This is a genomic window from Leucobacter musarum subsp. musarum, from assembly GCF_001273845.1.
GTDB lineage: Bacteria > Actinomycetota > Actinomycetes > Actinomycetales > Microbacteriaceae > Leucobacter > Leucobacter musarum.
This window is the reverse complement of record NZ_JHBW01000063.1, coordinates 114,107-198,404: the sequence shown is the minus strand read 5'-3', so window position 1 is coordinate 198,404 and position 84,298 is coordinate 114,107. Positions and strand designations below refer to the sequence as shown.

79 protein-coding genes (1 of these 79 only partly in view) are annotated in these 84,298 nt (G+C 67.8%); 19 read left to right on the top strand and 60 right to left on the bottom strand.

Annotation, left to right across the window (positions count from 1 at the left end; all coding sequences use genetic code 11):
• Positions 1–103: 103 nt before the first annotated feature.
• From CH42_RS02040 to hisD, 7 genes are all read right to left on the bottom strand, one after another.
• The gene (locus tag CH42_RS02040; protein ID WP_053351543.1) at positions 104–1,303 is read right to left on the bottom strand and encodes an NAD(P)-dependent malic enzyme; all 1,200 of its coding nucleotides are present in this window, start codon (positions 1,301–1,303) and stop codon (positions 104–106) included.
• Positions 1,303–1,884 (bottom strand): hotdog domain-containing protein, encoded by a 582-nt coding sequence (locus CH42_RS02035; protein ID WP_053351542.1) that lies wholly within the window; start codon positions 1,882–1,884, stop codon positions 1,303–1,305. The genes CH42_RS02040 and CH42_RS02035 overlap by 1 nt, the downstream gene beginning before the upstream one ends.
• Positions 1,885–1,995: 111 nt before the next feature.
• Entirely contained in the window at positions 1,996–3,177 is a 1,182-nt protein-coding gene (locus CH42_RS02030; RefSeq protein WP_239683912.1) for an iron-containing alcohol dehydrogenase, read from the bottom strand.
• Positions 3,174–3,851: a ThuA domain-containing protein gene (locus tag CH42_RS02025; protein ID WP_053351541.1), complete on the bottom strand. Its 678-nt coding sequence runs from the start codon at positions 3,849–3,851 to the stop codon at positions 3,174–3,176. Before CH42_RS02025 ends, CH42_RS02030 begins: the two co-directional genes overlap by 4 nt.
• 69 nt (positions 3,852–3,920) lie before the next feature.
• The gene (locus tag CH42_RS02020; RefSeq protein WP_053351540.1) at positions 3,921–5,714 is read right to left on the bottom strand and encodes a thiamine pyrophosphate-binding protein; all 1,794 of its coding nucleotides are present in this window, start codon (positions 5,712–5,714) and stop codon (positions 3,921–3,923) included.
• A 26-nt stretch (positions 5,715–5,740) separates the two neighbouring features.
• Complete coding sequence (locus tag CH42_RS02015) at positions 5,741–7,285, bottom strand: GMC oxidoreductase (RefSeq protein ID WP_053351539.1); 1,545 nt, start codon at positions 7,283–7,285, stop codon at positions 5,741–5,743.
• Positions 7,286–7,319: 34 nt separating this feature from the next.
• A complete protein-coding gene (hisD, locus tag CH42_RS02010) occupies positions 7,320–8,699 on the bottom strand; it encodes a histidinol dehydrogenase (protein ID WP_239683911.1) in 1,380 nt (459 codons plus the stop codon).
• A gap of 125 nt (positions 8,700–8,824) precedes the next feature.
• On the opposite strand from hisD, the gene CH42_RS02005 reads away from it, so the two are divergent.
• Positions 8,825–10,324 (top strand): PucR family transcriptional regulator, encoded by a 1,500-nt coding sequence (locus CH42_RS02005; RefSeq protein WP_053351537.1) that lies wholly within the window; start codon positions 8,825–8,827, stop codon positions 10,322–10,324.
• Between the two features lie 9 nt (positions 10,325–10,333).
• Here the strand turns inward: CH42_RS02005 and CH42_RS02000 are convergent, their stop codons facing one another.
• From CH42_RS02000 to CH42_RS01965, 8 genes are all read right to left on the bottom strand, one after another.
• The gene (locus tag CH42_RS02000; RefSeq protein ID WP_053351536.1) at positions 10,334–11,344 is read right to left on the bottom strand and encodes a Gfo/Idh/MocA family protein; all 1,011 of its coding nucleotides are present in this window, start codon (positions 11,342–11,344) and stop codon (positions 10,334–10,336) included.
• The gene (locus CH42_RS01995) at positions 11,341–12,186 is read right to left on the bottom strand and encodes a sugar phosphate isomerase/epimerase family protein (RefSeq protein ID WP_053351535.1); all 846 of its coding nucleotides are present in this window, start codon (positions 12,184–12,186) and stop codon (positions 11,341–11,343) included. Before CH42_RS01995 ends, CH42_RS02000 begins: the two co-directional genes overlap by 4 nt.
• A gap of 30 nt (positions 12,187–12,216) precedes the next feature.
• Positions 12,217–13,008: an SDR family NAD(P)-dependent oxidoreductase gene (locus CH42_RS01990; protein ID WP_053351534.1), complete on the bottom strand. Its 792-nt coding sequence runs from the start codon at positions 13,006–13,008 to the stop codon at positions 12,217–12,219.
• A gap of 79 nt (positions 13,009–13,087) precedes the next feature.
• Positions 13,088–13,879, bottom strand: a complete 792-nt coding sequence (locus CH42_RS01985; RefSeq protein ID WP_053351533.1) for an ATP-binding cassette domain-containing protein — start codon at positions 13,877–13,879, stop codon at positions 13,088–13,090.
• Positions 13,857–14,831: a sugar ABC transporter substrate-binding protein gene (locus CH42_RS01980; protein ID WP_082309231.1), complete on the bottom strand. Its 975-nt coding sequence runs from the start codon at positions 14,829–14,831 to the stop codon at positions 13,857–13,859. The genes CH42_RS01985 and CH42_RS01980 overlap by 23 nt, the downstream gene beginning before the upstream one ends.
• Before the next feature lie 55 nt (positions 14,832–14,886).
• On the bottom strand, positions 14,887–15,951 hold the full coding sequence (locus CH42_RS01975; protein WP_053351531.1) for an ABC transporter permease: 1,065 nt from the start codon (positions 15,949–15,951) through the stop codon (positions 14,887–14,889).
• 65 nt (positions 15,952–16,016) lie between these two features.
• Positions 16,017–16,982 carry an alpha/beta hydrolase gene (locus CH42_RS01970; RefSeq protein ID WP_053351530.1) on the bottom strand — a complete coding sequence of 322 codons (966 nt, stop codon included), beginning with the start codon at positions 16,980–16,982 and terminating at the stop codon, positions 16,017–16,019.
• Positions 16,983–17,127: 145 nt separating this feature from the next.
• The gene (locus CH42_RS01965; protein ID WP_053351529.1) at positions 17,128–18,360 is read right to left on the bottom strand and encodes an MFS transporter; all 1,233 of its coding nucleotides are present in this window, start codon (positions 18,358–18,360) and stop codon (positions 17,128–17,130) included.
• Between the two features lie 115 nt (positions 18,361–18,475).
• Here CH42_RS01965 and CH42_RS01960 point away from each other — a divergent pair, with 115 nt between their 5' ends.
• Positions 18,476–19,048, top strand: a complete 573-nt coding sequence (locus CH42_RS01960) for a TetR/AcrR family transcriptional regulator (protein WP_053351528.1) — start codon at positions 18,476–18,478, stop codon at positions 19,046–19,048.
• A 125-nt stretch (positions 19,049–19,173) separates the two neighbouring features.
• Here CH42_RS01960 and CH42_RS01955 read toward each other — a convergent pair whose 3' ends face one another.
• Together CH42_RS01955 and CH42_RS01950 are read right to left on the bottom strand one after the other, a co-directional pair.
• A complete protein-coding gene (locus CH42_RS01955; protein ID WP_053351527.1) occupies positions 19,174–21,261 on the bottom strand; it encodes a YhgE/Pip domain-containing protein in 2,088 nt (695 codons plus the stop codon).
• A complete protein-coding gene (locus CH42_RS01950; protein WP_053351526.1) occupies positions 21,258–24,062 on the bottom strand; it encodes an MMPL family transporter in 2,805 nt (934 codons plus the stop codon). The genes CH42_RS01955 and CH42_RS01950 overlap by 4 nt, the downstream gene beginning before the upstream one ends.
• Before the next feature lie 207 nt (positions 24,063–24,269).
• Here CH42_RS01950 and CH42_RS01945 point away from each other — a divergent pair, with 207 nt between their 5' ends.
• Positions 24,270–24,923, top strand: coding sequence for a TetR/AcrR family transcriptional regulator (locus CH42_RS01945; protein ID WP_053351525.1), 654 nt, complete (start codon positions 24,270–24,272; stop codon positions 24,921–24,923).
• A gap of 119 nt (positions 24,924–25,042) precedes the next feature.
• Here CH42_RS01945 and CH42_RS01940 read toward each other — a convergent pair whose 3' ends face one another.
• Complete coding sequence (locus CH42_RS01940; RefSeq protein WP_053351524.1) at positions 25,043–25,669, bottom strand: FMN-dependent NADH-azoreductase; 627 nt, start codon at positions 25,667–25,669, stop codon at positions 25,043–25,045.
• Between the two features lie 64 nt (positions 25,670–25,733).
• On the opposite strand from CH42_RS01940, the gene dcd reads away from it, so the two are divergent.
• The gene (gene dcd / locus CH42_RS01935; protein WP_053351523.1) at positions 25,734–26,339 is read left to right on the top strand and encodes a dCTP deaminase; all 606 of its coding nucleotides are present in this window, start codon (positions 25,734–25,736) and stop codon (positions 26,337–26,339) included.
• A gap of 20 nt (positions 26,340–26,359) precedes the next feature.
• Here dcd and CH42_RS01930 read toward each other — a convergent pair whose 3' ends face one another.
• Positions 26,360–27,274, bottom strand: a complete 915-nt coding sequence (locus tag CH42_RS01930) for a helix-turn-helix transcriptional regulator (protein WP_053351522.1) — start codon at positions 27,272–27,274, stop codon at positions 26,360–26,362.
• Between the two features lie 150 nt (positions 27,275–27,424).
• Here CH42_RS01930 and CH42_RS01925 point away from each other — a divergent pair, with 150 nt between their 5' ends.
• Positions 27,425–28,447, top strand: coding sequence for a zinc-dependent alcohol dehydrogenase family protein (locus tag CH42_RS01925; RefSeq protein WP_053351521.1), 1,023 nt, complete (start codon positions 27,425–27,427; stop codon positions 28,445–28,447).
• Between the two features lie 53 nt (positions 28,448–28,500).
• Here CH42_RS01925 and CH42_RS01920 read toward each other — a convergent pair whose 3' ends face one another.
• The 8 genes from CH42_RS01920 to CH42_RS01885 all read right to left on the bottom strand — a co-directional run bounded on the left by CH42_RS01920 (position 28,501) and on the right by CH42_RS01885 (position 33,330).
• A complete protein-coding gene (locus CH42_RS01920; RefSeq protein WP_053351520.1) occupies positions 28,501–28,830 on the bottom strand; it encodes a DMT family transporter in 330 nt (109 codons plus the stop codon).
• Positions 28,827–29,234: a DMT family transporter gene (locus CH42_RS01915; RefSeq protein ID WP_053351519.1), complete on the bottom strand. Its 408-nt coding sequence runs from the start codon at positions 29,232–29,234 to the stop codon at positions 28,827–28,829. The genes CH42_RS01920 and CH42_RS01915 overlap by 4 nt, the downstream gene beginning before the upstream one ends.
• The gene (locus tag CH42_RS01910) at positions 29,231–31,231 is read right to left on the bottom strand and encodes a cytochrome c oxidase assembly protein (RefSeq protein ID WP_156322434.1); all 2,001 of its coding nucleotides are present in this window, start codon (positions 31,229–31,231) and stop codon (positions 29,231–29,233) included. Before CH42_RS01910 ends, CH42_RS01915 begins: the two co-directional genes overlap by 4 nt.
• 281 nt (positions 31,232–31,512) lie before the next feature.
• Complete coding sequence (locus CH42_RS01905) at positions 31,513–31,791, bottom strand: HU family DNA-binding protein (RefSeq protein ID WP_053351518.1); 279 nt, start codon at positions 31,789–31,791, stop codon at positions 31,513–31,515.
• A gap of 260 nt (positions 31,792–32,051) precedes the next feature.
• Positions 32,052–32,357 (bottom strand): 30S ribosomal protein S14, encoded by a 306-nt coding sequence (gene rpsN / locus CH42_RS01900; protein WP_025134217.1) that lies wholly within the window; start codon positions 32,355–32,357, stop codon positions 32,052–32,054.
• Between the two features lie 2 nt (positions 32,358–32,359).
• Positions 32,360–32,527 carry a 50S ribosomal protein L33 gene (gene rpmG / locus CH42_RS01895; RefSeq protein ID WP_017884003.1) on the bottom strand — a complete coding sequence of 56 codons (168 nt, stop codon included), beginning with the start codon at positions 32,525–32,527 and terminating at the stop codon, positions 32,360–32,362.
• Positions 32,527–32,763, bottom strand: a complete 237-nt coding sequence (rpmB, locus tag CH42_RS01890; protein ID WP_053351517.1) for a 50S ribosomal protein L28 — start codon at positions 32,761–32,763, stop codon at positions 32,527–32,529. Before rpmB ends, rpmG begins: the two co-directional genes overlap by 1 nt.
• A 150-nt stretch (positions 32,764–32,913) precedes the next feature.
• Positions 32,914–33,330, bottom strand: a complete 417-nt coding sequence (locus CH42_RS01885) for a hypothetical protein (protein WP_053351516.1) — start codon at positions 33,328–33,330, stop codon at positions 32,914–32,916.
• Between the two features lie 34 nt (positions 33,331–33,364).
• On the opposite strand from CH42_RS01885, the gene CH42_RS01880 reads away from it, so the two are divergent.
• Positions 33,365–34,189, top strand: a complete 825-nt coding sequence (locus CH42_RS01880; protein WP_239683910.1) for an SGNH/GDSL hydrolase family protein — start codon at positions 33,365–33,367, stop codon at positions 34,187–34,189.
• A gap of 5 nt (positions 34,190–34,194) precedes the next feature.
• Here CH42_RS01880 and CH42_RS01875 read toward each other — a convergent pair whose 3' ends face one another.
• Positions 34,195–34,947: an SDR family NAD(P)-dependent oxidoreductase gene (locus CH42_RS01875; protein WP_075205192.1), complete on the bottom strand. Its 753-nt coding sequence runs from the start codon at positions 34,945–34,947 to the stop codon at positions 34,195–34,197.
• A gap of 181 nt (positions 34,948–35,128) precedes the next feature.
• Between CH42_RS01875 and CH42_RS01870 the strand changes: the two genes are divergently transcribed.
• Together CH42_RS01870 and CH42_RS01865 are read left to right on the top strand one after the other, a co-directional pair.
• Positions 35,129–36,352, top strand: a complete 1,224-nt coding sequence (locus CH42_RS01870) for an MFS transporter (protein ID WP_239683909.1) — start codon at positions 35,129–35,131, stop codon at positions 36,350–36,352.
• Positions 36,353–36,651: 299 nt separating this feature from the next.
• The gene (locus CH42_RS01865; RefSeq protein ID WP_239683908.1) at positions 36,652–40,494 is read left to right on the top strand and encodes an efflux RND transporter permease subunit; all 3,843 of its coding nucleotides are present in this window, start codon (positions 36,652–36,654) and stop codon (positions 40,492–40,494) included.
• Positions 40,495–40,708: 214 nt separating this feature from the next.
• Here CH42_RS01865 and CH42_RS01860 read toward each other — a convergent pair whose 3' ends face one another.
• The 12 genes from CH42_RS01860 to CH42_RS01805 form a co-directional block, all read right to left on the bottom strand.
• Entirely contained in the window at positions 40,709–41,860 is a 1,152-nt protein-coding gene (locus tag CH42_RS01860; RefSeq protein ID WP_053351515.1) for a threonine synthase, read from the bottom strand.
• 160 nt (positions 41,861–42,020) lie between these two features.
• On the bottom strand, positions 42,021–42,968 hold the full coding sequence (locus CH42_RS01855) for an amino acid ABC transporter permease (RefSeq protein WP_082309227.1): 948 nt from the start codon (positions 42,966–42,968) through the stop codon (positions 42,021–42,023).
• The gene (locus CH42_RS01850; RefSeq protein WP_053351514.1) at positions 42,965–43,615 is read right to left on the bottom strand and encodes an amino acid ABC transporter permease; all 651 of its coding nucleotides are present in this window, start codon (positions 43,613–43,615) and stop codon (positions 42,965–42,967) included. The genes CH42_RS01855 and CH42_RS01850 overlap by 4 nt, the downstream gene beginning before the upstream one ends.
• Positions 43,616–43,730: 115 nt before the next feature.
• Positions 43,731–44,612, bottom strand: coding sequence for a glutamate ABC transporter substrate-binding protein (locus tag CH42_RS01845; RefSeq protein ID WP_053351513.1), 882 nt, complete (start codon positions 44,610–44,612; stop codon positions 43,731–43,733).
• Positions 44,613–44,658: 46 nt separating this feature from the next.
• Complete coding sequence (locus tag CH42_RS01840) at positions 44,659–45,435, bottom strand: amino acid ABC transporter ATP-binding protein (RefSeq protein ID WP_053351512.1); 777 nt, start codon at positions 45,433–45,435, stop codon at positions 44,659–44,661.
• 175 nt (positions 45,436–45,610) lie between these two features.
• Positions 45,611–46,414: a metal ABC transporter permease gene (locus CH42_RS01835; protein ID WP_053351511.1), complete on the bottom strand. Its 804-nt coding sequence runs from the start codon at positions 46,412–46,414 to the stop codon at positions 45,611–45,613.
• A complete protein-coding gene (locus CH42_RS01830; RefSeq protein WP_053351510.1) occupies positions 46,411–47,319 on the bottom strand; it encodes a metal ABC transporter permease in 909 nt (302 codons plus the stop codon). The genes CH42_RS01835 and CH42_RS01830 overlap by 4 nt, the downstream gene beginning before the upstream one ends.
• A complete protein-coding gene (locus CH42_RS01825; RefSeq protein ID WP_053351509.1) occupies positions 47,319–48,170 on the bottom strand; it encodes a metal ABC transporter ATP-binding protein in 852 nt (283 codons plus the stop codon). Before CH42_RS01825 ends, CH42_RS01830 begins: the two co-directional genes overlap by 1 nt.
• Complete coding sequence (locus tag CH42_RS01820) at positions 48,167–49,273, bottom strand: metal ABC transporter substrate-binding protein (RefSeq protein WP_053351508.1); 1,107 nt, start codon at positions 49,271–49,273, stop codon at positions 48,167–48,169. Before CH42_RS01820 ends, CH42_RS01825 begins: the two co-directional genes overlap by 4 nt.
• 38 nt (positions 49,274–49,311) lie before the next feature.
• On the bottom strand, positions 49,312–51,024 hold the full coding sequence (locus tag CH42_RS01815) for an Ig-like domain-containing protein (RefSeq protein WP_082309226.1): 1,713 nt from the start codon (positions 51,022–51,024) through the stop codon (positions 49,312–49,314).
• An 81-nt stretch (positions 51,025–51,105) separates the two neighbouring features.
• Positions 51,106–52,131, bottom strand: coding sequence for a VOC family protein (locus CH42_RS01810; protein ID WP_053351506.1), 1,026 nt, complete (start codon positions 52,129–52,131; stop codon positions 51,106–51,108).
• Positions 52,132–52,191: 60 nt separating this feature from the next.
• Positions 52,192–52,644, bottom strand: coding sequence for a hypothetical protein (locus tag CH42_RS01805; RefSeq protein WP_156322433.1), 453 nt, complete (start codon positions 52,642–52,644; stop codon positions 52,192–52,194).
• 879 nt (positions 52,645–53,523) lie between these two features.
• Here CH42_RS01805 and CH42_RS16300 point away from each other — a divergent pair.
• Complete coding sequence (locus CH42_RS16300; RefSeq protein WP_156322432.1) at positions 53,524–54,069, top strand: hypothetical protein; 546 nt, start codon at positions 53,524–53,526, stop codon at positions 54,067–54,069.
• A gap of 164 nt (positions 54,070–54,233) precedes the next feature.
• Complete coding sequence (locus CH42_RS01790; RefSeq protein WP_053351502.1) at positions 54,234–54,773, top strand: GNAT family N-acetyltransferase; 540 nt, start codon at positions 54,234–54,236, stop codon at positions 54,771–54,773.
• Positions 54,774–54,787: 14 nt separating this feature from the next.
• Here the strand turns inward: CH42_RS01790 and CH42_RS01785 are convergent, their stop codons facing one another.
• Positions 54,788–55,246 (bottom strand): GNAT family N-acetyltransferase, encoded by a 459-nt coding sequence (locus CH42_RS01785; protein WP_053351501.1) that lies wholly within the window; start codon positions 55,244–55,246, stop codon positions 54,788–54,790.
• Between the two features lie 35 nt (positions 55,247–55,281).
• Positions 55,282–55,737, bottom strand: a complete 456-nt coding sequence (locus tag CH42_RS01780; RefSeq protein WP_053351500.1) for an Lrp/AsnC family transcriptional regulator — start codon at positions 55,735–55,737, stop codon at positions 55,282–55,284.
• A gap of 100 nt (positions 55,738–55,837) precedes the next feature.
• Between CH42_RS01780 and CH42_RS01775 the strand changes: the two genes are divergently transcribed.
• The gene (locus tag CH42_RS01775) at positions 55,838–56,464 is read left to right on the top strand and encodes a LysE family translocator (RefSeq protein ID WP_053351499.1); all 627 of its coding nucleotides are present in this window, start codon (positions 55,838–55,840) and stop codon (positions 56,462–56,464) included.
• Positions 56,465–56,496: 32 nt separating this feature from the next.
• Positions 56,497–57,930, top strand: a complete 1,434-nt coding sequence (locus CH42_RS01770; protein ID WP_053351498.1) for an amidase — start codon at positions 56,497–56,499, stop codon at positions 57,928–57,930.
• A gap of 11 nt (positions 57,931–57,941) precedes the next feature.
• Here CH42_RS01770 and CH42_RS01765 read toward each other — a convergent pair whose 3' ends face one another.
• Positions 57,942–58,262: a DUF952 domain-containing protein gene (locus CH42_RS01765; RefSeq protein ID WP_053351497.1), complete on the bottom strand. Its 321-nt coding sequence runs from the start codon at positions 58,260–58,262 to the stop codon at positions 57,942–57,944.
• A 57-nt stretch (positions 58,263–58,319) separates the two neighbouring features.
• Here CH42_RS01765 and CH42_RS01760 point away from each other — a divergent pair, with 57 nt between their 5' ends.
• The 4 genes from CH42_RS01760 to CH42_RS01750 all read left to right on the top strand — a co-directional run bounded on the left by CH42_RS01760 (position 58,320) and on the right by CH42_RS01750 (position 60,954).
• Positions 58,320–58,931 carry a TetR/AcrR family transcriptional regulator C-terminal domain-containing protein gene (locus tag CH42_RS01760; RefSeq protein WP_053351496.1) on the top strand — a complete coding sequence of 204 codons (612 nt, stop codon included), beginning with the start codon at positions 58,320–58,322 and terminating at the stop codon, positions 58,929–58,931.
• Positions 58,932–59,138: 207 nt separating this feature from the next.
• The gene (locus CH42_RS01755) at positions 59,139–60,098 is read left to right on the top strand and encodes a DUF7507 domain-containing protein (protein WP_053351495.1); all 960 of its coding nucleotides are present in this window, start codon (positions 59,139–59,141) and stop codon (positions 60,096–60,098) included.
• 18 nt (positions 60,099–60,116) lie between these two features.
• A complete protein-coding gene (locus tag CH42_RS17110) occupies positions 60,117–60,509 on the top strand; it encodes a putative Ig domain-containing protein (protein ID WP_075205191.1) in 393 nt (130 codons plus the stop codon).
• Between the two features lie 106 nt (positions 60,510–60,615).
• Positions 60,616–60,954 (top strand): hypothetical protein, encoded by a 339-nt coding sequence (locus tag CH42_RS01750; protein WP_053351494.1) that lies wholly within the window; start codon positions 60,616–60,618, stop codon positions 60,952–60,954.
• Here the strand turns inward: CH42_RS01750 and CH42_RS01745 are convergent.
• Genes CH42_RS01745 through CH42_RS01720 form a run of 6 tightly spaced genes read right to left on the bottom strand, consistent with a single transcriptional unit; the run spans position 60,951 to position 67,114 of the window.
• The gene (locus CH42_RS01745; protein ID WP_053351493.1) at positions 60,951–62,000 is read right to left on the bottom strand and encodes a Gfo/Idh/MocA family protein; all 1,050 of its coding nucleotides are present in this window, start codon (positions 61,998–62,000) and stop codon (positions 60,951–60,953) included. The genes CH42_RS01750 and CH42_RS01745 overlap by 4 nt on opposite strands.
• Positions 61,997–62,995, bottom strand: coding sequence for a Gfo/Idh/MocA family protein (locus tag CH42_RS01740; protein ID WP_053351492.1), 999 nt, complete (start codon positions 62,993–62,995; stop codon positions 61,997–61,999). Before CH42_RS01740 ends, CH42_RS01745 begins: the two co-directional genes overlap by 4 nt.
• A gap of 40 nt (positions 62,996–63,035) precedes the next feature.
• Positions 63,036–63,842 (bottom strand): SDR family oxidoreductase, encoded by an 807-nt coding sequence (locus tag CH42_RS01735; protein WP_053351491.1) that lies wholly within the window; start codon positions 63,840–63,842, stop codon positions 63,036–63,038.
• Positions 63,843–63,878: 36 nt separating this feature from the next.
• Positions 63,879–64,952, bottom strand: a complete 1,074-nt coding sequence (locus tag CH42_RS01730) for a Gfo/Idh/MocA family protein (RefSeq protein ID WP_239683907.1) — start codon at positions 64,950–64,952, stop codon at positions 63,879–63,881.
• Positions 64,949–65,836 (bottom strand): sugar phosphate isomerase/epimerase family protein, encoded by an 888-nt coding sequence (locus tag CH42_RS01725; RefSeq protein WP_053351490.1) that lies wholly within the window; start codon positions 65,834–65,836, stop codon positions 64,949–64,951. The genes CH42_RS01730 and CH42_RS01725 overlap by 4 nt, the downstream gene beginning before the upstream one ends.
• Positions 65,837–65,893: 57 nt before the next feature.
• Entirely contained in the window at positions 65,894–67,114 is a 1,221-nt protein-coding gene (locus tag CH42_RS01720) for a Gfo/Idh/MocA family protein (RefSeq protein ID WP_053351489.1), read from the bottom strand.
• A gap of 343 nt (positions 67,115–67,457) precedes the next feature.
• On the opposite strand from CH42_RS01720, the gene CH42_RS01715 reads away from it, so the two are divergent.
• Entirely contained in the window at positions 67,458–68,525 is a 1,068-nt protein-coding gene (locus tag CH42_RS01715; protein ID WP_053351488.1) for an acyltransferase family protein, read from the top strand.
• A gap of 152 nt (positions 68,526–68,677) precedes the next feature.
• On the opposite strand, the gene CH42_RS01710 is transcribed toward CH42_RS01715, so the two are convergent.
• From CH42_RS01710 to CH42_RS01675, 8 genes are all read right to left on the bottom strand, one after another.
• Positions 68,678–69,895 (bottom strand): MFS transporter, encoded by a 1,218-nt coding sequence (locus CH42_RS01710; protein ID WP_239683906.1) that lies wholly within the window; start codon positions 69,893–69,895, stop codon positions 68,678–68,680.
• A gap of 115 nt (positions 69,896–70,010) precedes the next feature.
• Entirely contained in the window at positions 70,011–70,985 is a 975-nt protein-coding gene (locus tag CH42_RS01705) for an ATP-binding cassette domain-containing protein (protein ID WP_053351487.1), read from the bottom strand.
• A complete protein-coding gene (locus tag CH42_RS01700; protein ID WP_053351486.1) occupies positions 70,982–72,028 on the bottom strand; it encodes an ABC transporter permease in 1,047 nt (348 codons plus the stop codon). Before CH42_RS01700 ends, CH42_RS01705 begins: the two co-directional genes overlap by 4 nt.
• A 29-nt stretch (positions 72,029–72,057) precedes the next feature.
• A complete protein-coding gene (locus CH42_RS01695; RefSeq protein WP_053351485.1) occupies positions 72,058–73,071 on the bottom strand; it encodes a sugar ABC transporter substrate-binding protein in 1,014 nt (337 codons plus the stop codon).
• Between the two features lie 79 nt (positions 73,072–73,150).
• Positions 73,151–74,119, bottom strand: coding sequence for a 2-hydroxyacid dehydrogenase (locus tag CH42_RS01690; protein ID WP_082309224.1), 969 nt, complete (start codon positions 74,117–74,119; stop codon positions 73,151–73,153).
• The gene (locus tag CH42_RS01685; protein ID WP_053351484.1) at positions 74,116–74,949 is read right to left on the bottom strand and encodes an HpcH/HpaI aldolase family protein; all 834 of its coding nucleotides are present in this window, start codon (positions 74,947–74,949) and stop codon (positions 74,116–74,118) included. The genes CH42_RS01690 and CH42_RS01685 overlap by 4 nt, the downstream gene beginning before the upstream one ends.
• Complete coding sequence (iolD, locus tag CH42_RS01680; RefSeq protein WP_053351483.1) at positions 74,946–76,895, bottom strand: 3D-(3,5/4)-trihydroxycyclohexane-1,2-dione acylhydrolase (decyclizing); 1,950 nt, start codon at positions 76,893–76,895, stop codon at positions 74,946–74,948. The genes CH42_RS01685 and iolD overlap by 4 nt, the downstream gene beginning before the upstream one ends.
• A gap of 178 nt (positions 76,896–77,073) precedes the next feature.
• Positions 77,074–78,618 (bottom strand): aldehyde dehydrogenase family protein, encoded by a 1,545-nt coding sequence (locus CH42_RS01675; RefSeq protein ID WP_082309235.1) that lies wholly within the window; start codon positions 78,616–78,618, stop codon positions 77,074–77,076.
• 333 nt (positions 78,619–78,951) lie between these two features.
• Between CH42_RS01675 and CH42_RS01670 the strand changes: the two genes are divergently transcribed.
• Together CH42_RS01670 and CH42_RS01665 are read left to right on the top strand one after the other, a co-directional pair.
• Complete coding sequence (locus tag CH42_RS01670; RefSeq protein ID WP_162231052.1) at positions 78,952–80,025, top strand: LacI family DNA-binding transcriptional regulator; 1,074 nt, start codon at positions 78,952–78,954, stop codon at positions 80,023–80,025.
• Between the two features lie 290 nt (positions 80,026–80,315).
• Positions 80,316–81,347 carry a Gfo/Idh/MocA family oxidoreductase gene (locus CH42_RS01665; protein WP_053351481.1) on the top strand — a complete coding sequence of 344 codons (1,032 nt, stop codon included), beginning with the start codon at positions 80,316–80,318 and terminating at the stop codon, positions 81,345–81,347.
• Positions 81,348–81,382: 35 nt separating this feature from the next.
• Here the strand turns inward: CH42_RS01665 and CH42_RS01660 are convergent, their stop codons facing one another.
• The 3 genes from CH42_RS01660 to iolG all read right to left on the bottom strand — a co-directional run.
• The gene (locus CH42_RS01660; protein ID WP_075205190.1) at positions 81,383–82,447 is read right to left on the bottom strand and encodes a LacI family DNA-binding transcriptional regulator; all 1,065 of its coding nucleotides are present in this window, start codon (positions 82,445–82,447) and stop codon (positions 81,383–81,385) included.
• Positions 82,448–82,537: 90 nt separating this feature from the next.
• The gene (locus CH42_RS01655; protein ID WP_053351479.1) at positions 82,538–83,326 is read right to left on the bottom strand and encodes a TIM barrel protein; all 789 of its coding nucleotides are present in this window, start codon (positions 83,324–83,326) and stop codon (positions 82,538–82,540) included.
• Positions 83,327–83,355: 29 nt separating this feature from the next.
• On the bottom strand, positions 83,356–84,298 hold the 3' portion of the coding sequence (iolG, locus tag CH42_RS01650) for an inositol 2-dehydrogenase (RefSeq protein ID WP_053351478.1). The gene runs 71 nt beyond the window's last position; only the last 943 of its 1,014 coding nucleotides appear in the window; its start codon lies off the right edge, out of view; the stop codon is at positions 83,356–83,358.

The following is an 84,298-nucleotide window of genomic DNA, read 5'->3' as shown; positions in this document are numbered from 1 at the left end:
GCTTCCCGAGCAACCACTAAGCGTTGAAACGAATGGCGGTGTCCGGGGGGCGAACCCCCAGACACCGCCATTCGTCGTTCTGCGGCCCTCCGCCGCGTAGGTACTACTCCGCGACAGTTCCGGTTGCCTCGGCAATCACCGCGGCAGCCACTGCGTGCGCCACACGGGGATCAAGCGGGCTCGGGACGATCTGACCAACTGAGAGATCATCGCCCACGATGTCGGCGATCGCCCGCGCGGCCGCGATTTTCATGGCCAGGGTGATGCGCCTCGCCCGCGCGTCGAGTGCCCCGCGGAAGATGCCGGGGAACGCGAGCACGTTGTTGATCTGGTTCGGGAAGTCGCTGCGCCCAGTGGCGACGATGGTGGCGTACCGGGCTGCGACGTCCGGCATCACCTCAGGATCGGGATTCGACAGTGCAAAGATGATCGCGTCGCTCGCCATCGTCGCGAGGTAGTCCTCCGGTACCGTTCCGCCAGACACACCGATGAAGACATCGGCATCCACCAGGACCTCCCGCAAGCCGCCGGTGACGTCACGCGGGTTCGTGCGACCGGCGAGGTCAGCCTTGAACGGATTCGCACCCCCCGGCGCCGCGCTCAGCACACCACGCGAATCAAGCACGATGATGTCTGAGATACCTACCGCGAGCAGAATCTCGCTCACGGCGATCCCGGCTGCGCCGGCACCCGAGACCACGACGCGCAGCTGCGCCAGGTCTTTCTCCACCAAGCGCACCGCGTTGAAGAGCGCCGCGAGCACCACCACGGCCGTGCCGTGCTGATCGTCATGCATGACGGGAATGTCCAGGGCTTCGATGAGACGGCGTTCGATATCGAAACAGCGAGGCGCCGCGATGTCTTCGAGGTTGATCGCGCCGAACGACGGCGCGATGCGCGTGATCGTTTCCACGATCTCATCGGAGTCGGTCGTGTCGAGCACGATCGGGATCGAGTTGAGGTCGCCAAAGGTCTTGAAGAGTGCCGACTTCCCCTCCATGACGGGCATCGATGCCTTCGGGCCAATGTCGCCCAGACCGAGCACCGCCGTGCCGTCCGAAATGACCGCGACGAGGCGTGACGCCCAGGTGTGCGTGTCTGCCACCGTCACGTCGCTGGCAATGGCACGGCATACCTGGGCCACTCCCGGCGTGTAGGCGATCGACAGATCGCGCTGGCTCGCAATGGGGCGCGTCAATTCGACGGTCAGCTTGCCGAGCTCGTGCCCAGCGAAAATGTCTTCCTCCGAGAACTGGGGGGCGGGTGTGCCCGTCACCGCGGAGGCAGGAGATGCGTGATTCATCAGTGCGTTCTGTTTCTGTGTGAGGCGGCAGGAGCCGTACGGGCAGAGCGCAGCCCTGCCGCGTCGGCGCCTGTGCCGCGGGGTCGAAGATGCGGATACGGGACCCAGCCGTTCGGGTTGAGCTCGTATTCGACAGGTTCGCGCATGGTATGCACGGAGCCAGTGGAGCGGGAACGAATGATGTCTTTCCCGGATCGGTTCTGAATGACGGCATCGATCTCCATTGATCGCGCGTCAATACGGGTGACTCGAGCCTCCAAGATGTGAGCGTCGGTCGAATCGAAATCTCTGAGGAAGTTGAAGCGTGATTCCAGCGCACCAAACGTGCGGTTGGCGGGCGCGGCAGAGCGAGCTGCGAGCGCGCTGACACCATCCAGCATGGCGATCGGGAGAACGTTGCTCGTCAGCACGGGAGCGCGAGAGTCGTCGCGCAGAGGCGCCACCTCAATGACCACGACCCCTGCCTCCAGCTCACGCAGGGTGTACGCCTGGGAGCGCGGCAAATACATCAGCTGCGCATCTGCATCGACGATTCGCCTCACGATATCGAGGCCAGATACCCGCGCATTTCTCAACGTCATGTTCTCTCTCCTGTGGTCTCTGAGCCGCGCGGATAGCGCTGAGGCTGCAGAGGTGAAGACACGTCTCCACTCCTCTGCAGCCTCAGGCGCACTGCGACGGGATACCCGCTACTAGTAGATCGCGCGGTACAGCGCCTCAATTTCGGACGCGTCGGGCACCTTCGGGTTGTTGAGGTGCGACCCCGACCCGATCGCCTGCTGCGCCATCTCGGGGATTGCGGCTTCCCACGCTTCTGCAGAGACACCGAAGCGCTCCGGCGTCGGAACTTCGAGCTCTGCCTTCAGCGCCTGGAGTTCACGCACCAGCGCCTCGGCCGCCGCGGTGTCAGAGTCATCGGCACTCGCCACGCCGAGCGCACGAGCGCACGCGGCGTACCGGTCGTCAGCGACACCGAGTGAGAAACGCGTCACCTCGGCGAACAACATGGCATTCGCCATGCCGTGCGCGACGTGGAAGTGCGCTCCGATCGGACGGCTCATTGCGTGGACGAGCGCGACACTCGAGTTCGAGAACGCGATGCCCGCGTATGTCGCGGCCTGCATCATGGCGGCGCGGGCCTCCACGTTGCCACCCTCGAAGTAGGCCGTGCGCAGATTCTGACCGATGGCCTGAATCGCGCCGAGTGCCAGCGCATCAGAGAACCCGTTCGCCTTCTTGCTGACATAGGCCTCGACGGCGTGCGTCAACGCGTCGATACCGGTGTCCGCAGTCAGACGCGCCGGCATGGTCAGCGTCAGTTCGTAGTCGACGATCGCGGCGACGGGCAGGTACGACGGCCCACCGCAGAGCATCTTCTCGCCGGTCTCACTGTCGCTGATGACCGTGAACTGCGTCGCCTCCGAGCCGGTGCCGGCCGTAGTCGGGATCGCCACGATCGGCAGTGCCTCGCCCGCATACGACACGGGAGCCTTAAGGTCGCGCATCGATCCACCGATGACCGCGAGGACGGCAAGCGCCTTCGCCGTATCGATGGGGCTTCCGCCACCCAGGCCGATCACGATGTCAGCCTGGTGGGCTCGGATCATCTCAAGGCCGAGATCGAGCGACGCGCTGGTCGGATCCGGAACCGTACCGCTGAAAATCACCGCGTTCAGCCCCTGCGTGCTGAGGTCATCGACGACGTTCTGCGCGACTCCGGTGCTCGCGAGGAAGGCGTCGGTCACCACCACCGGGCGCGATGCGTTCAGCGACTTCACGACTTCCCCGACGCTCTTGATCGCGCCGCCACCGACGCGCATCTTCGGCGGTACCGCGAGCGTGCGGACGACGTTCGCGGACGACTCCTGGCTCACTGCTGATCACCCGACTGGCGCGCAGCCCAGGTGATGCCCTGGCGCATGAGGCGCTCAACCGAGGGAACCGTCAGGTCTTCGAGGTAGTGGCCGAGGGCGCTGTAAAACACGCGACCTTCGCCCCAGGTCTTGACCCAGGCCTGCGGCATGACCTGGCCATCGAGCCACGGCATGTGCTCGCCGTCGAACGTGGTCTCCAGCAGCACATGGTTCCGCGGATCGACGTTCATGTAGTACTGCTCGCTCGCAGCCTGGAAATCGGTGACACCCTGCGACACCTCGTGGGTACCGTCGGTCACGCGGACCGGGTACGGGTGACGGACGCCCTCGCCCGCGGGGTGATAGAAGACGTCTGCGCCGAGCATCATGTGGTACATGACGCTGCCACGGAAGGCTGCGCCGCCTCCGTGCCAAGATACGAAGCCGGTGCCCTGCTCGATCGCTCCGAGCAGGTGCTGCTCCTGCGACGGGGTCAACGTCTCGCTCAGCAGTGCGTTGTTCCAGTTGTTGACGATGAGGTCAAAGCCGGTGAGGTCCTGATCCAGTGCGAAGATGTCGTTGCTCTCAACGACCTCGAACCCGAGCTCCTCGAGCAGGTTCCGAGCCCATTCCGCAACCCCGTACGGGTTGTGCCCCGGCCAACCACCGTACAAGTACAACGCGCGTTTCGACATTTCTGGTCCTCTCTACCGGTGTGGTGCGGGGTGGCGCCTCTGCCCGGCGCCACCCCGTTGTAATGCGACTTAGAAGCCGCGGTTCTTGACGTAGGTGTCGCGCTTCTCGCCCAGGTACGCGGGAACCGTGATGTCCCACCAGCCGGTCTCGTGCAGCTTCGTCCAGGGCAGAGCGTTGGCGCTCATGACCTCGACCACGTACGGGCCCTCAGACGCGATACCGCGCTCAACAGCAGCAAACACGTCCTCGGGCTGCTCGACTCGCTCGCCGGCAACACCCATCGAGTTCGCGAACTCGACCGTGTTCAGGAAGTAGGGCTCGCCGCTGGCGTGCTTCCACTTCGTGATCAGGGTGCGATCCTCGCCGAACAGGTTGATCTGCAGATCCTTGATCGCTTCCCAGCCGCCGTTGTTCATGACGACAACCACGAGCGGCACACCGAGCATGGCGGCAACCGCGAGCTCCGTACCGGTCTGGAGCAGGCTGCCATCGCCGATGTAGGCGACAACCTGCTGCTCGGGAGCGGCGATCTGCGCGCCAATCGCTGCGGGGAGACCGAAGCCGATGCCCGACATGCCACCCGCGACGATGTTCGTCTTGGGCTCGTAGATCGGGAACTCGTTGAACGCGCCATTAGCGGGGTTGCTCGAGTCGGTGACCCAGATCGCGTTGTCGGGGAGAGCGCGGCGGATGTCGACCATGGCACGAGAGTTCGTCACCGGGGTGACGTCGGCCTCACGGGCGGGGCGGAGGTACTCTTCCCACTCCTGCTTCAGGAACTGCAGCTCAGCGAAGTACTCGGTGTCGTGGTAATCGCCCTCTGCCTCTCCGAGCTCTTCGAGAAGCACTGCGAGCGTCGACTTGGCATCGCCCACGATTCCGACGTTTGCCGGATAGTTGCGGCCGATCTCGAACGCATCGATGTCGATGTGCACGAGCTTCGTCTCCGGGAAGTTGAAGGTCACGCCCTTCCGGTACGACGAGGTGATGCGGTCGCTGAAGCGCGAGCCGACAGCGATGATCACGTCCGCCTGCTTGGTGACCGCGTTGCCCGGGATCGAGCCGAGGTCGCCACAGGGCCACGCGTACAGATCGTGACGGGCCGAAACCGCGCCCTTCCCCATGAATGAGTGGGTAACCGGTGCGCCCAGGCGCTCGGCAAGTGCCACAACTTCCTCGCTGGCCTCGGCGGCAATGACGCCGCCGCCCGCGAGGATCACGGGGCGCTTCGCGGTGCGGAGCAGCTCAGCGGCCTCGCGGATCGCGACGCGGCTGCCCTCGGGGCGAGGCATCTCAACGGGCGCACCGACGAGGGGCTCGTAGACGCCCGAATCGGCCTGCAGGTCCTGCGGCACGTCGATGAGCACCGGGCCACGACGGCCTTCGCGCATGGCATTGAACGCCTGTGCCATCACGCGGGGAATCTGGCCCAGGTTGGTCGGGCGCCACCAGCGCTTCACGGCCTTCTCAATCATGGTGCCCCAGGCATTGCCATTGGGACGGTCGATCTCCTGCAGCACGCCACGGTTTTCCATGTACGTGTGCACGGATCCGGTCAGCACGATCATCGGCTGCGAGTCCGAGAACGCGGTGACGATGCCGGTGACGGTGTTCGTCGCGCCCGGACCGATCGAGGTGCAGACCGCGGCGATCTTGCCTGAGGCACGGTAGTACCCATCAGCCATGTGCGCAGCGCCCTGCTCGTGCATGGCCTGCACCACGGTGATCTCGTCCTCGCGATCAACGAAGGCATCGAGCAGCGCGGTGTTGCCGTGGCCGGGCACCGCGAAGACGATCTCCACACCCTGACGGATGAGGCTATCGACGATCATCTGACCGCCGGTGAGTTCCTGATTCGACATGTCTGTCTCCTTTGAGTAGTGGTTCGTTACCGAGCGTCAGCAGCTCGGATGGTGTCGACGACCCGAAGCGCATTCGCGGTGATCGTCAGTACGGGGTTCGATGCGGTCGATGACGGGAAGACCGAGCTGTCGACGGCCCAGAGGTTCTGCAGGTCGTGCGACTTGCAGTCGCGATCGACCACAGAGTTCTCAGGGTTGTCTCCGGCTACCAGCGTGCCGCACATGTGCGAGTTGGTGGCGATACCCATCACCTTGGTGAAGATGAACGGGTACCCCGCCTTGCGCACCACGCGCGCGACGTTCTTGACCAGCTGGCGGTGCGCACCGAAGTTGTTGCGCTTCCAGTGGACGAAGATCTTGCCGTCGCGCACCTCTGCACGGTTCTCCGGGTCAGCAACGTCTTCCGAGATCAGGCAGAAGTCGATACTGCGGTCGGTGACCATCTTCAGCACGAAGCGCGGCAAGAAGGGGAAGAACCCCTTCAGGGTGTCGGCGCTCAGCTTGCCCAGCATCTGCATGTTGCCGAGCGGGGGGCGGTCCCCATCGCGCAGGTACCAGTCATTGACGCCGATGGTCTTCTGCCACGAGGTCGGGTTCTTGCGGAACGGGTTGATGCCCACGAGGAAAGTGGTGTTGTGCACCATGTAGTTGCGGCCCACCAGACCCGACGAGTTCGCGATGCCCGATTCGAGCAGCAGTGCGGCAGAGCTCACCGCTCCCGCGCCGAGCACGAACCGGTCGGCGACGATCGTCACGGGCTTGCCGTCGAGCTCGGCCTCAGCGGCGACCAGGCGCTTCCCGTCTTCCGAGTGCAGCAGGCGCGTGATGCGCAGACCGGACACGAGCTGAATCTGCTGATCCTGCTCGAGTGCCGGCAGCAGCAGGCTGTTCCAGGCATCCGACTTGCGATCCGCGAAGCTCGGGGTCCCGTCAGATCCTGCCTCCTCCAACCGCTCAGCATCGTTTGCGAAGTGGATGCCGTTGGCCGAGTGGTACGGGTGCAGACCCTGGCGCTTCAGCGAGTCCGAGAAGCGTTCGATCTCGGGCTCGTGCTCAATGCGAGGCAGCGGGAAGGGCTCACTGTGGTGCGGTTCCGTCGGATCCTCGCCGAGCGAACCGTGCACGCGGTAGAGCTTTTCGGCTCGCACGTAGTACGGCTCGAGGTCGTCGTACGAGAACGGCCACGGCTGCGCCACGCCCTCTTCCATCTCGACGCGCTCAAAGTCTTCCTTGCGGAAGCGCGGCAGAGCCGCACCGTAGAACTTCGTGTTTCCGCCGACGTAGTAGTACGTGCCCGGCGTGAACGGCTTCCCGTTGGATGCGTCGAACCACGGTTCCACGTTCGCGTAGCGCTTCTCTACGTACATCGCGTTGACGATGTCTTCCTTGGCAACCTGAGGAATGTGACCGCCGCGTTCGGCGACGAGCACGTTCAGGCCAGAACCGATGAAGCCGCTCGCCGCGCCGGCGCCGCCAGGCCCGGACCCGATGATGAGCACGTCGGTGCGCACGGTTGCGCGCTCCGCGAGCTCCTTCTGGGGCTCAAACGGTGCTGAGGTACTGCTGGTCATGCGTGTTCCTTCCGCAGTGTGGGGCCTGCGAGATTCAACGCAGTCCCTGCGTCCACTCGGGCCATTCACCCGTGTACCGCGCGGCACGGATATCGCCGGATCGTGCGTGTCCTTCGAAGCGCTCGGCGCGTGCGGCGCGACCCAGCAGTTCGCCGAGCGCGGCGCTGGCCTCGTCGGTGCGCACCTCCTGGTAGGTGACCGTCTTCAGGTACTTGCCCACCCAGAGACCACCGGTGTAGCGCGCGGCCCGCATCGTGGGGAGCACGTGGTTGGTGCCGATGACCTTGTCGCCGAACGACACGCAGGTGCGGTCGCCCAGGAACAGTGCCCCGTAGTTCTGCATCTTCTCGAGCGCGAGGCGGGGCTCCGCGGTCAGCACCTGCACGTGCTCGCTCGCGTACTCGTCGGAGATACGGAACGCCTCTTCGATGTTCTCGGCGACGATGACCTCGCCCACCGTCTCCCACGCCTTCCCGGCGATCTCAGCGGTGGGGAGCACCGCGAGCTGACGCTCGACCTGGTCGATGACGGCGCGACCGTTCTCTTCGGAGGTGGTCACGTAGACGGCCGGTGAATCGGGGCCGTGCTCTGCCTGGCTCAGCAGATCGACCGCCGCGAGGAACGGGTCGGTGGTCTCGTCACCGACGATGAGCACCTCGGTGGGGCCGGCGAAGAGGTCGATGCCCACGCGGCCAAAGAGCTGACGCTTCGCCTCGGCAACGAATGCGTTGCCGGGGCCGGCGATGACGTCGACGGGGTCAATCGTCTCGGTACCGACGGCGAGTGCGGCGATCGCCTGGACGCCACCGAGCAGGTAGATCTCGTCTGCGCCTGCGTAGTGGATCGCGGCGACGCTGGCCGCGGGGATCTCGCCGCGCGGGGCGGGCGTCGCGGCGATGACACGCTGCACGCCGGCGACCTTTGCGGTCACGATCGTCATGTGTGCCGACGCGAGGAGCGGGTAGCGGCCACCGGGCACGTATGCGCCGACGGCGCCCACGGGCACGTTCTTCTGGCCCAGGAAGACGCCGGGCTCCACCTCGGCCTCGAAGTCGGTGATCGACTCGCGCTGCAGCTTGGCGAAGCGCTCAACGTTGCGCTGTACCGTCTTGATGTCCTCTAGCGTCTGCGGGTCAACGGTCGCGATGATCTCCTGGATCTGCTCTTCCGACAGGCGGAAGGATTCCGGGGAGAAGCTGTCGAACTTGACCGAGTAATCGCGAAGCGCTGCATCGCCGCGGCTCTCGATGTCGGCGATCACGGTCTTTACCGTGTCGGTCACCGTGGCCTGCGCCGTCGAGCTCTGCGCTTCAGTCTGATGGGGCTTCTTAAGGTGAAACACGCCGTGCCTTTCCGTTCGTTGTTCGAGGTTGTTCGTCGTGAAGTATTGGAGCGACTTCCCAGCGTCAGGCACGGGTCTCCGTTGACATTTCGACGATCTACTACATCTACGATTCTCGCCCCCTCCCCCACACCCACACAGACGCACTTCGTGAAGAGTTCGGTGGATTCCATTCTCAGTGTGTTTACAATTGGCGCATGACCCTTTCCGTGAAGCAGGTTCTGGAGATCGATCTGCTGCGCTCCTCCAAGCCGCGTGTGCTGACCGGAGCGGAGCACTTGGCACGCACCGTGAGCTGGGTGCATTCGTCGGAGATCCCTGATATTGCGCGATTCTTGCGCGGGGGCGAGTTGCTCCTGACCGCCGGTCTGGGCATGGGGACGACCGAGCAAGCGCAGCGCCAATTCGTGGCAGAAGTGGCGGCCGCGGGTGCCGCGGCCCTCGTGATCGAGGAGTCCGGACGCATGTTTAGTCGCGTGCCCGCCGCGGTCGTTCAGGCCGGCGGCGACAACGGGCTTCCCGTGATCGCGCTTGAGCACGAGGTGCCGTTCGCGGGGGTCTCGTCTGCCGTGCACTCCATCCTGAGCGACCAGCGCGTGCAGACGCTGACGCGCGAGCGCGAGATCGAAACCACGTTCTCCGATCTCCTCCTCATGGGTGCTGACTCGGTGGCAATCGCTCAGGCTCTCGCGGACATTGCGGAGTGCGACGTCGTGCTCGAAAACGTGGCTCATCGCGTCGTGGCGTACACGGGGGCTGACAACGATCTCCTCTCAACCTGGTCGCAGCACACGCGCACGCACCACGTGCTCCTGCAGGAGTGCGTGCAGCGCCCGATTCTCATGCGTGGCCAACCGTGGGGGTACCTCCACGTGTTCGCCGGCAACGCGGGGCAAGATCCGGCCCCCGAAACCTCGTTCGCGGCCGAGCGCGCCGCGGCGGCGATCGCCATCTCCCTGCTCACCGACCGCAGCCGGGAGGCGCGCGAGCGACAGCGCAGTGCGGCACTCGTGTCGCGTCTGCTGCTCTCAGAGCTCACCGGGCCCGACTTCGTCGATCAGTCGCGCAGACTGGGGTACCAGCTCAACCCCCACACCCTCATGGTGGCCGTGGCGAACAAGGAGCCCGGAGTCGACTTCGACACCTCGGCCGTGCGCAAACGCACCGACCTCATCTCTGCCGACATGGGTGAGTACGCGCTCGTGGTATCCGACCGTCTCGGCACGGACTTCGAGATTTCGAGCCTGTTCCCGGGCGCTACCCGCGGCATTGGCGTCAGCCGCCCCGTTGATGTGCGCACCCTCGCTACCGCGTTCACCCAGGCGCGCAGCGCCGCATCGGTGTCTGCCACGCACCCGTCCTCGCAGGTGCTGCACTTCGACTCCCTCGGCGTCGAACGCATCTTGATCGCCCTCGCCCAGGGCCCCGAGCTGGCAAGCTTCGTGGAAGACGAACTCGGCCCGCTCCTCGAGAAAGATGCCAACGCGTCGGCGCCACTGCTGCCCACGCTCCGAGCCTTCCTCGAGGTCGATGGCCGCAAGAGTGAGGCCGCGGACCGTCTGTTCATTCAGCGCCGCACGCTCTACAACAGGCTTGCGCGGCTCACGGAGATCCTCGGGCGTTCGCTCGAAGATCCCGCGAGCCGGCAAAGCCTGCTGCTCGCCGTGAAGGGTCTCGACCTGCTCTCGGGCGCGTAGCGGATCGGCTCAGGCCCCGACCGTCACGCGGACTCCGCTCGCCATTGCCGCGCGGGTCGCGACTGCCACCTCGAGCGAGCGAATCGCATGCCCGAAGCCGAGGCCCGGTGCCCCGGTCGCCACGGACTCGGAGAACTCACCGATCAGCCGTTCGTAGGCGTTCGCACGGGGCCCGGTCTCGATTTCGCGAGGCGCCTCGTCGTTCTGGAGCAGCGTCAGCGTGCCCGCCGGATGCGCGTTCAGGATGTCATCGGCGATGAGCACTCCGTCCGTGCCGTGGATCTCCACCGACGTTCCCGAGTGCGGCTGCGCATAGGACTCATGGAACACGGCGTGCGCCCCGGAGGCCAAGGACATCACGCCCATGACGCCGTCTTCAACGCCCTGACCCATCCCCTGATACAGCGGTGTCGCCGCAACCGACTCGATCTCATCGTCGAGCAGGAACCGCAGGGTGTCCGCGTCATGCACGGTGATGTCGTAGGCGATTCCGCCACCGGCCGGGTCGGTCAAGCGCCATCCCTGCAGGGCGGTGGGCAGATAGCGCGTGTGGTTCACCCGCACCGAGAGCACGCGCCCCACGAGCCCCTCACTGATCACGCGCCGTACCGTACGATGCGTGTCCATGAAACGCAAGTGGTGATTCGGGCGCAGCACCAGACCCGCCGCCAGCGCCGTGCGCTCCATGAGCTCCGCGTCAGCGACCGTCAGCGCGACCGGCTTCTCGGTGAGCACGTGGACACCGTTGCCGAGTGCCGCCAGCGTCTGCGGCAGATGCAGATCGTTCGTGGATCCCACGTAGACCGCGTCGATCTCGGGATCCGCGACCATCTCTTCCCACGATGTGAACGTGCGCCCGATGCCGAAGTCTCGAGCGAAGTCGGCTCCGCGCTCGTTAGACGAGGAGGAGACGGCAGCGACCGTGTTTCCGGGCACCGCGTTGATGGCGTTCACCATCCAGGTACGCGCCATCCACGACGCCCCGATGATCCCCCACCGCAGGTCGCCGGGGGCACTCACGATGCCTCCGTTGCGTGCGCCGCGAGCAGACCGTTCAGGTGCTCGAAGCTCGCACGCGCGTCGGCGACCGAAGCGCACTCGACCGACACGACCACGTCGTTCGGCCCAGCAGCCAGGGTGCGCAGCATGCGGTCCCAGTCCAAGACGCCCGAACCGCACGCGGTGCCGAGCATGCCGCGCACGCGGCCGCGGTAGTGCGCAGCGTCGGCGGGTGCGATGTCTTTCGCATGGATGTGCACCGTCTGCGGCAACAATTCTTCCAGCCACGCAGCGGGATCGTTCTCGCTCAAATAGGCGTTGCCCGTATCGAGGTTGATCGTCATCGCATCGCTCGGCACGAGCTGCTGCAGTCGTCGAATACGCTCGGGAGTCGCGGTGTAGTCGCCGTGCGTCTCCACCCCGATGCGCATACCGCGGCGCTCAGCGACGCGCAGCGCTTCGGTGAGGGTATACGTCATCAGCGTCTCGTTCTGCGCGTCCGACGTCCACGCAGGCATCGGCCCGTCATCGACCATGATCATCGGTGCGCCCAGCTCCTGCGCGAACCGGATGCCCTGCCGCAGATAGTCGACGGCGACGTCCGGTTTGGCGAGCGGAGCGTTGCACGAGAGCGACGACACGCGCAGGCCGCGCTGTTCGACCTCGCTGCGAATCTCCAACGGATCCTCAAGGAGCGAAATGGAATGGAAGTACCCCGCCGCGCTCAACAGTTCACGCCCCCAGTGCGCCATCGGCTCGACGTATGCGTAGCCGATCTCTGCGGCCTGGTCCAGCGCCCATCGCAGCGACCCACTGTTCGCGCGAGAAAATTCAAGGTTCAGCCCCAGGCTGATGTTCCCCATGTGCGGTCCCCTTTCGTATGGCGCACGCGCCTAGTTGAGCGTCTCGCCACCGGTGATATTGACGGCCTGCCCGGTCATGAATTCGGCATAGTCGGAGGCGAGGAACACGGCCGTTTTCGCGACGTCCTCGGGAGTGACCCAGCGACCCAACGGGACGTTGCTCTCCCACTCGCGCAGTGACTCGGCTGCGGGTACGCCAAGCAGTTCCTCGGCTTCAGCGGCCTCACGGTACGTCATCTCCGAAAGCACGCTGCCCGGGCAGATGGAGTTCACTCGAATACCCGTGTCTTTCAGTTCGATCGCGAGGGATCGCGTGAAGCCGATCACGGCGGCCTTCGAGGCGCAGTAGTGCGTTTGCAGCGGGATTGCACCCTTGCCCGCCTGCGACGCCGTATTGATGATGCGGCCCGTACCGCGCTCCGTCATGTGCGGAATCACGGCCTTCGACCCGAGGAACACTCCCTTGCAGTTCACGGCAAACACGCGATCCCACATGTCGGCGCTCAGGTGCTCGATCGACTGCAGCGTGGTGATTCCCGCGTTGTTGTAGAGCAGGTCGATCTGACCGAACTCGGTGATGGTGCGCTGCACCATCTGCTCGACATCGGACTCGGAGGTGACGTCGGCGCGGATCGCGAGCGAGCGCTGCCCGGCGGCTGCGACCAGTCGGGCCGTCTCCTGCGCCGGATCCTCCGCCACATCGACGGCCACGACCGATGCACCGTGGTTCGCCAGGGCGAGTGCGATGGCGCGACCGATTCCGCCGCCCGCGCCGGTGACAATCGCGACCTGCCCGCCGAGATCGATGGTGTTCGTTGACATAGGTGTCCGTCCTTTCGAAAGTGCAAAATGCCGAGGGCGGCGCGAACCGGGAGATCCCGATCCGCGCCGCCCGCAACGGTTACTGCCGCGCGCCGGTGATCAGCGAGACGATATCGTCCGAGTCCGTCTCAGCAGTGACCCGCGATCCCACGATGCGTCCGCGGCGGAACACGTACACGCGGTCCGTGAGCTCCAACACCTGCTGCATGTTGTGGCTCACGATGATGACGGCGACACCGCGCGCCTTGAGGCGCTTGATGATGCTGTGCACGTGAGCCGTTTCCTGCAGCCCCAGCGCGGCCGTGGGCTCATCCATGATGATGAGCTTCGAGCCCCAACCCGCAGCACGCGCAATCGCGATACCCTGACGCTGTCCACCCGACAGTCCACTCACAATGGAGTCGACCTTCGGCACGTTGACGCCGATTTCGCTCAGCAGTTCCGTCGCGCGCTTGGCCATCTTCTTGCGGTTGAGCACGCTCAGACCGCCGAAGTTGAAGACCTTCTCTTCGCGCCCGAGGAAGAGGTTGCTCATCACGTTGAGATCGTCGGCGAGCGAGAGATCCTGGTAGACCGTCTCGATACCGGCTTCACGGGCATCGACGGGGGTCTGGAAGGTGTACTCCTGACCGTCGAACGTGATCGTTCCCGCGGTGGCGGGCTGCGCACCAGCCAGAATCTTGACGAAGGTCGACTTGCCTGCGCCGTTGTCACCCATGATGCCGATGCACTCGCCCGGGGCGACGGTGACGGTGGCGTCCTCGAGCGCTTTCACGCCACCGTAGTGCTTCGTGATGCCGACCGCTTCGAGCAGGTTTCCGCCCGGCACGGTCTGGGGTGCGCGTTCCTCAGTAGGCAGCGGGGATGTCATCCACGTTCTCCTTCGTGATCGTGCCGATTTCCGTCAGGATCTCAGGCTCCATGGTGCCGCCGTCGAAGAGGTCGGCGAGGCCATCGAACGTGGCAACGGACATCTCGCGGGGGTACTGCGCCACCGCACCGAACAGCGAACCGTCGATGATGGCCTGGCGCACTTCTTCCGAGTAGTCGGTTGCGACGAACTGGATCTCGTCGCGACCCTTGCCGTCTGCGGTTGTTGCTGCAGCGGTGACCTGCGGGCCATGCGACACGATCGCGCCGAGGTCGCCCTTCGGGTACTTCACGAGCCAGTCCTGCGTCAGCGAGACCGTCTTGTCTTGCATCCAGTTGTCTGGCTGCGACTCGACGATCTTCACGTCGGGGCAGTTCTCCTCGAGACCCGTCTTCAGACCCTCGGAACGCCCGAGCTGAGCGGTCGAACCGATGATGCCGGTCTGCTCGGCGACGGTGCCCTTGTTGTCGAGCGCCTCGCAGGTGAGGGTGGCGAGGCCCTTGCCGATCTCGACCTCGTCTGCGCCGACAAAGGAGGTGATCGGGGCGCCCTCACCGAAGTTGAGGCTGAAGGCGATGACCGGGATGTCCTTCGCGTCGGCGCGCTTGACGGCTTCCGTCAGGCTGTCCTCATCCGGCGGAACGATGACGATCGCGTCCATACCCTGCGCGATGTAGTCGTTGATCGTCGCGTTCATCTGCGCGACGTCGCCACGACCGTCGGTCACGGTGACCGACATCCCGTTGTCGGCTGCTGCGCTCTTCGCCTCTTCAGCGGCGGCGGCGAGCCATGCGTTGCCCTGCATGTTGTGAATCAGGAATCCGACTCGCGGCGCATCAGCGCTGGCCGCGTCGCCCGAGCCAGAGCACGCGGCGAGGCCGAGCACCAGGCCACCGGTCGCTACGAGAGCGCCGACGCGGGTGAGCATTCGAGCTGAGTTCAGTTTCTTCATGATGATTGCCTTTCAGGTGTGAACATCGTTGTTACATCGGGGAAGGTGAGAGAAGTCACTTGCGATTGCGGATGCGTCGCCACGACTCGAAGCTCACCGCGGCGAGCACGGCGAAGCCCATGATGGCGGGCTGCCAGTAGGCCGAAACGCTGTAGAGGTTGAGCGCGTTGGTAAGCACGGTGAGTGCGAGGACGCCGATCACCGAGGAGCTGATACCGCCGACACCGCCCGTGAGCGGCGTGCCGCCGATGATCACGGCCGCGATCGACATCAGCGCCCACTGCTGGCCGGCGGTGGGGTTACCGATACCCGAGATCGTGACGAGCAGCAGGCCCGCAATACCGGCGCAGAGGCCACCGATCGTGTAGACCGCGATGAGCACGCGGTTGACCTTGATGCCGGCGCGGCGGCTGCCCTCCTTGTTGCTGCCCACGGCGTAGATGTGCTGACCGAACAGCGTCTTCCGCATGACGAACAGGAGCACGATGATGCCAGCAACGAACACCAGGCTGGGGAACGCCACGCCACCGATCGAGAAGAGGCCGAGGTCGATCCAGCCCGCGGGGAGCATGGTGAGCGGGCGAGCATCGGTCGCGGCCCAGGTCAGGCCCATCACCACGGCTTGCGTGCCGAAGGTCGCCACGAATGGGTTGATACCGATCTTCGCGATGAGCACGCCGTTCACCGCGCCCACGACCACACCGATCACGAGTCCCGCAATGATGCCCGGCACGACGCCGGCCTGCAGCGAAATCGCCGCCGCAGCACAGCCCGAGGCCGCAGCGACCGCGCCGACCGAAAGGTCGAAGCCGCCCGACACGATCATGAGCTGCATGCCCAGCGCGATCACGCCGACCAGGGAGGCCTGCTGCAGAATGTTGAGCAGGTTCTCGGGCGACCGGAAGACCGGGTTGAGAATGCTCAGGATCACGACGGCGCCGACGAGCACTGCCAGCATGATGCGCTGCACCACCTCGGGGGCACTGCGCGGCCGAATGAAATCGATTACGGCGTTTGCCGCGGTCGCGGGAGCCGGGGTGCTGAGCGCCTCTGTCGGCGGGGCGTCATGCTCAGGCCCGGTTCCCTGCGCCGAAGGCGAGGAATGGACTTGGGTATTCATCGTTGACTACTCATTTCTTTCGCGGTCGGGGGGAGCGACGCGAAATGGTGGAACGGTGATCAGGGTCAGATTGCGACCCACTTGGGGGGAGCAGGCTCATCATTGAGTCGCCTGCGAATCTCCACGCCGAGTGCGGCCATGGCGTGGCGTGCACCGGGGAAGGGCGCGCGCAGCGTGAAGAAACCGTGGATTTGCCCGGGGGCATCGTGCAGCAGCACGTCGGTGCCGAGGCCGGCGAGCCGCAGCGCGTAGGCCATGCCTTCGCTGTACAGCACGTCGGCTCGGGCGAGCATCATGAGGGTGGGCGGTGCCGGGAGCAGGTCGTCATCGAGCAGCGGCGACGCGAGCGGCGACGTGCGCTGCTCGATATCCGGCACGTACTGGTCCCAGAACCACTGCATGCCCGCTGCGGTGAGCAGTAGCGTGCCCGGGTCATCCCGGTAGCTCTCGGACGACATCGACCCATCGAGTACCGGGTAAATGAGCACCTGCTGCTGAATCAGATCATCATCTTCGCGGGCGCGCCGCTGCACCTCAGCGGCAACCAGGTTGCCACCGGCGCTATCGCCCATGAGCACGAGTGGCAGCGTGACTCCGTTGGCCACGCGCTCAGCACCGTAGGCGTCGAGAAAGTCACTGACATCGTTGAGCGCGGTCGGAAACGGTGCCTCCGGCGCGCGGCGGTACTCGGGCATGACCACCGTGCACCCCGTCATGATCGCGAGTTCTCGGGCGAATCCGTCGTAGAAGTCGAGTTCTCCGTACACCCAGCCGCCGCCATGGATGTAGACAATCGTTCCGATGGATGCTTCGGCTGGAGCAAACTCGTGGACGGCCAGGCGGGAACCGTCTCGAACTGGGAAGGAACGCTCAATGCGGCTGCTCGTGAAATCCAGTTGGGAAAATGTGGAGTCTTCCGCGTGCGAACGCTGTCGCGCTTCGACCAGTGTGGTGGTCGAAGCCGTTCCGTTTCGGTGCTCGCGCACTCGCTCAAGCATCGCCTGCGAGGCGCTGTCTACCTGAGTCTTCATGTCGTTCCGCCTCATCGCGTGTGCAGCGCCGACTTTGGCGCCGTGCGCCGTCTTTAGCGCTGCTTTGAGGTTATTGCTGAACGTCGACTGTGAAGATATTCGGAACGGGAATGAATCAGTTGCATTATTCCCACACTGTGCACACTCAGTGTGTAGCAGCGAACTCCAGATCGCGCCTCGCATGCGCTCCTTGCGCCTTGCGTCCCCCCGCCGCAGGCGTGCAGAACACCGCGAGGAACACCAACACCATTGGTGCGAGCAATGCGCCGCGCAGCGTGATCTCTTCGCCGAGCAGCCCGAGCGCCGGCGGGCCCACCAGGAATGCCAGGTACCCAACGGACGCCGCAATCGAGACGCGCTTCGCCGAGTCCGGCCCCGAATCGCCCGCTGCGGAGAGGGCGACCGGGAAGCCGAGCGATGCCCCGAGCCCCCAGAAGACCACTGCGATGAGTGCGATGACCCAGTTGTCCACAAGCGATACGGTGAGCAGCCCCAGCGCCGCGAAGATCGCACTGACTCCGAGTACGGGGCCCCGGCCGAAACGCGTGACGAATGCGCCACCGAAGAAGCGGCCCACGGTCATGGCGGCGGCGAAGATTGCGTACATCGCCGACCCCCAGGCCGGGTCGAGATCGTGCCCATCGACCATGATGAGCGGCAACCAGTCGTTCGCGGTGCCCTCGGCCAGAGCGACCGCCAGCACGATCGCCCCGATCATGATCAGTCGGCGATCTTTCCAGACCGACGGCGTCTCCGCGGTCACGATCGACCCCGTCGCGGTCTCACGTTGAGCGGCGCCGCGCTGATGCCGCTTCGTGCGCCCCGTGGCCGTGGGAAGCAGCCCGATCGTCCCGCCAAACCCGACGAGCGCAACCACCCCGACGATGATCAGGTGCCAGAGCACCGGAAAGTCGTGTGCGGCCGCGGCGATCCCGATCGTCGCCCCAACCAGGGTTCCGAGGCTGAAGAATCCGTGCATTGCGGGCAGGAACGTGCCGCCGGTGGCGCGCTCCACTTCGGCGCCCTCGACATTCATGGCGATCTCGCTCACCCCCATGCCGAACCCGAACATCGCCAGTCCGATCGCCACGACGAGCGGCTGCCCGTGCACTGCACCGAGACCGATCGTCGGCATACAGAGCACGATCCCCACCATGCCCGCCGCGATGGTCAACCGGGCGCCGCAGCGCATCACCATTGGGCCGCCCGCAAGAATGCCGATCATCGATCCGGCCGACAGCCCGAAGAGCACGAAGCCCATGCCGGCCGTCGACGCGTCGAGCGCATCGCGAATCGCCGGGGTACGGGTGACCCACGAGGCCACACCGAGGCCCGGGATGAGGTACAGGATCGAGAGGGCGAACTGCCGTGCGCGCACTGGCGTGCTCCGTTTCTAGCGTGGTGCGGTATTGCGGGTGAATCCGGTGTCGGGTTCGTGCAGCTACACCCACATGTACGTCCGTACACATTTGGCGAGCTGTACGATAGTACACATGTCTGGTTCGGGATCGCAAGAACACGCCGAGCGCACGGTTCGGAGCGGTGAACGCCGCGACATCATCATCGCTGCCGCGCTCGACACGATCATCGAGCGCGGCGTGCACGGAACCAGCCATCGCGTCGTCGCCGACCGCGCCGGAGTGCCGCTCGGCTCAATGACCTACTACTTCTCCGGCTTCACGGAGGTCCTCGAAGAGGCGTTCTCGCTGCTGCAGCAGCGCATTACCGCCGAGCACCGGGAGCTGCTGGCGGCGGCAACATCGAGCGATGCCGCAATCGCCGCAATCGTCGCGCTCATCTCGGGCGACCGGGGCCCCAGCCCCGCACAGATGCGGGGGCTCGCAGAAATGTACGCCTACGCGAACCACAACGTCCGTGTCGCCGAGCTCAGCCGCGACTGGCTGTGCGTCACCGCTGAGACTCTGGCCGCCCACTTCTCGAGCGACGTCGCCGCCGGCATCGACGCGCTCGTCGAGGGCTGGAACCTGCACCGCGCCTTCGTCGGCGCCCCACCCAACGCGGCCATCGTGGAACGCGCGGTGCGCGGTCTGGTCGGCGCCGACTGACCCGAGTGCGTTGCGCGCCTCCTCAGTGAGAGATTCGGCTTCGGTGAGCGCTCTCGCCGCAATCGGCACAACCGAAGCCGAATCTCTCACCGACGCCGCGCTGTGCCACACTCAGCCGCACCCCACTACCGGGCGCGGCGCGCCCGCATCACCGCCAGGGCTGTGAGCGCCAACCCGAGCGCTCCCCAGAGGCCGAGGATCACCGCGGCGGTGCCGGCCGAACCGCCGCCCGTCGCGATCGATTGGAATCCCGAGAGCGCCGACCCGAGCGGGCTGAAGTCGCCCACTGCGGCGAGCACGCCCGGCACCGTCGACACGATGCCCACGGCGAAGGCGACGACGAGCAGCGCGAACGCGATGAAGCGGCCGAGCCCGCCGAGCAGCGCCGAGAGCCCCTGCACCATGAGGGCGAACGCGATGCCGGCGAGCAGCGCGAAACCGAAGAACCGGGCACCCTGACCGAGGTCGTAGCCGAGTGCGATCGGCAGCACGATGCCCGCGAGCGCACCCTGCACGGCGCCGAGCGCGAGCGCCGGCAGCGCGCTGCGCAGCGTGATGTATCCGACTCCTCGAGCGGCGTCGCGGGTGCGGCGCCACAGCGGTGCGAGCACGAGGAATGCCGCGAGCGCGCCCGCCCAGAGCGCGATGCCGGCGAACAGAGGTACCCCTGATGCGTTGAAGAGTTCGTCGCTGCCGCCCTCGGCGGTCACCGGGGTCGCCGCCGTCTTCGCGAGCTGCTCGCGCTCGGCGTCGGTGGTCGTCGGCACCTGGTCGGCGGCCGTGTCGAGTCCGCTCGCGAGGTCGCCGGCGCCGTCGGCAAGCTTCGCGCTGCCGTCGGCGAGTTCGGAGGTGCCCTCGGCGAGCTGGGTCGCGCCGTCGGCGAGCTGTGGTGCGTTGGCCGCGAGCTCGGACGTTCCCGCGCTCAGCTGAGACGCACCGTCGGCGAGCTGGGCTGCGCCCGAGGTGAGCTGGCCGCCCTGCGCGGCGAGCTGACTGATGCCGGTGCCGAACTGGTCGAGCCCGGCCGTGAGCTGGGCGAGCTGGGCGCTCGCGTCTGCCGCGGAAGCCCCGCCCATCTGATCGGAAGCGCCCTGCAGCACCGTCGACAGGCCCGTGGCCCCGTCCCCGGCCGTCGTCACGCCCGCGCCAATGGCCTCGGCGTGACCCTGCAACTGTTCGCCGAGCCCCTGGCAGTAGACGAGATTGCCGGTATCGGTGATGCACTTCGTCACGATGGGTTCGATATCGCCGGCGAACGATCGCACACCGGCCCCCGCAGACGTGAGACCGTCTTGCAGTTGCGCGGTGGGCTCCTTGGTCGCCGCCTGCATCTGTCCGAGTCCGGCGATGACTCCCTGCAGTTGTTGCACAGCAGTGGTCGCCCCAGCCTGCAACTGCGGGTACGCGTCGGCCAACTGCTGCGCCCCGGCGACGTACTGCCCGACACCCGACGACAGCTCGCCGGCGCCCGACGACAGCGTGCCCGCTCCGGTGGCCAGCTGCTGCGTGCCGTCGGAGAGCTGCTGCGTGCCGTCGGCCAGTTGCGTGGCCCCGTCGTCGAGCTGCTTCGCGCCGTCGGTGAGCGAGTTGGTGCCGGTGGCGAGCTGGGCGGCGCCGTCTACGGCGTCGGTGATACCGTCGCCGAGGGTGTTGAAGCCGACGTACACGCCGTCGATGAACTGCTCGCCGAGCTGCTCGTTCAGCACTCGCGTCGCGGTCTGGGTCACGATGTTTGAGAGCGCCGTGTCGATGAGGCGGCCGCGGTGACTCTCGGTCACATCGATGCGCGCCTGCGTCGCGTCGGCCGGGTCGCCTGAGAGCGAGGTGGCGTCGGCCGAGAAGCTCTTCGGAATGGTGACGACCGTCGCGTACCGCCCGTCGGCGACCCCGGCTTCGGCGTCATCGGCGTCGGTGAGCACCCACGTGAAGTTGGTGGCATCAGAGTCAGCATCGGAATCAGAGCGAGAACCCGAACCCGCCTCGCCGATCAGCTCGCCGGCGAGCACGCGCCCGAGCGGCACGGTCTGCCCGTCGAGTTCGACCGCCTGATCGAGGTTCACGACGGCGGCGGTGACGTTCTCGAGGCGCTCGGTCGGGTTCCACAGCCCCCAGAGCAGCACGCCGGCAACGGTGAGCGGCACGAGCAGGATGCCGAGCAGCGTCGTCCAGCGCACCGGACGGTCGGTCTTCAACCGGGTGAGTGCGGCGGTCATCGTGCGGTCCTTTCGGTGGCGGTGCTGAGCGAGGCGGGGGCGGTGCTGTGAAGCGCGCGCGCAGGCGGTGCGGGATCGCCCGGCCGCACCAGCTCCACGCCCGCGGGCAGCACGCGTTCGGCCAACGCGGCCTCTCCGACGACCACCACGGTGACCTCGGGCACGACGCCCCGAGCGGCCGACGCCGACTGCGCGGCGAGTGCCGAGCGCATTCCGTCGACGATCGGCAACGGCACGACGGCTTCACCCGCCTCTCGCAGGTCGAGTACGAGTACGGCCGGGCGATCCTGCAGCGCAGTGCGCAGCGTGGCGGGGGTCGCCCACGCCGATCGCGCCCGCAGCGACGCGGCCCGTTCGGGCAGCAGGAGCCCGGCGACCTTCACGGTGCCCGCGACGATCGCACCGCGCCCGGTGAGGGCTTCGGCGAGCGGCAGCGCGAGGGCCGCGGTGTTCGGCGTGCGGGCATCGCGCGGGTCGAGCAGCAGCGCCTGGCCGCCGGCGACGCGCAGGTCGGGCACGGCGATGTTGCCGGGCAGCAGCAGGCCGTCGGCCGCGACGCGAGCCTGCGGCAGGTCGGCGGGCCACTCGGCGTGGGCGATCTCGCGGGCGAGCCCCTCGCCCTCGACGTCGAACGACGGCAGCACGCGGTTGAGCCAGCGCGGCATGCGCCACGCACGATCGCCGAGCAGCGCGAGCACGGCGGGCACCAGGGTCATGCGCACGATGAACGCGTCGACGGCGACGCCGACCGCGAGCCCGAGCGCAATCACCTTGATGCTCGGGTCGCCCTCGGGCACGAAGGCCGCGAACACGGCGAACATGATGAGGGCCGCGGCCGTCACCACCTTGGCGCTGCCCACGAACCCGCGGCGAATCGCGGTCTGCGCGTCGGCCCCGTGCACGTATTCTTCGCGGATGCGCGACACCAGGAACACCTCGTAGTCCATCGCCAGCCCGAACAGCACGCCCATCAGAATGATCGGCATGAAGCTCAGCACCGGCCCCGTCGCGTGCACGTTGAGCGCGTCGCCGAGCCAGCCCCACTGGAACACCGCGACGACCGCGCCGAACGCGACACCCACCGAGAGCAGGTACCCGAGCGTCGCCTTGATCGGCACCCACACGGAGCGGAAGACCATGGCGAGCAGGATCAGCGAGAGTCCCACCACCAGCACGCCGAAGGGCAGCAGCGCCTCGCCCAGCAGGTTCGACACGTCGATGCCGACCGCCGTGAAGCCGGTCACCGCGAGGCTGACGCCGTACTTCTCGAGCCACTCGTCATGGTGCGCGCGCAGCTCGGCGACGAGCGCCGATGTGCTCTCGACCTGCGGCCCCTCCTCGGGAGTGACCTGGATGATGCCGGTATCAGCGTTCTGGTTCGGGGTCGCGAGCGGCACATCGGCGACGCCCGGGATCGCGCGAACCTCGTCGGCGAGATCGTCCATGAGCCCGAGCGGGTCGTCGCTGGTGATGATCGAGCCGGTGAGGATCAGGGGGCCGTTGGCCCCCTCCCCGAAGTGCTCACCGGTGAGTTCGTAGGTGACACGCGCCGGGTCGGTCTCTTCGAGCGTCTCGGCGCCCGGCAGGGCGAGGCGCAGTTGCGTCATCGGAATCGCCGCGACACCGAGCACGACGAGGACCGCGAGAATCGTGGCGACCGGTTTCGCGGTCACGCCGCGCACCCACCCGCTGAAGAAGCGATCGGCGCGGGTCGGCTGGTGGGCGGTGCGCACGGGCTTCTCGATCGTCTCGCCGGCGGCGAGCGCGGCGCGCTGCTTCTTCGGCAGAATGCGCATCCCCGCCATCGCGAGGATGGCCGGAGTGAGCGTGACGCCGATGAGCACCGCGACAGCCACACCGGCGGCCGCGGCGACGCCGAGCGCGGTGAGGAACGGAATACCCGCGACCGAGAGGCCGAGCAGGGCAATGATCACGGTGAGGCCGGCGAACACCACGGCCGAGCCGCTCGTCGCGGTGGCGCGCGCGATCGATTCGGTGACCCCGAGGCCCGAGCGCAACTGCTCCTGGTGTCGACTCACGATGAAGAGGGTGTAGTCGATGCCGACCGCGAGGCCCAGCATGAGCGCGAGCATCGGCGTGGTCGAGGTCATCTCGGCGAAGGCCGTCGTGATGAAGAGGCCCGCGATGGTGACGCCGACGCCCAAGATCGCGATGATCAGTGGCATGCCGGCCGCGACGAGGGAACCCAGCGTGAAGAGCAGCACGATGAAGGCGACGACGACGCCGATCGCCTCGGTCGCCGTGAACCCGGGAATCGAGACGGAAAAGACGTCGCCACCGTACGAGACCTCAGTACCGGCGGGCAGGTGATCCTGCAATTCGCTCGTCGCGTGCTCAATGCCCGTCTTCGTGGCATCGGGCACGTCGCTCTGCGCGTCGGCGATCTGAATCGTGAGCAGCGCGGCGCGACCGTCATCGCTGAGGCCCGCAGCCGCCTGCTCGGCGAATGGGAACGACACGGCGTTGACGTGGGGCAGGTCCTCAAGCTCATCGGCGGCATCGGTGATCGCCTGCTTATAGGGCGCCGCGTCGACGCGGTCGCCGTCGGGTGCGACCACGATGATCGTCGCGCTGGTGCCGCTCACCTCGGGGAAGGTGCGCGAGAGGGTGTCGATCGCCTCTTGCGACTCGGTGCCGGGAATGGTGATGGGGGCGTTGGCGCCCTGCGAGAAGAGGCCCGCGCCGACGCCGAGCACGGCGAGCACGGCGATCCAGAGCGCGAGAACGAGCCACTTGGCGCGGGTGGCCCAGAGGCCGATCGCGTGCAGCAGAGTGGACATGCGGGTGAGTGCCTTTCGTCGCGGCGGCGCCCGAGACGCACGACGGCTGCGCGAGCAAGCCGCCGTGCCCCCTCGCGCGGTCTCGATACAGTGATGCATCGAGCGTTCGATACACGAGTGTATCCGATTCGATACACTGATGTATGCAGTTCTCTCTCAGGCTATGCTCGGCATGCTGATGGCACTCGACGGAAGGAGGGCGACGCGATGAGCACCACCCCGCAGCAACCGCCGACCGCGCGCCGCCGCGAAACGCGCACGCGCCTGCTCGACGCCGCGGCTGACGTCTTCGCTGAGGTCGGCGTGCAGGCGGCCGCCGTCGAACAGATTTGCGCGCGCGCCGGCTTCTCGCGCGGCGCCTTCTACTCGAACTTCTCGTCGAAGGAGCAACTCTTCCTCGCACTCCTCGAGCGCGAATTCGACCGCCGCGTCGTCGAGGTCGAGGCCACGATCGCCGAACTCACGCCCGCGCTCGAGCAGCTGCAGGGCAAGATCGATCCAGAGCAGGCCGCCGAGTACATCACCCGCTTCATCGCACCCGAGCAGAACGCGCCGCAGTGGTTCATCCTCGAGAACGAGTTCGCGCTGATGGCCATGCGCGACCCCGAGATCGCGCCCGGCTACATCGCACTGCTCGACCGGGCCACCGAAAGCTTCGCCGCACTCGTCGAGGTCGCGATCGCCGCCGCCGGGCGCCGCTTCATCTTCCCGGCCGACCGCACCACCGAGATCATCGACGGCATGTGCGACCGCGCCGTGCGCATCACCGTGCTCGAGGGCGAGGATCACCCGCGCGGCATCACAGCTCTGCCCCACCAGATCGGCGAGCTGCTCTTCGCGGTGACCGAGCCGATCGGCTGAGTACGGCGCTACTGCGCTACCTGCGACCGGGGTCACTTTGGGAGTGTGTTGCAGCCTCCGCACCCTCCGAAAGTGACCCCGATACGAGAGTGGCGGGCGGCGGAGCGGCGGCGCGGGCGTCAGCCCGCTGCGACCGACGCGCCCAGCGCGGACGCCTCGTCGCGGGCACGAGCGAAGTCGGCAGCGGCCCAGTCGGGGCCGAGCTCGGGGATCATCTCGGCCAGCGTGCGGCTCGTGCCAACAACGTGCACGTCCATGCCGAACGCCGTTCCGAAGAGGTGGGCGAGCGGCTTCGTCACAAACTCCTCGACCCCCGACTCGAGCGGCCCGCCCTGCGCGGTCGCGATGATCACCGGGCGGCCGGCGAGCGGCAGCGCTGAGTCGGCCCACGACGAAGTCACGCCGGGAACGTGTACGAGATCGATCCACGCCTTCAACGTCGACGGCATTGCGTAGTTGTACATCGGCGCACCGATCACCACCGCATCGGCGGCGAGGAGTTCGGTGATGAGGTGATCCTGCACCGACTGCGTCGCAGCCGCCAGCGCGGCACCGCCCCGCAGTGACTCGGGCCAGTGTTGCGCGCGCTGCGCGAGGTGCGGCGGCGGATCCAGGTGCAGGTCGCGGTGCACCACCGCGAAGTCGTCGCCCCGCGCCGTCCACGCATCGGCAACGGCCCGGGTGAGCGCGCGGGTGCGCGAGGCCTCGTCGGCGATGGCTCCGTCGAGCTGCAGCAGTGTCGGCATTGCGGCCCCTTCCGTGGGTGTCGAGACGAGACTATCTGCACCCACCACCCCGTAGAATCGTCCTGTGCTGCTCTCAGATCGCGACATCAAAGCCGAACTCGAATCGGGGCGCATCGGCCTCTCGCCGAGCGAGCCGTCGATGGTGCAGCCGTCGAGTGTCGACGTGCGGCTCGACCGCTACTTCCGCCTCTTCGACAACCATAAGTACGCGGTGATCGATCCTGCTGAAGAGCAGCCCGAACTCACCCGACTCATCGAGGTCGACCCCGCCGAGGGCTTCATTCTGCACCCGGGCGAATTCGTGCTCGGCTCGACATACGAGCAGGTATCTCTTCCCGACAACATTGCGGCGCGTCTCGAGGGCAAGAGCTCACTGGGTCGCCTCGGCCTCCTGACGCACTCGACCGCCGGCTTCATCGACCCGGGGTTCGAGGGGCACGTCACTCTCGAGCTCTCCAACGTCGCGACACTGCCGATTCGCCTGTGGCCCGGCATGAAGATCGGTCAGCTGTGCTTCTTCCAGCTGTCGTCGGCGGCCGAGCGCCCCTACGGCTCGGGGGCGACCTTCTCGCGCTACCTCGGCCAGCGCGGCCCGACGGCGTCGCGCTCGCACCTCAACTTCCACCGAGCCGACGTCACCGCGACCGAGGCCGGAGCGCCCGGGGCGTAAGGACCGCTCCGCTCCGCGGATTACGCGCGCGACGCCGCGCCGTCTGACTCGCCGCCGAAACTCGCGACGACGTCCAGCTGCCCCTGCGCAGCACCCCACGACGCCAGCAGCGCCAACCGCTCGGCCGAGGGCGACCCCGGTTCCGCCGTGTACACCAGCATCACGTTTCCCGGCTCCGCAGTGACGGCGAGCTCCTCGTAGGCGAGCGTGAGCTCCCCGACGATCGGGTGCACGAACCGCTTCGTTCCCGTGCCGTGCGTGCGCACGTTGTGCGCGGCCCAGAGCGCGCGGAACGTTTCGCTGTGCGTGGAGAGCTCCCCGACAAGGTCTTGCAGCGCGGAGTCATGGGGATCCCGCCCCGCCTCCGAGCGCATGATGCCGACGCACATCTCGGCGAAGAGCTCCCAGTCGGGATAGAACTCGCGGGCCGCCGGGTCGAGAAACTGGAACCGGGCCAGGTTCGGCGTGCGCCCACCGTCGCCGATCACCGGGGAGTAGAACGCGCGGCCGAGCGCATTCACCGCAATGAGATTCTGTCGAGGATCGCGAACGAATGCCACGCTCTCGCTCATCGCGTCGAGCGCCCACTGCAGGCTCGGGCGGGGCTGCGCCGGTCTCACCGGTCGGCGACGCGCGCGCCCACTGGTCGGAATGCCATCAGCGGCACGCGCCAGATCGAGCAGGTGCGCGCGCTCCGTATCGTCGAGTTGCAACGCACGCGCCAGCGCATCGAGCACCGACGCCGATGCCCCCGCGATCGCGCCCCGCTCGAGCTTCGCGTAGTACTCGACGCTGACACCGGCCAGCCCCGCGACCTCGCTGCGACGCAGACCGGCGACGCGACGATTCGGGCTGATGGGCAGGCCAGCCGCATCCGGCGTGAGGCGGGCGCGCCGACTCATCAAGAATTCGCGCACCTCGGCTCGGTTGTCCATGCGAGCAGGCTAGTCGAAATGTCGGCGGTGAACCGTACCCTGCCAGTACACCCTCCACCAGAGACTCCCGCGCACGCAGGCCTGCGCGGGAGTATGGACGGGTTCAGTTGCGCCGACCTCTCAGGCGGCCACATTGCAGAAGGAGTTTCCATGCGCGGTGTCATCATGCACGCCCCCGGCGATGTTCGTGTCGAAAATCGCGAGCGCCCCACGATCGTCGAACCGACCGATGCCATCATCAAGGTCTCGGCATCCTGCATCTGCGGGTCCGATCTGTGGCCCTACCGCGGCGCAGAGCCCGTTGATCACTCGCCGATGGGGCACGAATACGTTGGCGTCGTCACTGAGATCGGTGCCGATGTGCGCACAATCGCCGTGGGTGACTTCGTGGTCGGTTCATTCTTCGCTTCCGACAACACGTGCGACATCTGCCTGGCGGGCTACCAGACGCACTGCGTGCACCGGCAGCCGGGCGCCCCGACCGGAGCGCAGTCAGAGTACGCGCGCATTCCCCTTGCCGACGGCACGCTCGTCGCGACGCCCGGGCAACCCCACCCCGAACTCATCCCCTCGCTGCTCGCCGCATCCGACGTGCTCGGCACCGGCTGGTTCGCGGCGGTCGCCGCAGAGGTCGGCCCCGGCAAGACGGTCGCGGTCGTCGGTGATGGCGCCGTCGGGCTGCTCGGCATTCTCGCCGCGCAGCAGCTCGGCGCCGAACGCATCATCGCGATGTCGCGTCACGCCGACCGGCAGGCCCTCGCGCGCCGCTTCGGCGCGACCGACATCGTCGAGGAGCGCGGTGAAGCGGGGGTGGCACGCATCAAGGAACTCACCGGCGGGCTCGGCGCGCACAGCACGATCGAAGCGGTGGGCACTCAAGAAGCCATGCAGCAGGCAATCCGAGCAACTCGAGCCGGGGGCCACGTGGGCTTCGTCGGTGTCTCCCACGATGTCTCGCTCGAGGGCCGCGAGCTCTTCTTCTCAGGCGTGCACCTGCACGGCGGCCCGGCACCCGTGCGCCGTTTTCTGCCCGAGCTGATCCAGCTCATCTGGGACCGCAAGATCGACCCGGGCGTCGTGTTCGACCTGACGCTGCCGCTCGAAGAAGCCGCCGAAGGCTATCGAGCGATGCACGAGCGCCGCGCGACGAAGGTGCTGCTCACCACCAACTAGACAGCTCGCGGTTCGTGGGTGCGGTGTGGCGGGTACGCCGGTGCGCCGCACCCTCAGTGCGCGGCGCCGAGCTCCACGAGCAACACGCCCACACCGATGAGCACGATGCCGGCGCCCATCACCCAGGTCAGCGGCTCCTTGTAGATGAACTTGCTGAGCACCGCGGTCAGCGCAACGCCGACCGCCGCCCAGATGCCGTAGGCGACGCCGAGTGCCATCCCGAGCTGCAGCGTCAGCGACAGCATCACGAATGCGGTCAGGTACCCGGCGACCACCACGATGTACCAGCGGCGCTTCGGGCGCTCACCGGTGGTTGCCGCGCGCAGCGACAGCGAGGCCGAGACTTCGCTCAGGATCGCGATCACCAGTGTCACCCACATCATGCGGCCGCCCCCTCGCCCGAATCGGCGCCGGCTGCATCAGCACGGGCCGCATCGGCCGCTGCACGCGCCGCCTTGCGGTGCGCCGCCTGCGACCCCAGCTCGACGAGCAGCACGCCACCGATGATCAGCACGATGCCGGCGCCCATAAGCGCGGTGAACGGTTCATGGAAGATCACGGTCGACAGACTCGCGGTCAGCGCGACCCCCGTCGCACCCCAGATGCCGTAGGCAACGCCAAGCGCCATCCCGAGCGACAGTACCTTGCCAAGGCACACGAACGATCCGACGTACCCGACGGCGACCACGATGTAGAGGGCCGGGTGATCCAGCGCCGCCTTCAAGCTCATCGAGCCCGTGACCTCAAGCGCGATGGCCCCCGCGAGAAACAGCCAGGCCCGACTCATCGGCGCCGCTTCATCGGCCGCGCGTCGCGCACGGCCTGCTGCGCCAGCATTTCGTTGTACGCATTGAGTTCGGCGTCTCCCGAGCGATCAGCCGCGCGGTCCTTGCGCTTCTGCTCTTTCTCGTCGCTGCGCGACCACTGAATCGCGACGATGAGCGCGAGCGCGAGCGTCGGCAGCTCGCCGATTCCCCACGCGATGCCACCGCCGGTCGACTGGTCTTCGAGCGGCGGCGCCCCCCAGGTGCGTCCCATCGCGCCGTACCAGTCGGCGAGCAGCAGACCGTCGCCGGTCATGATCGTCACTCCGAAGAACGCGTGCGACGCCATCGTCGCGAACAGCGTCACGATGCGCAGCGGGTAGGGGAATCGGTAGGGCACCGGGTCCACGCCGATCATCGACAGGTTGAAGAGGTAGCCCGAGATGAGGAAGTGGATGATCATCCACTGATGCCCAAGATGCTCCTCGGCCGCCCAGCGCGCGATTGGCGTGAAGTAGAAGACCCAGAGCGACCCCGAGAACATGACCGCAGCAAACGCGGGATGCGTGACCACCTTTGAGAACGGGGTCTGCACCGCCCAGAGAATCCATTCGCGGCCGCCCCACGAGCCATCGGAGCGCTTGTGCGTCGCCCGAAGTGCGAGCGTGACCGGAGCTCCGAGCACGAGGAAGAGCGGGATCAGCATCGTCAGCATCATGTGCCCGAGCATGTGCACGCTGAACAGGTACTGCTCGTACGCGTTGAGCGCACCGTTCGTCGTGTAGGCGAGCAGCAGGATGCCGAGAATCCAGGCCGTCGTGCGCCCCGCCGACCAGCGGTCTCCGCGGCGGGCCAGACGGATCACCGCGAGCAGGTACATGCCGATGCCGAAGGCGCAGACGAGCGCCCACAGCAGGTCGAACTTCCACTCGGTCAGGTAGCTCAGCGGGGTGAGTTCGGGGGGCAGCGGGTCGCCCGTGAGCCACTCGGCCGGGCCGATGCCGCCCGGCTGATCCCGCACCGGCTCGAGCGCGACCGGCGTCGCCGTGCGCCCGAGAGCGCCCGCGATGCCGCTCGCGACACCGAGCACGGCGAGCTCGCAGACGACGAACCAGGCGAACGGCCGCAGCCCATTCGCGGAGTTCGCAATGCGCGGGATCAAACGCGTACGCTGCAGCGCACCAAACGCACCGAGCACCACGAGCGAGCCGGTCTTCAGCAGCACGAGCTGGCCGTAGCCGGTGCCGAAGAGCGCATCCCACGTGCCGACGCGCAGCCAGGCGCTGACGACACCCGACGCAGCCACACCAATGAACGCGAGCAGCGCGAGGCTCGAGTAGCGCTCGGTCAGCGCAGCCAGACGCCGATGATCGACCGTCTTGGCGATGATGATGAGCGTCAGTAGACCGCCGAGCCACACGGCCGCGCCCACGATGTGCACGAGCAGCGCATTGACCGCGGCACCGTGGCCCGAAGCCCCGGCCGCGTGGCCCTGCTGCGCGAGCGGCAGCGCCGTGGCGAGGGCGGCGACGAGCACCACGAGCGTGAGCTTGCGGCCGCGCACCGCGAATGCGAGCACCGTCGTGATCGCGGCGAGCAGCAGTTCGAGCAGCCAGAACTGGCCGAGCTCGATTTCCGTCAAGAACTGCGCCAGGCCCGCGCCGAAGGTGGCGTCACCCGAGAACGGCTGGCTCGACACGTCCATGTAGGTGAAGAGAGTCGCTGCCGCACTGGCCACGGTGAGCACGGCGGCGGATCCCGCGGCGAAATCCATCGCCACACGCGTCTCGGGGCGATCGCTCGCGAACACCCACACGGCCATCACGACCGAGCCGATGAGCCCGGCCATCGCAACGTTGACGAGCGTGCGCGTGATCGGCAGGCCGAAACGCACGATAGCGCCCGGGTCGGCGAGCGCGCGCTCTGCCGCCGCCCCGCCGATGGCGAGGCCGAGCCAGAGTGCCAGCAGAGTCACCCCGAGGAGTACAGCTGGGGCAAGGATGCGGACGTAACGGGGCACCCGCCTAGCCTACGCGCTGCGCGGTGTGAGCTCGGTCGATGGGGGCGCCTTCGCCGCCGCGCGTCGGCTGCCTCCCGCGCGCTTGCCTCCCGCTCGCCGCCTCCCGCTCGCGAGATGACCCCTTTCTTGCGAGGTACGGTGTGATTCACAGGTCACCTCGCAAGAAAGGGGTCATCTCGGGATTGCTTTGGGGCTGCCTCGGGTCCCCGCCCCGCCCTGCGCTCCCTCAAACGACAGCACCCCCGGCCGCAATGCGACCGGGGGTGCTGAGGAAGACGAGGTTACTTGACCGCAGCCTTGAGCTTCGAGCCAACCGACACCTTGACGCGCTTGCCAGCGGGGATGTCGATGGTCTCGCCGGTGCGGGGGTTGCGGCCGGTGCGAGCAGCGGTGGTCGCGGTCTCGAACGAGATCCAGCCGGGGATCGAAACCTTGTCGCCCGAGGCAACGGTCTCGGAAACAGCGGAGAACAGTCCGTCGATCACGCTGGAGACGGCGGCCTGGCTCTGGCCGGTCTCGGCAGCGATCTTGGCGACGAGCTCGGTCTTGTTGAGTGCCATGTTGTTTCCTTCCAAGGCGATGAACCGAAATGGTCATGCCTCTAGATCTTGGTTCTGGTACCCCTCCGAATGGAGGGTCCGATCGAATGATCGGTTCGAATCTACCCCAATTCGGCGGAATGATGCGGAACTTCGGTCGGAAATTCCCCAGGGAGATGCCATAGGGCGTCAATTTCGCCCCCAGCGGACGCCCGCCCGGCCCGCAAACGCGAAACGGCCGCGGATCCCGACGGATCCACGGCCGTTTCTGCAAGGAGTGCTTACCAGCTCGACTTGGTGATACCGGGCAGCTCGCCACGGTGCGCCATGTCGCGGAAACGCACACGCGAGACGCCGTACTTCGTCAGCACGCCACGGGGGCGGCCGTCGATGACGTCGCGGCTGCGCACGCGCACCGGCGAAGCGTTGCGGGGCAGCTTCTGCAGGCCCACGCGAGCGGCTTCGCGGCTCTCGTCGGTCCCGTTCGGGTCCACGAGGGCCTTCTTCAGCTCGAGGCGCTTCTCCGCATAGCGGGCAACGATCGCCTGACGCTGCTTGTTCTTCGCAATCATGCTCTTCTTCGCCATGATTAACGCTCCTCTCGGAACTCGACGTGCTTGCGGATGACCGGATCGTACTTCTTGAGCACGAGGCGGTCGGGGGTGTTGCGACGGTTCTTCTTGGTCACGTAGGTGAACCCGGTGCCGGCCGTCGAACGGAGCTTGATGATCGGACGTACGTCCTTATCCTTCGCCATTAGAACTTCACCCCGCGCTTCTGCAGATCAGCGATGACCGACTCGATGCCACGGGCATCGATCAGCTTGATGCCCTTGACCGACAGGGTGAGCGTCACCTTGCGGCCGAGTGAGGGCACGAAGTAGGTCTTCTTCTGGATGTTGGGATCGAACCGACGCTTGGTGCGACGGTGCGAGTGCGAAATGTTGTGTCCGAAGCCGGGAACGGCGCCGGTCACCTGGCACACTGCTGCCATGATGTTTCCTCTCATACCGTGAGACCGGACGGCCTCACCCAAGATTTCTTGTCTGCACAAGCCTGCGTCGCGACCGGGGATCCGGTCTCGCTGCGAGAGCTCGCGCGGTCTGTGCACTGGGACGGCGCACAGCCAAAGATCGAGCTTAGCTCACGTCAGCGCGTGTCGCAAGCTCGAATCCGCGGATCGGGCGCGGGTGCGCGCCCCCGTGAACCAGGCGAGCCCCGCGGCGATGCCGAGCGCCGCGACGACGATCAGCAGGATCGCCCAAACGTTCGCCTGCATCACCCAGATCAGGTAGGCCACGAGCGGTGACTCGCCAACGAGCGCACCGAGCCCGGCACCGAGACCCGCACCAACCGAGCTCTGCCGGCCCCAGTGCGAGCCGAGTGCCGCGCAGAGGCCCGCGATCGCACTGCCCAGCACGATGGGAACAAGGAGGTACAGGATCGCGTAGACCAGACTCCAGGGTGCGGTCACGCTCGGAATAAGCGCGAGCGCGAGCAGCACGACCGCAATGACGACGCTCAGGATCACCAGCGCGAGCGGCAGCGGCAGGCGTCTCATGTGCGTTCCCCTCTTGGCGGCGTAAGCTGACGACGTGTCACAGCTCCACGAGATCGACCCTACTGCTGCGAGCAGCTCAGACGCACTGATCCGCTACGTCGCGATCGGCGACAGCTTCACCGAGGGCGTCGGCGATGAGCAGCCCGACGGCAGCGTGCGCGGGTGGGCCGATCTGCTCGCGCAGGGCATCGCCGACGCCACGGGCACGGCCATCGACTACGCGAATCTCGCAATCCGTGGGCGTCTGCTCGGCCCCATTCTGGCCGAGCAGCTCGAACCGGCCCTGGCCCTCGGCCCGACAATCGTCACGTTCAACGGGGGCGGCAACGACATGCTGCGCCCCCGCACCGACATCGCCTGGATCATGCGCGAGACTGAGCGCGCGCTGCTGCGCATTCGCGAAGCTGGTGCCGAGCCGATTCTGCTCGCCGGGGCCAACCCGACAGCGGGCTTGCCGAGCGGTCAGCGCGTGCGAGTCAAGGGTGACGAGATGGTGCGATCCGCCAAGATTCTGGCCGAACGGCTCGGGGTGCGCGTCGCCGACAACTGGAGCGATGCCGAGCTCACCGGCCGCCAGTACTGGTCGCCTGACCGCCTGCACCTCGCTCCGGTCGGGCATCACCGGGTGGCGTCGAACGTGTTGCGCGCACTGGGGTACTCGGCCCCGAGCGACTGGGTGGTCACGGCCGATCCGATCCCGCGCCCGACCCGGCGGGATCAGCTGCTCTACACCCGCGAACACGTGGTGCCCTGGGTGCAGCGTCGACTCACCGGTCGTTCGAGCGGCGACGGGCGCACAGCGAAGTATGCGGAGTGGACCCGCATCGAGCCGCGCTCGACGACGCCCGACGCGGCGTAGCGCGCCTACGTCGCGAGGTACCCGCCCTCGACCGGAATCGATGCGCCGGTGATGTAGCCGGCGCCGGGCGACGCGAGGAAGCGGACGGCGGCGGCCACGTCGGCGGGCTCCGCGATCCGGCCCAGTGGAATCGCCGCGGCGACGCGCGCTGCTGCGGCATCAGGATCATCGAGCCCGTCGAGCCACTCCTGATACAGCGGCGTGCGCGTCATGCCCGGAGTGACCGAGTTGACGCGGATGTTGTACGGCGCCAGATCGACCGCAGCTGCCGTCGTGAAGGCGTGCATCGCCCCCTTGGTGGCGCTGTAGATGCCCATGGTCGGCACGCCGATGCTGGCAAGTCGCGATGTGATGTTGATGATCGCGCCGCCGTCGCCCTGCGCGCGCATCTGCCGGGCGGCGGCGAGCAGCAGCTTCATCGCGGCGAACGTGTTGGTCTCGAAGAGCGCGACGATCTCGTCGTCTGCGACCTCGAGCAGGTCTTTCGTGTGGTCGATGCCGGCATTGTTGACGAGTACATCGAGACGCCCCGCTTCGGCCACGGCCCCGGCGACGAGGCGCGCCGCCGCACCCGCTTCGGTGATGTCGGCCGCGATGAAATGTACGCCGTCGCCCAGGTGCGCAGCCACCTCGTCGCCGCGCTGCTGCGAGCGGCCCGAGATCACCACTTCGAAGCCGTCCGCGCGCAGGTGGCGGGCGATCTCGATGCCGATGCCAGAGGTGGCACCCGTGACGAGGGCGACGGGGGTGTGCGTCATGTCTACTCCTTCGAGGGGTCGCCGGCGACGCGATCGACCCGATGCCAGCACGGTACCAGCCGGAATGCGACCACAGCGCACCACCGCGCACGGCGTCGAGACCCGCGGGCGCGTTGCGGAGTGATACGCTCCGCTCGGGCCCTCCGCACGGCGTGCCCGGCAGATGAGACGAGGAGCAGCGGTGAGTGCAGTGAGCGGAAACGGGCGGTTCGCGAACGGGGCCTCGGCGGCGCTCGCTCTTGCCGGTTTGCTGTTGGTCGCGGGCAACCTGCGCGCGGCGCTCACGTCGGTGGGGCCGATCCTCGACCTGCTCGAGAGCTCGCTCGGTCTCACCTCGTTCGCGGCATCGATGCTCATCAGCCTGCCGCTGCTGGCGTTCGCCGGTATCTCGCCCATCGTGCCGACGATCGCGGCTCGCGTCGGGCTCGAACGCCTACTCGGCGGCAGCATGGCGCTGCTCACCGTGGGCATCGTGGTGCGCTCGATCGGCGGTGTCTGGCTCTGGGTGGGCACCATTGCGCTCGGGATCGCGATCGCCGCGATCAACGTCGCCCTGCCGTCGCTGGTAAAGCGCGACTTTCCGCACCGCATCGGGCAGGTCACAGGCGCGTATTCGGTCGTGCAGTCGCTCTTCGCCGCCATCGCCGCGGGTGTGTCAGTGCCGCTCGCCGAATCGTCGGCTCTGGGCTGGAGGCTCTCGCTCGGCATCTGGGCCGGGTTCGCGCTGCTCGCGCTCGCCGTGCTCATGCCGCGCATCCTGCGCGCCGAGTCGCCGAGCGCGGCGGCCCCGAGCACCCCGATCGAACTTCCCGGCGGCGGCACCTCGCACGATCGTTTTTCGCCGTGGCGGTCGGGCCTGGCCTGGCAGATCACCGCGTTCATGGGGCTGCAATCGATCGGGTACTACATCTTGATCACGTGGATGCCTTCGGTCGAAGCCGCGTCGGGCATCACGCCGACCGCTGCGGGGGTGCACCTGCTCATCATGAACGCGGTCGCCATCATCGGCAGCACCGTCTGCTCGGCGTTGATCCCCCGACTGCGCGATCAGGCGCTGCTGAGCGCGATTCCGGGCGTGCTGTTCATCGGCACCGCGCTCGGCCTCGCATTCGCGCCCGCCTGGGGTGCCGTGTGGGCCGGGCTCGGGGGCCTCGCGGGCGGCATGGCGATCGTGCTGGCGCTCTCGTTCTTCGGGCTGCGCACGCACCACCACCGTCATGCGGCAGCCGTCTCGGGCATGGCGCAGGCCGTCGGGTACCTCGGCGCCGCCGTGGGCACCCCCATCATCGGCCTGCTGCACGACGTCACCGGCTCATGGATGCCGGCTCTCTGGACGCTCGGCGTGCTCGGCGCCGCACTCATCGGCTTCGGGCTGCAGGCCGGCCGCGACCGCTACGTGCGGTAGGGCCGGGCCGCCTCGACCCGCGGAGCGGGGTCAGTTTGGGAGGGTGCGTCGCCTGCGGCACCCTCCCCAACTGACCCCGCTGCCATGGGGGCGGATGCGACCGGGCGGGCGTGACCACACCCTTCCGGGTTTCCCGAATCATCCGGGAGGACGACCCGAATGGTACTGCGGGACGATGCCCGCGCCCGCGCGACCCGACAAGCTGAAAGGGTCGATCACGCCGCTCGGCCGCGTTCCGGGTGGCGACCTCCGAGCCGCGCGCCCGCTTCGGCGCCGCGCAGCCTCAGCCGAAAGCGTTCATGTCGTTCCTCACGCGCACTAGCCTCAAGAATCGCCTCATCGTAGGCCTGACCACCCTTGCGATCGCCGTGCTCGGCCTCGTCTCGATGGGCTCGCTCAAACAGGAGCTGATGCCGTCGATGCAGGTGCCGATGGCGTTTGTGTCTGCGCAGTCGCAGGGGCTCGCGCCTGAAGAGATGGCGAGCAGCGTCACCGAGCCGATCGAACAGGCCGTGCGCGGGGTGCCGGGGGTGACGGGTGTGACCTCGTCGACGTCGAGCGGCGACGCCCAGATCACCGTCGAGTGGACGTTCGGCGAAGACGACGAGGAGACGCTGCGCACCATTCGCAGTGCCGCCGAGGCGCTGAAGCCGAGCTTCCCGTCGGGTACCGAGCTGCAGGTGATGTCGGGCGGCGCCGACGACATTCCCGCGATGATGTTGAGCGCCGGCACGACCGGCGATCAGGAGACCTTTGGCGACGCGCTCGCGCAGACCGTCGTGCCGGCACTGCAGGCCGTGAACGGGGTGCGCACGGTCACCCTCGCGGGCCAGGAAGCGCACCGCATCATGATCGATCTGCGCGCCGCCGACGTCACCCGGTTGAAGGTCGAGCCGTCGACCCTCGGGCCGATTCTCGAGGCCCACGGCGCCGCACTGCCGGCCGGGCAGGCCGACTCGGCCGAGGGCCCGATCTCCATCACCGTCGGCTCGCGCCTCGCAACGCTCGAAGACATTCAGAACCTCCCCGTGCCGACCGCCGACGGCGCAGTCAAGATCTCCGATTTCGCCGACGTCTCGACCGAGGCCGTGCCGGCGCAGACCATCTCGCGTGTCAACGGCAACCCCTCGCTGACGCTGCAGATCACGCCGGCACAGGGCGCGAACGTCGTCGAAATCTCACACGGCGTCAATGCCGAGCTCGATCGCCTCGCCCCGACGCTCGACGCCGAGTTCGTCACGATCTTCGATCAGGCGCCGTACATCGAACAGTCGATTCACGACTTGTCGGTCGAGGGCGGGCTGGGCCTGCTGTTCGCCGTGCTCGTGATTCTCGCGTTCCTGTGGTCATGGCGATCCACCATCATTGCGGCGATCTCGATTCCGCTCTCACTGCTCATCACGCTCATCGGGCTCTGGTGGAGCGGCAACACCCTCAACATCCTCACCCTGGGCGCACTCACGATCGCGATTGGCCGCGTCGTCGACGACTCCATCGTGGTGATCGAGAACATCAGCCGGCGACGGGGCGACGGGCCGTTGACGGTCGAGGGCGTGGTCGCCTCGGTGCGACAGGTCGCCGGCGCGATCACCGCGTCCACACTCACCACCGTGGCGGTGTTCCTGCCGATCGCGTTCGTCTCGGGCATCGCCGGGCAGCTCTTCCGCCCCTTCGCCGTGACGGTGTCGATCGCGCTGATCGCCTCGCTCGTCGTCGCGCTCACCATCGTGCCGGTGCTCGCGTACTGGTTCTTGAACCGAGCACGGGCGGCGGATCCTCAGCCCACCATCGAAGCCGCCCCCGACCAGGCGACCGCGCTCGCCGACACCGCAGTGCTCACCGCACCCGCGGGCGACGTCACCGCTCCTGCCGCCGTGCCGTCGGAACTCGATGAGATCCACACCGAGCCCGACCGCCTGCAGCGCACCTTCATGCCCGCGCTCAGCGCGACCCGCCGCCACCCGGTGATCACCCTGATGGTCTCGGGCCTGCTGCTCGTCGCGACGCTCGGCATGACCGCGTTCATTCAGACCGATTTCCTCGGCTCCTCAGGCCAGGAGAGCCTGCAGCTGACACAGACCCCGCCGAAGGAGGCTGCCGACGATCTGGTCGCCGCGGCCGAACCCGTCGAGCAGGCGCTCGGCGAGATCTCGGGAATCGCCGACGTGATGACGTCGATTCCGGTGCCGACGCCGGGCACCCCGTCGACGATCAGCTACGACCTGCAGCTCACCGATGGCGCCGATGTCTCCCAGGTGGAATCGCGGGTGCAAGATGCGCTCGATGCGCTTCCCGATGCCGGCGAAGTCGCGCTGGCCTCTCAGGATGCGTTCGTCTCAGGTGCCGGCGACGGCATCGCGCTGCAGATTCAGGGCAACGACCCCGAGGCGCTGCGCAAGGCGAGCGATCTACTCGAAGAGCGCCTCGCCGACGCGAAGGGCGTGCGCTCGATCAAGAGCGAGCTCGCCGGCGAGCAGCCGGTGATGCGCATCAAGGTGGACGAAGATCAGGCCGCGCGACTCGGCTTCGACCGCGCCACCATCGCGAAGTCGGTGCAGGAGGCGCTGGCCGGCTCCACGGTCGGCACCCTGATGTACGAGGGTCAGGAGCGCGACATCGTCGTGCGCACGCCCGGCGCCACGCGCACCGCCGAAAAGCTCGGCGAAATTCTGTTGCCCGTCACGGCGCAGCAGACCGCGGCAGCCCAGAAGGCCGCTGCCGATGCACTCGAAGCGCAGGCCAAGGCGAAGGCCGAAGAGGCGCAGGTCAAGGCCGAGAACGATCTGGCCACGCAGATCGCCGACGCCACGAATCAGCGCGCCGAGCTCGTCGGGCAGATCGGTGAGCTCAACGCGCAGCTCGCCGCCCTGTCAGCCGCACCCATCGTGCCCGAGACCCCGCTCAGCCCGGAAGACGAGGCCGCTGTTCAGGCGCAGATGGACCGTGCCGAGCAGCTCGCCGGGCTGCAGGGCGCGATCGAAAGCGCTCAGGCCGGCATCACCGGCATGGACGAGCAGATCGCTGCGCTGCGCGATGCGCAGAGCGAAGCGGCCACGCAGCAGGCCGAAGCCGAAGCCGCTGAGGCCGAGCAGAAGGCTGCGGCTGAGATCACCGGCACCGCGATTCCGCTCTCGGCCATCGCCACGGTCGAGGAAGAGCTGACCGCACCGACGATCACCCGCGCCGACGGCGAGCGCCAGGTCACGCTGACGGTGACGCCGCGAGATGGCCAGCTGGCCGTCGCGAGCCTCTCCATCGACGAAGCGATCGCCGACACCGATCTGCCGGCCGGCGTCACGTTCGAGCAGGGCGGCGCTTCGGCCGAGCAAGATGAGGCGTTCGGCCAGCTCGGACTCGCCATGCTCGGCGCGATCATGCTCGTGCTGCTCGTCATGGTGGCGACGTTCCGCAGCTTCCGCGGGCCCCTCGTGCTGCTCATCTCGATCCCGTTCGCAGCAACCGGGGCGATCCTCGGCCTGCTCATCACCGGCACCCCGCTTGGCCTCCCGGCCCTCATCGGTCTGCTGATGCTCATCGGCATCGTCGTCACCAACGCGATCGTGCTCATGGACCTCATCAACCGTCTGCGCGAGGCAGGCGCCGGGCTTGACGAGGCCGTGGAGCACGGCACACGCCTCCGCTTGCGCCCCATCCTCATGACGGCCGCGGCGACAGTGTTCGCGCTGATTCCGATGTCGCTCGGCCTGACCGGCGGAGGCGTGTTCATCTCGAAGCCGCTGGCGATCGTGGTGATCGGCGGGCTCATCTCGTCGACGCTGCTGACGCTCATCCTCGTGCCGATTCTCTACACGCTCATCGAACGCCGCCGTGAGCGCAAGCTCGCCAAGCGGGCCGAGCGCCGGGCACGCCGAGACGCGCAGCGCGCGGAGCGTCGTGCCGACGACGCTGGGGCTCCGGCCGAGGCACGCGAAGCGCAGCTGTCGTTTGCCGCCGATCGCCGGTCGGCGAAGCTGGAGGCACGTGCGGCGAAGGCCGACGCGAAGGCGGCGAAGCGCGAAGCGCGGACTGCCGCTCAGGCGGAGCGGCGTGCCGCGAAAGGCGGCGGGGCGACTGCCGCCGAGGGGCCGGAGGCTCCTGGCGCCTCAGATGCGCCGGACGCCCCGCAGCCGCCGACGCAGTAGGCCACCGCTGCGCTGCACACCACGTGTGAGCGGGGTCACTTTTGGAGGGTGCGCACAGCGCGACACACTCCGAAAGTGACCCTGCTCCGCAGTCGCCGCCCCTTCAGGGTAAGTTGCGACCAGTTCTCACTCGCTGAGATAGGAAAACACTGGTCGCAACTTATCCCGATCGCCCCCTCCGCGCATCGACGCCACCGAGACGAGCGGCGGCGGATCACCCGGCCGCTTTGAGCCCCGACCCCGTCAAGAGCACCACGGTGGTCTCGTCGGGGTGGATCGCTCCGCGATCGAGCAGCACCTCCAGTGCGGCGGCCGCCGTCGCACTGGTCGGCTCGGCGTACAGCCCTCGCGCCGCGAGCCCGGCGTGCGCGGCGCGGATCCCAGCCTCGGGAACCGCCACCGTGCCTCCGCCGCTCTCACGCAGCGCCTCGAGCATGGGCATGAGGCGCAGCGGGCGGGCGATTGCCGTTCCCTCAGCGATCGTCGGCATGACCGGGCGGGCGGTTGCCGCTTGAAACGCCGCTGCTCGCGCGGCTGCAGCACCGGGCGCCGGTTTCACGTGGAACGCCGCATCGACCGGCGAGCAGTGCTGGGGTTGCGCGGCGTACAGTCGCGGCAAGCGATCAATCGCACCGGCATGCAGCAGCTCGCGGAACCCGAACGCGCACCCCAGCAGGCTGCTGCCCGCGCCGACCGGCATCACCACGGCATCGGGAGCCCGAAACCCGAGGTCTTCCCACATCTCGTAGGCGAGCGTCTTCGTTCCCTCGAGAAAGAATGGCTGCCAGTTGTGGCTCGCGTACCAGCCATCGCCGTGCTCAGCCGCAGCAATCGCCGCGCTCTGCGACGCTTCCCGAGGGCCCGCGACGAGTTCGATGCGGGCCCCGTATGCGCGCGCCTGCACGAGCTTCGCGGGCGAGGTCGACGCCGGCGCGAAGACAGTCACATCAAGGCCGCCCGCGGCACCATACGCGGCGATCGAGGCGCCCCCGTTGCCTGAGCTGTCTTCGATCACCGACGTCGCGCCCTGCTGCCGCAGCACAGAGAGCATCACGCTCGCCCCTCGATCCTTGAAGCTCCCAGTCGGCGACGCCCATTCAAGCTTGCACAGCGGTCGAGCACCGAGCCACTCGGTCGGCACCAGCGGTGTGCGCCCCTCACCGAGCGAGATCGGGTCGGGAACGTCAACTGCAAAGGCAGCGCGGTACCGCCACAGTCCGGGCGATCCGGCATCGATATCCGCAGCCGTGATGCCGGCTCCCGGTGTCAGCAGCAGTGGATCACCAGCGTTCGAACGCCAGCGACCCGGCTCGATCGCCACGCGCGCAGCGGAGATCGGGTCGACGTAGGCGGCGTCAGTGCTCATGCAGCGCAGCCTAGCAACGCGGCGCTCCGACCCCACTGATCACGATCGGGGTACATTGCGGTGGGTGTGAGGCCCCAAATGGACCGCAACACACGTCGAAAGTTACCCCGATCGCACCCAGTGCGGCGGCGCAGCGGCACAGCACCACCGCGCCGCCGCGTCACGCCGTCGGCGGGCGCGGTGCGTCGGGGCCCGGTCCAACGCCGCCCGCACCGCCGGCAGCACCGATCTCGCCACCGACCGCCGCCGCAACGGCGGCGCGCTTCGCGGCCGGCGCCGGTTTGCCGCTGCGCATCGCGGCCATTCGCCCGGCCCGACGCCCGAGCCAGGAGACGGTGAGGTTGATGGCCAGGTAGATCACGACGGCCACGACCCAGAAGGTGAAGAGGTAGCGGTTGCCGTAGAACGTCGATGCCTGCTTCACCGTCGAGGCGAGCTCGGAGTACGCCACGATGTAGCCGAGCGAGGTGTCTTTCAGCAGCACGACGAGCTGGGCGATGATGATCGGCAGCATCTGCGTGAACGCCTGCGGAAATTCGATGAGCAAGCGGGTGCGCACCGGGGTCAGCCCGATCGACAGGCCGGCCTCGCGCTGCCCCTTGTTCAGCGCGACGATGCCGGCGCGCAGGGCCTCTCCGATGATCGCGCCGTTGTAGATGATGAGTGCAATGACCACGGCCCAGAAGGCGCCGGTCGAGGCGACGAGCAAGATGAACAGCATCATCAGCAGCACGGGCATACCGCGGAAGAACTCGAGCAGCACGGTCACGGGCACGCGCACCAGCGCCGACGACGCGAGGCGCCCGAAGGCGAACAGCATGCCGAGCAGCACGGCACCGACCATGGCGACGGCGGCGGCGCGCAGCGTATTCAGCACGCCGCGGCCGATGAACTGCCACACCTCGCCGTAGGCGAGCACGTCCCAGCGCGAGCCGTCGAACATACCCGGCGTCTCGTTGCCGTTGACCGCAATCTGCGGCTGCGCGAGGCGCCACACCACCCAGCCAAGCAGTGCGACGAGCGCGACGACGCCCACCACTGAGATGATGCGGGATCGCACCCGCGCTTTGGGGCCGGGGGCGTCGTAGAGAACTGTCGCGGTACTCATCGCAGCACCCGCACCTTCTTCTCGATCTGCCCGGCGATGAGACCGAGCGGAATGGTAATCAGGAGGTAGAAGCAGGCGACGCCGACGAGAATCGGGATCACCGCCTGTCCGTTGCTGTTGGTCAGCTGTCGGGCGGTCGCGAAGAGCTCGACCACGAAGAACCCGCCGGCCACCGAGGTGTTCTTGGTGAGGGCGATGAACACGTTGATGAGCGGTGGCACGACCATGCGCAACGCCTGCGGCAGCACGATCAGCGAGAGCGTCTGCCCGAAGCCGAGGCCGATGGAACGGGCGGCTTCGGCCTGCCCGACCGGCACACCATTGATGCCGCTGCGCAGCGCCTCGGCGACGAACGGGGAGGTGTAGATGGCGAGGCCGATCGACGCGAGGATCGCATACGGCGGCTTGTCTGGCACGATCAGCGGCAGCACGAACACCATGAACAGCAGCAGCAGGGTGAGCGGAATGTTGCGGATCAGCTCGGTGTAGACCGTCGCGAATGCGCGCAGCGAGGCGACGGGGCAGATGCGCATGACGGCCACGATGAGGCCGATGAGCAGGGCCCCCAGGCCGCCAAACAGCAGCAGCCTCAGGGTCATCAAGAATCCGGCGAGGATGTCGCCGGCGTTCGCGATCAGCACTTCCACGGGCTGAATCCCTTCTGCGGAGCGGCTCCCGGGGGCGGCGTGCGCCGCCCCCGGGCCGACTCGATACTGACTGGACGCGAGTGCCGTGCCGGCATCGCGAGGTGACCGTGAGCGATCAGTAGTTGTCGATCTTCGGCGGCTCGGGCGTCGAGAGCACCGTGCCGGCGGTCTTCTCCCAAGCCGCGGCCCAGTCACCATCATCGAACGACTCTTGCAGCGTGTCGTTGATGAAGCCGCGGAAGTCGTCGTCGCCCTTCTTCAGGCCGATGCCGTAGGGCTCTTCGGTGAAGGGGTTCTCGACGACCTCGAACTCGCCCTGATTCTGGTCGGCGAGGCCCGCGAGAATCACGTTGTCCGTGGAGACGGCGACAACCTCACCCGAGCGCAACGGCTCGAGGCAGTTCGAGTAGGTGTCGGTGGCGAGCACGTCAACGCCTTCCTTCTTGAGGTTCTCCTCCGAGGTCGAGCCGGTGACCGAGCAGACCTTCTTGCCCTTGACATCGTCGATGCCCGAGATGCCGTCGGGGTTGCCCGAGAGTACGAGCAGGTCTTGACCGGCGATGTAGTACGGGCCGCCGAAGTCGATGACCTGCTTGCGGTCGTCGTTGATCGTGTACGTGGCGACGACGATGTCGACCTCGCCCTTCTCGATGAACGGCTCGCGGTTGGCAGAGACGGCTTCCTTCCACGTGATCTGGTCTTCGGTAAGTCCGAGCTTCGCGGCGATGATCTTGCCGATCTCGACGTCGAAGCCCTCGGGCTTGTTCGTGGTCGGGTTCATGAGGCCGAACAGCGGCTGGTCGTACTTTGTGCCGATGGTGATCTTGCCGGCGTCGTGGAGTTTCTCCATCGTCGTGCCCGCGTCGAAGTTGACGTCTTCGGCGGCTGCCGGTGCCGAGGTGTCTCCCCCGGCGTCGTTCGGCGATCCCGAAGCGCACGCCGTGAGGGCGAGAGCTCCGGCGGCCGCGATGACTGCTGCGTACTTGGCGAATCGCATGATTCCTGCTTTCTCTGCGTTGAGTCTGGTTCGAGGGATTGGTGCGTCAGTGCCCGAGGATCTTCGACAGGAAGTCCTTGGCGCGCGAGGTCGTGGGGTCGGTGAAGAACTGCTCGGGCGTCGCCTCCTCGACGATCTGCCCGTCGGCCATGAACACGATGCGATCGGCGGCCCGCCGCGCGAATCCCATCTCGTGCGTCACTGCGACCATGGTCATGCCGTCGTTGGCGAGACCGATCATCACGTCGAGCACCTCGTTGATCATCTCGGGGTCGAGTGCCGACGTCGGTTCGTCGAGCAGGATCAACTTGGGGTCCATCGCCAGCGACCGAGCGATGGCGACGCGCTGCTGCTGCCCGCCCGAGAGCTGCGACGGGAGCTTCTGCGCCTGGTTCGCGATGCCCACGCGATCGAGCAGCGCCATCGCTTTCTCCTCCGCCGCCTTCCGTGAGAGACCGCGAACCTTCATCGGCCCGAGGGTCACGTTCTGCAGGATCGTCTTGTGCGCGAAGAGGTTGAACTGCTGAAACACCATACCCACGTCGGCCCGCAGCGTCGCGAGGTCGCGGCCCTCCTCGGGCAGCGGTTCGCCGTCGATGGTGATCGTTCCCGAGTCGATGGTTTCGAGCCGGTTGATCGCGCGGCAGAGCGTCGATTTACCCGATCCCGAGGGCCCGAGCACCACGACGACCTCACCGCGGCCGACTTGCGTGTTGATGTTGTTGAGCACGTGCAGATCGCCGTAGTGCTTGTTGACTTCGTTGATGATGACGAGTGGTTCTCGATCGTCGCGGACCACTCTGACCGCTGTCGTCTCTCCCATGCGGTGATCGTACAAAGAGAGCTGAGTCGCGCGAAAGGTCTTGTGCTCGCCGCACAAAGCCGACTAGGGTTTTGCAAAACTCCTGATGAAGCTGGGGAACGGATGGGACGGCGTGGGGAAGCGTCGACTCGCCGCTAGAGCTGTGCCTGCGGCCGGGTCAATCGTTACCAAGCCGTCACCGAGCTGGCGCGAATCGCGGCTTGAGGGCGCGAAATGCGACGCAGAGCAGGAACACGGCGGTGAGCACCAGGCCGACTGACCCCCCGGCGGCGACCGAGAATTCGCGCGAGATCCAGAGGCCCGCGAGGCCCCCCGCGATGCCGAGCACTGCCGAGAGCACCGGAATCCATTCGACGCGGTCGGTGAGTACGCGCGCGGCCGCCGCCGGCGCGATGAGCACGGCGACGCCGAGGATCGCGCCCACCGCCGGCATCGCCACGACCACTGCGGCGGCGATGATGCCGGTGACGACGAGTTCGACCTGCCAGGTGCGGAAGCCCGAGGCCACGTATCCGACGGGGTCGAAGGTGTGGAAGAGGATGCGCCTGCCGTAGACGGCCGCGAGCACGATCGACACCACGAGCACCGCGGCAGTCGAGGTCACGTCGGAGACACTGACGCCCAGCGGCGATCCGACCAGCAGCGCCTCGACGGGCACGCCGAGGCCGGGGTTGAGCGCCGAGAGCAGCGTGCCGAGCGCGAACCCGAACGACAGCACCACCCCACTCGTGACCTGGCGCCCCTGACCGGGGATCTTCGCGAGCAGGGTCATCGCGAGCACGAGCACGAGCGCGAAGAGCGCCTGGCCGATGAGCAGGTTCCAGCCCAGCAGCGCGAACACCACACCGCCCGGGAAGGTTGCGTGGCTCAGCGCGACCGCGAAGAACGAACGACGGCGCAGCACGATGAGGGTGCCCGCGACCCCGGAGAGGAGGCCGAGCAGCGCAAGCTCGAGCGAGGCGAGCGCGAAGTAGCTCATGCGCGCACCGGCTTCCGCGTCGGCTTGCGCACCGCGCCGATGCCCCAGCGCACGAGCGCGGTGAGCACGTACGCGGCGACGAGCAGCAGCACGACGACCGCGCCCGGTGAGACCGTCGCGCCGCCCGTGATCGACCACTCGAACGAGATCCAGAGGCCGGCAACCCCGACGACGAGCGGCAGCAGCACGGCAATCGGAATGAGCAGCGCGAAACTACGCGTCAGCAGACGAGCGGCCGCCATGGGCACGGTGAGCAGCGCGATCACCATGAGCACGCCGAGCGCCTGGACCCCCGCGACGACGAGCAGGGCGACCGCGACGCCCAGCGTGAGGTCGGCGCGCAGCAGCCGGAAGCCCGCCGCCTCGGCGCCGGCCGCGTCGAACGAGCGGAACAGCTGCGCCCGCCAGGTCACCCCGACGATCGCGACAGCGACGAGGGCAACGACGAGGATCTGCCAGAGCTGCGTCTCGGTCACCGTGAGCAGTCGCCCGAAGAGCAGCTCTTGGAGCTGCGCCACGTAGCCCTCCTGGCGGGAGACGAGCACGACACCGAGGCTGAACAGCCCGGTGAGCACGACCGCGATCGCGGCGTCGGCTCCGACTCCACCGCGGTGTTCGATGACGGTGAAGAGCACGGCGGCGAGGATCGCGGCAACCACGGCACCCGGCAGCAGCAAGGCGGTGCCCCCGATCATCGAGCCGACGACCAGGCCGGGGAATACGGAGTGGACGAGGCCGTCGCTCACGAATTCGAGCTCGCGAAAGCTGATGAACAGGCCGACGATGCCGGCCGCGACCGCCAGGATGCCGACGGTGACGAGCGCACGCCACATGAACGGCAGGGCAAAGATGTCGAACGGGCTGGACTGCGCGAGGTGGAGGGCCGACACCAGATCGACCGGCATCACTCGGTCTCCCGCGTCGTGGTCACCGTGTGCTGATCGAGTTCGACGGTCGTGTCTTGGAACGCGTGCTGCACGGCATCGAGGGTGAGGGCATCGGCGACCGAGCCGAACGCGGCGGGGTGCCCGGGCTGGTTGGGGTGGTGCCCGCTCGCGAGCAGCAGTGCGTGGGTGCACGCCTCCTGCGCGATCTCGAGGTCGTGCGTCGACACGATGATGGTGCGCCCCTCGGCCCGCAGTTCGCGCACGAGCTGCAGCAGCACGTCGCGGTTCTCACGGTCGAGGCCATTGAACGGCTCGTCGAGCAGCAGCAACTGGGGGTCGGAGACGAGCGCGCGGGCCAGGATGCCGCGCTGCTGCTGCCCGCCAGAAAGTTCGCCGAAGCGTCGAGACGCGAATGCGCCGAGGCCGACCCGCTCCATCGCGTCGACGACGGCAGCGCGCCCCTCGCGACCGATCGGACGCAGCGCTCCGCGGGAGCGGTACAGCCCCATCGTCACGACCTGGCGCAGCGTGATGGGCAGGGTGGCATCGCGGGTATCCGCCTGCGGCAGCGAGCCGATGTGCCGGCGCGCGCGATCCGGAGCCTCACCGAGCACCTGCACCGCGCCGGCCGTGCGATCAGCAAGCCCCAGAATGCCGCGCAGCAGCGTCGACTTGCCCGAACCGTTCGGCCCGATCAGCGCGACCGCTGCCCCCGTCGGTATCTCGAGCGTGAGCCCCTCGACCCGTGCGACACCGTCGTACCCGAATGCTGCATCGGCCAGCGCAAGCGCGACGCCGCGCCCGGTGAGGGGCGCGGCGTCGGTCGCTGCGGGCACTGCGCAGTGCTGCGGGTCGTGCTCGAGGGTCATCCCTGCAGACTATCGGGCGCGGCGTCAGCCTTCACGCCCCAAGCATCGAGAATCGTCTGGGTGTTGTGCACGGTCGCACCGATGTAGGTGGCACCGTCGCTGTCGAGGGCACCGAGGGAGTCGGTGTAGAGCGTCTCGGCATCGATGACCTGCACGCCCGCCTCGGCGGCGATGGTCTCGGCGAGCTTCGGGCTCATCGACGACTCGACGAAGACGGCCTTGACCTTGTTCTCCTTGATCGAGGCGACGAGCGCATCGATGCCGGCGGCGCTCGGCTCGGCGTTATCTTCGAAGCTGGGCAGGATCGACCCGGCGAACGTGATGCCGTATTCGTTGAGGTAGTAGCGCATCGAGTCGTGACCGCTCACGAACTGGCGCTCGGCAGCGGGCACGCGATCCACCTCGGTCGCGACCCAGGTGTCGAGGTCGGCGAGCTTGCCGGTGTACTCCGTTGCGCGCTGCTGGTAGTCGCTTGCGTGATCGGGGTCAGCCTGCTCGAGGCCCTTCGCGATCTCATTCACCATGCCTTCGGCGAACTTCGGCGAGGTCCAGATGTGCGGGTTCAGGTCGCCGGGTGCTTCGGCGTGATCGTGCTCTTCTTCGGCGTGATCGTGATCGTGCGCGTCTTCGGATTCGGCCGCGTGGTCGTGACCCTCCTCCTCTTCATCGTGGTCGTCGACGAAGCCGCCGCCCGCGATCGTGATCTGCTTCGCCTCGTCGAGGTCGATGCCGTCGGCCGCGGTGATGATGGTGCCGTCGAAGCCCGACGCCTTGACCGCGTCGTCTACGAAACCCTCGAGGCCGGCGCCGTTGACGACGAGTACGTCGGCCTCGCCGAGCGCGAGCAGGTCAGCCGGGCTGGGGTCGAAGTGGTGCGCCGAGGCGTTAGGAGCGAGCAGCCCGGTGAGTTCGATGTCATCGCCGCCGACCTCGCCGGTGAAGTCGGTGAGCTGCGTCGTCGTCGCGACGACCTTCAGGCCCCCGCCTCCGCCGTCTCCCGAATCCGCGGTCGCCCCGCCGCTGCAGGAGGTGAGGGCGAGCAGCGAGGCGAGTGCAGCGCTGGCGAGCAGAACGGGTTTGAGGGGACGTGAGTAACGAGTCATGACACACTTTCTAAATGAGAACGAGTATCACTATACACTCACTCTGGCGTCACGTTGCCTCGTGTTCGCATCCGCGCAACGATCACTGCGGCGCCGCCGAGCAGTAGGAGCGTCATCGCAAGCGCAGCGGGAACGAATGCGTCGCTCGCGTCGCCCGTGGCCGCAAGGCGTGGCTTGGCAGCAGCCTCTGCGCCCGCCGGGGCCGCCGGTGTCGCGACGGTGGTCGGCGGCGCGCCCTCAGCGCCCGCTTCCGGAGGTTTCGTCGGCTCGACGGGATCAGTCGGGTCCACTGGATCGACGGGGTCCACTGGGTCGACCGGGTCCACAGGCGCCGGTGCCACGGCGAGCGATACCGGCTGCGACGTCGAGATCGCGAACACCGAGTTGCCGGAGTACCGCGCCGTGATGTCGTAACTGCCCTCGGGGAGCGAGGCGATCGCGAGCGTTGCCACGCCCGATTCGATCGGCGCGCTACCCAATGACTCGCCATTCGCGAAGAACTCGATCGATCCCGTCAACTCGGCCGGAGCGACCGACGCGCTCATCTGCACCGTCTCGCCGACCTTCGTGGTTGCGCGATCGAGCGACAACGTCACCGTGGCGACCCGCTGCTGCACCGTCACGGTGGTCTCAGCCGAACGCGACCCGTTCACACCCGAGTTGCCGGAGTACTCCACGGCGAGCACATGCTCGCCAACCGGAAGCTGCACGCCAGGCAGTTCGGCGCGGCCATCGCTCGATACGGTCACCTCACCCAGCAGTTCGTCACCCGCCCAGAACTGCGCAGTGCCACCGAGGTCGCTAACGGAGGCCTCGGTCGCCACGGTAGCAGTCAGATCGATCGCCTCATCGACGAAAATTTCTTCGCTCGAGGCGTCGAGCGCCACTGAGGACGTAGCCGTGTTGTATGTGATCGTGATGTGACCGTTGCCGCTGCGCACCCCGGTCTCGAAGACCGTGCCGGCGGGGCCGTAGCCTGATCCACCACCCCCGGCGGTGCCCCACACCGTCAGGTAGCCCGGCCCGCCGCCTGCGCCACCGTAGTATCCGCCGCCACCGCCGCCACTTCCCGGCGCTCGCGGGTCAGATGAAGTGGTGTCGCGCCCGTTGCCGCCGATGCCGAGCATGCCGCTCCCGCCACCGTTCTGATCGCCGCCGGCACCGTCGCCTGCAATGCTCACGACGCCGGCACCACCAACCAAGCCGCCTCCGGCACCGCCGATGAAGTTGCCGTACTGCGAGTTGGTGACCGCAACGGCTCCACCCCCGCCGCCAGCGACGAGCACCCGATGTTCCAGACCCTCGCCACCCACACGAACATCGCTCGCGCCGCCGCCACTCGCGTTGGCGCAGCCCTGGCTCGACGTGCGACCGCCGCCGTTGAATCCACCGGCGACGCCGCCGGGCTCGCACAGCACGTTCGAGAGCCCCACGCCGCCGACCGTGACGTTGAGCACATCACCCGGCTGCACCGGCAGCACCGAGGTTGCCCGGCCTCCCAGCCCGCCGTTCATGCCGGTCCACTGCGCCGCGTCTCCGCCCGCGGCACCGAAGACGTCCGCAGTAATGGACGTGACGCCAGTCGGCACGGTCCACTGCTCCGTGGCGCCAGTGAACGCGAATTCACAGGTGGCGACGCCGGCGTCGACGGTGCACGCGGCGTCTGCCTGAGCCGGAGCCGCAACCAGTACGGGCAGTCCCAACGTCGCGACCGCCACAGCCAACAGGGTCGCCCCGAGTTTCACACGCATACTCGAGAGCTTAAGCTGCAGACGACCAGGAGCCGAGCGATCGAAGGAACACTGCGTAGCCAATCACCAGCAAACAGGTAGTTACGGCGCTGACCCCACGACCAAGTGCACCGCGTTGCCCCACGGATCCCAGGCCGTGAGCACGTCGCCACTGCGCTGGGAGGAGTAGCCGGCGCTCGCCAGGCGATCCTCCGCTGCATCGATCGCGGCAGCATCGGGCAGCGACACGGTAAAGCCCGCAAGCCCGGTCGCGTTGGTGCGCGCCTCGGCGCCCTCGCTCTGCCACACGTTCGTGGCGAGATGATGGTGATAACCGCCGGCCGAGTAGAAAAGGGCGCCGTCATCGCGGGCCGTCACAGCGAATCCGAGCGCACCGGCGTAGAAATCTTCGGCCTGCTGCAGGTCGCCGACCTTCAGATGCACGTGCCCCACCGTTGCTGCGTCAGGCGTCGCCTCTTCGATTGCGCTCACGTCGGTGCCGAGATGCTCGGTGATGAACTGGTTGGGGTCGAGCGCCTCCGACCCCATCTGCACCTCGCCGTCCTTCCACTTCCACTCGTCGCGCGGCCGGTCGACATACAGTTCGAGGCCGTTGCCCTCGGGGTCGAGGAAGTAGAAGGCCTGACTGACGGCGTGATCGGCCGACCCCTGGAACGTGTCGGGCGCGTTGGTCGCGACCTGCAGAATCGTTGCGGCGAGCGCGGGCGCATCGGGGTACAGAATCGCCGTGTGGTACAGCCCGGGGTCGGTCAGGGTCGACCCAGCCTCACCCGAATCTTCAGGGGTGAGGCGCAGGATCGGCTCATCGAGCCCGAGCAGCACGCTGCTGCCGGTTGCGACTGCGTCAGCGTGATCCGCATCGTCGATCACCCGCAGGCCGACGGCGTCGACGTAGTACTGCTGCACTTTCTCGAGGTCGTGCACGGCAATCTCGACCACACCCATGTGCGTCTCTTCGGGAAGCGCCGCCGTCGGCTGCGCGTCGCTTTCCGCGCTCGCCGACTGCGCGATCGCGATCCAGGTGATCGCTCCGGCCACAATCAGTACGACGGCGACGATGAGCGTGATGAGCAGGGGCTTGCGAGAGCGGGCTGCAGAAGTGGCCATATCAAGTGGCAACTCACGCCCATCGACGCGCATTCCTGGGAAAGTGCGGGGACGCCCGCATCAATGACCGCGCAGATCGAGGTTCAAGATCGAGCTACCCGGCGGCTCGTTGCGCAGCATCACCATGAACAGGTCGGGCTGTTCCAGGTCATGACGATCGCTGAATATCAGCGTCGATCGTTCGATACGCGGGTCATCCGTGGCGATCACTTGCGCGTCAGCGGAGATGTCAGCGTAGGCCGTTTCAAGCTTGGCAGTGTCTAACTGGCTTCGGATCAGGAGCGCGCCAGCGTACTGCATGCCATTGCCGGTTCCCGACAGCCGCTGCGCCGCCCACCCCGAATCGATGACCTCAACGCCTGCAGGCACCGGCAACTGCTGCACGCGCGACTCGAGCTGCTGAGCTGCCGCATCGTTCGCGAAGTGCACCCACACAGCGGTGCCCACGAGGGCGAGCAGCGGCAGCAGCACGATCATCGCGATGATCGCCCCTGCGGGGATACGTCGAACCATGCGGAGAGGCATCAGCTCCTGACGACCCGTGTGATTCGCATGCTCACCCATGCCAACGACAGTAGCCGGGCACGTTCAGGCGTGCTCCGGAGCGAGAGCGGCGCGCAACAGTTCGCGGGCCCGCTGGTAACGACCTCGTGCGGTCGAGGCGGAGATCTCGCAGTGCGTTGCCGCACCCCTTGCCGCGCCCACGCACCGGCCAAACCGCGTGACAAAACGCAGCCAGCCAAGCTAGGTATCTTATATATAGATATATAATCGTGTCGTGATCAACGCCCCGGCGACAAGGAGGTCGAGTATTCGAGCGACGGCAGCACTCCAAGTGCTCTTCCTCTTCGGAAAGCAGCCGCGAGTCGCGTTGCGCACCACCAACCTCTCACCCGAATGGAAAGTATGTCTGCAGCTAAGAGAACCACTCTGATAATCGGGATCGCGTGCATTGTCGTTTTCCTGCTGGTGAGCGGGCTCGCACTCGTCGACCTCCCGCACACTGCGGAAGTCTGTTCAGGTGACGTAATCTCGACAGACTTGTGCGAGCCGGCGCGACTCGGACGCAGCAACTTCGGCAGCATATTGGTCGGCAGTGGAATCATTGCGTGTGCGCTGATCGCCCATGCCATCGTCCTGAGGAAACGCAACTGAAGATAGCCGACGCCGAATGCGCGCAGCCGTGCGTGTCAACGGCCCCAAGGCGAACAGCCTGAACTGTCACACACACATCGCAGCGCGGTCTCCGGTCGTGGGCGGCTTGCGGGTTCCGTTGTAAGTCGCCCACGCGCCTACCGGATCGCTTTCGCTGGATCCGATCGCGTCGACCAAAGCGGCGAGGCGCGGTGCGCGCGGTGCCGAGTATCGAGAGCAACTAGGAGTACTGGATTAATGGCGCTTTCCTGCGTGATTGCATTTGTTCCGAATCTTTCGGTTGACGCCTTTGGCGCCAGCGAAACAGAATCGACCTCATTTCCCAATGCCGTGAATGGACGTGCGTCAGACGTGTATGTCACCCAAGTGGGGCTACATGTCCTGGTTACTTCACCGGGAAATCTCTGGGAAGCACCCATACTCAAGGACGATCCGGAAGGCGGCGTGCTGGCAATTATCGACGAAGACCTATTCGCGATCAGCGTCTTTGGGGAAGGCGACCGCGTGCGCCAAGTAGTGGAAGGCACTGTTCAATACGAGGAAGGTACGCCGCTCAGCGTCGAGTCCGTGTTCGACGAGATCAGCGATCCTGAACTCAGCCACCTGGAACTCATAGCTCGCCTTGCGGGCATTTCCAGCACCGAGCTCAGGAAGCTCGACTGGTACCGCCTCCGTCCATGGCCTACGAAACGCAACAAACTTGTGAAGGGCACGGTGTATACGATCACCGCCCTCGTGGGGTTCGTTGTGCTCAACAAAGTTCTACCCAAAATTTTCGCGTAACCGGGTCGGCTACGCTTCGGACGCGCGAAGCGGCATCAGCTCCTGACGACCATTGCGATTCGCATGCTCACCAATGCCGAACGGCAGCGTCCGGGGCGCTGACCCGAACTCAGTCGCGAGGCGAACGTCGCCGTGGAGCGATCAATAACGCCTAGGCTCGACGCATGCGCCTCCCGAACTCCCCCGCACCCGGCATCGACCTCCGCCTACTGCAGCGCGACGACGCTGAAGAGCTCGCCCGCGCGTACGTGCGCAATCGTGACCACTTGGCTCCCTGGGAGCCCGCGAGGTCTGACGAGTTCTTCACCGAGGCCTGGCAACAGGAAGACATCGGCCAGCGCATCGCGGCAGGCGAAGCCGGCACCGCCTTCAGTTTTGGCCTCTTCTCGGCAGGGGAGGTCGTGGGCCGGTTCAATCTGGCCGGCGTGGTGCATGGCCCGTTCGAAAGCGCCGGGCTGGGCTACTGGGTCGACCAACGCTGGGAAGGGCGCGGGCTCGCCACGGCCACCGTGCGTGCACTGCTCGATTGGGCCCGCGCGGAGCTCGGTCTGCATCGTGTGGAAGCCAGCACGTTGGTGCACAATCTCGGCTCGCAGCGGGTGCTTGCGAAAGCCGGGTTCGAGCAGATCGGGTACGCACCGAAGTACCTGAACATCGCGGGCTCCTGGCAGGATCACCATCTCTATCAGGTGCTGCTGCACTGAGCAGGTACGTCGCGTCAGCCGGCGAGAGCGAGATGCAGGATGGGGTACGGCTTCCCTTCCCCGTCGACGTCGCTGCGACCCACCTGCGTGAACCCCTGGCTCAGATAGAACGCTGTCGCGCCCGGGTTCTGCTCGTTCACGTCGACCGCGGTGACGCCGTACTGAGTGACCGACTCCGCAAGCAGCGCGCTGCCGATCCCCTGGCCTCGGCACTCATTGGCGACGAAGAGCATCTCGAGGTTGCCGTCGAGCACTCCGGCGAAACCGACCGCCTGACCGTCACGCTCTGCGACGAGCAGCGTGACGGCGGGAAAGTACGCGGTCGCCAGGTTGCCTTCGATGCCCGCGAAGTCGGACTCGGCGAGAAAGTCGTGCGTCGCGCGAACGGCGCTGCGCCAGATCTCGACGAGCCGCGGGTACTCGACCGAGCCGTGGCACGGGCGAATGATCAGGGGTGCGGGGTGCGAAGACATGTCGGTGCAAGTGTAGGCCGACCGGCCGCGTCCGCTCAGGGAATCGGCACCCCGCGATCCTGCCCCACCCGCTTCATGACAAGGGTCGATTGCAGTCGCTGCACCCCCGGCAGCCCGGTGAGTACCGTGTCGTAGAGCGACTGATACGCGGCGAGGTCGGTGGTGAGCACACGCAGGATGTAGTCGGGCTCTCCGAAGAGCCGCTGCACCTCGACGACGCTCGGGATCTCGACGACCGCCGCCTCGAACGCCGTGATGACGTCGATGGAGGTGACGCCGATGGTGACGAAGATCACCGCCTCGAACCCCAGGCCGACCGCCTCCGGCGACACCACGGCACGATAGCGCTCGATGGCACCGGATCGCTCCAACTCTTTCACCCGGCGGTGGCACGACGAGAGGCTCAGGCCGACCTGCTCGGCGAGCTCCGTGGCGCTCACCCGCCCCGACTCTTGCAGTCGTGAAAGAATCTCGCGATCCAACGCATCCATGCGGATGATTCTTGCAGATTGCCGCGCAAACGACCCAGAAAACGGAAGCACATTTCCGCGAGAACGCCGTAATCTCTGAGCGTCGAAGGAGGACGGTGCCATGGATTGGACGCTGGCGGGGCAGTTCTGGATCATCGCCGCGGCACTCGCCGTCACCCCGGGGCCCGATTGGGCGTTCGTGATCTCGGCCGGCGCACGTCGGCAGCACCCCGCACCCGCGGTGCTCGGGCTGCTCAGCGGCTACGTGCTCGTCATCGGCGTCGTCGTCGTCGGAGCCGGCGCCGTCGTCACGGCCTTCCCGCTCGCGCTCACGGCGCTCACCGTGGCGGGCGGCGCCTTCCTCGTCTACCTCGGCGTCACCACCCTGATGCGCCCAGCTGCTCCGCTCGACGTGACCGGGGAGCCGCTGCACACCGGTGGCTTGCAGCAGTACTTCCGCGGCGCCGGCGTGAGCGGCATCAATCCCAAGGGCGTCATGCTGCTGCTCGCCCTGCTGCCGCAGTTCACCGGGCCGGGCGGCGAGTGGCCGCAGCCGATGCAGATGCTCGCGCTCGGCGGGCTCCACCTACTCAACTGCGCGGTCGTCTACACCGTGGTCGCAACGGTGTCGGGTCGCGTACTCGGCGGGCGGCCACGGGCGGGCTCGATCGTCAGCCGCATCACCGGCGTCATGATGATCGGCGTGGGCCTGCTGCTGCTCGCCGAGCAGATCGCGCCTCTGATCTGAGCGCACGCGGCGGCGGCTCGTAAGCTGAGGGGGTGACCGACTCGACCCCCGCATCGCCGGCCGACGCGCCGCTGCCGAGCGCTGTCGCCTGGCGCGATGCGCTGCGCAGCGGCGAAATCTCGGCGCGCGATGCCGTCACCGAGGTGCTGCACCGCGCGGAACACTGCTCCGACCTGGGCGCGTTCGTCGCCCTCGACAGCGACCTCGCGCTCGAGCAGGCCGCGGCGGCCGACGCGCACTTCGCGAACCTCGCTCCCGCCGATCGCGCGCACGCGCTCCCCCGCCTGCACGGCCTCCCGACCGCGTTCAAAGACCTCACCGAGGTCACCGGGTTCGTCACGACCCGCGGCAGCGCAGCGCTGCCGCATGCTCGTGCGGATAACGACGCCCCCGGCGTCGCGGTGCTGCGGCGGGCGGGCGCGATCCCGATCGGCAAGACCCAGGTGCCCGAACTCGGGCTCACCGGCTACTCCGAGAACGCCATCGCAGCACCGGCACGCAACCCGCTCGACCCCGAGCGCACCGCGGGCGGTTCATCGGGCGGCAGTGCGGCGGGGGTCGCCGCGGGCATGCTGCCGGTGGCGCCGGGAAGTGATGGGGGCGGGTCGATCCGCATCCCCGCGCTCGCCTGCGGCCTCGTCGGGCTGAAACCGGGCCTGGGCGCGGTGCCGAGCGACCTCGCCGGCGGCACTCCGGCCGATCGCAGCCTGCACGACGAGTTCGGCGCCCCGCGCCTCGCCGTGACCGGCCCCCTCGCGCGCGACGCGGCCGACGCCGCCCTGCTCTTCGACGCGCAGCGCGGTGCGACGGGCGAGCCGGCACTGGCGGCGGTGCGCACTGCGGGCAGCGTGACCGGCCTGCGCATCGGTGCGAGCACGGTATCGCCGTTCGCCCCGGTCTACCCCATCGTGCTCTCGGCGGAGGCTCAGCAGGCGTTCGCCTCGGCGATCGCGCAGCTGTCAGCGCGGGGTCACGAGGTCGAAGATGCCGCCTTCACCTACGACCCCGGGTACCCCGACGTGTTCACCACCTCATGGACGGCGGGGCTCTCGCGACTGCGGCTTGATGACGCGGCGGTGGATCGCCTCATGCCTCTCACCCGCACGTTCCGCGAGCGGGCACTCGCCCGAGGCGACGACATGCATCGTGCTGCGGGATCACGCCTGCGCGAATTCGCCTCAGACGTTCGGACGCAGTGGGGCGCCTACGACGCCGTCCTCACCCCCGGGCTCGCGATGCTGCCGCCGCGCATCGGCGCGTTCACGTCGCACGACGCCGACGGCGATTACCGCCTGCAGTGCGAGTGGGCGCCCTACACGTCGATGGTCAACGTGTCAGGGCTGCCCGCAGTGGCGGTGCCGATCGTGCGACTGCCGTCTGGCCACTCGATGGGGGTGCAACTCATCGGGCGCACCGGGTCAGAGGCGCTGCTGCTGCAACTGGCAGCGCAGCTCATGGAGCGGTAGCGGTCGCCGCGTCAGCGAGCGAGGGGCAACTCTGACGCCACGATCTCGCGAGTCATCGGGATCGCACCCATGATGTGCGGGAAGCCGTCGTGCCATTCCACGTCGATACCGGCTGCGGCGAGCGCGTCGAGCCGAATCGCGATGTCGAGCAGCGGCAGCGAGATGTCGGCGTAGCGAGCTGCCAGCACCTGCGGCACCTGCTCGGCGGTTGCGGCGTGAATGAACCCGGCATCGTCGAGGTGCGTGCCCCGCGTCGCCACCTCGTACTCGCCGAAGCCCCGGCTCATCTCCCAGTCGTCCTCGATCGCGATGTGGTGAATCAGGTCGGTCATCTTCTCGACTCCTCGCTAATGAAACGGTTTCGTAGCATTCACGAGTAGACTACTCCTATGGAGTCAAAACGTGGGCGACCGACCGCCGCCGACAGCGTCGAGCGCACAGCGCGTGTCGCCGCTGTCGTTACCCGCCTGCTCACCAGCGATGGGTTCGACGCGTTGACCTTCGACCGGGTCGCAGTGGAGGCTCGCGTCGCCAAACGCACGCTCTACCGCGACTACGTCGACCGTGGTGGGCTGGTGCGCGCAGCGGTGCGGCGACTGCACGACGCGGCGCAGACGTCGGGGCCGGGTGATCCGACACGCACCCCGCAACCGCTGCGCGAGTACGCGACCACTCTCGTCACGACCCTGCTGAGCGACGAGGCGATCGGCGTGCACCGCGCCGTGATCGCTGCGGCGACTCGATACCCGGAGGTCGCCGCAGCGTTCTACGCCGAAGGGCCGCAGCGGTCGATCGAAGAGCTGACCGCGCTGCTCAAGTCGATGCCGAACGAGCCCTCAGGCTCGAGCAACCACCCGGCGAGACCAACGGCCGAACTCCTCTTCGCCGCACTCACCGGCGAAGCGCACCGACGGCGCCTGCTCGGCCTAGACGAGGCACCCGATGACCCTGCGATTGCACGGCACGCCGAAGGCGTGCTGGCAGCCCTGAATCTGGCGTAACGAGGAGCCGCTCCTGCCCCGCACGCCACGGGTGAACAGCGTGGACAACCGCTGTTGGATTCAACCCCCTCGAGTATCGCGTAGTATTTAAAATACGATATACGCGTGATTATCTTTTCTCCTGCCTTCCTGCTGCCCGCACGTCGGACGCGTCGCTCAGCACTACCGGAGCCGCAGGCGCGCGTCACATGTTCGAGGAAGGCAGCCATGCGCACAAAAAGACACACCAACCGACCACGGAACGCGGCTCTCGGCCTCGCGCTTCTCAGCGCGAGCGGCGTCGCGAGCCTGGGAGGTGCGACCGCGGCCACCGCCGAGCCGCTCGACTTCTGGGTCGCCAGCGGATGCGTCGGTGTCATCTCTGACACGTCAGATGGAGGCGCCGAAAACTACTTCGCGATGTCTGAGCTCGAATACCTGCCGGGGCACGAATGCCGAGTGGTCGTCACCGACGCCAAGAGCGGGAACGAGGTCGCAGATGTGACGATGTCGGGTACACCGACAGTCGTGTTCCTCCCCAATGCCGGCGATTACACCGTCACCTTCGCCGATGTGACGTGGGACAACGAGTTCGAGGCAACCATCTCGCTGACCGAAGCGCTCGCCCCGGCGACCGATGAGTTCACCTCCGGCGCTGACTGCCGAATCGGGGACAGTCGCCGCTCGCTGAGCGTTCCCACGAGCACGGGAGAGGAGTCGATGGATACCGTGTGGACCATCGCCACACCGCAGCCGGCGTGCGAAGAGCAGCTGTCGCCCTATGTTGCCGTCAATTCGACGACTCCCGTGGCGATCGCGAGTGATCGAAACGCCGCTCTCTCGATCGCCACGACCCTCACGGCAGCACCCGACTCCGTGGACTACCTCATCAACGTCGCAAACCACTCGCTCGTCCCGCTCAACGTCACGGTCAGGGAATCATCACAGGCCCTCGCTCCCCAATGTCCCGATCGCGTCCTCGCACCAGGCGGGGAAATGGACTGCACCGCGCAGTACTTATTCACGGACGCCGATGACGTTTCTGGCGCCGTTCGACACGTGTTCCAGGCCTCTGGCATCGACTCCGATATCGCGGGCCGCATTGGAGCAACAGAATTGACTGCGACTGCGGCGACAGACGCCGTGGTGACACCGGTGACACCGCATCCACGCCTCGATGGACGCTAACCCGAAGCAACTGTCGGAGTGGCCCACGCATACACGTACTCCGTCACTGGAGGCGGTGACGTCGCGCACGCTGACGGCGCATTGCCACCGGGGCTCTCACTGAGCTCGTCAGGAGAGCTGAGTGGAATTCCCACCGAAGCCGGCACGTTCTCATTCACACTGCAGACGACCAACGAGCGGGGATCGCACACCCTGTCAGACACTCTGACGGTTCAGCCCCCCGCTTCACTGACACCACCAGCCCCAGCGACACCAGAACCGAAGTCAGGAATCATCCACCCGGAGTCGCTCGCTGCGACGGGAGCCCGGACCATGTGGTTGGTTCCCGCAGCAGGCGCGCTTCTTGCGGTGGGTGCGACGTTCCTGTTCATGCCGTTCGTTCGGAGAAGCGCCACCACCGGAACGAGGTAATTCGCTTCCGCGAACGGAGCAAGCCGGGATGCCGTTTACCCAGCAATGGAGCGGACGCGCAGTTCGCGCATAGCTTGCGCATTGCATCGGCGCGCACACTCGAATCATGACCCGCCCAGCGATCCCGGATTCCGCGGCAGAAACCGACCGCACCGCCCCTTCTCTCTCGACTCCCGCGCCCCCCACCGCGGCATTCGAGCGCGCGGTCGATCGGTCTCGTCTCGGCGAAACGTTCGCGGACACCCCCACGAGCCGCCGGCGCTGGCTTTCCCCGTTGCGCGCCGGTGTCGCGGCTCTCGGCATCGCCATCCTCGCCTTCGGCGGCGGATTCGGCACCGCGTATGCGGTCAACGCGGCCAGCGCGCCTCCCCAGCCGCCGGCCGTACAGCTTGAGATGCCCGAGGGCCTCATGGGATCGCCGGGCGGGTCATCCACCGATAGCTAAGCGACGTCGAGCGGATCCCCCATCAGCTCGCGTGCACGCTCAAGCAGCGCAATGGTCTCCACCGTGCGGTCGAGGGGCCGAAGCGGCGACTCGGTAAGCCCGGCTTCAAGGCAGCGGGCCACTTCAAGCGCTTCCCAGAACAACTGCGTGTGCGCGAGCGGCTCCTCGTGCCACCGCAGCACCTCACCGTCGTGGAAGCGCACCTCGACCGGACCGGGCTGGTAGAACGGCGCATCGAGCACGAGGGTCGCCTCGGTTCCCGCGATATAGGCGGTGGTCGGCGTATCCGCGAGCATGGATGCGCTCACGGTGGCGAGGCGATCCTGCGCGTCACCGAGCAGCGCATGGAAAGCCCCGACGGCACCCGGAGCCTCGACCCCGGGCACGACCTCGCGCCGGCCGTGAGCCGTACGCACCTCGAGCCCCGGAATGATCTCGTTCGCGAACATCAGCGTGTACGAGCCGATGTCGTTCATGACGCCGCCGCCCTGAGCCGGGTCCATGGCGCGGTGGTGGTCGACGAGCCGCTCGCCGAGGTTGGCGTGCACCTCGACGATCTCGCCGAGCAGCCCGGCCTCGAGCACCTGGCGCACGACCGAGAAGCGCGGCAACGCGAGCGTCCAGACAGCTTCCATGGCAAAGACGCCGCGGGATCGCGCGAGCTCGACGAGCCGCTCGACATCGGCGAGACGCGGCGCCATCGGCTTCTCCACCAGCACGGGCTTGCCGGCTTCGATCGCGAGACTCGCGTGCGCGACGTGGTCGAGGTGCCCGGTCGCGACGTACACGACGTCGACATCGCTCGCGACGAGTTCCTCGTACGAGCCGTAGGCGTGCGCGATGCCGCACTGGTCGGCGAACTGCTGGGCGCGGTCGAGCGTGCGCGATCCGACCGCCACGACCTGCTGCGCGGTCGACGCCTGCAGCGCCTCGACAAATTTCGATGCGATCCATCCGGTGCCGAGGATCGCCCAGCGCTTCGGGGCGACCGCGCGCGGGTCGGGCACGTTCGGCTGCGGCAGCACGCGCCCGCTCGCGTTGCTCATGCGCCGGCCTCCACGCGCACGAACGCGCCGCCCGAGTGCATGGAGGCGACAGCGGCCGCGGCGACACGGGTCGCCTGCGCACCGTCTTCGACCGTCGCGAGCGTGGGCGCGCGACCCTCGTTCAGCGCCGTCACCCACTCCTGCAGCTCGAGGCGGTATGCCTCTGCGTAGCGCGGGCGGAAGTCGACCGGAATGCCGGTGCTCGCCGCCAGGTTCGAGAACGACTGCACGCGATGCGGTTCGGTAATCGAGACCGCGCCCGTCTCGCACAGTACCTCGGAGCGCATGTCGTAGCCGTAGCGCGCATTCAGCGAGTTCTCGACGGTCGACAGCGCGCCGTCGGCGGTGCGCAGCAGCAGGAAGAACGGCTCACGAAGCCCCCCGCTCGTCGAGCTCGGGGTCTCGGGCGCGTGCCACGACACCTCGGTGACGGGCGAGCCGAGCAGCCACGGCACGATGTCGAGGTCGTGGATCGCAGAGTTGTAGATCACGGTCTCGTCGGTGGCACCGGGGCCGGTGGTGACGCCGCGGCCGATCGAGTGCACCATGACCGGGCGCCCGTGCACACCCGAGTCGACCTCGCGCTTCTGCTCGACGTACCCCGGATCGAAGCGGCGCATGAAGCCCTGGTGCACCAGCGGCGTGCCCTCGCCCACGGCGGCGCGGTGCGCGGCGATCACGCGATCCGCGTCTTCAACCGAATACGACAGGGGCTTCTCGCACAGCGTCGGTTTGCCCGCCGCGATGCACGCGAGGGTCTGCTCGGCGTGCAAGAAATCGGGCGACGCGATAAGAACGGCCTCGACCTCGTCGGCGGTGATCAGTTCGAGCGGGTCGGTGTACGCGACCGCGCCCGGGATCGCCGCGACGACGGCCCCCGCGCGCTCGGCATCGGGATCGGCGACGGCCACGACGGTCGCCCCCGAAATCTGCTCGTGCAGCAGTTGCGCATGGAAGGCGCCCATCACGCCCGTGCCGATGATGCCGATCTTCATGGTGCTCCTCTGGTGTTCTTGCCGTACGTGAAAAGTAGCGTTACTGGTCGTAGGCGCCGGGCACGTTCTGATCCCAGTCGATGATCGACCCGGTGACGACGCCGCTGCGCGAGCTGAGCAGGAAGACGATCGCGTCGGCGATCTCGTCGGGCTGGCCGAGCTTGCCCATCGGCTGCGCGGCCTCCGCCTGCTCGAGCCAGGTGCTGTCGGCATCGTGGAACGTCTGCTGCGTCACGGCCTCGCCGGGCGTCGCCGTCCACCCGATGTTGAGCCCGTTGATGCGAATGCGGTCGAAGCGGTGTGCGAACGCCGCGTTCTTGGTGAGGCCCGCGAGCCCCGCCTTCGACGCGACGTAGGGCGCCAGGTACGGCTGCCCGCCGTGCATCGACATCGAGATGACGTTGAGGATCGTGCCCGGCGACTTGCGGCTGCGCATGTCGGCCACCGCGCCCTGCATCGTCATGAACGGCACCGTGATGTTGAGGTGCAGGTGCTCGTCGAGCAGCTCGCGGGTGGTGTCGAGCAGGGTGCCGCGACTGGTGGCGCCGGCCGCGTTGACGAGGCTGTCGATGCGCCCGAAGCGCCCGATCGTGTCGGCAACGGCGCGCTCGGCCTCACCGGGCACGCTCAGGTCAGCGATGATCGCGATCGCCTCGAAGCCCGGGGTGCCGGCGGCCGCGCCCTCAGCGCGGATCGCTGCGAGCGCCACCTCCGCCTTCTCGGCGCTGCGACCGACGATCGCGATGCCCGTCGCGCCCTCGCGCGCGGCGGCCTCGGCTACGGCGCGGCCGAGGCCCTGCGTGCCGCCGGTGACGAGCAGGATGGTGTCTGCGAGCAACTGCTGCATGGTGGGGTCTCCCTCTGGTGTCTCAGTGTCGGCTAGTCAGTCGGTGAGCCGACCGGGCCGCAGCGGCAGACCCGTCGCGGTGTAGATCTCGTCGATGAGCGCCATCGTGCGGCGCGAGCGAGCGATGCCTGCAGCGCCACGCTCGCCACTGCGCACGGCGGCGCGGATGCGCTGCAATTGGTAGGTGTACGACGAGACCGAGCCGAGTGCTTCAACCCGCTCTTCAACGCCCGCACCGGTCGTGGTGCGCACGATGAGCCGCCCGTCTTCCTGAGGTTTCACGAAGTTTGGCAGCACCACTTCACCGAGGCTGCCAGTGACGCGCAGGCCGAAGTTCCAATCCGACTCCATGCTCGTGCGAATCGTGGCCGGCACACCGCCGAGTCGCAGCTCAGCCACGACCGTGGCATCGAGACGAGCATCGGGTGCGTACGGCTGCACATGCGCGGTTTCGAGGGTCAGTTCGGCCCCGGCCGGCAGCCCGGCACCACCAGGCGCATCATCACCCACGGCATCACCGAGCAGCAGCAGCGCGTGAATCGCGTAGCAGCCAAGATCCATGAGCGTGCCGCCGGCGAGGTCGAAGTTCCACCTGGGGTCGTCGGCTCCCGGGTCGGGCATTTCCATGTGCACGTCGATGGCCCGCACCTCGCCGATCGCACCCGATCGCACCAGGTCGATCAGACGGTGCACGCCCGGGTGATCGGCGTAGTGGAAGGCCTCCCACGCCCAGCCGGTCGAATGCTCGAGCCGGGCAGCGACGCGATCGAATTCGGCGAGGTTTGCGGCGAACGGCTTCTCGACGAGCACATTGCGCCCGGCGTCGAGCGCACGCGCGGTCCACTCGGCATGCAGTCCGTTGGGGAGGCCGATGTAGATCAGGTCGAGACTGTCGTCGGCGATCACCTGCTCGTACGTCTCGGCCGCGGCGGTGAATCCCTTCTCACGGGCGTACTGCCGAGCACGCTCGGGATCCCGAGCAGCGACGACCGCCAGCTCATCACCCGTCTCGGCAGCCGCCTCAATGATCGAGAGATCGGCAATGCGCGATGCGCCGAGCGCCCCGATGCGCAGCGCCCGATGCGGGGCGTGCTCCGCCTGAGCGGTCACGCCGACGCCCCCGTGTCCTCACCGAACGCGGCGCGCACGAATGCGACGCTGCGGCGCGCATTGTCGAGCGCGCGAGTCGCATCGTCGTCGTTCTCCACGACCGTGTCTTGCTCGAGCACGTACCAGCCGTCGTAACCGGCACCTTGCAGGGCCGCGAGAATCTCGCCGATGCGCGCATCGCCGGCGCCGAGCGCCTGGTACATGCCCTGGCGCACGCCCTCGCGGTAGTCGATCTCGCCGGCGCGCACGCGCGCAGCGATGCTCAGATTCACATCCTTCAGGTGCGCGTGCACGATGCGGGCCGCGTGCTGCTGCACGAATGCGACTGGATCGCCACCGCCGAGCGTGTAGTGGCCGGTGTCGAGGCAGAGCCCAATGCGCGAGCCCGCGACCACGCGCTCCACGGCCTCCGGCGCTTCGACCACGGTGCCGAGGTGCGGGTGCAGCGTCGCAACGACGCCGACCGAGGCGGCCGCGTCGAGCGCGCGGTCGAGATTCGCGAGCAGCGTCTGCCACTCGGCATCGCTCAGCTCGGCCGCACCGTCGTATCCCTCGCCACCGGTGACCGCTGAGAGCACCAGCGTGGATGCCCCGGCAGCGACGTACGCCTCGAGTTCTCGCTCGATAGCGGGCAGCGGATCCTGCGCGGCGTCATGCAGCACGACCGGGAAGAACCCGCCAACGGCCGCGAGCCCCGCGTCGGCCAAGGCCTCGGCCCGTTCGGCGGGCGCATCGGGCAGGAAGCCCTCGGGGCCGAACTCGGTCGCCGTGATGCCGAGCGACACCATCTCGCCGAGTACGCGTTCGCGCCCCAGCTGCAGGCCCCAGTTCGGAACCTCGATGACACCCCAACTGATCGGGGCGGATGCGATGCGTGCGGTCATGGGCGACTCCTTCGTCGATTCAGGTGAGGGTGTTCGAGGTGATCTGGCGCGTACGGCTCAGGCGCCGGCAGCAGTGGTGCCGGCGACGGGTGCGCTGGTCTCCCAGGCGCGCGACTCGGCCGAGCGCTCGGCCGCGGTGACGACCTGCGCCGCCGACAGCGCGTCTTGGATGTTCGAGTTCAGCGCCTCGCGGCCGAGCACGGCCTGCAAGAACTTCTTGGCCTCGATGACCTTGAGGTCGTCGTAACCCATCGAAGTGCCGGAACCGGGCTGGAAGCGACCGAAGTCGCCCATGCCGGGGCGCGCCATGATGCGGGTGTAGCCCTGGTTCTCGGCGCCGAGGCCGCCCGAGAGGTGCAGCTCGTTCATGCGCTCGAAGTCCCAGTGCGCCGAGCCCTCGGTGCCGTAGACCTCGATGCCGTAGCTGGCGCGCGGGCCCACCGAGACGCGCGAGGCTTCGAGCGTGCCGACGGCGCCGGCCGCAGCCGCGTCGCCTGAGAGACGCACGAGCATGCCGGCGTAGTCCTCGTTCTCGACCGGCTTCATCACGCCGTCCTCGATCACCGCGAAGTGCGTGCCGGTGCCCATGGGCAGTTCGGGGCGCTCGGTGTACACCGTCGACGTGACCGCACTGACCTCACCGATCGGGCCGAGCGTGTACTGCACGAGGTCGACGAGGTGACCCATGAGGTCGCCCAGCACGCCGTTGCCGGCGAGTCCGCGCACGAAGCGCCACGAGAGCGCGCCGCGGGGGTCCGACGAGTAATCGGCGAACATCTGGCCGCGCACGTTCGTGATGCGGCCGAGCTTGCCCTCGAGCACCAGCTCGCGGAGGTACTCGATGGCGGGTGCGTGGCGGTAGTTGAAGCCGATCGAGCTGACGACGCCCGCGGCTGCGGCGGCCTCGGCGACCTCGCGGGTCTCGTGCTCACCACGGCCGACGGGCTTCTCGATCCAGAAGTGCTTGCCGGCCTTCGCCGCCGCGATGCCGATCTCGGCGTGCAAGAAGTTGGGGGCGCAGATCGACACCACGTCGACCTCGGGGTCGTTCAACACCTCGTGGTAGTCGGCCGAGGCGCGCTCGTAGCCGAGTACCTGCACGGCCTCTTCAGCGCGGGCGGGTGCCGGATCGGCGGCGTGCACCAGACGCGGCTTGAGCCCTAAGTCGGCGTACGCGTACTTCAGGTTGGCATACGCGCGGCTGTGCAGCTGGCCCATCCACCCGACGCTGATGAGGCCGACGCCGATTTCGGTCGTGCCGTCTGCAAGAGTCCGCATAGTCGTTCGCTTCCGTCTTCATGGTGCTGAGCACCGTTGCTCGATGTCTGATGTGTTGCTCGGAAGAGCCGCCATCTCGATTTCATCCGGAAACCCGGGCGGAATCTTTACGAAATGGACCGGTCCAAATTGTACGTACATGGGTGAATGGATGTCAATGCGGCGCGCGCTAAGGATCCGGCGAAGGCTGAAGCACGAACGCACACGCTTCTCGCTTCCCGCCGAGCCAGACTGAGGGCCCTCTGCGGCACGAGAATGCTCGCGACACAGCGCCACCGCGATCCGCCGCGACATTTGAAAAAATTTGGAGCACAATATATTCGTGTCCGTAAATACTGAAAGGATGAAGTTTCACAGGCTTGAACTGATCGACGCTTTGCGATTCCTCGGTGCCCTGGCGGTGGTCGCCGCCCACTGGGGGTTTGCGGGGATCAGCAACGGCAAGGTCGATTCACTCAGCCCAATGCCCGATGCATCGAATCTCGTCTACAGCGTTCAGGCCGTGAACTTGTTCTTCATGGTGAGCGGCTTCGTTATCGTGGGGTTCTCGCAGGGTCGCACAGCTGGGCAGTTCTTCGTCAGTCGCGGTGTTCGCATCCTCCCGCCGTTCCTGGCAGCGATGCTGCTCACCACGATCGTCGTCACGCTGTGGGGGCGAGAAGACTTCGCTGTGACCCCGGTGCAGTTCGTCGCGAATCTGACCATGGTTCCGACGATCTTCGGCCAGCCTCCGGTCGATGGCGTGTATTGGACGCTCCTCATCGAACTCGAGTTCTACGCCCTGATCTTCGTTGCTCTGTTCTGCAAGCTCGGTCGGTTCTTGCACGTGCTGTTTCCGCTGTGGGCGGTGCTCATGCTCGTGATCGCACTTGCGGCACCGCAACTCACGCAGAAGCCGTTGATGGGCGACTATTTCACCTTCATTGTCTCGGGAGCGATCATCGCCACCATCCGACTCCGCGGGCCCTCGCCCCTCCTGCTCATCGGTTTGGCTGCGGCATTGGTGAGCACATTCGCTTTTGTCGTGCGTCAGGTACCCGACCTCAATGAGCGCTACGGCTCAGACATCTCTCCTCTGGTCTCCTGCCTCATCACTGGGTGCATCTTCCTCGCCTTCATGTCGCTCTGGATTCCGCGGGTCACCCGCATACGGATTCCGATGTCACGAGTCATGAGCGATCTCACATACCCGGTGTACCTCCTGCACGCGCACATCGGGTACACCATCCTGAACCTTTTCGGCACCGACGCGAATCGATGGGCGCTGTACCTCATCATGTTCATCGCACTGATCCTTGTGAGTTGGCTGCTGCACTGGTTTGTCGACGTCCGACTGAAAAATGTTTCGTACCGGGTCTTTACACTGCTCCGCCGCCCGATCGATGCACTCCAAAAGCTTGTTATCCGTTGACTACTCGCACCCGCAAGCAGAACTCGGTGCGCGACAGCACCGTCGTCGCCGCGCTTCGAGGCGTTCGTGAGTGTGAGCCGAAACGCCGAGTGTGAGGCGAAATTTGGCTCATAGTCAGCGTTTCGCCTCATACTCACGGATGACCCTCACGCTCACGAAGCGACAGCGCCCCGCCCGCGCAGCGCGAACACCAGCAACCCGAGCCCCGCGAGCACGAGCGTGCCGACCGGCAGCCATGCCGCACCGAACCCGGCGAGGAGGCCGGCGCCGGCGAGCGAGCCGATGAAGCTGCCGAGGTTCGCGGTGCCCGACGGCATCGACGAGGCGAGACGCGGGAACCGCCGCAGCTCTTCGAGGAACAGCACCTGCGCGGCCGGGCTGCCGCCACCCAGTAGCACTCCGATGAGCAGCACTCCCGCGGCCGCCCCGACCCCGCCGACCCCGGGAACGAGCAGCAGGGCTCCACCGGCGACGCCGATCAGCGCCACGGCGAGGAAGGTGGGTGCGGCCGCGCGATCCGCCACCCACCCGGCCCCGAAATTGCCGAGGTTCATGCCGACACCGAACGCCAGCATCGCGAGCGCGGGGGTCAGGATCACCCGATCGCCCTGCACCTCGGCGACCATCGGTGCGATGTAGGTCACCACGGCGAAACCGCCCGACGCGACGAGCACCGCCGCGGTCGCGGTGAGCCATAACCGGCGACCGCCGAATCGTCGCCCGCCCACCGAAGCGCCCGATCCACCCGCGGCCAGCGGCGTCGTCGCGAGCGGCACGATCAGCAGCGCGACCACCGGCACCGCGAACAGCACGGCGCACGCCCCGATCACGAGTCGCCACGACGCGAGCTCGCCGAAGGCCGTCAGCACGGGCACCCCGAGCAGGTTGGCCACCGCGAGCCCGCCGTGCACAATCGCCGCGCCCCGCCCGTACTTCTGCGATCCGAGCAGGTGCGCCGTCGCCATCGCCCCCACACCGATGAAGCTCGCGTGGGTGAGCGCAGCGAGAAAGCGCAGCACCAGCGCGATGCCGAGTGTCGGAGCGAGGGCGGTGAGTACGGTCCAGAGCAGCATGCTGCCGGCGCAGGCGAGCAGCGCACCGCGCTCCGAGAGTCGCCGAATGAGCAGTGGCGTCACCAGCATGCCGATGACCACGCCGAGTGCGTACGCCGACGCGAGCCCGCCGGTCGCCGCGAGCGCCGCATCCGGGTGCGCGGCGAATGTCTCGGGCAGCAGGTCGCCCGCAATGCGCGGCAATAGGCCCATCACGATGAATTCGCTGACACCGATCCCGAACCCGCCGCACACCAGCGCGGCGATCATTACTGCGACCCCGATACGACCGGGCCCGCTCACACTGCTCGCGTGCATACGCACTTCCTCTCATGTGAGCTACCGCACGCGACTGCCCAACACAGCGAACGGGCGCCCGACCCAGAAGGTCGAGCGCCCGTTCGCTGTAGTGCAGTGCAGCGCGCGATGCGGCTCAGCGGCGCTTGCCGCCATCAACCTCGTCGTCTTCGTCATCCTCGTACTCGCCGGGGATCACGCTGACGGCTTCCGTGACGCTCACCCGGCCGACTCCGGCTGCGGAGTCTTCCTGGATCTCGTCGCGGATGGTGCGCACGGTATCGGTCGAGGTGCCGACGTTGCGCAGCTCGTGCACGAGCTGCTCGAGCTCGGCGCCACCGGCCATCAGACCGGTCAGCTCTTCGAGCGTGATGTCCGACTTCTCGTGGTAGCCGATGCTCTGGCCACGCTTCAGCAGCAGGAATCGGTCACCGACCGGGTACGCGTGGTGCGGGTTGTGCGTGATGAAGATCACGCCGAGACCGCGGTCGCGGGCCTGGATGATGTAGCGGAGCACGACACCCGACTGCTTCACGCCGAGGGCGGCGGTCGGCTCGTCGAGAATCAGCACCTTCGCACCGAAGTACACCGCGCGAGCAATGGCGACGCACTGTCGCTCACCACCCGAAAGGGTGCCGATCGGCTGGTCGACATCGCGCAGGTCGATACCCATGTCGAGCAGCTCCTGCTTCGCCGTCTTCCGCATGAAGTCGACGTCGAGGCGCTTGAACGGCCCCCACCCCTTCGTCTGTTCGGAACCGAGGAAGAAGTTGCGCCACACCGGCATGAGCGGCGCGACCGCGAGATCCTGGTACACCGTGGCGATGCCTCGGTTCAGGGCCTCGCGCGGCGAGTTGAACTTCACCGGGTCGCCCTCGACGAGGTACTCACCGGCGGTGTGCTGGTGCAGGCCGGCGATGATCTTGATGAGCGTGGACTTGCCGGCGCCGTTGTCGCCGAGCACGCACATGACCTCGCCCGAGCCCACCTTGAGGCTGACATCGCGCAGGGCGATGATGTTGCCGTATCGCTTCTCGGCATCACGGAGCTCGACGAGCGGGCCCGTCACCTGCGACGGCGCTGCTGCCGTCTCGGTTGCTGTGGCGTTCACTTTTTCCCTCCTCGGGCGGCTCGACGCTGCAGGGTGAAGTTCAGCACGGTCGCGCCCAGAAGCATTGCGCCGAGGAAGAACTTCAGCCAGTCCGGGTTCCACTCGGCGTACACGACGCCCTTGAGCGCCATGCCGTAGATCAGGGCGCCGATCGCGCCGCCGATCGCCGAACCGTAGCCGCCGGTCATGAGGCAGCCGCCGACGACGGCCGCGATGATGTAGAGGAACTCGTTGCCGATGCCCTCACCCGACTGCACCGTCTTGAACGCGAAGAGCTGATGCATGCCCAGCAGCCACGCGCAGAAGCTGACGCCCATGTAGAGGCCGATCTTCGTCTTCACGACGGGCACGCCCACGGCGCGAGCCGCATCCGGGGCGCCGCCCGACGAGAAGATCCAGTTGCCGATGCGGGTGCGCTGCAGAATCCAGGTCGCGATGAGCACGAGGATGATCCAGTAGAACACCGTGATCTTGACGTTGACGCCGAAGACCGGAATGTCTGAGGCGAAGACCGCCTCTGCCGAGGCGAACCCGGGCCACTCGGCGATCGACGGAGCGGCGACGCCGCCGGTCAACGCGCGAGTGACACCGAGGTTCAGACCCGTCAGCATGAAGAAGGTCGCCAGAGTGATGATGAAGCTCGAGAGCTTCGTCTTCGTCAACAGCCACCCGTTCAGCAGACCGACCAGCAGCGAGAACACGAGGCCGACGATTGCACCGACCCAGACGTTCCCACCGAACCAGTACATGAACAGGGACGAGGAGAGCGCCGCCGAGATGACACCGACACCGGCCGACAGGTCGACCTCGCCGCCGATCATCAGGAGCGAGACGCCCACGGCCATGATGCCGACCGTCGACGCGCCATACAGGATCGTCGCGATCGAGCTGGGCTGGGTGAACTGCGGGGCGACGACGGCGAACATGATCGCGAGGACCAGTGCGGCTGCGGTGGCGCCCGCCTCGGGCTTGGTGAAGAACCTGGTGAACAGGTTGCCCGAGGCGATGCGCTCGTCGAATTTAGGAGCTGTTGCTGTACTCATGGATACGACCTTCCGGTTCGACCCTTTCGTTACTCTGCGGCCTCGTCGTCGCCGCCCTCGAACTGGGCTGCGACGCTCGATGCGTTGTCTGCGTTGACGACGGTCGGTCCGGTCAGCACGGCCTGGCCGCCACCGAGCACGTAACCGCCCTCCTTGTAGAGGCGCACGGCCTCGACCGAGGAGTAGCCCTGCACGAACGGCTGCTGGTCGATACCGAAGAGGATCGTGCCATCGTTGATGCCCTTGTAGACGTCAGCGTTCAGGTCGGTGGTGGCGAGCGTTGCGCTCGATCCGGCGTCCTTGATCGAATCCATCGCGGTCATTGCGAAGGGAGCCCCGAGGGTCAGCACGGCGTCGATGTCCTGGTTGGTCTGCAGCTTCGACGTGATGGTCGACGCGACGTTCGTCATGTCGGTGCCCTGCACGTACAGCACCTCGGAGGTGCCCTCGAAGGTGTCGGCGAGGCCCTCGCAGCGAGCTTCGAGGCCGACGTGGCCCTGCTCCTGGATGACGCAGATGGCCTTCTTCAGACCCGCCTCGTTGAACTGCTCGCCTGCGGCCTGACCCGCGATGAACTCGTTCTGACCGAAGTGCGCCAGCACACCCAGGTCCTTGTAGTCGTTCTCGCCGGCGTTGATGCTGAACACCGGAATGCCCGCGTCGACCGCCTTCTTGACCTCGCCGGCCATAGCGTCTGCCTTGGCGAGCGTGACCACGATGCCGTCGACCTTCTGGTCGACTGCCTGCTGCACGAGCTGCGCCTGGCGCGCTCCGTCAGGATCCGAGCTGTAGAGCAGCTCGACGTTGTTGCGCTCTGCCGCATTCTCGGCGCCGGCGCGGATCGTGTCCCAGAAGGTGTCGCCGGGCGCCGCGTGGGTGATGAGGGCGACCTTGATCTCGTCCTCTTCCACACCTCCGCCGCCGCCCGCTGCGCCGCCGCCCGCTCCTGCCGGCGATCCGCAGGCTGCGAGCATGAGGGCGCCCGCCGCTGCAATACCGGCAAGTCCGAACTTCGACCAACGCCCGAAACGTGATTTCAACATAGTTTCACTCCATCGTGTTATTGAACTAATGTCGTTACAAAGCTGATGCTTTGCGATTACAGTACCGTAACTTCCGCATTCAAGCATCACTTACGGTAAAGGTTGGATAACGACCTGCGAGGGTTTCCCCCACAGCCTCCGCCGCCATCCGCACCGTAGCGCGCAATGCGGCCGCGGAAAATCCAGAGGTGTGCGGGCTCAGCAGCACGTCAGTGCGCCCGGCGAGCGGGTGATCCCGCACCGGCTCGTCCGAGAACACATCGAGCCCCACCCCGCCGAGCACACCGGCTTCGAGCGCGTCGACCAGCGTCTCGGTCGACACGAGGTCGGCGCGAGCGCAGTTCACCAGCACTAAGCCTGGTTTCGCGGTGCGCAGGATCGCCGGAGGTAGCAGTTCCCCGCCGCCACCGGGCAGATGCAGCGTCAGCGCATCCGCGCGGCGCACGGCCTCCTCGAGCGACACGTTCTCGGCGTCCTCAGCCGTCACGAACGGGTCGTGCACCACGATCTCCATGCCGAACGCTCGACCGAACCCCGCGATGATGCGACCGATGCGACCGTAGCCGAGGATCGCGAGCGTGAGCCCGTGCAGATCGCCGGCGGGCGGCACCGGCTCGCGACCCCACTCGTTCGCCGAAACATAGCGATGCGATTCGCCGAGGCCCTTCACGAGTGACGCGATCATCGCGAAGGCGCCCTCGGCGACCGCGCGACTGTTGCTGCCCGGGGTGATCGCGACCGGAATGCCGCGCTCGTGCGCAGCGGCGACGTCGACGTGGTCGACCCCGACGCCGGTGCGAGCGATCACCCGCAGCCTCGGCATGCGGTCGAGCGCTGCACGGTCGAGCCGATACGCGGCGCGAACGATGGCCCCCTCGGCAACGGCCAGGTCGCCCGCCGAAGGGTCGGGCACGAAGATGGCGTCGTCGGGCAGATACGGCACCACGTGCTCGGGCGCCACCGGGCCCAGCGCGACGACGACGGGGCGCTCGGCGTCAGCTCGCGCGGACCCGGCACGCCCGGCACGCCCGGCCGCACTCGCACTCACGAGATCGCCTCGCGATCCACTCCGAGTCCATTCGGGATCGCCCCGCGCACCGTCGCCGCGAGCAACGTCGCATCCGAACCTATGGCCACGAAGCCGAACCCGCGGGCGAGGTACGCCTCGGCGCCGGCCCGGTCATTGGTCAAGATGCCGGCGACCTTGCCGTGCGCGCGGCAGGCGACGACCACCGCGTCGAGCGCCTCCTGGAAGACCGGGGCGTCGTACTGGCGCGGCACGCCGAGCGCGTAGCTCAGATCCTGCGGCCCGATGAAGAGCACGTCGGCGCCGTCGAGCGCCGCGATCGCGTCGAGCTCGCGCATCGCACCCGCGGTCTCGATCTGCACGACCCCGACCGCGCGGTGGTTGGCCGCGTCGATGGCGCCGAAGTCGCGGCCCCAGCGGGCGGCTCGGTTGTAGCTCGCCACCCCGCGGTCTCCCTCGGGCGGGTAGAGCCGGTGCCGCAGGGCGTCTGCCGCATCGGCCGCGCTCGAGATGCGCGGCAGCATGACACCGGCGGCGCCCGCGTCGAGCACGCGCCCGATGCGAATGCGATCCGGCTGCTCGATGCGCACCAGCGTCGCGACGCCGTACCCGCCCGCCGCCGCTGCGATCGAGCCGACCTGATGCTCGTCGCCGCCACCGTGCTCGAGGTCGACGAGCAGCCAGTCGAGACCGGCCGACGCGCACACCTCGGCCGCGGTCACCGAGCCGAGCCCGATGAATGTGCCGACCGTCGGCTCACCGGCGAGAAAGCGCTCGCGGAGCGCCCAGCCGGGGGTGAGCGGGCTCGATCCTGCGCCGCTCTGCTTGCCGCTCAGCTGTGCCCCGCTCATCCGTGCCACCGCTGCTCGGCCAGACCCGCACCGTACTTGACGAGCTTCTCAGACGTATCGACCTGCTCCCACACCTCGGCGGGCGAGACGTCCCACCACACCTCCGACGACGGCAGGTCGGCGTGCGGAATCGTCGGCACGACGATCACGACCGGGCCGCGCACCCCGCGCGTCTCGTCGAGCGCGGCGCGCACCTCGGCGGGCGTCTCGGCCGTGCGCACCTCGGCGCCGAGGCCCGCAGCGATCTGTGCGAGGTCGATGCGCAAGTAGTCGCCCTCAAGTCGGCCCGCGTCGGCACCGGCGAGCGACCCGCCCGCCTCGCGGTACCGGAACTCGTTGCCGAAGTGCTCGCCTGTGCGCCACATCTGCAGGCGGCGGATCACCTGGTAGCCGTGATTCTCGGAAATGACGACCGTGAAGGGGATGCCCTCTTGCGCGGCCGTCACGATCTCGGTCGGCATCATGACGAAGGTGCCGTCGCCGATGAACGCGGTGACCCGATGCTCGGGATCGGTGTCGGCGAGGCGCACGCCCATCGCGGCGGGCAGTTCGTAGCCCATGCACGAGAATCCGAACTCGAGGTGCGCGTGGCGCCCGTCGGTCGCATCCCAGACCTTCTGCAGGTCGCCGGGAGGGCCGCCGGCCGCCGCGACGATCGTGTCGCCGGGCCGTGCGTGCTGCTGCAGCAGGCCGATGAGCTGCCCCTGCGTGAGCGTCGCGCCGGTGTCGGGCAGCTCCGGGTGCTCCTCACGCGGAAAGCGGGTGTCGGCGTCGAGCGCCGCATCGCGCACCGGCAGCCAGGCGTCGCGCGCGGCGATCACGTCGGCACCCCAGGCCTCGGGCACCCGGTACCCGTCGAGCGCTGCGGCGAGCGCCTCGAGCGCGAGCTTCGCGTCGGCGATCACCGCGGTCGCGCCCTGCTTCACCGCGTCGTGCTCGACGATGTTGATCGACGCGAAGCGCACGTCGGGGTTCGTGAAGATCGACTGCGAGGCGGTGGCGAAATCAGTGAGGCGCGTGCCCACGTGCACGATGAGGTCGGCGCGCTCGGCCAGGCGATTAGTGGTGGGGGATCCCTCGAGCCCGATCCCGAATACGCTCCAGGGGCCGTCAGCGGTCACCGCGCCCTTGCCCGCGAACGTCTCACTGATGGGCAGGTGCGTGCGCGTGCCGAGCTCGGTGAGCACCGCGGTCGCGTCGGAGTAGTGCACGCCGCCGCCGGCAATGATCAGCGGGCGCTGGGCGCCGCGGATCAGTTCGGCGACCTGCGCGACCTCGGCGGCGTCGGGCACCCGGCGACGGATCACCCAGTCGCGCTCGGCGAAGAACTCCACCGGGTAGTCATACGCATGCGACTGCACGTCTTGCGGCAGCGCGAGCACCACAGCGCCCGTCTCCTCGGGGTTCGCCAGCACGCGGAACGCCTGCGGCAGCGCGGTGAGCAACTGCTCGGGTCGGGCGATGCGATCGAAGAAACGCGAGACGGGGCGGAACGTGTCGTTCGCGGTCACGTCGGGGGTGCCGGGCAGGTCGAGCTGCTGCAGCACCGGGCCCTGTCGACGGGTGGCGTACGTGTCACCCGGCAGCAGGAGCAGCGGGATGCGGTTCACCGTTGCGAGCGCCGCAGCGGTGACGAGGTTCGTGGCGCCCGGGCCGACCGACGCTGTGACCGCGAGCGTGCGGCGACGCTTCGACGCCTTCGCGAAACCGGTCGCGAGATGGCCGAGCGCCTGCTCGTTGCGGCCCTGCACAAACGGCAGGCGATCCGCGTGCTCGGCGAGCGCCTGGCCGAGGCCCGCGACGTTGCCGTGGCCGAAGATGCCGAGCGCGGCGGGCACGAAGCGCTCGCGCACGCCATCAGCGACGGAGTACTGCGCGGCGATGTATCGCACGATCGCCTGCGCGACCGTGAGCCGGACGGTCTGACCGGAGGTTCCCTGGACCATGTGTGCTGCTCCTTTGCGAGCTGAGGTGCGGTGATGCGGTGAGTGAGTGAGTCTGTGGTGTGCGTGGTGGCGCGGGCGCCGAGTTGGTGGCTCGGCTGGGGCTGTTCGGCGAATTGGCTGTTCGGCAGATACAGGGCCGTCGTGGGTGCGGCGGTGCGGCGGCCCCGATCCCGCGCCGCTACCCGTGGATGATGACGGTCTTCACCTCGGTCATCTCCTCGACAGTCGAGCGCACGCCCTCCTTGCCGTAGCCGCTCGCCTTCAGCCCGCCGTAGGGCATGAGGTCGGCGCGCCACAGCGGCGTCCAGCCGAGGTGCACGCTGCCGGCGTCGATCTCGCGCATTGCCCGCACGCCCTCGCCGAGGGTGCCGCCGAAGACGCCGGCCGCGAGCCCGTACGGCGTGCCGTTCGCAGCGCCGATGGCGGCGTCGAAGCTGTCGACTGTGGTGACGGCGACCGCGGGGCCGAAGAGTTCCTCCTGCGCGAACGCCTGGCGGGTGTCGACCCCCGTGACGATCGCGGGCGAGACGAAGGCGCCGTCGCGCTCGCCACCCGTGAGCAGCGTCGCTCCGTCGTCGACCGCGCGGGCGATGCTCTGCGCCACGCGCTCGGCTTCGCGCTCTGCGACGAGGGGGCCGAGTGTGGTGCCCTCGGCGAGCGGATCGCCCATGCGAATCGCCTCAACCTTCGGGCGCAACGCGTCGAGGAAGTCGGCTTCGACCTCGCGGTGCACGATCACGCGCTGCACCGAGATGCACACCTGACCGGCGTTCACGTAACCGCCTGCCGCGACGGCAGCCGCCGCTTTCTCGATGTCGACGCCGGGCAAGATGACGGTCGGCGACGAAGCGCCCAGCTCGAGCGAGAGTTTCTTCACGCTGGCGAGGCTCGCGATGCGCTCGCCCACCCCGGTCGACCCCGTGAACGAGATCTTGCGCACGCGCGGGTCGCGCACGAGCGCGTCGCCGATCGGGCCACCCGGGCCCGTCAACACCGAGATCACGCCCTCGGGCACCCCCGCCTCGACGAAGATGCTCGCGAGCGCGAGGGCCGTGAGCGGGGTGGCGCTCGCCGGCTTGAGAATGACCGCGTTGCCGGCGGCCAGGGCCGGGCCAACCTTGTGCAGCACCAGCAACGCGGGGTAGTTGAACGGGGTGATCGCGACGACGATGCCGACGGGCTGGCGCAGCGTGAAGCCGACCTTGTCTTGGCCCGTGCCGGGGTTCGCATCGAGCGGCAGGCTGTCGCCGTACAGTTGCGTGCCCTCGTGAGCCGCAAGACGGATCAGCGCGCCCGAGCGGCCCGCCTCACCCTTCGCCTCGGCGAACGGCTTGCCGTTTTCAAGCGAGATGGTCGTCGCGAGTTCGTCGGTGCGGGCGTCGGCGAGCGCCGCAGCACGGAGCAGGATCGCCGCGCGCTCATGGGCCGGCGTGCGGCGCCACTGAGCTGCGCCTTGTGCTGCAGCTTCGATTGCGTCGTCAGCGTCTTGCGCCGTGGCGAGGGCGACCTCGCCGACGATGCTGCCGTCGAACGGGCTGCGGATCGCCGCGCGCTTGCCGTCGCGCGCTTCGCGCCACTCGCCGCCGAGCAGCAGTCCGTAACTGCGGGTGGGATGCGTCTCGTGCGCCGCGCCGGTGGGGTGCTCGGTGTGTGCGGTGCCCGCCTGTGCTGCCTGCGCTCCGTCGGCCGGCGCGCTCCCCGCCGCTACTGTCTGATCGCCCATGATCGCCTCTCGTCGTGCCGCTTCGTCTTTGATTTGGACCGGTCCAAATTGTACGCACAACGTTTCGCGGAGGTCAAGCGCGTGTTTCGGAGCGGCGGCGCTCCGGCGCTCGCGGCCTTCCTCGCCGAGCCCCTCCCTTCTCACCGAGCCCCTCCCTCGTGCACGCGCAGAAAGGAGGGGCCCGGCAAGATCGGAGGGGCTCGCCACAGAACCAGCTCGCCGCACATCCGGCACTGCGCAACACCGGGCCGGCACGAAAGCAGCCAGACCCGAAAGCAGCCCGGCACGAGGCCGCAGCGGCGGGCAGCCACCCGCGCATGGCACCATAAGAGCGTGAGCACCCCCGAGCCGGCTTCCCGCCCCACCATGCGCGATGTCGCCGAGCGCGTCGGAATGTCGCGACAGCTCGTCTCGATCGTGCTGCGCGGGGCGCCGGGCGCCAGTGAGGCGTCGCGCGAGCGCATCCTGGCCGCCGCCCGTGAGATCGGCTACCACCCCGACGACTCCGCACGCATGCTGCGCCGCCGCCGCAGCGGGCAACTCGGTGTGCTCTTCACGATGCGCCAGCCGTTCGAAGTCGACCTCGTCGACGCGCTCTACCGCCACGCCGCGCAACTCGGCTACACGCTCGCACTGGGCACCATGGGCGAGCACCGCGACCTCGAGCCTGCGCTCGCAGGGCTCATGCGTCAGCGCATCGAAGCACTCATTGTGCTCGATTCGGGAGCCGGCATCGACGGGAGCATGAGTTCGCGCACGAACGTACTCACCGACCTGCCACCCGGAATCCCCACGCTGCTGCTTGGCGGGCCGACCTCGCCCGAACCCCACGACCGCGTCGATGTCGAGAACGAACGCGGCATCGCTCTCGCCGTCGAGCACCTGATCGCGCTCGGCCACACTCGCATCGCCTACGTCGGCTCCGAAGTCGGTGCGAACGCCGCCCCGCGACTTGCCGGCTTCCACGGCGCCATGGCCGCGCACGGCCTCCCCGCGCAGGTCGTCGCAAGCGATTACACCGAGCTCGGCGGCCATCGCGCCGCACTCGGGTTGCTCGCCGACGGGCGCATTCGTGCGGGTGCCGGATCCGCCCCATCGCACTCGACCGAATCCGTCACCGCGCTGGTCTGCATGAACGACCACTCCGCCATCGGTGCGCTGCAGACGCTCGTGCGCGCAGGAGTGCGCATTCCCGAAGACGTCTCGATCGTCGGCTTCGACGACAGCTCGGCAGCCGCGCTGCCCTACATCGACCTCACGTCGGTACGCCCCGACCCCGACCGCATGGCGCAGTTGGCGGTCGAGACGGTGCATGCTCGCCTGGCTGAGCCGGGAGCGCGCACGGTCACCCGCCACGTGATACCGACCCTCACCAAGCGCGCGAGCACAGCGGCGCCTCGCGCCTGACACGAACTCGAAAACACAGCTCGGCGCCCGCCCGGCGGTCGCACCGGCCCGCTCCGGAGTGCGCGCTCGCTTTCTACTAGCACGTGCTAGTGATTTGATGCTAACGTGTCGCCACAGTGCACGAAGCGCTGCGACGCAGGACGCACAACGCACTCTCACGCATCAAGCACCGTCGCAGCACGTCGCGCTCCCACACATCAAGCATCAACGCACACGGGCAACAAAGCGCTCACGCACCAAAGCCGGTGCAGACGCGCCGCATTCCACACCACACCGCCCCAGGAGACCCCATGACCCACTCCCCCGTTCGCCTCGGCCTGATCGGCTCGGGCTGGATCGGCACCTTCCACGCCGAGACCATCGCGCAGCGCATTCCGGGCGCCGTGCTCGCCGCGGTCGCCGACCCGCAGCCTGGCGCCGCCGAACGCGTCGCGGCCCCACTCGCGACCGCGCACCACACGCCCCGGGCTCTGCAGAGCGCCGACGAGTTGCTCGCCGACCCCGAAATCGACGGCGTCGTCATCTCGTCGCCCGCGTTCACGCACACGGATCTCGTCGTCGCCGCGGCCGCGGCCGGCAAGGCGGTGTTCGTCGAGAAACCGCTGGCGCTCACGCTCGCCGACGCCGATCGCGCGATCGCGGCTGCGGCGAGCGCCGGGGTGCCGTTGCAGGTGGGGTTCAATCGACGATTCGCGCACGACTTCGCCGCGGCGCACGAGGTCGTCTCGGCCGGCGGCATTGGAACGCCGCAGCTGCTGCGATCGCTGACTCGCGATCCCGGGCTCGCGAACCCCGGCGCGGTGAAGCCGTGGACGATCTTCCTCGAGACCCTGATCCATGACTTCGACACGCTCAACTGGTTCAACGCCGGCGCCCGCCCGATCGAGGTGTTCGCCGTCGCCGATGCGCTCGTCGCGCCCGAGTTCAAGGCGAGCGGGCTGCTCGACACCGCGGTCGTGACGATCCGCTACGACAACGGCGCCATCGCGACGGCCGAGGCCAACTTCTCTGCGGCGTACGGGTACGACGTGCGCGGCGAGGTCTTTGGGTCGGCCGGCATGGTCACGGCGGGCGACGTGCACGCCACGGCGATGCGGCACTTCTCGGCGGCTGGCGCGCAGGCGCCCACGGCGCGACTCAACATCGAGCTGTTCCGCCAGGCGTACACCGACGAGTTGGTCGCGTTCGCGAACGCGGTGCGCGGGATCGCCCCAGCGCCGGGCATCCGGGTGCCGACCGGCGAGGATGCGCGTGCGGCACTGCAGATCGCGCTCGCGTGCGTGCAGTCCGTCGAGGAGCACCGTCCGGTCGCCATCGACTGACGGCCGTTCGGCGGGGGTGGGTGCGGAGCGAGCGCCTACGCCGAGGCGCGCACGACGAGGGTCGGCGGAATCAGCACTTCGCCTGCGGTCGCCGAGGCCTCACCCGGCACCGCACCCGTCAGCGCATCGAGGAGCGCCTCTGCCGCTTCGCGCCCGATGCGACGGTTGTCGGGGTCGACACTGGTGAGCGAGATGCGCGGGATCGCGGAGAGTGTCGTGTCGTCGTAGCCGGCGACGCGGCACCCGCTTGGCACCGCGATGCCTGCCGCTTCGAGTGCGGTGATGACGCCGATTGCGGTGAGGTCGTTGACCGCAATGATCGCCTCGGGCAGGTGGTCGGCGGCGAGCAGTCTCTCAACCGCCCGGCGCGCCCCCGCCTCGGTGAAGTCGGCGCGCTCGACCCAGGCCCGCGCACCGAAGTCGCGCCGCTCCACAGCGGCACGGAAGGCGGATTCTCGCGAGGCCGACACCGTGCCGCCGTCGCCGCCGATGAACGCGATGCGCGAGACGCCCTGAGCGACGAGGTGGTCGACGACGAGGTCGAGCCCCGCCACATCGTCGGTGCGCACGGTCGCGACGACGTCGGCGGTGGCGTCGATCGCACTGGCCACCACGGTGGGCATCGCGGCGGTAAGCCCGGCCAGTTCGGTGAACTCGGGAATGGTGCCGACGGTGATGAGGCCCGACGGGCGCAGATCGCGGAGCACGTCGAGGTTGTCGCGATCCAGCACCGTACCGCCCGCGCCGTCGTCGACCTGCGCGCTCACGATCATCGTGCGCTTCCCCGCCTCGGCCAGCCGCGCCTTCGCGGCACCCACGATTTCGGCGAAGAGCGGATTGTGCAGGTTCGACACGAGAATCGCGACGATGTCGCGGCGCCCCGACGAGAGCGACTGGGCGACGAGGTTGGGGCGGTAGCCCAGCTGCGCGGCGGCGTGCAGCACGCGCAGTCGACGCTCCTCGCTCACATTGTCGCCGCCGGTGAACACGAGCGAGACGAGCGACTTCGAGACGCCCGCGACACGGGCGACGTCGCGGATCGTCGGCGGGCGCGCGGGGGCGGTCGGGCCGCTCTCGGGTGCTCCCGTCTGCTCCGTCATCGACCCTCCTCGCGTCCCGTTCATCTTAGGGGTCGGGTGGCGAGGAGGGTCGTGTCGAACGGCGCGAGGGTGTTCGCGGTGCCGGATCGCCTAGGCGGCGATGCCCGCACCGAACGCGGCGGTGAAGGCGTCGAGCGCCGCGTCCGGATCGCCACTCGCCCAGGCCTCCATGCCGATCACCCCGTCGTATCCGAGGTCGCGGAGCGCCCGCGCGACGGCTTCGTAGCGGATCTCGCCCGTGCCCGGCTCGCAGCGCCCCGGAACGTCGGCGATCTGGATCTCGCCGATCCACGGCTGCGCCTCGCGCACCAGTTCGACGAGGTTTCCCTCACCGATCTGCGCGTGGTACAGGTCGAGGTTCAGTCGCAGATTCGGGTGGTCGGCCGCGCGCACGAGCGCGAGCGTGTCGGCGGCCCTCGCGAACGGGGTGCCCGGGTGGTCGACCGCGAGGTTGAGGTTTTCGAGCACGAAGGTGCGCCCGGACGCTCGGCCGAGTTCGGCGACCTGGCGCAGCGTCTCGGCCGCGTGCACCCAATCGGCGCCGCTCACGTGCTCGTGCGGCACGACCGGCAGCCCGCCCTCGCCCAACCCGGTGCCGTGCAGGTTCAGGCGCGGCGAGTCGATGATCTCGGCGGCCGCGAGCGATTCACGCGCCGTGGCGAGCAACTCGCGACGGCCCTCAGCGGTGGTGAGGTCACCGCGCAGGTACCCCGTCATCGACGAGAACTCGGCTCCGGTGGCGGCGAGCGCCGCGAGGTCTTTCGTACTCCAGTCCCAGATCTCCACGAGCAGCCCGCGCTCGTGGATGCGCTGCACGCGCTCCACGAACGGCAGGTCAACGAAGAGCATCTCTGCGCACGCGGCGAGGCGATAGGTCATCAGGCGATCCTGCGCTCGAACCGTGGCGTTCAGAGCTCGACCGCGACCGCGACGCCGGTTTCGGCGGAGCGCTGCGCGGCATCGGCGAGGATCAGCGCGGCCCGCCCATCTGCGAACGTCGGGCTGGTGGAAGCCTCGCCGCGCACGAGCCGCACGAACTCCTCGAGTTCGGCGGAGTACGCCTCGGCGTAGCGCTCCAAGAAGAACTCGGGGTAGGCGGGGCGCGCCTCGACCGCATCGGCCGTCGACACCACCACCGTATTGGTCTGCGGGTTGCCGACCTGCAGCATGCCGCGCGCGCCGAACGCCTCGATGCGCTGGTCGTAGCCGACCGCGCTGTGGCGCGAGTTCACGATCGTGACCACCGCACCGCTTGCCGTACGCAGGGTCGCGACGGCGGTGTCGAAGTCGCCGTGCTCGCGGGCGCCCGGGTCGAAGGTGCGCGTGCCGGTCGCCGAGACCGAGACGATCGCGTCGTCGCCGGTGAAGAAGCGCGCCATGTCGAAGTCGTGAATGGTCATGTCGCGGAAGATGCCACCCGAGATACCCACGTAGTCGGCGGGCGGAGCTGCGGGATCGCGGCTGATGATGATCAGCTGCTCCAGGCTGCCGATCTCACCGGCATGCACCCGCGCGCGAGCGGCGCCGTGGTTCGGGTCGAACCGGCGATTGAAGCCGAGCGCGACCGGCACCCCGGCTTCGGCGACGAGCGGGCTGAGAGCGTCGACGCGCGCGATGTCGTGGTCGATCGGCTTCTCGCAGAGCACGGGCAGGCCGGCACGCACCGAAGCTTCGATGAGGTCGACGTGCGTGGGGGTCGGCGAGGCGATGAGCACCGCGTCGATCTCGCCGGAGGCGATGAGCTGCTCAGCCGACTCGGTCGCCGTCGCGCCATAGCGCGCGGCGACGCCGCGTGCACCGTCGATGAACGGGTCGGCCACCCAGGCGAGCGTGGCGTTCGGCGACGCGGCG

Bases quoted from the DNA above. Each gene is read 5' to 3' on its own strand.
- CH42_RS01810 (WP_053351506.1), bottom strand. From the start codon at position 52,131: ATGGCCACTTCTGCAGCCCGCTCTCGCAAGCCCCTGCTCATCACGCTC.
- rpmB (WP_053351517.1), bottom strand. From the start codon at position 32,763: ATGGCAGCAGTGTGCCAGGTGACCGGCGCCGTTCCCGGCTTCGGACAC.
- CH42_RS01905 (WP_053351518.1), bottom strand. From the start codon at position 31,791: ATGGCACTCAACAAGACCGAGCTCGTCGCCAAGATCGCTGCCGAGACC.
- CH42_RS16300 (WP_156322432.1), top strand. From the start codon at position 53,524: ATGGCGCTTTCCTGCGTGATTGCATTTGTTCCGAATCTTTCGGTTGAC.
- iolD (WP_053351483.1), bottom strand. From the start codon at position 76,895: ATGGTCCAGGGAACCTCCGGTCAGACCGTCCGGCTCACGGTCGCGCAG.
- CH42_RS01750 (WP_053351494.1), top strand. From the start codon at position 60,616: ATGACCCGCCCAGCGATCCCGGATTCCGCGGCAGAAACCGACCGCACC.
- CH42_RS01735 (WP_053351491.1), bottom strand. From the start codon at position 63,842: ATGCAGCAGTTGCTCGCAGACACCATCCTGCTCGTCACCGGCGGCACG.
- CH42_RS01885 (WP_053351516.1), bottom strand. From the start codon at position 33,330: ATGAGACGCCTGCCGCTGCCGCTCGCGCTGGTGATCCTGAGCGTCGTC.
- CH42_RS01820 (WP_053351508.1), bottom strand. From the start codon at position 49,273: ATGACTCGTTACTCACGTCCCCTCAAACCCGTTCTGCTCGCCAGCGCT.
- CH42_RS01875 (WP_075205192.1), bottom strand. From the start codon at position 34,947: ATGACGCACACCCCCGTCGCCCTCGTCACGGGTGCCACCTCTGGCATC.
- rpmG (WP_017884003.1), bottom strand. From the start codon at position 32,527: ATGGCGAAGGATAAGGACGTACGTCCGATCATCAAGCTCCGTTCGACG.
- CH42_RS01660 (WP_075205190.1), bottom strand. From the start codon at position 82,447: ATGACGGAGCAGACGGGAGCACCCGAGAGCGGCCCGACCGCCCCCGCG.
- CH42_RS01970 (WP_053351530.1), bottom strand. From the start codon at position 16,982: ATGAAGACTCAGGTAGACAGCGCCTCGCAGGCGATGCTTGAGCGAGTG.
- CH42_RS01775 (WP_053351499.1), top strand. From the start codon at position 55,838: ATGGATTGGACGCTGGCGGGGCAGTTCTGGATCATCGCCGCGGCACTC.
- CH42_RS01715 (WP_053351488.1), top strand. From the start codon at position 67,458: ATGAAGTTTCACAGGCTTGAACTGATCGACGCTTTGCGATTCCTCGGT.
- CH42_RS01865 (WP_239683908.1), top strand. From the start codon at position 36,652: ATGTCGTTCCTCACGCGCACTAGCCTCAAGAATCGCCTCATCGTAGGC.
- CH42_RS01805 (WP_156322433.1), bottom strand. From the start codon at position 52,644: ATGGTTCGACGTATCCCCGCAGGGGCGATCATCGCGATGATCGTGCTG.
- CH42_RS01940 (WP_053351524.1), bottom strand. From the start codon at position 25,669: ATGCCGACACTGCTGCAGCTCGACGGAGCCATCGCCGACGAGGCCTCG.
- CH42_RS02015 (WP_053351539.1), bottom strand. From the start codon at position 7,285: ATGACCAGCAGTACCTCAGCACCGTTTGAGCCCCAGAAGGAGCTCGCG.
- CH42_RS01825 (WP_053351509.1), bottom strand. From the start codon at position 48,170: ATGACCCTCGAGCACGACCCGCAGCACTGCGCAGTGCCCGCAGCGACC.
- CH42_RS01765 (WP_053351497.1), bottom strand. From the start codon at position 58,262: ATGACCGACCTGATTCACCACATCGCGATCGAGGACGACTGGGAGATG.
- CH42_RS01980 (WP_082309231.1), bottom strand. From the start codon at position 14,831: ATGAAGAAACTGAACTCAGCTCGAATGCTCACCCGCGTCGGCGCTCTC.
- CH42_RS01760 (WP_053351496.1), top strand. From the start codon at position 58,320: ATGGAGTCAAAACGTGGGCGACCGACCGCCGCCGACAGCGTCGAGCGC.
- CH42_RS01685 (WP_053351484.1), bottom strand. From the start codon at position 74,949: ATGAGCGGGGCACAGCTGAGCGGCAAGCAGAGCGGCGCAGGATCGAGC.
- CH42_RS01695 (WP_053351485.1), bottom strand. From the start codon at position 73,071: ATGTTGAAATCACGTTTCGGGCGTTGGTCGAAGTTCGGACTTGCCGGT.
- CH42_RS01815 (WP_082309226.1), bottom strand. From the start codon at position 51,024: ATGCGTGTGAAACTCGGGGCGACCCTGTTGGCTGTGGCGGTCGCGACG.
- CH42_RS01790 (WP_053351502.1), top strand. From the start codon at position 54,234: ATGCGCCTCCCGAACTCCCCCGCACCCGGCATCGACCTCCGCCTACTG.
- CH42_RS01835 (WP_053351511.1), bottom strand. From the start codon at position 46,414: ATGAGCTACTTCGCGCTCGCCTCGCTCGAGCTTGCGCTGCTCGGCCTC.
- CH42_RS01925 (WP_053351521.1), top strand. From the start codon at position 27,425: ATGCGCGGTGTCATCATGCACGCCCCCGGCGATGTTCGTGTCGAAAAT.
- CH42_RS01960 (WP_053351528.1), top strand. From the start codon at position 18,476: ATGTCTGGTTCGGGATCGCAAGAACACGCCGAGCGCACGGTTCGGAGC.
- CH42_RS02035 (WP_053351542.1), bottom strand. From the start codon at position 1,884: ATGACGTTGAGAAATGCGCGGGTATCTGGCCTCGATATCGTGAGGCGA.
- CH42_RS01830 (WP_053351510.1), bottom strand. From the start codon at position 47,319: ATGCCGGTCGATCTGGTGTCGGCCCTCCACCTCGCGCAGTCCAGCCCG.
- CH42_RS01720 (WP_053351489.1), bottom strand. From the start codon at position 67,114: ATGCGGACTCTTGCAGACGGCACGACCGAAATCGGCGTCGGCCTCATC.
- CH42_RS01955 (WP_053351527.1), bottom strand. From the start codon at position 21,261: ATGACCGCCGCACTCACCCGGTTGAAGACCGACCGTCCGGTGCGCTGG.
- CH42_RS01710 (WP_239683906.1), bottom strand. From the start codon at position 69,895: ATGCACGCGAGCAGTGTGAGCGGGCCCGGTCGTATCGGGGTCGCAGTA.
- CH42_RS02040 (WP_053351543.1), bottom strand. From the start codon at position 1,303: ATGAATCACGCATCTCCTGCCTCCGCGGTGACGGGCACACCCGCCCCC.
- CH42_RS01665 (WP_053351481.1), top strand. From the start codon at position 80,316: ATGACCCACTCCCCCGTTCGCCTCGGCCTGATCGGCTCGGGCTGGATC.
- CH42_RS01915 (WP_053351519.1), bottom strand. From the start codon at position 29,234: ATGAGTCGGGCCTGGCTGTTTCTCGCGGGGGCCATCGCGCTTGAGGTC.
- CH42_RS01740 (WP_053351492.1), bottom strand. From the start codon at position 62,995: ATGAAGATCGGCATCATCGGCACGGGCGTGATGGGCGCCTTCCATGCG.
- CH42_RS01930 (WP_053351522.1), bottom strand. From the start codon at position 27,274: ATGGACAACCGAGCCGAGGTGCGCGAATTCTTGATGAGTCGGCGCGCC.
- CH42_RS02025 (WP_053351541.1), bottom strand. From the start codon at position 3,851: ATGTCGAAACGCGCGTTGTACTTGTACGGTGGTTGGCCGGGGCACAAC.
- CH42_RS01995 (WP_053351535.1), bottom strand. From the start codon at position 12,186: ATGGGGAACATCAGCCTGGGGCTGAACCTTGAATTTTCTCGCGCGAAC.
- CH42_RS01840 (WP_053351512.1), bottom strand. From the start codon at position 45,435: ATGGGAGAGACGACAGCGGTCAGAGTGGTCCGCGACGATCGAGAACCA.
- CH42_RS01780 (WP_053351500.1), bottom strand. From the start codon at position 55,737: ATGGATGCGTTGGATCGCGAGATTCTTTCACGACTGCAAGAGTCGGGG.
- CH42_RS01785 (WP_053351501.1), bottom strand. From the start codon at position 55,246: ATGTCTTCGCACCCCGCACCCCTGATCATTCGCCCGTGCCACGGCTCG.
- CH42_RS01990 (WP_053351534.1), bottom strand. From the start codon at position 13,008: ATGTCAACGAACACCATCGATCTCGGCGGGCAGGTCGCGATTGTCACC.
- CH42_RS01945 (WP_053351525.1), top strand. From the start codon at position 24,270: ATGAGCACCACCCCGCAGCAACCGCCGACCGCGCGCCGCCGCGAAACG.
- CH42_RS01855 (WP_082309227.1), bottom strand. From the start codon at position 42,968: ATGAGTACCGCGACAGTTCTCTACGACGCCCCCGGCCCCAAAGCGCGG.
- CH42_RS01725 (WP_053351490.1), bottom strand. From the start codon at position 65,836: ATGACCGCACGCATCGCATCCGCCCCGATCAGTTGGGGTGTCATCGAG.
- CH42_RS01700 (WP_053351486.1), bottom strand. From the start codon at position 72,028: ATGAGTACAGCAACAGCTCCTAAATTCGACGAGCGCATCGCCTCGGGC.
- CH42_RS01845 (WP_053351513.1), bottom strand. From the start codon at position 44,612: ATGCGATTCGCCAAGTACGCAGCAGTCATCGCGGCCGCCGGAGCTCTC.
- CH42_RS01975 (WP_053351531.1), bottom strand. From the start codon at position 15,951: ATGAATACCCAAGTCCATTCCTCGCCTTCGGCGCAGGGAACCGGGCCT.
- CH42_RS01860 (WP_053351515.1), bottom strand. From the start codon at position 41,860: ATGAGCACTGACGCCGCCTACGTCGACCCGATCTCCGCTGCGCGCGTG.
- CH42_RS01985 (WP_053351533.1), bottom strand. From the start codon at position 13,879: ATGACATCCCCGCTGCCTACTGAGGAACGCGCACCCCAGACCGTGCCG.
- CH42_RS01755 (WP_053351495.1), top strand. From the start codon at position 59,139: ATGCGCACAAAAAGACACACCAACCGACCACGGAACGCGGCTCTCGGC.
- CH42_RS02020 (WP_053351540.1), bottom strand. From the start codon at position 5,714: ATGTCGAATCAGGAACTCACCGGCGGTCAGATGATCGTCGATAGCCTC.
- CH42_RS01675 (WP_082309235.1), bottom strand. From the start codon at position 78,618: ATGGGCGATCAGACAGTAGCGGCGGGGAGCGCGCCGGCCGACGGAGCG.
- CH42_RS01950 (WP_053351526.1), bottom strand. From the start codon at position 24,062: ATGTCCACTCTGCTGCACGCGATCGGCCTCTGGGCCACCCGCGCCAAG.
- CH42_RS02005 (WP_053351537.1), top strand. From the start codon at position 8,825: ATGACCCTTTCCGTGAAGCAGGTTCTGGAGATCGATCTGCTGCGCTCC.
- rpsN (WP_025134217.1), bottom strand. From the start codon at position 32,357: ATGGCGAAGAAGAGCATGATTGCGAAGAACAAGCAGCGTCAGGCGATC.
- CH42_RS01655 (WP_053351479.1), bottom strand. From the start codon at position 83,326: ATGACCTATCGCCTCGCCGCGTGCGCAGAGATGCTCTTCGTTGACCTG.
- CH42_RS01745 (WP_053351493.1), bottom strand. From the start codon at position 62,000: ATGAGCAACGCGAGCGGGCGCGTGCTGCCGCAGCCGAACGTGCCCGAC.
- CH42_RS01920 (WP_053351520.1), bottom strand. From the start codon at position 28,830: ATGATGTGGGTGACACTGGTGATCGCGATCCTGAGCGAAGTCTCGGCC.